The sequence below is a fragment of the Xanthomonas sp. WHRI 10204 genome, from assembly GCF_040202875.1.
Lineage (GTDB): Bacteria > Pseudomonadota > Gammaproteobacteria > Xanthomonadales > Xanthomonadaceae > Xanthomonas.
In genome coordinates this window covers 1-115,343 of the sequence record NZ_JBEGDW010000003.1, presented here as the reverse complement: position 1 = coordinate 115,343, position 115,343 = coordinate 1, and the positions used below count along the sequence as shown (strand labels likewise).

The following is a 115,343-nucleotide window of genomic DNA, read 5'->3' as shown; positions in this document are numbered from 1 at the left end:
AATTATGTAAGCGAAGTTCTATCTCGCTTAGATATCCTTTACGAGCAGCAAGTAGATATTTCGACTCCAGATTTGTTAATAGCATCTATGGAGAAAGAGTGGAGGCAGACGAAGTCAGTTTTGAATCGCAATCTAGTCACTCATCATCTTACTTTGCTTATCGAAAATACGCGCACATCTACAAGTTCTATGATTCGAAAGAATTTCTCGATCTTGAGCAGAAGTATAGATTTATGCTCCGTATTGATATTTCTAAATGCTTCTCTTCTATCTACACGCATTCAATATCTTGGGCGGTAAGAGGTAAATTTTTCGGCAAGAAGATGAAGTCTAAGAAAAGTGTTCGCTATTTTGAAGATGAATTCGACAAGTTGATGAGAGAATTGAACTGGGGGGAAACCAACGGGTTGCTTGTGGGGCCAGAGGTTAGTCGTATATTCTGTGAGATAATACTTCAAGGTGTCGATGTAGAAATTCAATCAAAGATTGGCCAGAATGTTTGTGTGCGCAGATATATGGACGATTATTTTATTTTTAGCGGAGATAGCAGCTCTTGCGATAGCGTGGAGAAGTTAATTTCCAAAGAGTTGGCAAATTTCAATTTATTTTTGAATGAAAATAAGCGTCAGCAGTCAGAAAGTCCATTAGTTACCTCGCTAAGTATAGCTAGGCAAAAAGTGAATGATTACTGCGCCGATCTAATGGATAGGTTCGACGCCAGGCTGCGCCAAGCCCTAACCAAGGAGGGTGAGGGCTTAGCATCCTCAAGTGCTAATGAATCAGTAGGTGCCGAGTTTAGTATTCCAACTTTGCCTCTCGAGTCGGCAGAGGCCGCAGTCAAGGAAATTCGTGCAATATCGCGCCAATACTCGATTGAATACTCTGGACTTGCGGCTCCAGCTCTCGCTGTTATTGGTCATAAGCTAAACAAAATTTGCTCTTCATTAGATGCAGGGAAGGAATCGATGAAGCCAAAATACATCTATCAAACTCAGAGTGATTTGGCTTCACTACTTAGAATATGTGAGTTCCTTTATGTGTCTGACGTAAGATCTTCCACGTCGAACAAAGTAGCTAGAATATTTTTAGAGATTTCTGAAACGTGCCGACGGCTTGCAATAGGTAGCTCTTTTGTGGAGCTACAGATGCTGGATGCGGTTAGGAAAGCACTTTCAGTCTGGCGGGACGCTTCCCTTCTCGATGTAATAAATTCAGTCATTGCCGTGCAAGTCATTACAACAGGAAACAGAAGCTTAACGCATGAAGACATTGAAAACGTGCTTGGAAGAAGTGCTGATAGAAGCGTTTATGAAGTCTCTTACTTGAGCACGATCGCTGGTCTTTTCTTATGCTCAAATCGACCTAAGCTTCAGCGTCTAAGGGATCGTATCATTCGCGAGACTGAAGCAATTCTCTGTAATGTGAGTACCAAGGTTTTGGCCGACACAGCTTTTTCTATGCTACTGCTTGATTACCTATCCTGTCCATATATCCCCATGCAGTCCCGCGCCGCTCTATATCAAAGTGTCGCGGCCCGGTTGTTTGTGACAAAAGGTATCGATATAGGGAAGGCCAAGGGAGCTATTAAATCTATTTCTAGTGGCGTCCGCTTCACGGATTGGTCGGTGACGCAGGGATCATTTGAAGGGCTGCGTAGATTGCTGCTAAAAACGGAGTTGCGCTTAGCATATGATTAGATATAATGATGGCGCAGGCCACAGGAGCGTCCAGCGTGTTTAGCAAAGTAAAGTACTTTGCGTTGGTATAATGCAGCCATGAGCACCCTTTTCACATCAAGGTTGCCTTAGTGTGAATTGGAAAGTGGATGCGATATGGTGTCCCCCGTCCATTGGACATTGCGGTCCTACAGGGGTGGGGGGTAAGTCACTGGCAGTTTGCTTTGACAGCCACACACACAAGCTCCGCGTGGCCTGCTTTTTTCAAGATTTTAGTAAAAAATCGTTGCTTTTTGACGGATTTACTGTTCCTCATGCCGTTATGGCTTTTGCTAAGCTAAATAAAATATATGCGACAAAGCTAATTGCTAAGATGTAATGAGAAAAAATTAAGCACGTTATAGTCACCCATTTTACCCAGTGATAAATGTATCTTGCGCAAGACTTTGCATCCGTCGGGTTGGCGCTGAGCTTGGTTAGTAAGTAATCGATGGGTTTGTGGTTGGGGTACTTTGATAGTATCGAATAATACTCTTCATTTATTTTTTCATACTGATATTGGGATATATTTAATATTGAGCCGTCGAGCTTTCTTGAAAATTTCCCGAGCTCAAGACCGTTTCTTTGCATGGCTTCTGACCTTGAAATAAAATTCTCTTGGCCGAGTAATAGCGAATAAACAAGGACGAGGATTGCAAGAATAGCTTGAATGGCACTCAAATATATTACCTCAGTTCCCAGGTTGACTTTGAGCGCCTGCATTATGGGTATAAATACTAGAGCGGTAGAGATCGAAGAGACGGTCCATTGCGAGAGTTTATGGTGCCGTTCTAAACGATCGGCTGCGCCGTAACGCGCTTTAGTGGTAAGCTCAGCGCGGCGCAGCAGTTCTTTGGCTTGGTCTTGCAAATTTATCATTGTAAAAGCCCTTGGCTAATTCTGAAGATCAATGAGGGTCGCTGCAATATTGCAACGGGGGATTAATAAGCCATGAATTTCCGTTTGCTTCTTAGCCTATATCCCTTGCTGGTCCACTCAAATCTAAAAGCCATCAAGGTTAAGGGAGGACTGTGGCTGCATTTTTCCTATGGTTCAAGCCCGCGTGCTAGTTCATCACTATTCCTCAATGACAAATATTTTTTAATTTTATGCCGCTAGCCGAGTTCTGATTTGCTTAACGGCTTGGCCAATACGTTCGGTGAGTGGTGTGCTGGCATGGTGGAGCATCGTCAAAGTGCCAAGAGCGCGTGTCATTGCGACGTAGAGCAACTTGGCCTCCTGTTTCATCTCTTCTGGATCTGTGTGGATACGCTGTCCGATTCCACAGATGCCCGGAATAAATACAGACTCAAATTCAAGGCCCTTACTGGAGTGCATGGTTAAAACCTTAACTGCAGGCTCGCCATCGAATAAGTGTCGCTTGTTGCCCTCTTCAGCTAAGACCACTGGAAGTTCTGCAGCTCGGAGACGCGAAGCTATCTGGGTAGCAAGTGCTTTGTTGCGGCAAAGAACCGCAAAGTCGTTGGCGCTTACACCGTTGTTGAGTGCTTCGCGTACCTGTTGGGCGATGATGCGTGATTCTTCCCAAATGTTGGTCGCCTGTATCAGCTCGGGGACGGCGCCTCGGCGTCCTGCGCTCTCTGGCGCAATTACGGGCACGTTGTCTTCATCGGCATCTTCCCCGGTCAAGAGCTCCTGGGCGAAGGCCTTTGCAGTGGAAAGGATCTCCAAGGTGTTGCGGTAGTTCAAACGCAAGATGGTGGTGCGGCCCTTGGCCTGGATGCCAACGCTCGCGAAGCTGAACTTTCGACGTCCGCCTGTGCTGTAGATGGTTTGCGCGTCGTCATAGAGCAGCAACAGCGAATTGGTTTCCGGGTCGACCATCTGCGTGACGATTTGCAGCCACTCGGGTGCAAAGTCATGGCCCTCATCGATCATCACTGCCGCGTACTGTGCGCGCGGAATCTGCTGCGACTCCACTGCTGCAATGACTTTGCTGACCAATGCGTCCAGATACTGTTGGGCGTTTGGCTGTGCGGGCGGAGGCTTGATGCCGTAGGACTTCAGCTGCTCACCACACCATCCGTGGAAGTGACGCACACTCACGCGGTCCTGCACACCATGCGCGTGAATGATGTGTTCCAGGCGGCCGGCAAGCGTTTTGTTGTAGCAGAGCACCAGCACGGGCTTGCCTTGACGCTTTGCAATCTCAACGCATCGATAGCCCAGGATCATTGTCTTGCCAGAGCCTGCCACGCCATGGATCACGCGGTGGCCATCCCCCATCGAGCGAGCAAGCAGCTCTTGCTGCACATCCATCACCTTGATCAAATCTGGGATGGCAATAGGTTTGTCAGGTTGGCTTGAAGCGAACAACTGCACCTGCTCAGGAGGAACGATACGTAGCTGCGGAAACAGATGCCAACGTATGCGCTCGATCTGCGGCAAGCTGAGCTGGCATGAGAACGTGGTAGGGAACATGTCCCAGAGCCGTTCCTGGAACGCCTCGGTGTCCACCGACTCGGTCATCTCGTCCCGGCAGATCACGCTACCTGCCGCAATCACATTGCCTAATTCGGCCTCGTCAAACTGGGCGCGGCTGATGTTGCTAAACACCACGCCAAAACCCCAAGGCATGATGAGCTTGCCCTGGTATTTGCTTCCTTCCGGAAGGCGCAGAGCTGCATCCTTGAGCATCAACTTGCCGACCTCGATACAAATGTCGCGAGCTTGGCGCAATGGATTGGACGTTACCTCACGGCCGCGCTCGGTATGGAGTACAGTGCTGTCGCGGTCAATTTCAGCGATTGTTTCCAGCTTCCAATCTTTGACCTCAAGCACCAGGATCCCGCGATAGGGATGCAGCACAATGAAGTCTGGATGCCGATGACTGGGGCCGATCGGCACGTCGTACCAGCAGATGTACTCATCGTCGAGCTTATCTTCCAGGCGCTGCGAAAAGCGCCGCTCGCCAGATGTCATCCGGCCAGCACTACTCGATCGACTGGGAATCAGCGTTGCCATTAAAGCTCCCCTCCTTGGTATGGCCCTAGCGTAGCACTCGCGCAGTGTGGGCAATGCAATCATGCGCAAGAGATGTGCGAGAACCTACTTGCGAAGAAGGGGTTATGAAAGTTAGAACTCATCGGGCCTGCTATTTGAGACCACAAATTCTGGGTTCTCCGCAGTGCTAATGAGGGCGCGCTCACGCTTTTGAATATGAGACCTCAAGGTCAGGAGTCCTGTGCCGCTATCCCGCCCCGGCAACCAATCGCAAATCTGGTAAATAGTGCTTCTCCGTAAGAAGGGAGAAGCATGGCAAGATTGGACCCTTAGCTGAGGTCAAGCATCGACGTGGGAGCAGGTATGGACACCAATCGAAAAATTCCGTTTTTCGGAGTAAGGCGTTTCACACGCCAGGTACTAGATGAGCTTGCTACTGTATCGAAGGACAGGGACGAGATTTACGCGACACTCTCACGCGTTGGAGGTGTTAGCCAGCTGGAGCGTGAGCGAGAGCTGGAACTACTGAATGCTGAGCTGGCGTCTGCATCGCTAGCATGGAAAGATCAGCTTACGGCACTGAAGGCAAGTCGCGATGAGCTATTGCTGCAGGTCGCAGAGCTACGCAAGGAAGTTGTCGAAACCCGTGAACGCGCCCTGCTGCAAGAATCCGGTGTTTACGACTATGCGCATCCGTTGCAAGACGCGGTGGCATACAAGGATCGCCTTGATCATATTCGCGGACTTATCAAAGAGCTGAATAAGGCAGATGGCCGCGCTGTTGTCGCTGCAATTGGCTGGACCGTTAACGGCTCAGAAGCGCAGGGCAAGACCATGCTTCGGGACTACAGCAAATTGATGCTGCGGGCATTCAATGCAGAAGCGGATGTTCTGGTGCGTGGCTTGAAGCCATACGCACTTGCTGCGGCCATCGATCGGATTGAAAAAGTAGCCAAGACGATCCAGCGCCTGGGCAAAACCATGAGCATCCGTATCACGCATGAGTACCTGCAGCTTCGTATTACAGAATTGCAGCTCACTGCGGATTTCGTGCAGAAGAAAGCCGAAGAGAAGGAACTGGAACGGCAAGAGCGCGAGCGGCTGCGGGAAGAGCGCAAAACCCAGCAGGAGATGGAGCGCGAGCGTTTGAAGCTGGAGAAGGAGCGCCAACATTACCTCAACGCGCTACAGGCGCTATTGGCCAAGGGTGATTCAGAGGCTGTAGAGCGGATGCGCGCCCAGGTGTCAGAGGTTGAGCGTGCAATTGCGGAAGTTGACTATCGCGTAGCCAACATCAGGGCGGGCTACGTTTACGTTATCTCCAACATTGGATCTTTTGGTGAATCGCTGATCAAGGTCGGTATGACGCGTCGTCTGGATCCGATGGACCGTATCCGCGAACTCAGTGATGCATCAGTGCCCTTCAACTTCGATGTGCATGCGCTATTTTTCTCAACGGACGCTGTTGGAATCGAAGGTGAAATGCACGCACGGCTGGCTGAGAGCCGGGCAAACCTTGTAAACCATCGTCGCGAATTCTTCCGTGCAACGCCGACAGATGCGAAGAATTTGCTCGCAGAGCTTGCTGGAGATCTACTTACATTTCACGACATCCCTGATGCGCTTGAATTCAGGCAGAGTCAGAAGATGATGGGCGTAGGCAACTCGTAGCTGCGTCCATCTCCGTCGAAGCGATGGGTTCTTGTGGAGCCGATCACCAGCAACCTCGCTTGCCCCCTCCCAAATTGTTGCCTTCTCCTGCTGATCCATGACTTTCCCCCAATATCCTGCGGAGCTCGATTCACTACCAGCTTGCTCAAATAGGCTCCGTCAGCAGAATAAAAGCCGACCATCCAGGTAACTGGTACAACTGGCGCTGCCGCCGGTGGTTGCGCCTCTTTCACGCGGACTAGTAGCACCTATGGAGACGGTCGATTGCTTGCAGGGCAGTACTTTTCAATCCAACTCTGCGCCAGCTGGCTGGCCGTGACTCGCTTGGTGTAGTAAGTGATGGGTAAGCCGATCCTGCCAGCCACACACTTCTCCACATAGTCATCCAGTGCGGCCACCAACGCATTGATATCGACGATTTTTTCCTCCCCATCATCACTCTCCTTTAGATCCGAGAGCATGCTCTCCATCTGGTCTGACTTCGTCGCAACAAAGCTCTGGCCCGAATGTTCAGTAGGTTGTGCAAGTGCGATTGGGTCCTGGAGATTTTGTTGCACTCCCTGAACTTGTGGCGAGGCCTTCATCGATTCCGATGCATCGTAACCCGATAGCTCCAGGGCGCCGATGTTGAACTGGTTCAGTGTGGCGGACGAGCTCGAACCGATGGTGGTCAGCGTGCACTGCGACACGATGTTCTGTGAGGACAGTAATAACTTGGCATCATCGCCGAACGAATTGCCCATGCCAGAAACGCCATTGACGCTTCCAAACCAGTTTCCGATCGTGAACTGGGTTTGCAGTGATGAAGCGACGCCTTCCATAGCTGTATTGATCTGCGTAGTGCTGCTGATGTGGGCCATCCCGATGAAGCAAGAACCCAAAGTGGCTCCGGAGATGACAGTCAGCGCCTTGTCCCCCGTTGTATCTGGCCTGGCTGCGATGTCCTGCATGGCAGAGAGTGAACCAGTCTTGATCGTCTCGTCAGGGAAGCACGCATTGAACGCCTGGATTCCCTTGTCTGCATCGAGGATCAATGGAGCGAGAAACACAGCATCTTTGTGAACGCAAGTGACGGCGATAACGAGTGTTCCAGCGATGCTATGGTCCCTGATCTGGCTATGGACCTGGCTTGCCGAAGAGCGCAAAGCTTGGACAGCAAGCGCGCTACCCAGATGACTGACATGCTTGCTGATGAACTTCGCTACGTTGGAAGCGTGAGTTCCGGCGTCCAGGTTGCTAGAGTCAAAGCTGAAGTATTGAGCATGCATTCTCAGGCCATCCGCAGAAAGCGGCTCCTGTTTGATATGGCTTCGGTTATGGTCGATGGGAGACTCTGTCGAATCGCTGATGCTCGGCACCGTGGCGTGCAACGACTGCGTATCCTTGACTGCTTTGATCTTGGCTTTGGCATAGGACTCAGCGGCTTCGGAAATCGACCTGTCAAGCTGCGCCCGCTCCGCGTCCAGTTCCGTCGTGTCGATACCCATCATGGCGAGCTCCTGGGACGTCATGTCCAGTGCGTGCTTGACTGCGATCAAAGAATTTAGCGTGTTTTCAGCGGCATCTGCAGGTGCCTGGGTGGAGGCGATCTGCTCGAGCATGTCGAGCCGCTCTTTACTAACTAGGTTGCCGAGCGCTAAAGCGGGGTCATAGGGGATATTGGATGGCATGTAGAAACTCCCATGAAGCGAAGGTCATCGACTAGCAGGATATCAGTACGCTTGCAGCTGCATCTAGGCGGCATTGCGCGAAGTTATTCCATCACTTTCAAACCTCGATTTTGATGCAGGATCATTGATTCGTTTGATCCAAATCTCGCCGGCATCGGTCGCCTTTTTCTCTACGTCGCAGCGCCACAAGCTAATGAACGCACCAATCCCACACAGTGCTGCAGCAGTTGCGTAGATCCATTGCGAGAGTCCGCTAACGAGGGTCGCGAAATAGGTCGCCACCATTGCCAGGCAGGCAAGCAAGAAATAGCGCGCCAAGGACCAGCGGTGGTTCAACCATCTGCGATATGCGTGCTTGTGCCGCGTGTGGGCCCAGCTAACCGTTTGGGTGTCTGAGTCGTAATGGTAGAACTCCCAGATCTCAGAAAGGTCCATCAATGCTTGGCTGCAGTGTGGGTGATTCAGGGCGGTGCGAATGACATGAGCAGGTAACAGTTGCCCATAGAGATGGCGAACGGTGACCTCAAGCCATAGATCGTCATCTGCGCGCTTGGGGTCCCAGTGCTCCAGGAATTCTCGTCGATTTTGGCTTCGCCTGCCATGAAGATCGAAGAAGCCGCGCGTTGTATAAATGATGAGCGCAAACAACACGATTGGGATGAGTAGGCCAGGGCCACCGGCAGCGATCATATCCTTGAACATTCACCCCTCCTCAATGAGCGTGAAGACCACGATGGTCGGCGGAAGTTCGGACGCAAGATCGGAATCTGACTTCACGTCTGCAGATGCCGATTCGCGTTCAGTTCGTGACCGGAAGGGCAGCGATCCTGGAAACACCGGGCAGCCGCTGTGTATAGAGCTTGGCCATGTCATCGGGGTTGACCACATGTGCAAAGTGCTCGAGGCCGATGGTCAGGAAATCACCATGGCGGCCATCGCGCTTGATTCCCACTTCAACGGCCTTGAGCGCGCTGATCCAATACCAGGAGACGTTGTCATTGTCCTCGCCTCTGTAGGCGTACCAGAGCGGGATACGGAACATGCGCTCGAACGCGACCGCTTTCAGCAGCTCTTTCTGCAGGCTTAGTGTGAAGCAGGGCGAGCCGTCCCACTCCTTCAAGTCAAAGTTTTTGGCGTCAACTGCAATCAGTCCGATGGAGTCGAGCAGGACCATGAAATCCGGTCGCTTGATCTCGCCTGTGAAGAGTGGGGCGAAGCTTTCCCTTGCCTGGCAGACCGCAACGTAGGACAGGCCAGAGTCGCCGAGCCACTTGCAAAGATCCGTTTCCCCGATATCGCCTTTCTCCTTGATTGCCTCCTTGGTACCTACAATTGACTCCGAAATTCTTCGCAAGATTGACATGTCGTTCCTTCAAGTGGCGCGGAGCGCGGTATACCGAAAACAGCAAACCATTGCATCGGTCGCAGTGCACAACTCCTTGAGAACGGATCTTCGGTTTTGCGATACGAGTCACTGGCTGAGCGATCGATGCCAAGCATTCGAGGCGTGCTTGCCCTGCGGGCACGGAGCCAGGCAAAGGTCTTATGTGGCTATTCACACGCCATACCTTGCCCTAGCAATCTAATCCCAAGGAGCGTCGAAACTCCTCTAAGAGCGGTACCCACCTCCGTCAAACCGGTGGGTTTTTTGTGCCTGCATCCTGCAGGTACAAGCCGATGCGATGCCTGCGTCGGGAGGGCGGCTAATACAACACCCGCAAGGGAAATACGCCCGCCGGCTCTTAGCGGTTTCGAACCTCCCGACATCCCGTCGCCGTTGGCGGCGGTTCTTGGGTTGTTCCAGGAGGGCGTTGCCATGTCTACCGCATCATCCATGCAGGTATCTGCCCCGGTTGATCTATTGCCAGCCTCCGCTCACCCCCTGCGGTGGGATGTGGCCCCAGTGCTGCGCCGGCTCGCCGCACGCGCTGCTGTTGAACAGGTGAGCGACGCTCCCGTGCGACCGCTGAGTCGCCAGCTCGGTACGTTGCCGCAAACCTCGTGCCGCCGGTTCGCACGCAGTACAGTAGCAGTGCAGCAGTGCGTGGCTGTAACCGTCACGCGGCACCCCCTGGATGCGCCATGACACGCCGCCGCACACCCACGGCATCCGCCAACGCACGGCCCACCCGCACGCGTACACGCGCAGCGCCGCCCAAACGAGTGCAGTGGGTCGTTGTGGAACCCGACCGCACCAAGCTGCCACCGATGCTGCTGCCCGATTCGGATGCCTTCCCGCAAGGCCCCGGCACGCTACGCGCACCCCGCCGCGCCCGCCGCCCGCGCCAATACACCCATTACCCCGGCGCCCACGACCACGCCGGCGACCAGCACGTGCCTCACGTCCGCCTCAGCGGCCTATGGCTGGAGCAACTGGGCTTTGCTATCGGCACCAAGCTCCGCATCACTGCGAGCGACGGGCAGTTGTTGATGGAGGTGTTGCCGCCGGTGGAGCTGCCGGCCGCATCCCGCAGAGCGCGACGGTAGCTGGAACGAAGTCGCAGTGGCGGTATCGTGGTTCAAAAGGCCAACCGTCCCGACCAAGGATGCTCCATGATGGACGACGCGAAGGAAAACGAAGTCTAGGACCTTACATAACCAGCGGGGCTGGGCCAGGTATGCGCATATCGATTGCTTTACTTTCAGTAGCACTTCTTGTTCTTGGCTGTAGCGCTGTGTCCGCTGCGAAGACGCGTCAGCATGTTGCATATCCCATAGAACTCTATGGGGTATGGGACTTGGGCCCACAATCCTGCGAGCTGCCTGTGAATCCTGATTCGGATTCGCCCATACACATCGAGAAAGCCCGGTTGCGTGGGTACGAGCATCAGGAGACGCCGGTCTCAGTCAGGCTTGTCTCTACTAATCCGCACGCTTGGGCTATCTCCGCAATCGCGGATTTCGCACCAGGGACAAGAACTGATAATTTGTACGTCCTGAAGGGCGAACACCTTGTCATTTCTGACGGCGAGTCAGTCAGGCAATATCGTAGGTGTAAGTGATCGAGCTAGGTTGGTGTGATCCAGGAGAACCATCATGTCGGATGAGGATGAAAGCGCAGATTTTCAAACGCCCTGCTCGCTCCAAGGCCTTACGCGGCTGCCTGTGCCAACGGTCGATTTCTGTACGATTTTATTCGCACGCAAGGAATTTTCATGAAAATAAAGTCTGTTGGCTGCGTGGCGCTTGCGCTCTTCTTCATCACAGGATGTACGGTGGTATCCGCGGGCGCGGACATGAGTGCTCCATCCGGCGACTCGCTTTGTGAGCAATCCCGTGGTTGGGGGGGCGCAGGTTCGACGCAAGCCCTACAAGTAAATCCACAGGTCTCCGAAGATGATAGCGGGCGTTCTTATCGCTTTGATCTTGGCGGTCGAGGCGGGTTGAAGCGCTTGGACGCTAGTTGTGGGTGGGGCTCATATGCGGAATGTAGCTTTGAGGCAGTCCGGTCCGATGGAGCAAGTTATCGCTTCTCAGAGATGTCCACGTTTGGCCTCTGGGAGACGCAACAAGGGTTGTATCTTGTTTACCGTATCGTCGCGCCGAAGGAAAAGGCCGCAGAAGGAAAGCGGAGAGTCGTGAGGGTGGGTAATCCGCCTGCAGAGATCTGCAATCAGATCGGGGACTACTCTAATTTAATGTAGTTTTAGATAAGGAGATCAGTGATGCCTATCAACTATCGCGAGCTTACCCAAGAGCAGTACAACGCGCTCACCGGTGATCTGGTCAAGCTCACTGAAAGCTTGCACGCGCGCTCCCAGGATGTCGGCGATGGTCGGGCCAAAATCGGCTATGGCTATACATTTAATCGCTCAAACAATGCTGCGATCTGGGGTGAGTCCGGCATCGATCTCTCGGATGCGCAGCGCAGACAATTGGCAGCGATCGATGCTGCAGCGCCTGGAGATCGCACAAGGCTTGGTCTGCAATTTGATCGTACGCTCAATGCTGCAGAAGGGGACCGGCTGCTAGCCGCGTCCATGCCTGAGTACGATCGGCCAATCAATGCGTTGAACATGCCAATGTCACAAGAGCGTGCGGCGCTTGTGTCGCTCGTCTACAACCGTGGCGCGGGTTCGTATAACACCAACATGCAACCATTTCGGGATGTTGTATTGGCCGGAGATCGCTCCGAGGCCTGGTTCGAGATGCGCTACAACGCCTGGGGAAGCAATGCTGCTGCGGAAGCGGGCCTTCGCAAGCGTCGTGTACTGGAGTCCGAACTCTTTGGCCTTTACAGCGATCCAAATAACGTCACAAGCGACGAGGCGCTGTCTACTTACCAGATGTATCAGCAACATCGCGAGCGCATCAACCGTGACGAAGCTCGCTGGGGTGTGGGTATCGATGGAAATCCCGGCCAGCGTAACTTGATTGCAGAAGCTAATCGGGATTATGCAACCTTGTTGGAAGGGCGAGGCAATGTACAAACCCTTGCGGAGTCGTTGAATCCAGCGCGCTTGTGCCTGCTTTCTGACCTGCGTGAGCAACATCCTGAAATTGCAGATCGATTGAATAATGATACATTCAACGCAAGCTCGATCCATGTAGATGCGGGTCGGGACTCTGCGCGGGTTGTCGTGGATGCCGATCACGCCGCGACAATCGATGCCACCCGCCGGAGGAACGGCGCAGAGGTCAGCAATAACGATCTGCTGTTAGGAGGCGGAGGTAATGACATCCTGATTGGCGGACAGGGCAACGACGTCCTGATAGGTGGGCCGGGCCATGACGTACTGCGTGGTGGGGCTGGTCATGACACCTACATCGTTAACGATGGTGATGTAGTGCAGGATGCCGACCGAAATGGTCAGCTATTTTGGAATGGCCGGCAACTGACCGGAGGCACCCGGCAAGCGGATGATCCAGAAGGTGTCTTTCGTAGTGCAGATGGTCAAACTACTTACCGTATCCAAGGTGCTGATCTGTTGATTGGCAACGAGCGGGGACAGTCGGTAACAGTGCAGGATTTCCAGTCAGGAAGCCTAGGTATCGAGCTCGGCCAAGCGCGTGTTCAGCGTGAGGGTGGTGCATCACGGACTGAACCAGGTGCGGTCAACATCCCGGAAAGCGGGACATACCAGCTGGCATCGCTATCCCAAGACCCGTTGCATCGCCAAGCCGAAGATGCGGTTCGTCGCCTTGAGCAGGGTCTTGGCAGAGAGTACGACGACAACAGCGCCCGGCTGGCAGCAAGCAGCGCACATCTGGCCAAAGAGCACGGGCTGTCGCGGATCGATCATGTCGTGCTGAGCGAGAACACCAAGTCCGTGCAGCAGGGCGAGAATGTCTTCGTTGTCGAAGGCGGGTTGAACGATCCCGCTCATAAGATGGCGCATATGAAGACCAGCGAGGCGATAGCGCAGCCCGTCGAGCAATCCTTGGCGCAATTGCAGGCCTTGGGCGAAACGCAGCGCCAACAGCAATCCCAGCAGCAGGAGCAACAGCGAGAGCAGTCGATTGCGCCTCAACACCGGATGGTGTGATGCCTAGTGCAATTTGTCTGGGGCTCTTACACGCTCCGTCAACCGCACGCTGTAGGGAGGTAGGCGAGGTGCTGTGCCGGCTGTCCGCTTCTGGTAAAACATCGCTCTACCGCAGGAAGGAGCCGCGCCGTATGCCATTCGCTATCTTCCGTTCTTACGTTTCGGCATCGGCCGCAGTGGTCGTTGCCACTTTTGCAGGATGCGCCATGACCGAGCCGCCGATCTCAAAAAAACAGTTCTCCGAGCATGTTGTGACGCTGCTGGCCGGCAAGGATTCGGCTGTGGTCGAAGCCGGCAAATTGACCGATTTTCCTTGGAAGACGCTGTGCTTCGAACGCGATGACAGCCTGTTGCTGAAGTTCGATCGCGACGGAGAGACATCCGTGCTGCCGTTGCCTTATGAAGATTTCTTCGTGGACGAGGCCCATGTGGCCAATTCCCTGGAAGATAGCTGTGTCACGCCATCCGATCGCATCCTGATCAAGAAGAAGTATCCGGGCTATCAAGCACCTATCGAGTTTCAGAACGCAGCGCAGGGAGGATAAACTGTGGTCGAATTTGCGGATCTGCGGACGCCAGACGTGAGGTTGCGCCATGGGCATCTTGGTACTGCGAAGCGTTGAGCCGCGCTCGGAGTAATGCCGGTTGAATTTAATGCTTTAGTTCTTTTGCCTGGCTAGCCCTTTCCTGCATAGCGAAAGATTGGTTCGCGCTGCGCGCACGATTGCCAGATAGCGGTCCGCAAGGATCGGTGGCCAGTTCTCCATCACCGCTTCGTCTTCTGTCGCTGCGTCTTCCGCGTAGGCATTCAAGGTCTCCAGACACTGCGCATAGAGCGCGTTCTTGTACTGGGTGATTGCCAGATCATTGCGGATATCTCCCTCTTCTTCCCAGTCCAGTGTCGGCGCACATTGCGCCAGTACCGGGGACAAGGTGGCCAATGCCGTCTTGTAGTCCTTGCGGTCGTAATGCTGCTGAAACGCCGTGCGCGTGCGCACTAGGGAGTTACCGCTGCAGCCGGCTATGGCCCGCAGGTAGGGGGCTTCGAAACCGCCGTTATAGCCGCACAAAGACTTGCATTCGACCGGCGTGGTGGTGGTCACGTCGATACCTTCGGCGTTGCCCGCAAACTGCACTTTGCAATCTGTGGGACCCATCTCGCTTGTGGCGATGCCTTGGTTTCCATCGATCACGCCTTCTAGAAAGCACATGGCTTGGCCGTTAGTGCTTTCCAAAGAAAACCGTAGCGATTGCTTGTGCCTGGTCAGTCGCAGATGCCCCCATCCCTTTTCGGTGATGTATTCGCCGGGCACAAGAGCGACGCTTGCTGCAGGGTGGTCCAAGATCGCTGCGGGTTCGGGCGCGCCGTCAGGCGGCTGCGCGAGGCAGATGGCGGTGGAAAATACCGTAGATGCAAGGCATGTCATTGTCACAAGGGAGATCTTGTTTTTCCTGTCCATGCGTCTGCTTTGGCGTCCTGGAGGTTATGGAGCGATGTACATTGCCATCACCCTTGATGCACATCACCGCAATGCCGCCCGCACCGTCTGCAACGAGGCGGCAAACAGATCGACGGCGCGCTTGCCATCGTTGTCTTTGATGGTCTTGTCGGCACCCCTGGCGACCACGAGCGCGTAATTGGGCGCGCTCTCGTCATTGCTTTCCTGTTCGGCGGCGTAGTGCAGCAGGGTGCGGCCCCGGGTGTCGCGGGCGTTGATGTCGATGCCCAGGCTCAGTAGAAAATCGAGAAAGGCCACTTCCTTTGGAAACGTGTGGCGCGGTAACCAATGATGGCAGGTGAGGTTATGCAAAAGGGTTTGCTGGCCCGGTTGCAGGGCGAGCGGGTCCAGACCCTTGGCCATGATCAGGCGGACCAAGTCTGGCTGGAAACAATAGGCCAGCGACGAACGTCCATCGGCTGCGGTGCGAGTAGCGTCCGCACCCAGTTCCAGCAGCGCGGTGATGGGGCTATCGGCGTCGAGCGTGTGGGACAGCAGGGCCGATTGCAGCGGAGTGTAGTGCAGCGAGTCGTCGGGCTTCTGTGCGATGGCCTGCGCGTTGATGTCGGCGCCGCCGGCAACCAGCACACGCACTTTCTCGCCGGTGCTGGCGGTGTGCAGCGGAGTGGTGCCGTGGATGTCGCGCGCGTTGGGATCGGCGCCGTGCGCCAGCAGCACGCGTGCGGTGGCGACGCCGCCCCAGTCGAGCATGGTGGTGCCGTTGTCCCAGCGTGCGTCGGGGTCGGCGCCGGCATCCAGCAGTGCTTCCAGCATGTCCAGATAGTCCTGCAGGCTGAGGTGGTTGCGCAGCTTGCTGTCGACGTCTTTCACCGCCTCCTCGCTGGCTTGCTGCAGGGCATGCTTGGCGGCGCGATAGCGCTCGCGGGTCTGTGCATCCTTGGCGTGGGCGATCATGGCATCCAGCGAGTCGAGGCTGCCGATGCTGATGCTGTCGATCAGGTGCTGACGGTATTGGGCGCGGGTCATTGCGGCGATGGGCCCGCGGGTGACCACCAGATCGTGCAGCGGCCAATAGCGCTGATTGGCCCAGCCGTTGACGCGTGCGCCGTGGGCGATGAGCCAGCGTACGGTGGCCAGCGTGCTGTGTTTGACCGCCGTATTGAGAGGTAGCAACCGTGTGTTGAGCGTTGCGCCGGCCGTGAGTAGGCGCGCGATCACGGCCGTATTGTCATGCCGGGTGGCGTAGTTGATGGCGGTGGAAAATTCCTGATCGGACGCGATGTGCTCGCTCAGCCAGTCGCTGTCCGGCGTGCAATCGGGCACGGCGCCTGCCAGCAATGCCGCCTCGACACCGACGAGCGAATTGGCGCGTGCTGCGTCCAGCAATGCGCGATCGGCCGCACTGCGCTCCACTATCGGCACTGGCGGTGTGTCGTTGTCGGGCTGTGCGGGGTCGCGCTCCAGCCAGGCAAGCCAGGCCTTGGCGCCCTCGCTGCCGGCATCCAAGTAGAAGGTGTCGTTTTTCTGGCCATTGCCGAAGCGCATCCACGAGGCCCATTCGGTGCCGGCCATGCCCAACGCCGACATCTGGGTGATGAAGCTGAAGAAATCCGTGGCCAGCGCCAGGCCGTGCAGCATTTCCAGCTCGTGCGAAAAATAGTGCACCGGTTGCCTGGTGGGATCCGGGTGCGTGGTGTCGATGGTCAGCCAGTCGCCGTTGATGAGGGTGTAGAAGGCAAACTGGTGTTCCCAAAGTGCAGGGCTGTTGGGTGCTTCGGACAGGTCGCGATTGGCCAGCTCCTGCTTCCAGTCCAGAAACACGGGCAGTGCCATCGTGTCGATGTGGGTCAGGCTCCACACCGCGTCGCGGTTGCAGCTCATGGACGGCAGGTCTTGCTGCTCCATCGCGCGCAGGTGCGAGGGTACGTACCAGCCGAAGATCACCTCTGCCGACAGCTCGCGCAGCACGCGACGCAGCTGTGTCGGGATCGGCATGTGGTGACCGCGTTCGAGCGACAGCAGCTGACGTTCGGTCGCAGGCGGGGCGATCAGCAGCGGCGTCACCTGCCAGTCGCGCTTGCGGGCGATGGCTTCCATCCAGCGCCATTTCGCCTGCCACTGGGTCCAGCGTGTCTGCAGGGCGGTGTCCTGTGGTGTGCAGGCACCGAGCAATGTGGAGGTGGCCAGGGCCATGAGGCCGGCCTCGAGAAGCTTGCGGCGTGAGAGCGTGATCAGAAGCGGTTCCTTGCGTCTGGCGACGGGGCGAGGCGTCTGCGAGCAAGGATGCACGCAGCAATGCTAAACGGGCGACAAGGCTTTGCCGCATCAGCTTCGGGCGCGGGTGGGGATGTCGGCCAGACGGCCGCTGCAGGTGCTGCGTTGCGCTGGAACCCTGGGCGATCCCTGGCCGCGGGTGGGGCAGGGGCGGCGCAGGTGTCGCACGGTTGCGTAGGATAGGCAGCACGGAGGCACCAGCATGGACCCGACATCCCACCACCAGGATCGCCTGGCTTCGCGCACACGGCTCTACGCGCTGTTGGCGCGAGAGGCGCGCACCGGCGTGATCTTTCGGCGTGGGCCCAGCAAGCAGGTGCAGCTCATCCGCTGGGATCGCGCCACCGACACCTTCGGGCACGGGCAATGGTTCAAGGGCCGCATCTACGAGCGGCGTTGCGATTTGTCGCCGTCGGGGCGGTTGCTGGTGTATTTCGCGGCCAAGCACAAAGGCTATTTCGGCACCTGGACGGCATTGTCGCGCCCGCCGTTTCTGACGGCGTTGGCGCTTTGGCCCAAGGGCGATTCCTGGGGCGGCGGCGGTGCGTTCGAAGATGAGCAGACGTTGCTGCTGAATCATCGCCCGCAGGAAGGTCGCGAGCCGTTGCCGCTACCGACAGGCTTTCAGCTGAAGCACACGATGGCGGTACGGCCATTCGGGCAATGGTCTGGCGGTGGCGAAGACGAGCCGATCGACAGCGTGCTGCCGCAGCGCGATGGTTGGCGTGTGATCGACGTCGGTGAGGGGGAGCGGGGCGGCCTGCGGAGCAGGGTGCTTTACCGCTTCACGCGCCCGCGCGTGTGGGAGAAGGACGGCGGTGGCGGGCGTCGGCTGCAATCGCTGCTGCATGCCGTGGGGCGTCAGAACGATGCGTGGTGTGCGCTGGATCACCGTGTGCTGGATCGCGATGGTGACGTGCTGGCGGACTTGCCCGGCACCGACTGGGCCGATTGGGACGGTGGCGACCTGGTGTTCGCGCGTGGCGGCTGCCTGTATCGGCTGCGCAAGAGCGATATCCGGCGCTATCCCGAGGAGGGCGAGCAGGTGGTTCGGCTGCTGCATGACTTCAGCAATGCGCGGTTTGCGCCGGTTGCACCCACGGCGGAGGCGCTGCGCTATTGATCCGCTGTGCATGAAAATGGCCATGTAGCCCGCGCTCTGGCGCGAGTGACGCTGTCGTGAAGTGCCTGCGATCACCTGGGCTTGCACTCTGCGCGGTTCTGCGGATCACGGTACTGCGACAGGTCGAGCCTGATCATGCGGCATGAATAGTGGGAACCAGATCACGGCGCGAGCCGTCTCCGTCGCGCCTGGCAGTACAGGGCGCTCCAGTAGCAAGCTGATGGTCGAGTTGTCGAGCAATCCCGATCCACGGTGGTTGGCGTGCTTCAACTTCGTCGTTCAAGGACGGGACGGGTTTTTCATGCAAGCCAGGCCAGTCTTCGACCGAGGCAGCTTTGAAGGCGAGGTGCCTGCCGAGCAGGTTGATGCGTTCCGGCAGCAGCTGCATGAGGTCATCTCCGCCGCCAATGTGCTTGCGAGCGCACAGGCCAATAAGGATGCGTTGCGGCTGCGACGCTGAGCATCGCCGGCACGATGCAAGCGATGCGGTTCGATTCTGTGCGGCAGCGCGATGGCGACGCCTGCACCGGCGCTGCACACAGCCGATTGCGGCGTTGGTTTGGGACATCGCGCCCGTCTGGATACCGGCACCATCTGTGCGCGATGGACACGCGACGTTGCCGATGCGACGCAGGCGCAAAGGCTGGGCGCAGTCACGGCGGCAGTGCTCTCCGCCCTACTACGGTGGATGCGCAATAGCAGAAACCGCAAGCGCGCTCGCTTCCAAACGATGTTGGCGAACATGACTCGCCGGCACGCATCGCATCACTGCGACGCGTGCCTGTATTGCCACCACTCACCAATCCGTCGGCGCGTAATCCTTCAAAAACTGCCCCCACACATGCTCGCCGGTGTTGGCGCCGTGGATGATCGGGTCGACGATACGGGCGGCGCCGTCGACGATGTCCAGCGGCGGGTGGAAGCGTTCCTGCTGCACCTTGAGCGCAGCGATGTCGGCCGGATCTTCGTCGGTGACCCACCCAGTGTCCACGCTGTTCATGTGGATGCCGTCGCTTTGATAATCGGCGGCCGAGGTGCGCGTCATCATGTTCAACGCGGCTTTGGCCATGTTGGTATGCGGGTGGCGGGTGGTCTTGAAGTTGCGGTAGAACTGCCCTTCCATCGCCGAGACATTGACGATGTGTTTGTCGCGCTCGGGCGTGCGCAGCATCAGCGGCTTGAGCCGCGCGTTGATGATGAAGGGCGCGATGGCGTTGACCAGTTGCGTTTCCAGCAGCTCGACCGACGGCACTTCGGCCATCAGCAAGCGCCAGGAGTTGCGTCCGCGTAGATCGACCTGCTGCAGATCCTGATCGAGACGGCCTTCCGGGAACAGGTGCTCCTGCCCGACCAGCTCGTCGTCCAGCAGTGCCACCTGCGACAGCTCGGCGGCGCGGGTGAGGCCATCGGCATCGGCCAGGCCGCGTCCGTGCACGGCCGGCAGCGCGGTAGCCGAGGCTTCACGCAATAACTCGGGCGTGCGCAGGCCTTCGTAATGGCCAACGAGCTTTTGGACGGTGTCCGGCAGTGCATCCAGTGCGGCGGTTTCGTTGGCCATCATGTGCGCGTAGAACTGCGGCGGGCGGCGCACGGTCTGGCAGGCATTGTTGATGATGAAATCCAGCCGCTCGCGTGTGGCCAGCAACTGGCTGCAGAACGCCTCGACGCTGGGCGTGTGGCGCAGATCCAGGCCGAACACCTGCAGGCGATGACCCCACTGCGCAAAATCCGGTTCTTCCGCGTAGCGCGCGGCCGAATCGCGTGGGAAGCGCGTGGTGACGATGAGCTCGGCACCGGCACGCAACAGCTTCAAGCCAGCCTGATATCCGATCTTGACCCGTCCGCCGGTGAGCAACGCCACGCGGCCGCGCAGATCGGCGGTTTCGGTGCGCTTGAAGAAATTGAGCTCGGCACAGGCCGGGCACATCTGATCGTAGAAGTGATGCAGCTGGGTGAACTTCTGCTTGCACACATAGCAGTGACGCAGCTCGGGCGAATGCATCGGCTCCGGCGTCTCGGATGCGTTCTCGCCGTTGTGGGCGTCGTGCAGTCCGGCGGCGTGCGGCGGGAAGACGTTCGGTGTACTGAACACCGGCTTGCGCCGCAACGCACGGATACCACGTTGTTCGAGCAGCGCCTCTGCCTTACGCACCTTCTCCTGATGCCGCTCGCGCTCGCGCTGCTTGAGCAGCTGCCGGCGCGCCTTCGGCTCGGGGTGATAAACCTTGGCCACCACCTGGTGCAGGCGCACGCGGTCGGCCTCGGGCAACGCGTCGAGCACGCTGCGGTCGGCCTCGATCGCCTCCAGCAGATCCAGCGCGGCGCGCAGGCGGTCGGTCAGGGGCAGGTCGTCGGTGGGCGGGGGTGCGGGGGGCGTGGTGTTCAAGGTAGATCCGAAAGAAGCGGCACAGGCCGTGGCAAGGACGGCGGGCAGCCGGGAATGCACAAAGGGACGCAGGTGAGGACGACAGCGGGCTGCCGGCTGGCGACCAGCCTGGGGCAGCCGCTTGGGCATTTTCGCCGATTGTGGGGCCGTGGCGCCAATCGACGGGTTGGAGGGGGGGCGATCCCTCTGCCGCGACGGATGAGGGGCTGCAGGCTGCGACAGCCCCAGACGTGCACGGAGTCGTGATTGGGGCTAGCCGAGCGGGTGTGCTGCCGCCGCATGCGGTTGCCAGTTCTCTCATCGACGCTGACAGCGCTTAGAATCGGGTCGCACGCAGGGCCGGCAACGCGGCTTTGTGGGATGCCCACACCACGTCCAGTCAGGAAGGACCTGCCATGCCAGCATTTGCGGTTCCATACTTTTGCCGGTTCACTCTTGCACTGGCGATGGCAGGTTTGACCGCGTGCGGCGCTGCTCCAGAGCAGTCGAAACCGGCGCCCCCGATCAGCCGCGAGGTGGCCGCGAAGCGAACTGTGGTCCCACTAACGCGCCCCGTCGCCCTGGACAAGGCCGGCATGATTGCGGATCTGGAGTTCGATCTTCCCCCGCCTCGACCTGGGGCATCTGCCGATCTGATGCTGGGCCTGCGTGTGTGGGCTGCGGATGCGACATCCATGTACGAGGCCAAGGATCTGATTAATGGTGGAGAGTTCCCGGCGAGATTGCATCTGACGCGCGTGGATGGTGCAGCCCCAGTGCAGATTGCGCTGACGAGTATCAGCAAAGACTTGAGTCGTCGACTTCCTGTTGCCGAAAGTGGTGAGGTGTCTGGTACCACATCGACCAGCGTAGACAGTGCAATGCTCAAGGATGCCGGACTTCTCGACCAGAGCTCGGTGTATGGCGTGTTGAGTCTGGCCCAGGTGGAAAGAACTGTGCCCGGAAGATATCGCCTTGTTGTTGAACTCAAGGATGATCGGCCGGATTTGAATGTAAAGAATGTTGAGTTGATTGTTGCTTATTTCAATAAAGGGAAATAGTTCATGGCCAAGGAAGATCCTTACCTTCTCACAATTTATCTTGCATCCCCCGGTACGCCGCTAAAGGAAGGGGGAACATCCTTCACCGGGCATATGTATCTGGAAACTTCCCACGCTGATATCCATGAAAGCTTCGGCTTTGCACCAAGCGGAAGATCAAGAGTCCAGGGGCGCGATTCGGACGAAGTCCCTGGTGAGGTGTCCGGAAAAGATGTAGAAAATTACAGGGACCCTGAGTACGCCAGGACGATGGAGATCACCAGGGAGCAATACGAGAAAATCCGCGAATTTTCCGCCGACCCTGCGAAACATGGCTTCGACATGAAATACGATTCATTCTCCAATTCATGCGTCGATTTCAGCTGGGCGGCACTGAATCATGCCGGTCTTTATCGCCAGACCGTCCTCGGAGGCATAAAGGGCTATGAAGGCGAGCCGAAGGTGCTGCATAACGAGCCTGAAATTCAGAAGCTCAGGGCACCGTTTCCGGAGAGTGAGTTCAACAGGGAAGTGCGCAACCCGAAGCCCGAGCGAGACCTGTGGCAACTCATCTTGTCCGATAACCAAACACAGACCGATACCGGCCGCTTGGTTGCTGATGGCACGCCGACAGACCCGCTCCATCGCCAGGCCGAGGAGGCCGTAAGCCGCCTTGAGCAAGGGCTTGGCAGGGAGTACGACGAAAACAGCGCGCGCCTGGCGGCAAGTTCTGCGTCCCTGGCCAAGGAGCACGGTCTGTCGCGGATCGATCATGTTGTATTGAGCGAACACACGCCCTCCGCGCGGCAGGGTGAGAACGTGTTTGTTGTCGAGGGAGCTCTGAACGACCCAGCGCACAAGATGGCACATATGAAAACGGGCGATGCGATCGCGCAGCCCGTCGCGCAATCCCTGGCACAGCTGCAGTCCTTGGGCGAGACGCAGCAGCAGTCACAGCAGCAGGAGCAGCAGCAGCGAGAGCAATCGATCACGCCGCAGCACAGGATGACGTGAGGTCTGCTCCATCTGGAAAGAGGTTGCGCTGCGATTGACGGAGCGGAGCGATGGTGGAGCGTTTCAGGGGGCTGATCATTGACCAGGTTCCAGGCCGCGAGCGGGGATGCGATCGCCTGAATGATTCGGTAGTCTTTCACGCAACCAGGCGGATAGGCGCCCGGGCATTCAGGGGGCATCGATGAAAAATTCCACTCTGGCCATTGTATTGGCCGGCTTGCTCTGTGCGTGTACGGTGGTTTCGCCGGATCCAGGCCAGCAGGCGGTCCTTGTGGACAAGCCGCTGTTGTTTGGAAAAGGGGAATCCGCCTGGACGATGTGCGTGATCCTGGTCGTACGTATGCGTGGTTGACCACGTCCGCTACCTATGTGGATGTGACGCCGCAGACCGTGCAGGTGGCCTTTGATGACTTTTCGTCCAGTGACAATATCCTGCTGGATTTCTCCACCCAGATTCAGTATCGGATCAGCGCACCGGCATCGTTGTTGTCCGGCTTCGGGCAGGATTGGTTCAAGAACAACGTCGCCAGCCAATATGCGTCCATTGTGCGCGACCAAGTCAAACGCTACGACATGACCAAGATGATGAGCGATCCCGACACCGCCAAAAAAATCGACGACTCAGTCACGCAGAACGTCCGTGCGTTGGTCAAGGAGCAGCGGCTGCCGATCGAGATTCAGAACATCACGTTGGGCCGTGCACGTCCCAATCCGGATGTTTTACAGCAGATGAACCTGACCGCTGCACAGCAGCAGCGGGTCAAGACGCTTGTCGAGGCCACCACGGCCGAGCGGCAGCGTGAACAGGAGCAGGTCGCCAAGGCTGATGCCGATAATGCCTATCGCAATCGCATGGGGCTGACCCCGGAGCAGTATCTCGCCAGCCAGATCGCCGAACTCAATGCAGATGCGTGCAAGAAAGCGCAGGCGTGCTACATGGTGCCGTCCGGCACATCCGTGATCGCGCGCTAGCAGGCAGCCCATCAGGCCGCGCGCTGCGACCTGCTGAAGCGACTTGCGCGGTAAGCACACGCGCTGTAATCGCAGGCCCGCTCACGTGTTTTCCAACATGGCTGGGCTACGGTGCTTGCCTGTTCTGCAGTGCAAGGAAACACCATGGGCCTGCTGGTCGATGGCAAGTGGCTAGACCGTTGGTATGACACCGATAAGAGCGATGGGCGCTTTGAGCGTTCGCAATCGCAATTTCGCAACTGGGTGACGTGCGACGGCGCAGCGGGGCCGCATGGGGGCGGCGGATTTCAGGCGGCAGCGGGGCGTTATCACCTGTATGTGTCGCTGGCGTGCCCGTGGGCGCATCGCGCCTTGATCTTTCGCCGCCTCAAGGGGTTGGAGCCGCTGATCGATGTGTCGGTGGTGAATTGGTTGATGCGCGACCAGGGCTGGACGTTCGATCCCGGCCCGGGTGTGGTGGCCGATCCGATTCACCACGCCACGCGCCTGTACGAGGTGTATCTCAAGGCCGACCCGCATTACTCCGGGCGCGTGACCGTGCCGGTGTTGTGGGATCGCGAGCGCAACACGGTGGTGAGTAACGAGTCGGCCGATATCATCCGCATGTTCAATAGCGCCTTCGATGAAGTTGGTGCGGCCGAAGGCGATTTCTATCCGGCCCGGTTGCGCGAGCAGATCGATGCGCTCAACGCGCGCATCTACGACACCATCAATAACGGCGTGTACAAGGCGGGCTTTGCCACCACGCAGGCTGCCTACGAAGAAGCGGTGGTGCCGCTGTTCGAGACGCTGGATTGGCTGGAGGCGCGCCTGGGTGAGCAACGCTATCTCTGCGGTGCCACGCTCACCGAGGCAGATTGGCGGCTGTTCACGACACTGATCCGGTTCGATGCGGTGTATGTCGGTCACTTCAAATGCAATCTGCGACGGATTGCCGACTATCCGCAGTTGTCCGGATTTCTGCGCGAGCTCTATCAGATGCCCGGTATTGCAGACACGGTGAATTTTCAGCACATCAAGGGGCATTACTACCAAAGTCACGACAGCATCAACCCGGCCGCTATCGTGCCGATGGGGCCGGTGCTGGATCTGCAAGCAGCGCATGGGCGCGGTGGTTGAGACGCAGCTTCCCTGTTTGGACTAACGCCTGGCCGCATCCCGAATGATCAACGTCGCCGCACCCACCGCGATGGCGTCTTCGACAACACCGGTACTGGTCTGGCCGTAGCGTTCGATCGCACGCATGCGCGCATTGAAGGTGAGATAGGCCGCGGCAACCGCTGTTGTGGCGCCGAGCAATGCTGCGATGCCACGTTGTTCGCGCGGTGCCAATGCGGTGCCGACGATGACACCTGTGGCGATGCGGGCAATCATGCCGGGCAGCACGATGCGGTCCGGAGCGGTTTTCATTTTGTCGCCGGCCAGCTCGCCGCCGGCCAGTGCCAGCATGCCAGCCGATGCCAGGGGATTGGCAAGCAACGCCGGCGCGCCGTTGTCGGCAGGAAGCTTGCCGGTGCGTGCAGCGTTGGCCACTGCAGCCAGCGGGGTCATCGAGCGCATGCCGGCGACGGCGCTCATCAAAATGGAGTGGATCAACGCCATGTGCACCTCTGCAAGGGCGTACCGACGGACTCCAACGTAGAGCCAGCAGGCGCGCATCAGGTTGTTGGTGCTCAGAGCCTAGGAGGCCGGATGTCTGCGCGATGACAAGGCGGTGCCATGACGATGTGTGCTGGCGTCCAGGCGTGACGATCTTGCCCGACGCGTGGCATCACGCGGTGCGCGATGCATGCCCGGGTGGTCGTGCCGCCATGAAACGGCGATGCGGTGGGTGCGCCATGGCGCTGCCCGACCATGCAGACGCGGCAGCGTATTGCCATCGCCAAGACGGGTCAGGGTTGCTTTGCAAAGCTGCCCGCGCGCCACGCCATCCACAACACCGCCAGACCCACCGCCAGGCAGATCAGTACGCCGGGTAGCGAGGCTTCCGGGCCGAAGGCGCCGCCGGTGAGCCATTCGGGAAATCCGGGACGGGCCGTGCTGCGGGCGATGGCCGGGCCCATGTCGGTTCCGGAAACCGCTGCACCAAACAGATAGCCCTGGGTGAAGTTCCAGGCGATATGCACGCCGATCGACATCCAGATGCGGCCGGTCAAGGCGTAGAACGCGCCAAGCAGGATGCCGGCTTCCAGTGCGATGCAAATCGCCGCAAACGCCGTTGCATGCGGGTTGGCGATATGGCCGAAGCCGAACAGTGCAGCAGAGGCGGCGAACGCCACCCACGGGCCGAACGCGCGCCATACCAGGCGCAGAAAGATGGCGCGGAACAACAGCTCTTCGATCACCCCGGCCTGCAAGGCCTTGCGCACCGCCGTCCAGGCTGGCGCCGGGCCCAGCGCTTGTATGTCGTACAGCCCGAACAGCGCCATGATGCCCATGACCGCGGCGAACATGGCCGCGCCGATCACCAAGCCGATGGTCAGCTGCGGCAGCATCGGGCGCAGCGCAAGCTCGCTGGCGGTGCGCCCTTCGGCCAGGCGCACCGCCAACACGTAGACCGCCAATCCAACTGCGATGCCGATCAGGCTGGCGACCAGCTGCAGGGGGCCGGAGTCCTTGGGTAGCAGGCTGCCGATGCCTCTGCCAGCCATGGGCGCCAGCGTGGCGACCACCACCAGCAGCAGGACCGCCCAGGCAATCGCTCGCAGCCAGCGTAGGCGGCCGGGATGCAGGAATTTGCGCTCGCCCAGCGCGATCCGGTGGGGCGTTTGGCTGTGCGTGGCCAGTGCGCTATTGGCAACCGATGGCGTGGGTGCTTGCATTGGGGACGTCCTGTGGGGTGGTTGCTAGCGGGTGGTTGAACGGAATGACGCGTCTGAGGCGGCTGCGATACGAGTCGCGAATGAGCGGTGCTGCAAGGCGGCAATGGCTTCAGCAAGGACAGCGGAGAGCGCAACGGACAGCTCCTGATCGAGCTGTGCGGCGGCTGCGTTGGTCGCGGCCCATTGTTGTTGCAACGCAGGCACCATCTTTTTTGCCTTCGGCGTCAGTGCCACGATGCGTTCGCGCGCGTCGGCACCTGGCTTCAACACGGTGAGCCGTTGCCTGGTCATCTGCGCCACGGTCTGGCTGGCAGCGGAGTGGGTGATGCCGATCTCCTGCGCTAGAGCCTTGATAGGCAGCAGCCCTGATCGCAGCAGGACGCGCAGGACGGGTGTGTAGCGCGGCCGCCAGTCCAGCCCTGCAGCGGCATAGACCGCTTCCAGATCGCCATCAAGCAGCTCGATCAGGTGACGGACCAGGGTGCCTAGGGTCGGAGATGGTGCGCTCATAAATCAAATGTATAAGCGCTGTTACATTTGTGCCATGTGCCGGAAGTGGGGGGGCATCAACGTCAGCTGGGTGAGGTGGTCGGAGGTGCTGCGTAGGCTGATGCGCTGTGTTCCGGAGAGTGCGGTGGTGGAGAGATCCGGGCGGAGTTGCACGTGATAGCGCTCGACCTCGAACCCTGCGCCCGGCAGTGTCGGCGCTGCGGCCATCAGCGAACACGGTGCGACTGCCAGCAGCGCAATTGCCCGTAGCGACATCGGGACCTTGCATCCAGCCAGCACCCGATGTTTCACCGCTCGCTCCGATCAGAAGTCTTTATCCCGAGCAAGGCCTTCAAGCCGTGGGTGGCGCCGCGTGGCCCGATGGTCAGGTGGTCCTCGTCATTGAGAACGTCCAGCTCGACCTGCAACGACGGATAGTGTCGCGCGCGCAGTGCCTGTGCCATGTGCTGTGCGTCGATGACCATGTCGTAATTCTGGTGATAGCGCACCTGCTCGTACTCGCCGACGTACATGTACACCTGTGCTGGCAGGTCGGTATGCGAGGCGGCAAAGCTTTTTTCCTGCGCCACCATCGCGTGCTCGCCGTACCAGTACGATGGGCTGCCCAGGATGTAGCCGGCAAACATGTCCGGTGTGCTCAACAGGATCTGCGTGCCCAGCAGGCCGCCGTACGAATGCCCCAGATACAGGCGGCGCTGTTCGTCGGTTCGGTAGCGGTTGGCAACGAACGGCAGCACGCGATCGCGCAGGTAGCGGATGTAGTCGGCGCTCTTGCCGTGGGTGGCAACGGGCGCTGCGGTTGGGCCATCTTCCGGTGTGGGCGTGTAATCGCGTCTGCGGCTCGGCATGGGCTCGTCGCCGACTGCGTAGGACAGCCCAACCAGAATGAAATCCTCGATGGCTGGCCCTTCGCCGTTCAAGCGACGCGCGATCTGCTTGACCAGTGGAAACGCATAGTCGCCATCGGTGGCATACAGCACCGGGTAGCGGCGCTGTGGATTGTCCGCATAGCCACGTGGCAGGGCGACGAAGACCTGGTAGGTGCGACCTGTCGCCGGATCGGGCACGTCCCAGACCTGCGTATCGGCCAGTTCATACGGTTGGCCCTCGCCACGCTGGCTACCGGGTGCGTGAGCGGGCGTACGCGCTGACACCGTTGGCTGTGGCGTCGCTGCAGGAGCCGGTGTTGGCGGTGGTGCTGGTGCTGGTGCCTTGCCGCAGCCAGCCAGAAGCAATATTCCCAATCCTGCTGATAACAGCTTATTCAAGACAGCCTCCTGTGTGGCGCTAGAGCGCAATGTTGTTGCAGTAGTGCAGATGACATCTAGACGAGGAGACGCGGCGAACCGCGCGTACCTGCTCTGTGGCGTTGGACGCGTGTAGACATCGATGATGTCAGTCGACCTGAAAGAAGCGTTAGGCACCTGGCACCGTACAACACGCCTGGGTCCAAAGTCTTCGATGATCGAACGGCGCAGCGCTCCCAACCAGCTAAAACCGCGGAAAAACACGCCTTCAGTTCAACGGACCAACCACGCGCAACACCGCTGCCTTGGCCATATCGTTCGGATTGGTGCCGGGCAGGCCCTGCGGCACGTCCATGCCCTTGCTGCGATAGAAGTCGGTCCAGTACAGCGACACGTTGCCGGTCTGCAGGTTTTTGAAGTTCATCGGTTGCAGCGCAAACACCTGATGTGCGCGGAAGGCGCGCTCGATGAAGTCCGAGCAGTAGTAACTGTTGTCGTCCTGCACGTAGGTCTGGTTGTACGGTTTGCCGAGCATGCGCCGCGCCTGCGCGATGGCGTCGGCAATGGCGGGGCGATGCGCGGGGGTGAGCCGGTACACGACGATCTGCCGCTGCTTGGCGGTGGCCTCATCGATGAATGCCTGCAGCGATTGCTCGCGCGAGCCTTGTTCGTCGGCATGCAGTACCACCTCGGTATCGCCGGCATGTGCCACCAGCGCGACATGGTCGAAGCTGCGTTCGCCCTGTGTGGCGGTGGCGTCGTCGATGGCGCCGCTCAGGCCGCTGCGCGCTGCGGTGACGAATAGCAGGTCGCCATCGTGCATTTTTAGTGCCATTGCGGTGGCGGGTAGTAAGGCAGTGAGTAGTAAAAGCAGCAGAGCGATGCGCATGGTGTGGGGCGTCAGGACAACAGTGCCGGCATTATCGCCGGGATGCGCGTGGATGCGCCGAGCCGTAGGACGCTGCGTGCGTGCTGCAACCATCAGCAAGCGCGGGACGTGTACTGGCAGCGCCACGTGCCGGTTCACTTGGTCTTGCCTGTAAACTGGCGCTGCCAGCGGGCGTCGCCGCCGCCATCGCGTCGCGGCAATCCTTGAGTAGCCACTGGAGTGTTGCATGCGTTCTGCTGCTGCGTTGTCGCCGATGGGTCGGCTGTTTGCGGTTGCCGCCTTGATCGAAGGCGTTACCTGGGCCGGGCTGTTGCTCGGCATGGTGCTCAAGTACGGCACACAAACCACCGAGGTGGTGGTGTGGCTGTTCGGTCGCCTGCACGGCGCCGCCTTTCTCTTCTACGTGGTGGTGAGCGTGCTTGCCGCACTGCGGCTGCGTTGGCCGTGGTGGGCCTGGGTGCTGAGCCTGCTGGCCGCGCTGCCGCCGTTGGTGACGGTGCCGTTGGAAATGTGGTTCCGGCGCATCGGCTTGCTCGGCCAGCGGCCGCCGTCTGTCGGTTGATGCGGAGCATGCGTTTAGGCCGCTTGCGGCATCGACCGCAGTAGGTTTGAGCGCATCAGGCCAGCCAGTCGCAGGTTTGCAGCATCACCGATTGCGCTGATGGGGGCATGGACGCGGCGGCAGTCGTTTGCCACCATGCACCTCTCAAGGACAGGTCGCGGGGGCGATATGCGTGGTTGGACGATAGGCGTGCTGAGTGTGCTGGCATGGGGAGTGGCAAGCCCGGGAGTCGCGCAGAGCGCGTCGGAAACCGTGGATCTGGCGCCTTATCTCAAGAGCGACCAGTTCGAGCGGATCAAGATCTCGCCGTCCGGTGCCTATCTCGCACTGACCATGCCGCTGGAAGACCGCACCGTGCTGGGCATCGTGCGGCGGCAGGATAAGGTGGCCACGGCCAAGGTCACCGGCGGCGTCAACAGCGTGGTGGACGATTTCTGGTGGGCCAGCGATGAGCGCATCGTGGTGTCGATGGCGCAGCGGCTTGGCTCGCGCGACGAGCCGGTGGCCATCGGCCAGCTGCATGCCATCGATGCCGACGGCAAGAACGGTCGCCTGTTGGCCAGCCCGTACGGCACCAATCCGGATATCAACGGCGCGCAGTTGAAGATGGACCTGGACCCGGCCACCTACATGCTGGACACCTTGCCGGGCGACGCGCGCAACATCCTGGTGTCGGCGGTTCCGTTCGTGGGCGATCCCAACGTCCGCATCGACAAGCTGGATATCCAGACCGGTCGGCGCACGACCGTGGCCACCTCGCCGGTCCGTCGGGCAGGGTTTGTGACCGACCAGCAAGGGCGGATCCGCTTTGCCAACGGCCTGGACATCAGCAACATCAGCAAGCTGTATTACCGCGACAACGACGACGCACCGTGGCGGCTGATCAACGATGCGGCCACCAGCAAGCATCGCGAATTCCCGCTGGGTTTTTCCGCCGATGGCAGTCGCGCTTATCTGCAGGTGGAGCAGGCCACCGGCACCGATGTGCTGGTGGCGTGGGACCCGGCAACCAGCAAGGCAACCCCGCTCTTGCACGACGATACCGTGGACCCGTACCACATCCTGCGCGATCTGGACGGCACCACGCCGATCGGCGCGTCGTATATGAGCGATCGCGTGCGCAATCGTTTCTTCGACGAAACAGCGCCCACCGCCAAGTTGTATCGCAGCCTGGAAAAAGCCTTCGATGGCAACGCGGTCTACATCACCTCAGCCACCAGCGATCGCCGCGTGGTACTGGCGTATGTGTGGAGCGATCGCAACAACGGCGATTACTATCTGTTCGACACGGTCAGCAAGAAGGCCGACCGTGTGTTCAGCCGTCGTGAGTGGTTTCCGCCCGATGGAGTGCCGGCGACCAGGCAGGTGAGCTTCAAGGCGCGCGATGGCTTGGTGCTGCATGGCTACCTGACCCAGCCCTTGCATGCGCAAGCCGGCAAGCCGCTGCCGTTGATCGTGATGCCGCATGGCGGCCCGTTCGGGATCTTCGACAAGTGGGAGTTCGATGACGACACCCAGTTGCTGGCGGCAGCCGGTTACGCGGTGCTGCGTGTCAACTACCGCGGCTCGGCCAATTATGGCTACGCGTTTACCCAGGCCGGTGCCAGGGAGTGGGGCGGACGCATGCAGGACGATGTCACCGATGCCACCCGCTGGGCCATCGGCGAAGGCATTGCCGACGCATCGCGCATCTGCATCTATGGCGCAAGCTACGGCGGCTATGCAGCGCTGATGGGCGTGGCCAAGGAGCCGGCGCTGTATCGCTGCGCGGCCGGTTATGTGGGTGTCTACGATCTGGACATGATGGCGCGCGATACCGGGCGCTCCGCGCGTTGGGCAAAGAACTGGACGGTCGATTGGCTGGGCGCACGCGACACCTTGGCTGCGCGTTCGCCGGTGACCCTGGCACGGCAGATCAAGGTGCCGGTGTTTCTGGCGGCCGGCGGCAAGGACGAGCGCGCGCCGATCGAACATACCAAGGCCATGGAGCGCGCGTTGAAAGGCGCCGGCGTGCCGGTGGAGTCGCTGTACTTCCCCAACGAGGGCCACGGCTTCTACACCGAAGCGCATCGACGCGAGTACTACACGCGCTTGCTGGCGTTCTTGAGCAAGCAGCTGGGTGGCAGCACGGCCAAGTGAGCCGTGCGTGTCGCTTGCAGGCAAGGCGACCGGCGCCAGCCAGGCCTGACGCCTTGTCTTACAGGATGTTCTTCGCTCTCGCTGCGGTGAGCCACATGGGAAACTCTTCCATCAGCAGGTCGTAAAGTTTTTCTTCGGGAATCTGATCCAGCCGATCAAGTGCGAAGAAATTGCAGTTGTCCACGACACGGCCACGCATGTCATCGAGCTTCTCGAGGATGCCGTAGCCACGGCCACCCAGGCCGACAAACTGCCAGAAGATCGGCAGTGCAGCGGCTTCCTTCATCAGCTGGGTGATTTCGCGATCCTGATGCACGCCGCCGTCACTGATAAACAGGATGTAGACCGGGGTACGGTCCTTGGATTGCTTGTAGTAGTCGATCACCATGCGCATGGCCTTGGGCTCATCGTTGATGCGCGGGCCGAGTGACCATTTCTTCCAGCCACCCGAATCGCGCTCGATATAGCCCGAAAAGTTATGAAGTGTCACAGGTGACAGCTGGCATGGAGTTGCACCGAATGCCCAGCAATCCAGTGCGCCGTCGTCATCGAAATGGACCGCCATCGGGATGAGGCGATCGACCACCTGTTGAACATGACCTCGGCTGTATTGAGCGCTCATCGAGCCGGAGGCATCCAGGACCAACCCGATCCGTGCCTTGACGTCGGTGAGCCGGGCTTTTTCGAGGCTGACCTGTGCCTTTTTCGCCAGGCTGACCAATTGCGGTGCCACATCGCCCACCCGCTTTTCCAGCGAGACTTTCGCTGCAGACGCGAGCGTACCTGCCGCTGCGGGCACTGCCGGCGGCTCGGAGACTTCACCGCCAAAGTGGGCCACCAATGCATCCAGCCCGGCATTGAAACCCTGCAGGTTGGCGACGATGCGCCACTGATCCTTGCTGCGGTAGATATCGGCGACCATGATCGCTTTTTCGTCGGCAAAGCTTGTGCCGGAGAAACTGCAGCGTGCAGTCTCCTGGCCACTGGCCTGGAGCCTGAAATGGCTGGCGTCGATGTCGTGCATGACGCCCTGGCCGTCGATGGAGGCAGTGAAGACCAGGCGATCGATCGTCGTCGGCAGGCTTGCCAAGGACAGCTCGAAGCGCCCGTCCGCATGCTGTCGGACACTGCCGCATGGGCTACTGGGTTGATTGAAAAACACCATGTAACTGTCGTCGGACAGCTTGCCGGCTGCGTCGAGACCAAAGCACACGTAATCGATAGTGCGGTTTGAGGCGATCTGGGTGACGAAGTCGAACCTGGGCTGCTGGATCAGCGTAGACAGCGGGACGCGTTGACCTTGTGACAACTGCATTTCAGTTCCTTTGAAGATCGTTGGCCGAGTAGATTACAAGCTAAGCCTGCACCGAAACATCGGCATACCAGCGGATGTATGCGCTCAGCATGGCGGGGCCTCGCACCTCCGGGTGGTGTTTGAGAAAGTGACGCGCGGTCGACAGACAGGGTGGACGAAATGGAAAGAAACCTGTAGCCGTCTGTCCGCCACGCCTTGAGATGGAATGCGCTCTGTCGGCTGTTTGTGACAGAGCGCCTGTGTGCTAAGCGCACTTCGTAGTTTCGCTTCCATCACTTCTACGGCATCGGCTTCATCTGGTACTGCGCTGGCGGCGTGGCACCGAGCAGGTATTGCACGAAATAATCCCAGCGGCGGCGGGTGACATATGGGGTCATCTCGCCGTAGCCGTGTTTGGCGTTGGGCAGCATCAGCATGTCGAAGTTCTTGTTGGCCTTGATCAGCGCATCGGCCACCAGCAGGGTGAGATACGGCGGCACGTTGTCGTCCAGGGTGCCGTGCACCAGCATCAGCCTGCCTTTGAGCTTGCTGGCATGCGTGGCATTGGCCTGGTCGTCGTAGTTGGAGGTGCCGTCTTTATTGACGATGTGCTCGCCGTGATACTTCTCCGCCCAGTCGTCTTCGTAGCCGCGGTTGTCGTGGTTGCCGCTTTCCGACCACGCCACCTTGAAGAAGTCGGGGTAGCGCAGCATCGCGCCGGTGGAGGCGTTGCCGCCGCCGGAGTGCCCCCAGATGCCGACACGGTTGAGATCCATCCACGGATAGCGCTGCCCCAGTTCCTTCAGTCCGGCGACCTGGTCGGGCAAGGTGTTGTCGCCCATGTCGCCGTACCAGGTGTCGTGGAAGGCCTTGGAGCGCCACGGCGTGCCCATGCCGTCGATGGCGATGACGATGAAACCGAGTTCGGCCAGCGATTGATTGTCGCCATGGCCGGCGTAGAACCGGCGACCGCGGACCGAGCCGGTCTGCGGGCCGGGGTAGATGTAATCGATGACCGGATACGTGCGGCTGGCGTCGAAGTTGCTGGGCTTGAACATCAACCCGTACAGCGTGGTCTTGCCATCGCGCGCCTTGACCGTGATCGGCTCCGGTGGCACCCAGCCGGCGGCCTTGAGGCGGGTGATGTCGGCAGTGGCTATCGTGCTGATGCTGCGGCCGTCGGCGGCGTCGCGCAGCAGCGTGACCGGTGGCGTCAGCGAGGTGGAATAGGTATCGACAAAGCGCGCGCCGTCGGGCGATAGCACGACGCTGTGGTCGGCCACTTCCGGCGTGAGCAATACCGGCGCGCCGCCATCCAGGCTCACCTTCCACAGCTGCTGGTAATACGGGTCCACGCCCGGCGAGCGGCCGACTGCCATGAACCAGGCGGTGCGTGTCGCCGGGTCTACGCGCAACAGCTCGGTGACGTTGCCTTCGCCAGTGGTGATGGCGTGCTTGGGCTTGCCGGTGCGCAGGTCGTAGAGAAACAGCTGACCCCAATCGCTGCGTTCGGAAAACCACACCGCTTCATCGCTGCCCGGCAGATACGCCCAATTGGCGGCCACCTGCCCACTTTCGTAATAGGTCTTGGCGATTTCGTCGAACGCGGTGCGGACCTCGCCGGTGGCGGCATCGGCGATACGGAACCAGGTCTGCTTGTGGAAACGCGAAGTGGAGGCGAATGCCAGCGTCTTGCCGTCGGGTGCCCATTTCGCATCGTCCCAGGCACCGTCGCAGCTGACGTCATCGCACAAGGTGGAGCGGTGTTGGTCCGGCGGCATCTTCAAACGCACCACGCTGCGCGATGGCACATCGATGATGACGCGCTCGATCATGGTCACGTCCTTGTCGCCGGCCAGCGGGTATTTCCACGCCTGCAGCTCGGGATGACCGAGCTTGGTGCTGACCAGGTACATGTCGCCGGTCTTGCGCTGATCCTGCTGGAATGTCGCTATCTTGCGCGAGTCCGGCGACCACGCCACGATGGCGCGATCGCTGTGCTGCCAGCCGGCGTTGTCGGTGGCATAGCCGAAATTTTCCACGCCATCGCGGGTGAGTTGGGTTTCCTGGCCGCTGGCCAGATCGCGTACCCACAGGTTCCAGTCGCGAATGAAGGCTTCACTGCGCTTGTCCGGCGACAAGACGCCAGGTTCCGGTTTGTCCTTGGCGTACAGCTTGCTGCAACGCGCACGCGCATCGCAGATCACGGCGGTATCGCGCACATTGAGGCGGTAACGACCATCGGCTGTGACCTTGACCACCGGCGCGAAGGTGTCGGCCTTGAGCGGTTTGTTGCCGGTCTTCAATAGCGTGTTAAGCGAAGCGACCAGCGCGGACTGTTTGAAGATCGGTGCGGTCTTGCCGGTGGCGGTATCCAGCTGCAGCAGCCGGTCGCCCTTGGCATCGTGGTCGACATAGACCAGGTGGGTGGCGTCCAGCCAGTCGATGCGTGAGGCCGTGTGATCCACCAATGGCTGAGTGAGGTAGCCGATCAGACGTTCGGCGCGCGCATAGTCGGCTTCGGTGACGCTGGGTGCCTGCGCACTGGCGATGACCGGCAGGACGGCCAGGGCGAGGGCGGCGAACAGCTGCCGCATCGGCAACGGGGTGGGCATGTAGGACTCTCCGGGACGAAAGGAGCGCGCAATGCGGTCGGCGCGACCGTCCGATGCTACCCGCCACGCGGGCCGGGTGCCTCTGCCAGAAGTCGTGTCTGCGCCGTTGTCGACGGTGGCAGGCCGCGCGCATTTGGGCGACCGAGTGGGCGTGGCCGACGCGGGGCGAACCTGTGATCGGGCGGTTGCCGAGCGGATTGCCCGGCCCGGCACCGGCACAGCGTGACCGATGAGGTTCGTCGAGCTCGATGCCATCGAGGCAGATCACACCCGTGGACCGCACGCGCGCCGCGTGATCGGCCAGCCACTGATGACGGGAATGTCACGCTATGCACTACGCTTCTCGTCGTCCACACAGGATCATGCGGCACGATCTGGGTTTAGAGCGGCTAACAAAACGTAGCGAGCAGTCGTCAGGTGGGTGCGGATGGCGCGGAGGAACCGGAGTGTACGAGTGGACCATGCCGCACCGAGCACCGAGCACCGAGCACCGGCCGCGCCCATCTGGCGGTGAGCACAGTCGTTTTGTTCGCTGCTCTTACTGACCGCATGCAACGTTGACTGGAGGCCGTCTGATGTCATGGTTCCGCCGCTTGGCACTGTCCCGCTTTATCAAGGCGCACCCGCCGCGCAAGACGCAGCCTGCCCCCGCGGATCTGATTGCCGCCTATGCGCCGGTGCTGCCTGCCAGCCTGCTTGAGCTATGGCGTCAAGAAGGGCTGGGGCACTACGGGAACATGCAGTTCGCGCTGATCAACCCCCGGCAATGGCAGCCGGTGCTGGATCGCTGGATCGTCTCGCCACCCGATGCGGTGCGGCGTATTCCGATCGCGCTCACCCCCTTCGGCGCGCTACTGTACTACCGCAAGCTGACCGCCACCGACGAAGACGTGGTCTACCTGGACCCGGTCTCCAAATCCGCCGCTGACCTGAGCTGGAGCCTGGACGACTTCTTCAACCAGTCCCTGTGCGAGGCGGAATTCTGCGACTCCCTGATCCCATCGGCCCTGCTCGCCGCCGCGCGCAAAGAGTGCGGCGCACTGGCTGCGGGCGAGGTCTACGAGATCGATCAGATGCTGTTTTCGATGCAGATGCTGCGGGTCGACAAGGTCGATGCGTTGGCGCTGCACGCCCGGCTTCGCGATGCTGTCGACGGGACCGCAGCCGTCGCCGATGCACCTACGACCAATGGTGACGCATTGCCTACAGCGCAGCGCTCAATGTTCGAGGACATCGTCAACGGGTCACAGTCCAGCAACGCGCTGCACGGCCTGTACTTGTCGTCGTACATCGATTGGCATCGCATGCTGGCGCTCGAGCCCAACGGCCAGTATCGCCTGCTGTTCTGGAAAATCGATCATCGCAGTCTTGCACGCACCGATGTGCGTGCGTATGCGGGCCGCTATGCGGTGACGCATACCGAGATGGGCGACGAACACGTGACGCTGGACATCCGGTTGCGGCCCGACTCGAGCGGTAGCGATGCCAACGATGCGCAGCTGGTGGTCATGCGCTCGGGTACCGACATGTTTCTGTTGCGTAGCGACGAACTGGCAGACATGGCAACGGCCATGGATGGCTCGAAGACGCTGGGCCGCAGCGAGTACTACTTTCGCAAGGTGAGGTTGAGCGATGCATTTGTCGAGGAGCCATCCGATGGACGCACTGCGCCTCCGCTTGCCGATCTTCCACGCGCGTTACAGCAACGGGTGAATGCCGAAGCGATCATCGCCACGATCACCCATGTGGACGACGTCGATCCCGACGCTGAAGACGACGGCGCCGGCACCGTCATGTGCACACTGGACCGAGGCCAAGACGATGGGCTGCGCATGAACATGCCGCTGCGCTCGCCGCCAGACACGGGGCGCGCCCTGTATGGCTGGGTCTGGGAGATGCACCCTGCAGCCTGTCGGGTCGGCATCAACTATCAACGCGGTAGCGATGGCAAGGTGGAACGGGGTCCTGTTGTCGGCGATGTGTTGACCAGTCGCCTAAGAGCGGCTAACAAAACGTAGCGAGCAGTCGTCAGGTGGGTGTGGACGGCGCGGAGGAACCGGAGTGTACGGCTGGTACATGCCGATTCCGAGCACCGGCCGCACCCGCCTGGCGGCTGCACAGTAGTTTTGTTAGCTGCTCTAAGTGGGTAATGAGATGCCGGTGCGCAGCGCAGGCACTGCGCGCAGCGCTGCAAATCAGTCGCTTACTTGCTCATGCAGCGCGTCCAGCGCTCGTTGACCCGCTGCGCAAACCAGGCGGTGGTGAGCGTGCGGGTGATCTTGGGGCTGTCCAGGGTGATGCCCGGCAGCACCGCGCGTGGCAAGGCCTTGCCGGCGCTGCGGTCGGCCAGCGCGAACACCTGGCGATACAGAGCGCTTTGTTCGAACTCCAGCGTGTTGCCGGCTTCCAGCGCACTGCGGATCTGGCGGTCGCTCAGCGCCAGCTGGCTGCCCAGCGAGCGCACCGCGCGCTCGGTGCCACCGGGTGACTCCAGGCTGGCGCCGGGCGTGAGCAGGTCGCCGTCCAGTGCGAGCGCAATGCCGCTGGCCTTGCTCAGTGCGGCCTGAAACGCGGCATTGCGGCTGGCATACCAACCGGCGTTGAAGTCGGCAAAGCGATACAGCAGCGCATCGTAGCTAACGGGGTAGCCCAGCAGATGGGTGGTGCCGAACCACAGCCCGCCACGGCGGCTGAACACCTCGTGGCGGACCGAGCTGTCGGGCGGATACGGGTAGCGCGCGGCATGTTGTTCTGCAAAGACGATGCTCACCTGCATCGGCCCGGCGGTATGCACCGGGTTGAGCCCGTCGAACAGGCGCGCGCCCAGCGGCACGCTGCCGGTGAAGTCTTCGAAGATGCGGCTCAGTTCCTGCTCGGTACGCGCCGCAGCGATACGGGTGGCGTAACTGCGGCCATCCGGCGATGTGATGCGTAGGGCGGCATCGACCATGAAAGCCGGGATGTGGTGTGCGCTGGCGCGGCGGTCGATTTCTGCGCGCGAGATCTTGCCCAGGTTGGGCACCGCGGGGTTTGCCTGGTAAGTCGATTCCTGCTCGGTCACTGCCAGCACGGCGCAGATGTGCTCGGCGCTGGTGTCCAGTGCCTGCGACGATAGCGCGACATACACATCGTTGGCCCAGCCGTTGCGATCGGGCAGGTTGGCTGGCAGGCGCCGTGCGATATCGGCCTTGACCGCCTCCGGCGAGCGCTGCGGCGCACGCGGTGCCTGGGTGGCGCAGGCCGACAGCAGCGCGATGGCGATCAGGGTGAGCAGGCGGGGCAGGGGCAAGGTCACGGCGTCTCCAGACGATCAGGGGCGGCAGCTGCCGTGCCGGAGTTTACGTGGCCGCGCCGTGGCGTCCGTCATGTGGCTGCCAAGCGGCGGAAGGCCGCGTGCTGTGGCGTGGCCATCGTCGCCAGACCGTGGCCACCTGATCGTGGCGCCGGGTATGGCATCGGCATCGCGTGCGGCAGCAAGCCCGCATCGATCACAAGCGCTCGTCCCGCATCCACTGCGGCCCACGCAGCGCTTGCAGGCAGGCAGGACGGCCACTTGGGAGTGCGCGTCGCAAACCAACAGCGCGCCCACTCGCAACGCCGTTGCATCCCGGGCGCCGAACGCCTGCTCGCTCGGCCTGCCACCCCGCGCGCCCAACTGCGTCATCCAGCGGATTCAAGACTTGCGCATCCCGGCCGATAACGGGCTCGACCATTAAAAGCAATCACGGCGTTTGTCATGTCCGCCGGTCACCCTTGCAGCCGTACGACATCGAGCGCGCGCATTGCCGCGCAGCTCACGCGATTCCACCGCTGTCCGACCACGGGAGTGCCTTCAGATGCCGCAGCAAACAGCTAGCCCCGGCCAGGTCAGGTGCAGTGCCGTGGAGAGCGTGCGCATGCAGTGTGGTCCACCCTCCCCGTGATACGCCAATGAGCATGCCTGCGATGGTCTGGCGCCGCCTGCTCGCTGCGTGCTTGTTGCTATCGTTCGGCGTTGTGGCCTGGGCACAGCCGCAACCCTGGAAAACCATCGAATTGGCCACGATCGACGACCCGATGCGGGCGTTGCAGATGTCCCAGCGTGCGCTGCAACAGGCCCGCGTCGATGGCGACCGCGATGCGCAGTTCTGGGCGCTGTTGGCGCAGTCGCGCGTGTTGATCTCGCTGGAAGACAGCGAGGCGCGCCTGGCCGCGCTCACCGAGGCCCACGGACTGCTGGACCAATTGCATGGCAATGTGGCGCAGGCGCAGTTGTGGCTGGACATCGTGCAGGCGCTCAGCGACGTGCGCGAAAACCCCAATCGCAGCATGGTGGCGCGGCTGAATGGCTTACGTCAGCAGGCGCGCGCATTACGGCGCAGCGATCTGTTGTGCGAAATAGAAGCGGTCGACATGTGGAGCATGCTGGCCTCCGGCAGCAGCGACGAGGCCTGGAGCGCCGCGCAGACCAGCTACCAATGCGCCGTGCGCGAACACCTGCTCAGCGTTGAGCTGGATGGCCTGACCCAGCTGGGGTCGCTGGCCAGCCGCGTCGCAGGCCGCGTGGCCGACGGCAACGATGCGCAGGATTACCTGCAGCGCGCCCTGGCGCGCCTGCACGACCAGCCGGCGCGCTTTCAGCGCAGCCTGATCGAATACGAATACGGTGCCACGCTGGCAGTGCAGCAACCCGCCGCCGCATTGCTGCACTTCCGGCGCGCGCTGGCGCTCAGCCGCGAGCTGAACGATCAGGCCGGCGTGGCGGCAGCGTTGACCAGCGCCAGCGAAGCCTTGATCAAGACCGGCGATGCCGCAGCGGCGCTGGCGATGGCGCGCGAGGCGCTGCCGTTGATGCAGGCGCAGGGCAATATCGGCCGGGTGGCCGCCTGCCACGCCATTCTGTTGCAGGCCCTGACCGCGCTGCAGTCGTCCAGCCTGGGCAGCGCGATCGTCGCGGCCAAAGCGGCCGACGACCCGAACCTGACCTTGAGCGGGCGTGCGGAGCTGGTCGATGCCATCGCTCAGGCGCTGGCGGTGGAAGGGCGTTATGCCGAGGCCTACCAGGAGCTGCAGCGCGCCAACGCGCTGCGCGCGCAGAACCTTGACCGCCAGCGCGACACGGTGATGCTGCGGCTGCAGGCCCGTTATGAAGACGCGCGGCGCGAGGCGGAAAATGCCGAGCTGCGCCGACGCAGCGAAACCGCGCAGCTGGCATTGCAGGCGCGCGAAGCCGGACAGCGCGCCTTGTGGATCGCGCTATGCGCTGCGTGCCTGCTGCTGGTGGGTGCGTTGATCGTGCTGGCGTTTGTCGCACGCCATCGCCGACAACTCTCGCGGCTGGCCATGCGCGATGAGCTCACCGGCCTGCCGAACCGACGCGCCATCCGCGCCGAGGCGCAGCAACAGATCGACCATGCCCTGCGCACCCACACACCCTGCATGCTGGCGTTGATCGACCTGGATCACTTCAAGCTGATCAACGATGTGCACGGCCATGCCAGCGGCGATGCGGTGCTCACCGCGCTGGCCAGTGCCTCGCTGCTGGCGTTGCGCGCCCAGGATCGCCTGGGCCGGCTGGGCGGCGAAGAATTCCTGCTGGTGCTGCCGGGCTGCGGGGCGGACGAAATCCCGGCGGTGTTCGCGCGCTTGCGCACTGCGGTGGCGGCGATCCAGATCCCTGGCTTGCCCGCAGAACAGCCGGTGCGGTTCTGCATGGGCGCGGTGAGCGTGACCCCGGCGGCAGGACTGGACGTGCTGTTGAGCCAGGCCGATCTGGCGCTGTATGCCGCCAAGACCGCCGGGCGCGATCAATGGGCGGTGTGCTGAGCCTGCGGCGCACCGTTTGAATCTGCGCTGCGACAATTGCGTAACGCTACGGCACAATCCAGGCGTGACGACGGCATGCCGTCCCTCTGACCCGATCGAGCGAAGCCGAAGACCGCGTGCGAACCGATAGCCGCCTTTCCCGCATGTTGCATGTGCTGTTGCACATGGCCAGAAGCGCGCAACCGATGACCTCCGAGCAGATCGCCAGCATGCTGTCGACCAATGCGGTAGTGGTGCGCCGGACCATGGCCGGGTTGCGCAGCGCCGGTTACGTGCAATCGAGCAAGGGACACAACGGGGGGTGGCAGATCGCCTGCGATCTGGCCCAGGTGACGCTGCTGGATGTGCATCGCGCAGTCGGCGGCCCGCATCTGTTCGCGATCGGCGCCGATCATCCCAACCCGCAGTGCGGGGTGGAGCGCGTGGTCAACGCGGCCATTGCCGATGCATTGGCCGAAGCCGAGGCATTGCTGCTGCAGCGCCTGGGCAGCGTGACCCTGGCCGCACTGGCCAGCGAGTTCGACAGCCTGTGCAACGCTGGCGCGCCACCTGCCGGCAAGGCCACCGGCAAGCGCAAGCGCAAGCAGTAGCGCTGAACCACGTCAGCAGTGTGTCGCGCATCGGTGGGTGCGGTAGTGAGTCGCTTGTCTTTTCATGTAACATCTAAAAGTACATAAAGAGATGCAGCGGAGATACGCTATGCAGCATGAGGTCATCATCATTGGAGGTAGTTACGCGGGGCTGTCGGCCGCACTGCAATTGGCGCGCGCGCGGCGCACCGTCCTGCTGGTGGACAGTGGCCAGCGACGCAACCGGTTTGCCGCCACCTCGCACGGCTTTCTGGGCCGCGATGGGGCATCGCCTGCGCAGATCGCCGATGAGGCGCGAATCCAGGTGCTTGCCTATCCCAGCGTGCGATGGGCCGATGGAACGGTGGCGCAGCTACGCGGCCAGGCGGATGCATTCGAAGTCACGCTTGCCGACGGCAGCGTCCACAGCGGGCGGCGGCTGATTCTGGCGATGGGCATGGTCGACCGGTTGCCTGCGCTTGCAGGCCTGGCAGAACGGTGGGGCCGGCAGGCGTTCGTGTGCCCGTACTGTCATGGCTACGAGCTGCAGCAGGGACGCATCGGCGTCGTGGCGACAACGGCGTTTGCCGCGCACCAGGCCAGCATGTTGCCGGATTGGGGCGCAACCCAGTTGTTCTTGAACGACACGCTGGTGCTGGATCAGGCCCAACACGCGCAACTTCAGGCGCGCGGCGTGCAGCTGGTGAACGGCGTGGTGACGGCGCTGCAAGGCGAGGGCAACACGCTTGAATTGGTACTGCGAGACGGACAGGCCTTTGCGCTGGACGGGGTGTTCATCACCCCGCAGACCGAGATCAGTCCCTTGGTGGCACAGCTCGGATGCGGTACCAGCGACGGGCCATTGGGCAGCCATCTTGCCGTGGACGCGATGCAAGCCACCACCGTGCCGGGAGTGTTTGGCTGCGGCGACATCGCCAGCCCGGCGGCATCGGTGGCATTTGCTGTTGCCAGCGGCGCCATGGCCGGTGGCGCGACCCATCGCACGCTGATGTTCGGTTTGCACCACTGATCGCTGACGCGGCCATCGGTCACCTGCGCAGGCCATGCTGACCTGCGCAGGTGACCGATGGCCGCAGGTGTTCTTGGAGCAGCTAAAAAAAGACTGTGCAGCCGCCAGGCGGGTGCGGCCGGTGCTCGGTGCGGCATGTACCACGCGTACACTCCGGTTCCTCCGCGCCGTCCACCCCCACCTGACGATTGCTCGCTAGATTTTGTCAGCCACTCTTAGCGGGATTCGCGCAGCGGAATCTTGTGCTCGGTGGAATACGCGCGCTGTGCGGTATTCAAGGCTTCCATATCGGTGTTGAGCTGAGTGGAGACCGCTTCCAGATCTTTAGCCAACGGCTCCAGTTCGGCGTTGGTATAGCCATTGGGCAACGCGGCGACGCGCTCCAGCGCGGCCATCATCGCGTCGGCGCTCTTGAGATACGCCGACAGTTTGGTGTCCAGGTCCTTGGCGTTGTCCGGCACGCCCGAGGCCATGGCGGTATTGGCCTGCGCATTGGCAGCCAATGCCTTGCGCTGGCTGCCCAGTGCGGTCTTGTAGCTGTCCAGCGGCTTGTGCGCGACGGCATCGGTGATCAGGCTCTGCCCGCGATCGCCCGACACCCACGGGTCGATGATGGTCACGGCGCCGTTCCAGACCGACACGTTGTGCAGTAGGTAATCGCTGGAAGAGAGCTTGGATGCGCCGGACGTGACGCCGCCGCCGCACGCCGAAAGCAGCAGGCCGAGGGAGACAAGCAAAAGGGTGGTGAACGTCTTCAAAGGGAGATCCTTGATACAACGCGGTTGCCATGCAGTGGCAAATCCGCAGTAACTCAAGGAAGCGTCCGGACATCGGCATCGCGGTGTTGCAGGCCATCTTCCTTGAGACGAATGCAGCGTGGTGCGTTCCATGCACGCGGTCGCGTGCGCTGCGCCATCAGTATAGCGGCACACCTTGTGCAAGCACGTTGTAACGACAGGTCAGTGGCGGCGCGTATCGCTGCCAACACGCACAGACAACCGTCAACGGACGCGTGGCCTGCGCTGCCCCACGTACACTGCGCGCCCCGCAACGGTCTGGAATCAGGGTGAAAAAGCGTCGCACTGTCTCGCCACCGGCGCCCACGCGTGCGGAATCGACCATCCAGATATGGCTGGTGCGCGCAGTGGTGCTTGCGGTGGCGATCGCTTGTGTTGGACGGCTCTGGCTGCTGCTGGATGCGGTCTTCAAGCAGCGCTATGTCAGCGTCATCCGTGGTCGCCCGACCAGGATCTTTTATGCCGACAGCGACCCGCAGCGGTTCTGGATATCCATCGGCTGGGATGCCGCGCTGACCGGCACGCTGTTGGCACTCATCGTCTGGTTCGCTTATGCGGGCTGGACGTCGCATCGCCGTCAACGCCGTCAACGCCGGCGAGCGCGGTGATCGTCCCGCCAGCACGCGCCTGCGCGTGACGTGTCGGTTGCAGTGATGCGTTGCAGGGATGCATGCATCTGTTGGCGGTGGCAACCAACGCGGCATGCGAACGCGGCAGGTGCGTTGCCGCAGCGCACACGTGCATGTCGCCGCCCTTAGGGCGTGCGTTGCCTGCGCGCAGGTGGTTGCGCGTCGCGTTTGGGCCAGATGTCGTAGCTGTAGACAAATTGCTTCTGGTCGGCGCCAGCGGTGGGATCGCAATGCCACGAGTTGGCAACGATGCCCGGCTCCAGCACCCCATCGACCTCGCGCACCGCTTGCGACTCGAATGCGCAGATGGGCCCATCGCGTGCGACGTCCCAATCTGCGCGCGCGGTCGGGCGTGCATGCTGCACCAGCACGATGTCGCTGCCATTGAAGTGGTGGACCTGCGCGCCGTGCTCGCGGTTGATGCTGAAGTAGCACGGGGCGTGCACACCCAGTGGCAGCACCGCGTCGTCGCGCAACACGGCGCATTTGCCATCGCGCTCGCCCAGCCGGATCAGTCGCCCCGCCAACGTTGCAGTGGTCACCGGATACCGCGTGGTGACGTCCGACATGGGCTGTGCCGGCGCAGTCTGCGCACAGGCCGGCGCGCATAGCGCCATCAACAACGCGGCCAAAGAGAAAGTGCCGAGGTGAGTACGCATGCAACGTCCGTGTTGAGGGCGGTGCAGTATCGCAGATCCGCCCGGCGGCATTGCCGGGCGAGGAGACTAGCGCCGCACAGGCAGGGTGGCGAGCACGCCATCCAGCGCGAGTTGGGCGGCGAAGCCGGCCTTGGTCAGGCGCTTGGCCACTTCATTGGGCACATCGCGCCCGCTGGTGAGTTTGTTGGGTGCACCGGTGTAATGAAACAGCCGCCCGCCACGGCGCAGCACGCGCGCCAGGTGATCGTAAAACACCTGCGAATACAGCTCGCCGGCAATACCGAAACGCGGCGGGTCGTGCAGGATGGCGTCGACCGAATCGTCTGCCAGCATGGCGATCTGCTGCGACACGTCGGCATGCGTGAGGTGCAGACGCCCGCCGGCATCGGCCGCCTCCGGATTCGGCGACCAGGGGTTGAGCGTGCGTAACCACAGCACATCGGCGTTCTTTTCGAAGGAAAGCAACTGCGCCACGCCGTCTTCCAGCGCGCAGGCCGCGAAGTATCCAAGGCCGCCGCAGGTGTCCAGCACGATCTTGCCGCGCGGGTTCACCAGCGCCACCTTGCGGCGCGCATCCTCGAACGGCGAGATCTGCGCAGACGGCAGCATCTTGATGCCATCGATCTCGAAGGTGGGCGCCCCCCATTCGGTGGGCACCAGTTTGATCAGCGCACTGCCAAAGCGCGAGATCGGCGCGAAATCATCGCCTCCCCAGAAATACACCGTGCGGTCCTTGAGCTTGCCCGGATAGGGGAAGCCCATGCCGCGCCACTGCCAGGTCTGTGCATCGAGCTGCACGCTATCGCTGCTGCGGCCCAGATCCAGCGACCCGGTCCACGTGGCGAGACCGGCGCTGCGTGCTGCCAGCAGCGCCTGGGCATCGGGAAGGGTGAGCAACGGTCCGGAATAGTGGGTCACGTGGTCGCTATGTTGTCGCTTGCCGCCGATGGCGACGTGTCGAATGAAGAGAGGATAGGCGCAGGGCATCGTAACCGACGGCGCCACGAGTTAAAAACGCGATCAAGCATGCGCGATGCAGCCCCACGGTTGCCGGCGCTGACCGGGGAGCGGGCGACACATGCGCCCGGCTTGGCCCAGCGATGACGGCTCCGGCTTGTGATGACGGCCGTCGCGCGCAAGGACCTCGCGTCTGCGCAGCCCTGGCGCGAATTCCGCCCAGGATCTGTGGAACGTGGTCTTGCCAGCAGACCACTGTCTGCCTGGCCGCGGGGTGCGGCGCGGCGCGTGTGGCAGGGGTGTTGGCAGGATCGAGCTTGGAGGCGTTGTGAGCCGGTCGCGGGATCCTTCGGCCAGCAGGCTGCAGGCGCACTGCATAATGCGTCCGTTCCCCGCGCTCCTTCCGCGAGGGGTGTCATCGAATTCAAGAGGCGCGTGATGCTCAAAGGTGTGCTGCTCGGTTTTGCGTGTTATGCGGCTTATTCGATCAGCGATGCCTTCGTAAAACTGCTCGAAGGGACGCTGCCGGTCTACGAGGTGCTGTTCCTCGGCGCCTTGCTGATGCTGTTGGCGGTGCCCTTCCTGAAGAAGCCCGACGACCAGCTGCGCGAACTGGTCATGGCCAAGCAGCCGGCATTGTGGCTGCTGCGTGCGCTCACTGGCGCCATCGGCAATCTCACCTCGGTGATCGCCTTCACCACCTTGCCGATGGCCGAGGCATTCGCGCTGATCTTCCTGATGCCGATCTTCGTCACCGTGCTGTCGGTGGTGTTTCTCAAGGAAGAAGTGCGCTGGCGGCGTTGGACGGCGGTGATCATCGGCTTCATCGGCGTGCTGATCGTGCTGCGTCCCGGCTTTCGGCACCTCACCCACGGACACGTCGCGGCCATCGTGTGCGGCCTGGTCGGTGCGATCTCGGTGATCACCCTGCGCATGGCCGGGCATAGCGAAAAACGCTTGACGCTGTACGGGGCCGGCGTGATCGGCCCGCTGGTGATGGGCGGCATCTTGATGCTGCCGAGCTTCGTATGGCCGTCGCTGTATCAATGGAGCCTGCTGGCCGGCTACGGCCTGCTCGCGGGGCTGGCTGCCATCTGCATGATGTACGCCACGCGCCTGGCACCGGTCAGCGTGGTGGCGCCCACGCAATACAGCCAGATGTTGTGGGCGATTGCATTCGGCTACTTTCTATTCCACGACCATCTGGACTGGCCGATGGGCGTGGGCATCGCGCTGATTCTAGGGGCGGGCCTGTTTACCTTGATCCGCGAAGAACAGGTATCGCGCTGGTGGCGGCGCACCAAGATTGTTTGAGGGCGGCGCGGTGCGCCGCGGGAATCGGGAATGGGGAATGGGGAATGGGGAATCGTAACGGCGTTGCTGCGCAAATTCTGGTGAGCTGAAGCTTGCTCTTGCGATTCCCGATTCCCGATTCCCGATTCAAGGCCTCCGCCAGGGCTCAACAAGACGAACATACTCGCCGCTGGCCTTGCTCAGATGCAGCCACTGGTCGACGTAGGCTTTCCATGCCGTGTCGTCGCGCGGAAGCAGGAAGGCTTTTTCGCTGTATTGCAGCGGTTGCGCGGGAGCGATGGCGCATAGGCCGGGCAGCCGGGCTTGCTGGTACAGCGCTTCGGACGCGTCGGTGATCATGACGTCGGCGCGCTGGTCCAGCAGCTCCTGGAAGATGGTGGTGTTGTCGGCAAACAGGCGCAGCTGCGCGCGCGGCAATTCGCGCCTTGCAAAGGCTTCGTTGGTACCGCCCGGCGGTTCGATCACGCGCACCTCCGGGCGATTGAGTTGCGCAACGCTGCGATAGCGCGCCTGGTCGGTGCAGCGCACCAGCGGGATCTTGCCGTCCACATCCAGCACCGCGCTGAAGCTGGCTTGGCGCTGCCGTTGCAAAGTCACCGAAATGCCGCCAACCGCAATGTCGCATCGGTCGGCCAGCAGGTCCGGTAGCAGTTGTGGCCAGCTGGTACGCACAAACCTGGTCTGTACGCCCAGGCTATCGGCCAGTGAGTGCGCCAGCGCGATATCGCTGCCTTCGAAGCTGCCGTCGTCGCGCAACAAGGTGTAGGGGCGATAGTCGCCGGTGGTGCACACCCGCACTACGCCGGCGTGCAGCACTGCGTCCAGGCGCGACACCGGCGTGGCGGCATGCGCGATGCCACAGGTCAGCAGGAATGCGAGCAAGATGCGACAGCGCATGGCATGGCCTCGAAGATGAGCACGCATGATAGCGATGGTCGTCAGGGCAGGGCGCTGGATCGTTTTGACGCAGTCGATGGGATGTGGTGCATCTGTGCCTGAGCGCTGCTTGCTGTCGGTTACTGCAGTATCCACAGAGACGAGAGGCGAATGCCTTGCTCTATGCGCTATGCGTGGCCGCCGCGCCTCGTTGCTGAGCGACGTCAACACGGCGTTACGGCCACCGCTCTCTGGATCACAACTTGGTAGCGCCGCGCGGCCTAGCGTCGATGCATCACTCGAACGCACGGAGCCACCCATGCACCTCACTCCACGCACTGTATGTCCGATGAGCGTTTTTACGGCAGGCATGTCGGCCCATGGCACCCCCGATCCGGATACGAACGGGGACGAGATCCCGGTCGAGGAGCAGCCGCCGCAACAAGGCGGCTTGCGCGAGGAGGTGGGCAATCTCGAAGAGGATGACAACAACGCGCTGCCCGGCCGTGTTGGCGGTGGCCTTGCTGGTGGGTGAGGGCGTGATGGCAAGCTGCGTAGCCATGCTGATGGCAGGTTGAAGCGGGTCAGTTGTGCTCTGCCGGGCTAGTCGTGCTCTTGATGCAGCGCTTGCTGTGATGTCGCCAAATCAAAAGGTTTTGCGTGGAAGGCGCCTTTGCAAAGTGAGCGGGGACGACTTCGCCAACGACGAAAGTACAGATGCTTCGTCCTGCCTCTTTACTGTACTCCCGCATGGATCCCCGGCCCGAGTTTGGCGCGGGCGCTCCAACGTTTGCGAGCCAGCGGCGCAAGCAGTGCCCTTCGCCTCGGCTGGAGAGGGGCTTCGATCGCTTCGCCGCATGTAGGTTGTGGTGCGGAGCTATGGTGAGTCACGCATCTGCACGCGACCATTAAGCGCGCAACACGTCAGCCACCCATTACGTCACTACATGTCCCAACTCCGGACTCCCCAATCACGGAAACTGCACACTGCCAGGCTTGAAATACGCCGGGTGGCTGCCGTCTTCGTAGAGCGCGGGAATCGTGTCGAGGATCGCCTTGCCGCGGATATCGGTAATGCGGATGGACAGCGGCTGATTACCCAGTTGTTCGCCGAGGAAATGGTTGTAATCCATCTTCTGCAGGCTCTTCCAGGTGCTGCCCTGTTTCACTTCGAACTTGACCACCGGGTAGGCGTGGTTGCGTACCTGGATTGCCGCCCACCAGCGTGAGCTGCCTTCCTTGATGCGGTACTGCACATTGCCGGTGACCGGGGCGCGCACCATCTTCCAGCTGATCGGAATGCGCCCGTCCACCATGTTGCCGATCGCCGCAAAGGCGTTGTGCGACAGGTCCAGACCACCGGAAGCGCCTTCCGGATACAGGTCGGTGACATATACGGTGGTCTTGCCCTTGGGGCCGGTCACTTCCAGATAGGCGCCGGCCATCGCGGCTTTGACACCGCCGAAGTTCAGCTGCGTCGGGTTGAGTGCGGTGATGAACGCGGTGCTCGGGATCGGATCCAGCAGCAGCGCACCGCCGGAGTAGCCGGAGCCGGTATACGTCGCGGTGCCGGTGAAGGTGCTGTCCCACGTCGTGGCCTTGCTGACATTCTTTGCGTCAGCACGCGGTGCCGATGCAGTTACCGACGCTGCAGGTGCGATGCCCCAGGCCTGCTGCAGCACCTGCAGCTTGTCTGCACGCGGACTGCCATCTTGCGCCAGCAGGCCGCCATTGTTGGCATTTCCCACCTCCCAGCTGCCGAGAAACGCACTGCGCAATCCGCTGTTGGCAAGATAGCCGCTGAGCGCGGTTTGCCATGCCGGGTCGCGCGGATCGCCATCGCCCAGACCACCGCCGATGCTGACCGGAACCACGGCGTGGTTGCGCGCAAATTGCCCGAAGTCGCGCTGCCACGTGGCAGGCAACGCCTGTGCAAAATCCGGCGCGGCAAACGCGTCAGCTGCATCGCGATCCGGGCCGGCCAGCTTGGGCATCAACACCAGGTGTTGCGATGCGATGCGCAGCGGCGCACAGGCCAGCGGCTGCAGATTGCTGCCAGCGGCCTTGCGTGCGGAGTCGCTGCACAGCGCATTGCTGCCGACACCTTCCACGCCCACCACCCAGCGCGGCGCCTGCGCCAGCACGGCGGTGGCTGCGCGCGCTGCAACGCGATTCCAGTCCGCCTCTGCGGCGTTTCCTGCCCAGTTGGCATTGCGATACCCGCTACTGCCAAGATCGATGCCGATGACACCCGCGGTGTCGCGGTAGTCACGTGCCAGTCTGGTCAGGCCGCGCATCCATGCCTGCTGCTGCGTGCCCAGCTGCGGTGCACTGTCATCGCAGCGGCCATCGGCAAACGCAAACATCACCTGCATGCCGCGCTGGGATGCGGCGCGCACCACCGCATCGAGCAGCTGCGATGCAGTCAAACCGCGCAATGCCGGGTCGCCGGCAACGTCTGCAGCCGCCACTGGCGTGGGCTGTAGCGCCGCCGCGCAGATTGGCAGGCGCACGGCGTTGATGTCGGCGGCCTGCATCTGATCCAGTACCTGGGCCAGTGTGCTGTCGCGTAAACCGGCGGCTGCCAGCGCAGCGCGGTCAAAACCGGGCCAGGTCACCCCGCGAATCTGCAGCGACTGGCCTTGCCCATCGACAAGTCGGCCCTGCGGATCGACCTGCACGGCCAGCGCGGTCACGGGAGCCAGCAATGCGAGTGCGAGCAATAGATGGGTGCGAGTTTGCATGAAAGTCTCCTGGGTGGCGGCTGCGCAGGAAAGCAGCAATTGCCACGCCCGGTCCGTGCGCGCAGTCAAGGAAGCGGACGGGAGTATGTATGCCACCGTGAGCAGACGGTCGCACTGGAATGGGGATCGCTGTTTGTGCGAGATGCCGCACCAATGTGATCTGGCTCGGCATAGTCGTACCAGATGGCCGGCGTATGACCGGCTGCTGGTGATTGCATGACAACCACACGCTGTAATGCTTGGATGACAGTCGGTGAACATGTGGGCCGGCAGCGGAGTGCAGCGGCGGCGCATGGCAATGCCACTGACGCCGAAGGGTTCGGCGCTCGCATCGAAGCACGCCTATGGCACATGCAACAGGCCGCGCACCGCGCGCAGGCAGCGAATCTGGTTGGCTCGCTCGATCTGTGCCGCAAAGCAAAGCAGGCTTCGCAATGCGATTCCATTGTTTGAGTGGCTGCACGTCGCCGCGATGAAGGCCACTGTCAGCTGAGCGTGCCGGTGCGTTGGCGTTGACGCCGATGAGGCGGAGCCGGATGCTCGCGGCCATCCACTGTCACGGCCTGCCGCATGATCACGACCCACCCGATTGCCGGAACCCACCACGCACAAGGTTACTGGGTCGACCTGTGCCAGCCGAGTCCGCAAGAGTTGGCCGACGCCGCCAAGCAGGTAGGGTTTGCGCTGCCCGACCGTGCAGCCATCGGCGAGATCGAATTCAGCAGCCGGGTACGCCGCCAGGGCGATGTGCTGTTTCTCAATGTGCCGCGATTTCAGGACGACGATGGCCCGACCGCGCCGCTAGGGTTTGCGCTGTCGCCGAGCATGCTGGTGACCCAGCGCGAGCAGCGCATCGGCTCGCTGGACGCGTTGGTCGCGCGGTTGGAGCACGAGCCCTGCCACAGTTCCGACGACTTGCTGCTGCGCATGTTCGATCAATTGGTCGGGCGCCTGGCAGACCGCCTGGAAGCGCTCGAAGCCCAGGTCACCGAGACCACGCGGCAGGTGTTCGACAACCCGCACACCACCAAGGATCTGGAGCGCATGCTGCACCAGGTGGGCGGCATGGGCCGCCAGCTGGGCGGGCTGCACAACGCCGGGCAGGGCATGCTGCGCTTGATCACCTATCTGGATGGCGCCGCACCGGACTGGTTCGCCGCCGATGCGGCCAAGCGCATCGGAATGCTGCACAAGGACCTGACCACCTTGAGCGAATTCCAGCAGCACATGGACGACCGCATCGAATTCCTGCTCGACAGCGTGCTGGGCATGATCAACATGGACCAGAACAACGTGATGAAGGTGATGGCGGTGGCATCGGTGGTCGGCATTCCGCCCACCGTGCTGGTCGGCATCTGGGGTATGAACTTCGCCTACATGCCCGAGCTCAAGGGCCACGATGCATATTTCTGGGCGCTGGGCGTCATCGCACTGAGCGTGGTGATTCCGCTGGCATGGTTCCGCAAGCGCGGCTGGGTGTGATGCACGCCACTACCTCGTAGGAGCGCACCCGGGCGCGAGGGCAGTGGCGATAGACCCACGTCACGTCCGAGTGCGCTTCCACACGATATGCGCCAATAACGCACTGCGTATGCAGATGAAGTGCCCAGCCACGCATCACGCGGCTGGGCACTCCAACATCAGCTTTTAGAGTGGCTAGCAAAACGTAGCGAGCAGTCGTCAGGTGGGTGTGGACGGCGCGCAGGAACCGGAGTGTACGAGTGGTACATGAGGATTCCGAGCACCGGCCGCGCCCGCCTGGCGGCTGCACAGTAGTTTTGTTAGCTGCTCTTCGCCTGAAAACTTGCTTCTTCGTACGGCTGCACCACCACCCAGCCTTCGCCGGCGAAGCGCATCTGCAGGCTTTCGCCCGAGCCGCGGCCGAACAGCGTGCCGATCGACACATCGGTCACCAGCTCCGGGGTCAATGTGCCCGACCACGCCACCGTGGCGTTGGGGTCGGTAAACACCGGGCCGCTGGCGGCAGTCACCGGCAGCGTCAGCGGCTCGTAGTGCGAGGTGATCGCCACGATGCCGTGGCCGCTCAGGCGCACGTTGAACAGGCCGCCGGAGAGCATACCTGCCACTTTGCGCATCATCGTGATCTTGTGCTCGACGCCGGATTCGAATGCCAGCACATCATTGCCGTTGACGAAGATCGCCTCGCCATTCAAGCGCAGCAGCGTGACCAGCTTGCCGAGGTCGGCCAGATACACGCGGCCCTGGCCTTCGGCCTTCATCAGCTGCATGCCTTCGCCGCTGACGGCTTTTTTCAGCAGGTTGCCCAGCCCCTGTTCCAGCAAACCCTCGCGGGTGAACTTGACGTTGCCAGTGCGCGCAACCATGGCGCCTGCCTTGGACCACACCATGCCATCCAGGCGCACTTCCAGCAGATGCGGGTTTTCCAGCTCGAACGGATCAGGGCTGACGTCCTTTTCCTTGGAGTGGGCGAGAAATTCGTTGAGCGTGCGTACGGCCATGGGTCCATCCCTAGTACGTGAAAGAGTGCGCATGATACGCGGCCTGCGTGTCGGCAGTTCCTGCGCACGCACGCCTGCTGCCTGCAGTTGCCGCAGGTCGACGCCGCGTTGAGTGCGCTGCCTCGGCGCACGCGTGGCGCTGCACTCAACGCTCCAGGTTGCCGAACGCGTTTAAAGTGCGGTTCCTCTCATACACGCGACTGGCATGGCAACACGACGCAAGCTGTGGATCTGTGCAGTGCTGGTAGCAACCACGACCGCAGTGCTGGCGAGCTGGTGGTGGATGCCGGCGCCAACGGCAGTGCCGCAAGTACAGGGTCCGGCAGCGACGCCGTTGGGTTGGTCGGCGCAGCTGCAGTGGGTGGCCGGCAACGGAGTGCGTGGCGCGCAGGATGGCCGCGCGGCCGACGCGCAGTTTGCCGACCCCTATGGTCTTGCGATCGATGCGCACGGCACGCTGTACGTCGCCGATGGTGGCGATAACAACCGTCTCCGCACCGTGCTCGCCAACGGCAGCGTGCAGACTCTTGCTGGCGGGCGGGAAGGTTTTGCCGATGGCATCGGCGCGGTCGCAGCGTTCAATACGCCCTCGGGGATCGCCTTCGACACGGCCGGCAATCTGTATATCGCCGACACCGGCAATCACGCGATCCGCAAGCGCACGCCGCAAGGCGTGGTGACCACCCTCGCTGGCGACGGCAGTGCAGGATTTCGCGATGGTGCGGCGGCGCAGGCGCGCTTCAATGGGCCGATCGGCGTGGCGGTGGATGCGCAGGGGCGCGTGTATGTCGCCGATACCTACAACGACCGCATTCGCATCATCGAGCCTGGCGGTCAGGTGCGCACGCTAGCCGGTGGCGCCTTGCCCGGCATGGCCGATGGCGTCGGCGACCAAGCGCGCTTCGATACCCCGACCGATCTCAAGGTGGATGCCCACGGTGTGGTGTGGGTGGCGGACATGCGCAACGATGCGATTCGCCGTATCGCTCCCGATGGCAGCGTCACTACCTTGGTCGGCGGCGATCCTGCCGACCTCAGCCCGCTGTTGTATCGACCGATGACACTCGCCATCACCCACGACGGCGTGCTGTACGTGGGCGATGCAAGCGGTCGCGTGTTGCAGGTGACGCGCGCCGGGCATGTGGTGACGATGAGCGGCGAGAATGTGTTGCAACGCCTGTCGCGCCCGGCGGGGATTGCGGTGGATGCGCAGGGCGCGGTGTATGTCAGCGATGCGGGAAGCGCACGCGTGCATCGGCTGGTGCCGGCAACGGCGACGAACGTTGACGACACGCCCGTGGTCGGGCCGGCCGACGCGCAGCCCTTGCCCGTCACCCAAGGCCGCTGGCCGTTGCAACCGCAGACCGGCTGGCACGAGGTGGTCGGCACGCTCGGCGAAGTGCGCGGCAACTACCAGGGGCTCAGCCGCGATCATCTGCATGCGGGCCTGGATATCCGCGGCGATGTCGGTCAGACGGTCTTCGCGATTGCCGATGCCAAGGTGTCCAGCCCCAATGCCAGTTGGGGGCTTGGGCAACTGGGCGAAGGCATGGCGCTGGACACAATCGGCTACATCCATCTGCGCGTGGGCCGCACCGCGCAAGGCAAGCCGCTGGACCCGCAACGTCTCCAGTTGGTGAGCGATGTGGACGGCAAGCCCGAACGCATGCGCGTAGTGCGCGGCACGCGGTTTCGCGCCGGCGATGCGCTTGGTACGCTCAATGGCATGGCGCATGTGCATCTGACCGTGGGCGCCCACGGCTTCGAGCGCAATGCGGTGCAGCTGGGGTTTGTGGGCTACGCAGATCATGTGGCGCCGCGCATCGACAAGGTGAGCCTGCTCGATGCTGCGGGTCAGCCATTACCGGTGACCAACGGCGCGGTGCAGGTACCGCGCGCGGCGGTGGTGCAGATCGTGGTGGAGGCCTGGGATCAGGTGGATCGCAATCTGCCGCGGCGCCGGCTGGGGCTGTACGCACTGGGCTATCAAGTGCTGGATGCGCAGGGCGTGGCACTGCCGGGCGAGGCCGCGCCGCGCATGACGATCGTGTTCGACCGCATGCCCGCCGATCCGGCTGCGGTACTCACCGCTTATGCGCCCGACAGCGGCATCACCGTGCATGGCAGCGCGGTGACGCGGTTCCGCTATCTGGTCAGCAACACGGTGCGCGATGGCCGTCTCGGCAGTGGGCAGTGGCAGGCCGGTGCGTTGGGGCCGGGCGACTACACGCTGCGCGTTACCGCACGCGATTACAGCGGCAACACAGCGATGACCAATCGGGATCTGCGCGTGCGGGTGGAATGATGCATACAGCGTCGCGTCGGTGACCCCGCAGTGCATCGGCGACGCATGCGCGCGCAGGCGCCTGCGCACGACGGCGCTGCTATCGCGATCGGATCCACATAACTTACGCCCGGCACTCAGCTGCGTCGCACGCCTCGTCGCAAAACACGGTACCAAGCTGCCGGCGCCGTGCTTCTGAGATCGGCGTCGGATTCGTGGCATTGCCGCCGGGCTAGATTGCTCCTGCAGAAAACGTCTTTACGTTGTTCAAGGAGTGCGGCGATGCGCGTGGTTGCTGGCAGTCGAGTGGATGGGGGCTGGTCTGGAATGTCGCTGCGTGGCGGCGCAACCGCGTCACTGTTGGTCCTGGCCGCTGCTGCCACTGGCTTGCACAGCGCACCCGTGCAGGCGGCAGTGGGGCCGGGTGTGGTGAGCGGCGACACCATCGTGCACGACCCGTCGATGCTCAAGTTGGGCGATGGGCGTTACTACATCTATGCCACCACCGGTGTGGTCACCAGTACCGACCGCACCAAATTCAGCAATGCGGGCGCGATCTTCAGCAGCATGCCGAGCTGGGTGCGCAGCTACAACCCGGACAACCAGCTGTGGGCGCCGGATGTGTCCTTCCACGGCGGCAAGTACCTGATGTATTACACCGCCTCCAAGTTCGCCACCAATACCTCGGCGATTGCGCTTGCCAGCAGCAGCACCGGCAAGCCTGGCTCGTGGAAGGATCAAGGCATCTTCTACACCTCCAAAGGCAGCGACGACTACAACGCCATCGACGGCAATCTGGTGGTGGACGGTAACGGCAAGTGGTGGCTGGCGTTCGGCTCGTTCTGGTCGGGGATCAAGCTGATCTAGCTCGATCCGGGCACCGGCAAGCAGCTGTCCGGCAACACGGCGCGCTACAGCCTGGCGAGCCGGCCGTACCCGGGCGCGGTGGAAGCACCGTTCATCCAGCAGGCCAATGGCTGATACTACTTGTTCGTGTCGTTCGATGCGTGCTGCAAAGGCGCCAGCAGCACCTACAAGATCGCGGTGGGGCGTGCGCGCTCGGTGACCGGGCCGTATCTGGATCGCGCCGGTGTGGACATGCGCCGCAAACCTTAGGGTCAGGTTCACTTATCAATCGACGGCGCTTGGCTTGCGTAGCCGATGAGCGTGCCTGGTTCCGGCAAAGGGTCGGCTTTGGGCTTCGACCATCGCGCGGAAGGCAGGGTTGCCCAGGGCTAGCTACGCTGCAAACCTATTCTGAGAAGTTGATCAGACACTCATGCGCAGCGATTGCTGCCCATCTTGCTGTTGGCTGCGTGCCAATTCCTGCTGTCGTGTTTGCGTCTGCTCCTGGGCGATGGCTTGGTTGGCCGCTTGTAGCTTTGCATCCGACTGCTCCAAAGGGATATGAATTGCCTGGTCTATAGAAACGACGACGCGCTTGTGCGTCGGGTCGTCGAGGCGTCCCTCAACCGCGAAGAGGTTGCCGTTCTTGCCCATCAGCACATGGTCTACGCGCTGCAGTGCGTTGGCGGCGAGCGAGGTGTTGCCGGCGTCTGGATAGCGCTCGCGATTGTCCTTGCATGCCGCCAGCAGGCAGCGACTGACGCGTTCGCTCATTTCGTCATAAGGCTTGCCCACGCTCTGATCGATCTTGGCCACGCCTTCGCGGATCTGCTTCAACATGGCGTGATCGGGATGATCCGGATCTTGCGGGCCTGACGCTTGCGGTCGTGCGAGTGTGCTATGGCCGCGTACATCTTTGTCTTCCTGAGTTTTCTTCGAAGAGGTGTCCGCGTTGTCGTGGCTTTGCATCTGCGGGGCAGTGACATGGACCGTCGCTAGCGTTTTGATAGGTTCGGCAGCAGCCTGGGCTGCCGGCTGTGCAGCCGTACGCTGTGCGCCTACGGTCTGAGCTGCGTAGGTTCCATCAAGCTCTTGCTTCAAGTTTCCCTTGGCCTGGCTGTCCCAGAGCATACCGTCATGGGCCCATTGACCATCTTTGCCACGTTCGTAGAGGTCGCCGTCTGAGCCGACGATCCGGCCGGGATGTTTTAGCGCGTCATGCACTGCGGCGGGCATGTAAGCGTGACGCTCCCAGCCATTTTGCTCGTAGGTCTCTTTGTAGTGCGCGGCCATCGCTGCTGGCGTGTGCATCGCGTTCTGCCTGATGATTTGCTGCGAAGCGGCATCAAGTTGCGACGCACGTTGAGGGCTCGCCGTTTCGGTGTGCGTGCTCATCGTGCGATCGATCAGGCCATCAGCTATCTGGCGCGTCCACTGCTGCGTATTCGCGTTGTGCACCCACGGGGATTCGCGCAGGCTGCGCGTGTCGTGCTCGTTGGCCGGTTGGGTGTAGGGATCTTTATTCTGCGGCGGCGAACCGAGTGCCAGCTCGATAGACGTACGAGATGCTTTGAAGGTCAGCAAGTCCGCGACTTCCGGCGTGGCAACTTCGGTCCGCGTCTTGAAGAGCGGCACGCCGGCTTCGCCAAAGGCGACAGCTGCTGGATCGACTTCGCCAGTGCTGACGTCACGCGCCCACCGTTCTCCGGCTTGGTGATTCTCAAGGCGCCACGTATTGCCTTGCGCATCTTGTTGATGGGAAATGCGATGATCATTGATCACATCGGCCAGCTTGTCGCCGCCCACCGCGCCAACGATGCCGCCAACCGCACCTGTGACTAGTAAGCCCGGGCCAGACTCCACACCTAGCGCTGCGCCTACGCTACTGCCAAGCACTGCCCCGCCGAAGGTGCCCAGATTTCGTGTGGCGTAGCGGGTGACCTCTGCATCGGCCGCAGTGCTGTTGCCCTGCGCGTCCAGCCGCTCGGTGTTTCTTGCCGTACCGCCCAGGTCGTACACGGCCGCCGCCGCGCCCACAATGCCCAGCCCACGGACGGTGCCGGAGGAGAGCCTGCGCGATGCCGCCACCTCTGCGCTGAGCGCGGTCTCTGCGATGCCTACGGCTGGCGCATCCAGCCCGGTCGGTGCGCGGATCATGCCGGAGGCGCTGAGTTCTGCTGATGGCTTGAAGTGTGTTTGCTGCAGTTCTAAGCTTCCAGCGAACTCACGCGAAAATGTAACCTTTTCAATCTTTGAGCCGATGCTCTCTGGCGCTACAAAGATACCCTTGGGTGCCGCCTGGATAAAGTGTGTTTGCACCTCCGGCAGTACAGCGCCTGCGCCACCTTGTGCGTACAGTGCCTGCAACTTGGGAATCGGTTGACCGCCCAGCGAATTGACATTTGGGTTGTTCAGCACAGCAGGCACTTCAACCTGACCGAAGACACGTTCCAGGTTGGCAGCAGAAGCCACTACTTTGATGTCGCCACGCAGCGAGCTTGCGAATTCGTGCGAGGCCTCTCCCCAGAGGCATTTCGACAAGGACGTGGGGCTCTGTGAGGGAACCGCCGGGTCGCCGAACAAGAACGACGCAGCAGACTCCTTGGCCATCTTCGGAGGCAATCCCTGAGATCTGAAAATCTCGGAAGCCTTCTCCTCGATGGCAGTCCTGGCTTCCATGAGGAACTTGGCGCGCGGCGTATCGTTGATGATGGGAAGTCCAGTCTTTTCAGAAAGTTCAACCGCCATGACCTCGGATGAGACATCCCCGGCCCAACTACTGTAAAGAATTCCGCCCTGATCAACCGATTTTGCCGGATACGACCTTGCAATTTCAGATATTTCATCTAGAGATTCTGCTTTCTCTATCAGAGAGATCGAGGCGGCGTGGTCGCTCATATCTGAACTCCGGGCTGATCATTGGGCTTGATCAATGCCCAGTTCTCATTAAAGATTACCTTCCCCGTGAATATCGCCCCTCCGCTTTCACTGATGATCAGCGGCTTTTTCGTAAAGGAAGTGCCAGCCTGGATTAACTGGATGATGATAGTCTTTATAGGCTCAAGCTCTTCATCGGTGAAGGGGCGAACTGACCAGGCGGTAATTGGCATCCCAACCTGAAGCTCTACCGAAAATCCAAAAGAAACAACTGCTACGTCATAATGGGTTTGGTCTGGAAGCCAATCATTCTTTAGCTCTCCAAAATACTCCGTGCCATCAATTTCAATGGCGAAGGTTTCGTGACCAAGCTCGTCAGCACCCCGGATGCCACCTGAAAAACGGGCCCGACCTGCTGGCAAATCTATCCATTCAAATGTCGATGACATCTCAATTCCTTTGTTGCTGGATCCAAATGGTGTGGCTTATCGAATAGGACGATAGGCAATGGTAGTTATGATACATCCGTGCCAATGGCAGCCAGCAAGGGTGCGGCATCGGCAAGAGTGGCTACTCATTATTGCACCACAAGTGGCATGTAGTTCTTGGTGGCCGCTTACTTGCTGGAAGCGCTATCTTGCCGGTTTGCCTCTGCCAATAATTGCTCATACGACTGTACGCGTATACGTAGGCGAATGAGATGCCAGGACATCGCAAAAGCAAACAAGAGCGTAAAGGCCAGCACGCCCTGCATCAGGGTGATCTTGCTCAACACCGTCCAGTCACCCATACGCCAGTCTTTCAGCTGCAGATAGAGGGCGAGCAGGACGGGCATAAAGCCCAGCTTCTCCATGCCGCCAGTGAACAGCCCCAGGCGGTCGTGCATGTTGGTACGACGGTCGCGCATGAACGCCTCGCGTCGGCGTCGCTGCTCCAATGGAAACCATCGGAGTGCCGCGAGGATGGATTGGTAGTGGTAAAACTCCCGCTCCATCTGCTCTGCATGATCCGCATAGGGGCGGCGGAATCCAGGCCACTCACGCTTAAATGAGAGTGCGCCGTAGACCAGAAAGCCAGTCAACTCGACCGCAAGACCTATGGCTGCGAGATAGAGGCCAGTCTTGCCGCTCAACAGGGTGCCAGACAAGATACCCACGCCCGCACCGATCAATCCAATCGCCAAGCTCCAGCGCTCTACCGGACCGGCGCGGCTCTGCTCGGTTACGTGTGTGTAGTGCGCCATTGCAGCGGAAAGCGAGGGAAAGCTCAGGTCTACCAGTCCGATGGTTTCCCGATTGGTACTTGCTCCGCGTTCCGCCGCTACGTCATCTGGTGAACCCATCCAGCCTCCCTTGGCGATTGAGCGTCCAATCCATCTCTGTGATCCACAGTATTCCTTAGCTGCTCAATGCGCGCCAGCACGCTACGCAGAAGTATCAAGTGTCTCGCTATGCTGCTGTTGACAAGCGACGCCGGGCGCCAGCAATTTAAGCCCAAGGAGCGTCGAAACTCTTCACGTAGCGGTGCCCACCTCCGTCAAACCGGTGGGTTTTTTATGCCTGCATCTGTGCAGGTGCAACCGACGCGATGCCTGCGTCGGGAAGGCGGTTAATACAACACCGGCGAGGGGAATACGCCCGCCGGCTACTGGCTGTTCGAACCTCGCGATATCCCGGCCTACCGACTACCAGAAACGCTATGCCGTCAGCGACGCCGAGCAGCGCCCGGCATATCGCTGGCGCACACTCAGCGTGTCGCCGCTTCCGGCTTGCGTACGCGCTTTGCAGGCGCGGTCTTGCTGTCGGTACCCGGATACAGATTCAGCAGCATCAAGGTGACGCCATTGGTCCAGCCGAAGCCGTCCTGCAGTGCGTATTCGCCGCCGCCGCCGCCAGCCGCAGCGGCGTCCAGGCCGTATTTTTCGACCAGCTTGTGCTCGCGTGCGAACAGCGCCTGCACCTGGGTGAGGAAACGTTCGCCGATGGTGCGCGCCAGCGCGTCTTCGCCGTAGCGACGCAGGCCGTCCACTGCCACCCATTGCAGCGGCGCCCAGCCATTGGGCTCATCCCATTGCTGCCCGGTCTTCACCGCGGTGGTGGCCAGGCCGCCGGGGCGCAGCAGACGCGCGCGCACCACGGTGGCGGTGCGCTTGGCATGCGCGTCCGACGCCAGGCCGGCAAACAGCGGGTACAGCGCGGCGGCAGTGACCTGGTCGCTCAGCGCGCGGGTCTGCCAGTCGTAGTCGGCGTAGTAGCCGGCCGCATTCCACAGATGCGCGTCGATGGCCTGCTTGCGCTGCTGCGCCAATGCGGCGTAATCCAGCGTGCACTCGGCGCCCGGCTGCGCGCATGCCTGGGCCAGGGTGCGCTCCAGGTGATACAGCAGGCTGTTGAGATCGATCGGAATGATGGCGGTGGTGCGGATGGTGCGCAGGTTCTGTCCATCGGCCAGCCAGCGGCTGGTGTAATCCCAGCCACTTTCGGCGCCGGCACGCAGGTCGCGGTAGACCTCGGCGGCCGGGCGGTCTTTCACTTCGGCCGCGGTGCGAGTGTCGTGCAGCCAGGCTTCCGGGCGCGGCGTGTCGCGCTCGTCCCAATAGCGGTTGAGCACGCTGCCGTCGGCCAGGCGCACCGCATGACGGGCGGCTTCGCCGGGCTTGAGCCCGTCGCTGCCCTGCATCCAGTACGCGTATTCCTTTTGCAGCTGCGGCAGATACCGCTGATAGACAGCCTCGCCTTCCACGCCGGCCTGCAGCTCCACCATGTAAGAGAAAAACGGCGGCTGCGAGCGGCTGAGGTAATAGGTGCGGTTACCGTTGGGAATATGCCCGTAGGTGTCGATCAGGTAGGCGAAGTTGTCCAGCATCTGGCGGCTGAGCGTGGTCTCGCCGCTCTTCACCAGGCCCAGCATGGTGAAGTAGGAATCCCAGTAGTACACCTCGCGGAAGCGGCCGCCCGGCACCACGTACGGGTGCGGCAGCGCCAGCAGGCTGCTGTGCGGCGGCACGTGGTTCTGGCTGCGCACCAGCTTCGGCCACAGCAGATCGATGTGCTCGCGCAGCGCGGTGTCCTGGCGGATGGCGTCGGTCTGCACCGGCGGCGACTCTTCGAAATTGGCGTCCACGAACTTGCGCAGATCAAAGCCCGGGTGATCGTGCTGCGCCAGATAGTCGGCGTTGATCAGGGCCGGGTCGCGCAGCGGCAAAAAGTCGACGAAATGTTTCTGGTCGTCGAACAGCTCGCCGCTCTGCACCGCCTGGAATAGTTCCGGGTAGGCCACATCGGGCGTCGGCGGCGTGGACGCAGGCGCGTTGACGACCGGAGTATCCAGCGGCGCGGCAGTCAGCGTGCACGGCGCAACAAACATGCTCAGCGACAGGCCAAGCAGCGACGTGCAACACGGGGGCGCGGCAGAACTCATGGCATCTCCAGAACGGGCAGTGGCGTAGGGCATGGTAAACGACCAAAGTGGCGGGCGGGACTGCGTGAGATGCCGGAACGCCGACAGACTTCGCGCGGTGACAACGGGATTCAGCAAGGTGATCCGGCGCACCGCCGCAACGAGCGCCAATCCAGGCGTATCGGCGCGGATCCAGGCAGCTTGAGTGCAGCGACGGCGTGCTGAGTTAGATGCCATCGCTGCAAGAAGCGCGCCAGGGCATGGCAGCGGCCAGCGTTACTGCGCCGACACCGGGGGCGCCGTCAATGGAGACACTGGGGCATCCGCCGCACCCATGGTCTGCGTGGTAGTGACCGGGCGCATGTAGGGCCTGGGCGGTGGTCACCCTGACGCGCTGGTCTGTAAGGCTGGGTCCGACGTGCCGACATGCAACAAGCATCGGCCGGCGACGACGCCGAAGCGTCGCGGCGGGTGACGCCCGGCATGCAGCGGGCACTGCCTCAGACCCACACCCCCTGTTCTATCCACAACAGCGCCTGCAGCCTGCGCGCGTTGGGCACGACCAGGCCGGCGGCGGTGTTGTCGAAGATCACCCAGCATTTGGCTGGCGGCTGGCGGCTGCCGCGCAACGTGCGGCGCAGCGCACACCGCATCGTCCAGCGCCTGCAGCGCGCGCTCGTCGTAGCTGCTGCAGTAGACGCGCGGGCTGCCATGCCAGCGCCATTAAGACGGGCCGACGCTCGTGTCCGGTACTGCTGCCTGGGGTACTTGCGCAGGGTCGGTGGCGCAGCGCGCGATGCGGTGGCGCGTCAGCAGCTCCACCGCGGGTGGCAGGACCAATCTGGCGTGGCGCGGCTTGCAGACCACAGCGCTCTGGCAGCGCCGCCACCCGTGCATCGAAGGTGGCGCTGGGCGGCAATCGCGCACGCCAGCCGGTGAGGCGTTACGTTCAGCCCAGGCATGCGCTCAATGTGAATGGCGGCTGGTCCCTATTGAGCAGACAACGAATTTCAAACGCGCGTAAACGCCGCGCCGGCTAGATTTGCGCGCTCCGGACCGGGGTTGGTGGTGCGGTGCCCGTCTCTTCTCTTATCGGTCTCCCGCATTGTGATTACCCGCAGGAAGGAAGCGCTTGTCCCGCATGTTGCTGCAGCCGCATGCACGGGCGCCATCCTGTTTTTTCTTGCGTGTCTGTTGCTGTACATGCCGGCTCCGCGTCTGACCGTGCAGCAGGATGAAAGCCTGCAGGTGTATTTCCTGCCGCGTCCGCAGGTGACGCCGCCGGCGCCGGTCGAGCCGCCGCCGCAGGAGCAGCCCAAGCGGCAACAACGCGCCACCGCCGCTTCCGCATCGGCTGCCCGTCGTGCGCCACCGCCCACGCGCACTCCGCCGCCGCAACGCCAGGTCGCTGCCGCCAATGCGCCGGCCGATGCATCGATGGCAGCGCAGCTGTATACCCGCGAAGGCCGTCTGCGCATGCCGCTCGACACCAAGGTGGACCCGATGGCGCAAGGCGACGCAGTGCCGCCGGGCATGACCGATGCGCGGGCGCAGGCCAAGGCGCGCAACGTGATGGAGCGGGTCAACCCGGTGCAGTACCAGGACACGCGCTTTGCCAAGGATTGGAAGAGCGACGGCACGCTGGGCGATGTGGCGATGCAGGAAATGAATCGCGGCATGAAGAAGTTCAACGACATGCTCAACGGGCCGCAAACGCAGGTGGCCAAGGCACGGCCGCCGCCGGATGTACGCTTCAATCCTGCGCTGGCCGGAAATCAGGCCGAAATGGGCAGCGAAGCCACTGGCGATGCGTACAAGGCCGCGCCGATCGCGCACGAAACCTTGCCCGACCTCAAGGGCGAAGCCAGCCGCCGCATCCGCGAGGCATTGGCAACGTTGGAACAGCGCAGTGCACGCTGCGACGCGTCCAAGCGCAAATCGTTGCTGTCGCCGGTCCGCACGCATCTGTCTGACCTGGAGCGTGCCGAACACGCGCTCAACAATGGTGCCGATCCGGTATTGGCTGCGCAACTGTTGCCACGCCAGGCCGACAGCGCCTACGACCTGGCACGCCGCGCGCTGTGGTATGCCGACCGGCAATTGAAGCAGTGCGCGGTGGGGTAGGTGGGGTGTTTGCAGTGCCCCATTCCGCGTTAGAGACCGTCATGCGCTTCAAGCCTCTTTCCCGCCTGCGGGAGAGCTCTAAGGCGTCGGGGTAAGGGCACGGTGACAGACCGCCATCTGAGCACAGCGTAGGCATGCGCTGGAAACGCGCCAGGACGCCCCTCACCGCTCAAGCCGCACACCCAACACTGAGTTTTACTTTGCAAAGGCGTTGTGCCCATCAGGGTGAGAACAGTTGGCTGGATCGGCCAACGGCTGGCCCCCATCCGCCCTTCGGGCACCTTCCCCCGCAGGCGGGGGAAGGCAGTCCGCCGATCGCTGCCGTGAACCCCCTCTCCCGGCGGGAGAGGGGTGAGGGTACGGCTACTGCAGCGAAGCAGCGGCCTAGGCCAGACTCTGCCGGTAGCGATCCTTCTCTGCACTCAGCGCAATTTCCGCGCGTAAAAAGACCTGGCCGATCGGTTCGTCGGCGCGGGTGGCTTGCGCTTCGCCGAGTAACACCGTCAGGCCCAGCGCATGTTGCAACTGCGCGACGTCGCGCAGGTGTTGCAGCGTGCGTTCGGCATCCGGGTCGCGCAGAACGGCGATGAATTCCGCGCTGTCGGTGACCCGGTCGATGCTGTTGCCCGGCCCCTGCACCAGTGCGGCAAACGCCTGGTCGAGCTGTTGCAAGGTACGGCCGAGCAGCCGCTCGCTCTGGCGTTCTGCCAAGGCAGCCAGTTCCTGCACTTCCAGGATCACCAGCCGGTACGGAGTCTGGGTATCCGCGGCAGCGGCCGGCTGCAGGATTGCGGTGCGTTCTTGTTGCAGTGCTTCCTGACGCCCATCCAGCAGGTTCATGGTGACGCGCGCCAGCGCCTGCAATCCGGTGCGCTGGAGTTCGTTGAGCGAGCGCGGTTCTGTATCGAGCACGCACACAGTGCCTAGCGCCACGCCTTCGGTCGTCACCAACGGCATGCCTGCGTAGAAGCGTGCGCCGGTGTCGCCAGTGACCACGGAAATATCGCGGAAACGTGGGTCCTGGGTCAGGTCCGGCACTTCCATCAGGTGGCCGGGGTCGCGGATGGCGTGGTCGCAAACGGCCTGGCTGCGGTCGGTCTGTTGCAACCCCAGGCCAAGTTGCGCCTTGAACCATTGGCGGTCGCGGTCTACCAACGACATCAGCGCGATAGGCGTATCGCAGAGCGATGCGGCCACCTGCACGATGTCCTGATATGTATCTTCGGGCAGGCTGTCGACGATGCGGTAACCATCGAGGACCTGCTGGCGGGAGGCTTCATCTGCCGTCGGCATCTCTTTCATCGGATCAGCCAAACACCTGTCGAGGAGAGGGTCCAACCTTACCGGAATGGCCGATAACATGGCGTCGATATGAGAGTTGCCGCCGCCGGAAATTGACGTGCTGACGTGACGCGCGGGTTGCGGGCTGTTGATCAGGCCTAGCGGGCTGTGTTGCCACCTGCCGATGGTTCAGTTGTTGCTGCGGTCAACCGTCAATCAACGATCAATTGACCAATCAAACAACCGACCAGCGTGACGCGCGGAGTGCGGAGTGCCGATCGGTGCGAGCGGCCTGTAGTGCCACCTGCCGATGGTTCAGTTGTTGCTGCGGCCAACGGTCAATCAACGAATCAATAGACCAATCAAACAGCCGACCGACCAGCGTGACGCGCGGGCTGCGGAGTGCGGATCGGTGCGAGCGGCCTGTAGTGCCACCTGCCGATGGTTCAGTTGTTGCTGCGGCCAACCGTCAATCAATGAATTAATAGACCAATCAAACAGCCGACCAGCCGTTGCGGTTTAGCGCGAACAAAGTACCGAGCCGACTGCAAACCGTGGGCCGACCAATCAATCGGCCATTCGAACAGCCGGGCAATCGAATAACCGGATAACCAACATTCGATCTTCGGCTGTCGGCCAATCGGCGAGTTCACAGCCGGTCAACCAAACGCTCGACCACTCGAGCCGGCCGTCAGTCCGCAACGTGCATTCGGTCAACCAAGCGGTCAACTTGCCGACCGACCGACCGACCGACCGACCGACCGACCGATCAATCAATCAATCAATCGACCGGCGTACCGACCAAGCAAACGAACAAATGAGCAACCGAATAACCGACCAATCGACCAATCGACCAATCGATCGGCGCATCACCCAAACCACCGCAGACCCAGCAACTCGCGGCTGCCCTGCACCCACCTGCCTGCGCATCGCAAGCGGGTGGGTGCAGGGCAGCCGCAAAAACTAAGCACTTGACCGGCTTGCCGTCGGTATCGAGCACCTGCACCTCGCCCAGCTTGCCTGCACCCACCTGCCTACGCATCGCAAGCGGGTGGGTGCAGGGCAGCCACGAAAACTCAGCACTTGACTGGCTTGCTGTCGGTATCGAGCACGTGCACCTCGCCCAGCTTGCCCTGCACTCACCTGCCTACGCATCGCAAGCAGGTGCGTGCAGGGCATTAGCGAAACCTGAGCACTTAACCGGCTTGTCGTCGGCATCGAGCACGTGCACCTCGCCCAGCTTGCCTGCACCCACCCGCCTGCGCATCGCAAGCGGGTGGGTGCAGGGCATTAGCGAAACCTCAGCGCTTGACCGGCTTGCCGTCGGCGTCCAGCACCTGCACTTCGCCGAGCTTGAGCGCGCGCACCGGGGCTTCGATCTTCTTCAGGTCGCCCACGATCACCCAGGTCATCGCGTCGGGCTTGATGATCTGCGCGATAGCCTTCTGCGCGGCCGGCTGGTCGATCGCTTCAAGGCGCGGCTTGAGCGTCTGCACGTAGTCGTCGGGGCGGTCGAACTGCACGATGCCTTCGATCGCGCTCAGCACGGCGGTGGTGGTTTCGTAGCTGCCGGGCAGGGCGCGGATGCTCTGGTTCTTGATCTTTTCGATCTCCTCGCCGGTCAGCGGCTTGTCGCCGACGATGGCCCGGGCTTCCTTGAGGATTTCGTTGGCCGACTCGGCGGTCTTGTCGGTCTGCACCGGTGCGGAGAACAGATACGGCCGCTGGCCCTGCGCATCCATCAGACGAGTGCCGGCACCGTAGGCCCAGCGCTTGTTCTCGCGCAGGTTCATGTTCAACCGCGAGGTGAAGGTGCCGCCGAATGCATCGTCGGCCACGCCGATGGCCAGGTTGTCCTGGGTCTTGGTCGACGGTGCCAGCAGGCCGGCCAGGATCACCGACTGCGGGGCATCCGGCCGGTTGATCAGGTACACACGCGGCTTGGGCTGCACGGCCACGTCGACCAGGTTCTTCTTCGGTAGCGGGCTGGCCGGGGCCTTCCAATCGCCAAATGCGGCATCCAGCTGCGGGATGATCTGCGCCAGCGTAGTGTCGCCGGCGACCAGGATGCGCAGGTTGTCCGGGCGCAGCCACTGGCCGTGGAAGGCCTGCAGGTCCTTGGCATTGAGGCTCTTGATCGCCGCTTCGGTGCCGCTGCCGGTGAGCGGAATGCCGTACGGATGCTTGTCGCCGTACAGCAGCGGCGGCAGCGCACGCAGGCCCAGGCTGGTGGGCTTGGTCTTTTCCTGCGCGATGCCGGCCAGCCACTGGCCACGGATGCGTTCGATGTCCGACGGTTTGAATGCCGGGTTGCGCACGATGTCGGAGAACAATTGCAGCGACGGCTGCAGCTGGTCGTTGAGCGCATTGAGCGAGGCGCTGCAGCTATCCAGATCGCAGCCGACGCCGGTGATCGCGCCCAGGCGCTGCTTGCGCTGCGCCACTTCCACCGAATCCAGCGACGCGGTGCTCTCGTTCATCAGGGCGGCGCTGAAGCTGGCGGTGCCGAGCTTCTTGCCCTGGTCGGCGGCGTAACCGGCGTCGAACAGCAACTCGACCTGGGTGACCGGGATGGTGTGGCGCTCGGCCAGTACCACTTCGATGCCGTTCTTCAACTTGCCGCGCTGCAGTTTGGGGAAGCTCAGGTCAGGGAACTGAGTGGTCTTGGGCACGCCGGTGCTGCGGTCCACGGTGGAAGCGGTGACCTTGTACTTGCCGGCGGCGGGCAGCTTGGGCGCCGGCTTGCCCGGTTCGGCGGCGCGCGCGACCACCGCCTTGTCTTCGGCAGCCGGGTCGAAGTCCTTGCTCGCCGGCAACACGGTGAGCAGATAGTCGCCCTTGCCGAACCAGGTAGCGGAGGCCTGCTTGACGCTGTCCACGGTGGCGGCCTGGCCGCGCTGCAGATCTTTTTTGTAGGCACCCGGGTCGCCGCGATAGACCTGGCCCTCGGCCAGGAGCACGGCCTTGCCGGTGAAGCCACCGACCTTTTCCAGCCCGCGCACGAAGCCGGCACGGTAGGCCACCTGCGCGCGCTGCAATTCGTCGGCAGTCGGGCCTTGTGCGATGAATTTCTTGAGTTCTTCGTCGATCACCGCCTCGACCTTGGCCGGGTCCACGCCGTCTTTGACGTCGGCCTGGATCTGCATCTGGCTGGACAGCGCAAACGGCTGCACCGAGGCGGACACGTCATCGACCAACTTGTCCTGATAGACCAGGCGTTGATACAGCCGCGAGGTCTTGCCGCCACCCAGCACGGTGGTGGCCAGATCCAGCTGGATCATGTCGTCGGTGCCCAGCTGCGGCGCGGCCCAGGTGCGGTAGATGCGCGGCTGCGAGACATGGTCGTGCTGCACGCCGCGCTTCTGTGCGGCCAGCGGGGTCACCCACGGCTGCTGCCGCGCCACCGGCTTGCCAGACGGGATATCGCCGAAGTACTGCAGTGCCTTGGCGCGCGCCTGCGCCACGGTGATGTCGCCGGCCAGCACCAGGGTGGTGTTGGCGGCGCCGTAGTTGTCGTTGAACCACTGTTTGACGTCGCCCAGCGAGGCCGCGTCCAGATCTTCCATCGAGCCGATGGTGTCGTGCTGGTAAGGGTGGTTGGCCGGGAACAGGTTGGACAGGATGTTCTGGTCCACGCGGCCATAGGGGCGGTTTTCGCCCTGTCGCTTTTCGTTCTGCACCACGCCGCGCTGGGTGTCGAGTTCTTGCTGGCCGATGGCGCCGAGCAGGTGGCCCATGCGGTCCGATTCCAGCCACAGCGCGGTATCCAGCGCGGTGGTCGGCACGGTTTCGAAGTAGTTGGTGCGGTCGAACCAGGTGGTGCCGTTCATGTCGGTGGTGCCGACCTGTTCCAGCGGCGCAAAGAAGCTGCCCTTGTTGTTTTCCGAGCCGGAGAACATCAGATGCTCGAACAGATGCGCAAAGCCGGTCTTGCCGGCCGGCTCGTCGCCGGAACCGATGTGGTACCAGATGCTCACCGCCACCACCGGCGCCTTGTGGTCTTCATGCACCACCACGGTCAGGCCGTTGGGCAGGGTGAAGCGGGTATAGGCGATGTCCGGAATGGCGCTGCTGTCCGCGGTCTTGGACAGGCTGGCCGGGGCGGCGGCGACAGCGGGGGCAACGGTACCGGCGGCGACGCCGAGCACACCGGCGATCAACAGGGACAGCGGACGCAGCATGTGACACTCCAGAGCAGGGTAAGCGGCCGAGGGTAGTGGCTGCTTGGCGAGGCCGCAAATGCTGTTCGGCATGGGGGTGGCGGGCAGCGGTAGCGAGCTGTCGGAACGGCGGGCATGGCGACGGCAGGCCGTGTTGAGTTGAATGGGTGGCGTGAGATCGGGCGCGTGCAGGCCGCAGCGGGCAGCCGTCTGGTTCGGGGGCGGGCAACGCTGGCATCGCAGGTGCTACGGACAGCAAGGCCGCACGGTGAGTGGCTCGCCTGCGCCGTGTTGGCTTAGCGCTACCGGCACGCGGAAACCACGGGATCCGGCGTGGACGCCACGACGGCTGGCGACCGATCCCCGCCATGCGTCCGTACGGACGTAAACCCACGACGCACAGCTGCAGCGGCCAGGTGCACACGCCAGCTTGATCGTTTCGCCACTGCGTCCCTCTCCCACAGGCCGCCAAGGGTTTGGAGCAGCTAAAAGGCGATTGTGCAGCCGCCAGGGGCGCGCGGCCGGTGCGCGGTGCGGCATGTACCACGCGTACACGCCGGTTCTGAGCGCCACCTCCACACCCTGACGACTGCTCGTTACGTTTTGTTAGCCACTCTTAATCGGCCGCAAGCGGGCCCGGCTGCGTGCACTCAAGTTGATCCTCGCCTCGCCGTTACCTGGTGCGACCTACCTTGCCCAAACGCCGCCCGCCCATCACGCCATGACCGTCCTGTTGCCGCCCGTGCCGATTCCCGCCAACGACGCCTTGCGCGTGGACGCGGTCCGCCGGCTGGGGGTGCTGGACACCGAGGCCGAAGCCGAGTTCGACGATATCGCCTGGCTGGCGGCGCATGTCAGCGGCGCCCCGATGGCACTGGTGTCGCTGCTGGATGCCGACCGGCAATGGTTCAAGGCGCGCTGCGGCACCGACCTGGAGGGCACGCCGCGTAGCGTGTCGTTCTGCTCCTACGCGGTGATGGGCACCGAGTTGATGGAGGTCCCCGACGCCGAGGCCGACCCACGCTTCGTCAACAACCCGTTGGTGACTGCTGCACCCGGTGTGCGCTCCTACGTCGGGGTGCCACTGATCGGCCGCGAAGGCTATGCCTACGGCACCCTGTGCACGCTCAGCACCAGATCGCGCGTGCTCGACGAACATCAGAAACAGGCGCTGATCCGCCTCGCGCGGCAGGCGGTCAGCCAGCTGGAAGCGCGCCGCGATCGGCGCGATGCGCAGGCGCAGCGGCAGACGTTGAGCATGTTGCTGGAAGCCATGCCCGACGGCGTGGTGGCCTGCGGCACCGACGGCCTGCTGCGCGAGTTCAACAACGCCGCTAGGCAATGGCATGGCACCGACCTCCGCGTGCTGCCACCGGCGCAATGGGCGCAGCATTTCGATCTGTACAGCGCAGACGGCAACGCTCTGCTGCCCACCGAGGCCATCCCGCTGCTGCGTGCCTGGCGCGGCGAGCACGTGCGCAATGCCGAACTGGTGATCCGTGCCAACGGTCAGCCTCCGCGCAGCGTGCTATGCAATGCAGACCCGGTGGTCGGCGATAAGGGCACTGCGTTGGGCGCGGTTTGCGTGATGCACGACATCACCCAGCTCCGGGGTGCGTCGGCGGCCTTGTCTGCCGAGCGCGCGCGGCTGCAGGCGCTGGTGGATGCCTCGCAGGACGTGGCGATCATCGCCTTCGACCCGCAGGGACGCATCGAGCTGTTCAATCCCGGTGCCGAACAACTGCTGGGCTACGCGGCCGACGAAGTGCTGGGCAGCTGCCCGTCGCGGTTCCATCTGCAGGCCGAGCTGGAGCGCCACATGGCCACGTTGGCGTTGTCGCCGCCGGCATATGTGGAACTGGCTGCGGCCGCTGCCGGCAATGTGCTGGCCGAAGAACTGTGGACGCTGGTGCGCAAGGACGGCGAGCTGCGCCGAGTGCGGCTGTGCTTCAACGTCATCCACGATGCGCAGCAAGGCCTGGCCGGGTATCTGGCCATGGCCATTGACGTCACCGCGGAGCTGCAGGCGCAGGCCGCCGCGCAGCTGGCCGCCGAACGCTTCACCGGCGCCTTCGAAACCGCGCCGCAGGGCATGGCCATCGTCTCGCTGGAAGGCGCCTGGCGCGACGTCAATCCGTCCTTGTGCGGCATCCTTGGTTACCCGCGCGAGCAATTGCTGCGTACGACCTTCCAGCAGATCACCCACCCGGACGATCTGGAAATGGACCTGCAACTTGTGCAGGAACTCATCGCCGGCAAGCGAGATAGCTACAGCCTGGCCAAGCGTTACATCAGCCAGCAAGGCGCGGTGATCTGGGCACAGTTGTCGGTGTCGCTGGTGCGCGACGGCAGCGGTGCGCCGGTGCATTTTGTCTCGCAGATCCAGGACGTCACCGAGCGTCATGTCGCCGCCGAACGTCTGGCAGAAAGCGAAGCGCGACTACGCGCGATCAGCGATGCCACCCCGGCGCTGGTCAGCCAGTTCGATGCCAGCCAACGCTGCCTGTTCGCCAACGAAGCGCACCGCGATTGGCTGGGCGTGGAGCCGGCCAGCCTGGTCGGCTCGCCGATCACGCATCTGCTCGGCGCGTCGCTCAGCGCGACCGCACGCACCGCATTGGCGCAGGTGGCCGACGGGCAACGCGCCAGTTTCGAGCATGTGTTGCATGTGGGTGGCAGCGCACGCGATGTGGAGATCACCCTGGTACCGGAAACTCGACGCCTGCTGGACGGTGCGCAAGGGTTCTTCCTGATGGCGCAGGACGTCACCGCGCACAAGACATTGCACCGCCTGATGCACGAGCGTGCCACCCGCGATGCGTTGACTGGCCTGCCCAACCGCCATGCCTGGACCGAGGCATTGCAGACCGCCGTGCTGCAGGCGCATCGGTTGCAGCGCGCGGTGGCGGTGATGTTTCTGGATCTGGATGGCTTCAAACGCATCAACGACACCTATGGCCACCGCGCCGGCGACGCGGTGCTGGTGGAGTTTGGCCACTGCCTGCAGCGCGCGGTGGAAGGCCGTTACCTGGTGGCGCGTCTGGCCGGCGACGAATTCGTGGTGTTGCTGGACAATCTGCAGACGCCCGACGCCGACTGCGCCCGGGTTGCCGAGCGCATCCGCCACGCAGCGTCCGCTGGTGCCTTGTTTGGCGAGCAGCGGCTACCGATCCAACCCAGCATCGGCATCGCCTGGCAGCACGGCGACCAGGTCGAGGCGGCGAGCCTGATGCATGCCGCAGACAAAGCGATGTATGCCGCAAAGAATGCGCGCTGCAGCAAGGACGCAGCACTGAACGGCCGCGAGGCTGCGCGTTGAGGTAAACGGCAACCGCGGTTCCTTTATCGGCCGATGGGGCACCCTCACCCCAACCCCTCTCCCGGTGGGAGAGGGGCTTGAACAGCGAAGCTGTGTTGCGCTGTTCCTTCGCCCCTCGAGAGAAGGTGCCCGAAGGGCGGATGAGGGTGCGTTAGCGCGAAGCATGCCCGCAAGCCATCCCGCTTACTACGCGGCTTGCTTGACGTGATGGCATTGCATCACCACGCGGCCTACTCCAGGCGGTGGTGTCGCATCATTATTCGGCTAATCGAAGTGGTAGTGCTGCATCGCTAAGCAGCCTGTTCGACGCGGTAGCGCTGCGTTCACGCAGACTGCGCCGGAGCTGATCAGTTGAGTGCCGATGCCCATCTGATCATGTGACATGTATCGACCTCTGGGTTGATGATGCACGTGTGCTGATTGGCAATGCGCATTTTTGTTTGTCGACGTATATCGGCCGATGGGGCACCCTCACCCCAACCCCTCTCCCGGTGGGAGAGGGGCTTGAACAGCGAAGCGTGTTGCGCTGTTCCTTCGCCCCTCGAGAGAAGGTGCCCGAAGGGCGGATGAGGGCGCGTTGCGCGAAGCGCACCCGCACACGCTATTCCGCTTGCTACGCCGCTTGCCCGACGCCATGGCGCTGCATCGACGCAGGCTGCGCCGGTGCCAGTTGGAACACGGCCACTGCGCGCGTCAGATCCGCTGCCTGATCTTCCAGGCTGCGCGCCGCCGCAGTGGCTTCTTCCACCAGCGCCGCGTTCTGCTGGGTCATCTCATCCAGCTGCATCACCGTGGTGCTGACCTGTTCGATCCCGGCGCTCTGCTCGGTGCTGGCGGCGGTGATCTCGGCCATGATCTCGGTCACGCGCTTCACCGAACTGACCACCTCGGTCATGGTGCTGCCGGCTTGCTGCACCAGCTCCGAGCCTTGCTCCACCTTTTCCACCGAGTCGGAAATCAGCTGTTTGATTTCCTTGGCCGCACCGGCCGAGCGCTGTGCCAATGCACGGACCTCGGTTGCGACCACTGCAAAGCCGCGGCCTTGTTCGCCGGCGCGCGCCGCTTCCACCGCAGCATTCAAGGCCAGGATATTGGTCTGGAAGGCGATGCCATCGATGACGCCGATGATGTCGGAAATGCGTGCCGACGATTGCGTGATCGCCTGCATGGTGGTGACCACTTGCTGCACCACGCGGCCGCCGCTTTCGGCGACATCGCCGGTGCCCTTGACCAGTTGATTGGCCTGGCGCGCGTTGTCTGCATTCTGGCGCACGGTGGAGGTCAGTTCTTCCATCGATGCTGCGGTTTCTTCCAGGTTTGCGGCCTGATGTTCGGTGCGCGTGGACAGGTCGGCGTTGCCGCTGGCGATTTCGCCGGCCGCGGTATTGATCATCTCGGCCGAATGCTGGATGCCCTGCACGATGCTGGTGAGCTGGATTGCGGTGCGGTTGGCGGCATTTGCCAAACGGCCGAAGGCACCTTCGTAATGCGATTCCACCCGCTGCGACAGATCGCCGTCGGCAATGGCGGCCATGATGCGGCCCACATCGTCCAGACCGGCATCGGCCTGCTGCATCAGACGGTTCAAGGCCTGCACCATTTCCGCAAACGCAAACTGATAGCGCGACTGCTCGCCGCGTGCGGAGAAATCGCCACGCGCGGCGGCATCGGCCAGACGCGCGATGTCGCTGTTGATCGCCGACAGGTTGCTTTTCACCGTATCCAGCGCCTCATGCAATGCCGCGCGCTGGCCGGGCAGGCGGCGCATGTCGCGGCGCAGATCGCCGCGGCCGTATTCGCTCATGACATCCATCGCCTCGTTGATGGCGTCCAGATGTTCGAACACCACCGTGTTCACGCCATGCGCTAGGCTGCCGTAATCGCCGGGGAAATCCTCCGGGATGCGGTGCGCGATGTTCTCGCCCTGCTGCAGGCGGATCATGGTCTGCATCTCGCCGTTGAAGCGCTGCAGCTGGTTCTGCATCTGCTGCATGCTGTGCATCAACTGCCCGGTTTCATCGCGCGATTCCACCCGGATGTCGTTGTCGAAGCGGCCGGAAGCAATCGCCTCGGCGGTACGTGAGGCGGCGCGTAACGGTGCGGCCATCGCCGAGGCGATCAACCAGCACAGGCCGATCACCATCGCCACCAGAGCGCCGCCGATCAAGGTCAGCGTTCGCGTAAAGCCCCACGCCTGCACCTGGATGTCTTCGGCGTACACGCCCATCACCAGCACCCAGTTCCACGCCGGAAACGTCTTGGCATAGCTGATCTTGGGCAGCTGCTCTTTCTTGCCCGGCTTGGGCGCGTCGTAATAGCTGAAGCCATCGCCGCTGTCGATGGCGGTCTTGATGTCGCGATACACGTACTGCCCGGCATCGCTCTTGTAATCGGACATGTCGGTGCCGACCGGGCGCTTGGGATGCATCAGAATGCGCATCTGCGGGTCGACGATAAAAAAGTAATCCACGCCATCGTTGGTGCGCATGTCGGCCAGCGTCGTGCGTGCCGCTTCTTTTGCCTGATCGACGTTGAGCTCGCCGGCTTTGACCTTGTCGGCGTAATGCTGCATCACCGTGAGGCCCATCTCGACCTCGGTCCTGACGCTGAGTTTGCGCGCCTCGACCAGATCCAGATATTGCAGACGCGCCGCGGCAACGGCCAGCAGGATCACGCCAACCGTCAACAGTGTGCACAACAGGACGAACTTGCGGGTCAGCGGGAGATTGGCAACATGGCGACGCAACAGGGAGACAACGGGCATGGCAACAGCATCCAGAACGCGCCGCGCAGGGCGCTATCTCATGGATAACGGCTGATTCACATGCGGGTTGAATACTGATTGCGGCAGCGTCTGCTTATAAAAACAGCAGCGCCCATGCAACGTAGGAGCGCACCCGGGCGCGATGCGGCGTTACCGATGAGGCCTCATCGCGCCCAGGTGCGTTCCTACCAACGGCCTGCTGTCTTTAGACAGATCGCAGGCACAACACATCGATCAACTTGCTTGGTCGATCAATCGCGGCGTATCGCCATCTCCTGAACATCCAGGCGGACGGTCGCGCGATACGACGGCGGCCACGCAATGCGCGGCCGCCTTTCACATCAGCTTGCTGCGCAGAAGCCGAACTCGGCCGTTGCACCGGCGGCCAGCGTGCGGTTGAAATCCACACCGCTTGCGCGCAGGGTGCTGCCGCTCTGCGACCACACCACATTCCAGGCGTTGTTGACCGTGCCGGTCACCGGCACCGTCACCGACCAGGTACCGCTGGCGGTACCGGTGTTGGTGACCTGCACGCGGTTGCACGCGCCGCCGCTCCAGCTGCTGTCCACGATGACCTTGGTGCTGAAGGTGCCGGTGCCCGGGGTTGGCGTGGGTGTCGGAGTAGGCGTTGGGGTTGGTGTGGGCGTCGGCGTCGGCGTCGGGGTAGGCGTCGGGGTAGGCGTGGTGCTGCCCACGGTGCCCCACAAGGTGCGCAGCAGCGTCATCTTGTCCTGGCGCACCGTGGTCCAGTCGTCGCGCAGGATGCCGCCGGTATCGCCGCTGTTGGGGTTCCACGACCAGTAGAAGCCTTCGTTGATGCCCTTGCTGCGCAGGTACTTCACCAGCGCGTCCTGCCACACCTTGTCGCGCGCATCGCCTTCGCCGTACTTGCCGCCGAACTCGCCCAGCAGCAGCGCGTACTTGCCGGCAAACTGGCCGAAATGACGGTCCCAGATAGCCGGCATGTTGTTGGGGAAGTTGCTGTCGTTGAAGTACGACTGCACGTAGACGTCCGGGCCGTACACATGCGGCGCCAGCAGCAGACGGTTGGCCGGAATGTTCAACGGGGTGCAGGCCAGCGGCTGCAGGTTGCCGCCCCAGTAGATGCCGCCGTTGGTCGAGCACACCGGGTTATCGGTGATGCCTTCCACCGCGATGATCCACTTCGGCGCCACTGCCAGCACGGCGGCCGAACCGCGTTCGGCGGCCTTGTTCCAGTCGGTAGCGGCGTTGCCGGTGCCCCAGGTGGCGGCGCCATGCGGCTCGTTCTTCAGATCCAGGCCGAGCACGTACGGCACGTTCTTGTAGCGGTTGGCCACAAAGCGCAGATCGGCCAGCCACTGTGCTTCGGTGTAGGAGCCGGTGTACCAAAGCTCGGAAATGCCGGCGCAATCGGGGGTGTGGTGATCCAGCAGCACGTACATGCCGCGCGCGTTGAATTCGTTGATCACCTTGTCGAGGATCTGCAGCGAGGTCAGGCCCTGCAGGTCGGCGTTGCGGCTGTAATCGATGCTGCTCGGCATGGTGTCGCTGCGCAGCGTGGCCGGGCAGAACGGCAGGCGCACGGCATTGAAGCCCAGGCCCTGCATCTGGTTGATCATCTCTTTCCAGTTGCGCGCCCACAGGCCATGCATGACATGGTTGCCGGTTTCGAAGCCAAACACGTTGACGCCCTTGAGCTGCACCACCTTGCCGCTGTCGTCGACAACCCGGTTGTTGCTGATGGAATAGCTGAACGCCGGGGCGGCGGCCAAGGCCAGCGCGGTGGCCAGTGCGAGCGTACTTGCGGTCCTGAAAATGGACATGGTGATCTCCCTAGATAACCGAACTCGACACCCGAGCGCGGTGAGGGGGGCATCTTGGTCTGCGTCCGCGTCGCGCGGCGTGATCGCAGCCACAGAAAAGCGCATTGGCGCACAGATCACAGGTGGGCTGCGGGCGCGGTCGCTTTCCCGCACACTATCGTCGCTGCGCACTGTCCGCAGGCTGTCCTTTTTGTCCCCGGAGTGTCCCCCAATGTCTTTCCTGCGTGCCGAACTGGCGCAATGGCGCGCTTCACCTGCGCGCGAACTGATGGCAGGTGCGGTCGCAACATTTGCCCTGATTCCCGAAGTGATTGCGTTCGCCTTCGTGGCGGGCGTCGACCCGCAAGTCGGCCTGTTCGCGTCCTTCGTTATCGGCATCGTGATTGCATTTTGCGGTGGCCGCCCGGCGATGATTTCTGCCGCGGCCGGATCGGTGGCGCTGGTGGCCGCACCGCTGGTGGCGGCACACGGGCTGCCATATCTGTTGGCGGCCGGGCTGCTGGCCGGCGCGGTGCAGATCCTGTTCGGGCTGCTGCGCTTGGGCGTGCTGATGCGTTTTGTCAGCAGCTCGGTGCGCACCGGGTTTGTCAATGCGCTGGCGGTGCTGATCTTCGCCGCACAGCTGCCGCATCTGCTGGGCGCCAACCTCACCAGCTGGGCGATGCTCGGTGTGGGCCTGGCGATCATCTACGGGCTGCCGCGCTTGCGCGTGCCCGGCCTGTCGGCGATTCCCTCGCCGCTGTTGTGCATCCTGCTGCTGACCATCGCCGGCAGCGCCCTGCACCTGCCGCTGAAGACCGTGGCCGATCTGGGCAAGCTGCCCAATGCGCTGCCGTTCCTGCAATGGCCGGCCGTGCCGATGACGCTGGAGACGCTGCGCATCATCGCGTTGCCAGCGTTGGCCATCGCCATGGTGGGTCTGCTCGAATCGATGATGACCGCGCGGGTGGTCGACGAACTCACCGATACCCCCAGCAACAAGAACCGCGAGTGCACCGGGCTGGGCATCGCCAACACCGCCGCTAGCCTGTTCGGCGGCATTGCCGGCTGCGGCATGATCGGCCAGACCGTTGGCAACGTGAAGTACGGTGGTCGTGGCCGGCTGTCGACGTTGTTCGCCGGCGTGTTTCTGCTGATCCTGATGGTGTTGCTCAAGCCGTGGGTATCGCAGGTGCCGGTGGTGGCATTGGTGGCGATCATGGTGATGGTGTCGGCCGAGACCTTCGACTGGCGTTCGCTGCGCACCGTGGTCACCCATCCACGCACCTCCAGCGTGGTGATGTTGGCCACCGTGGCGGTGACTCTGGCCACCCACAATCTGGCTGCCGGCGTGGCAGTGGGGGTGGTGCTGAGCGGGGTGTTCTTTACCTTCAAGGTGGCCGGGCTGCTGCAGATCGCGCATAGCGATGGCGCAGATGGCGTGCGCACCTACAACGTGCGCGGGCAAGTGTTCTTCGCCTCGGCCGATGTGTTCATCGACGCCTTCGACGCGCGCGAGGTGCCTGGCCGCGGCGTGGTGATCGACGTGAGTCGCGCGCATTTCTGGGACATCACCGCCGTGGCGGCGTTGGACAAGGTGGTGCAGCGGCTGCGGCATCACGACCTGGACGTGCAGGTCAAGGGCCTGAATGCCGGCAGCCGCCGGCTGATGCAACGGCATGCGCTGGGCGAAGACGCGCTGGAATCCGCGCTGCCCTGAGCATTCCAGGGCAGCCGTCCCCAGCGGTGTCGCGGGCGGGCGTGTCCGCTGCCCAGCGGCGGCTGGCCGCGCGCTGAGCCTTGGCGGCCGCCGACCTCAAGTTTGCGGCTGGGGCGCCGATGAACCGGCATCCTGATTGCCGGTCGTTGTCGTGAAGCCTGCGCATTGCCACTCCAGTTGTCCGCCAGCCCGCCGTGTCCGGCAAGGCGGGCCTGCGTCTGCATCTGCGGACCGGCCGAGCCGCCAATGAGCGCCACGCCGTTGCTGGAACGGATGGTGGACATGACCGCCATCCGCGATGCCGATCTGCTCGATCTGAGCCTGTTGCGCACCATGCGCGAGCTCTGCACCGCCGAAGAGCTGTCGCTGCTGCGCATCGCCCCGGATGGCCGCACCATGGCCGAAACCCGCCTGCACGACGACGGCCGCTTGTCGCTGACGGTGGCCGAGCTCAAGGATGCGCAGATGCGCGCCCAGCTGGTCGACGTGCATGGCCCCGGCGATGTGGTGCACCTGCACCAGGATGGCCAGGCGCTATTGGTCTATCCGATGATGGAAGCGCGCGGTATCCGCACCTGCCTGCGGGTGGGCGGTGCACGCGCGCCCGGTGCCGCCGAACAGGCGATGCTGCAGGGCTTTGCACGCTTCTTCCAGAATTACCGCAGCCTGCTCGACGATGCGCAGCGCGACGCGTTGACCGGCCTGCGCAATCGCAAGACCTTCGACGATGTGATCCTGCGGCTGTTCGCAGGCGGGGCAGAGACGCCGGCAAACGAAAGCGTCTGGCTGGGCATCGTGGATATCGATCATTTCAAGCGTGTCAACGACACGTTCGGTCATCTGTATGGCGACGAAGTGCTGTTGCTGGTCGCGCAATTGATGCAGCGCGCGTTCCGTCAGGACGATCTGCTGTTCCGCTTCGGCGGCGAAGAATTCGTGATCGTGCTGCGTGGCGTGGAGCGCGATGTTGCGATCAGCCTCTTCGAGCGGTTTCGGCTTGCCGTTGCCGAGCATGTGTTCCCGCAGGTCGGGCAGGTCACGCTCAGCACCGGCATCGTGGAGCTGACGCATGGGCGCCTGATCAGCCAGCAGCTGGACGAAGCGGACAAGGCGCTGTACTGGGCCAAGCAGCACGGCCGCAATCGCGCCGTGGTGTACGCCGAGCTGATCGCCAGCGGGCAATTGCTGCAGACCATGCAACAGACCGGCAGCGTGGATCTGTTTTAGGCGCGTGCATCGCCCTCGCCTTACCGCGTGTAGACGTGCCGACAGCCGGTCCGGCGCAGCGCGGCCATCGCAGGCGGCAATCCCGCGACATGCCGCCGCTTGCACGCGCGGGTGGCTACACTCCAGGGCTGTCTGATATCTGGGGGTATGCAATGAAGCGACTTGCCGTGGGACTTTTGGCAATGGCGGTCTCGACCGCAGTGATGGCGCAGGCGCCGACGTTCGATGGCGCGCGCATCTCGCGCGACGTCAAGGAGCTGGCCTCCGATGCCTACGAAGGCCGCGGCCCGGCCACTGCCGGCGAAGAAAAAACCATTGCGTACCTGAGCAAGCAATTTGCCGACGCGGGCCTGCAGCCTGGCGGCGATCTCAAGGATGGCAAGCGCCTGTGGACCCAGGCGGTGCCGTTGCGCCGCGCCGATATCGTCGGTGCACCGACGCTTGCGCTGGCCACTGCCGGCAAGCCGCAGGCGCTGACGCAAGGCAAGGAGGTCGCTATCCGTGCCGCGCTGGATGGTTCGTCCAAGGTCGACATCGCCAACGCACCGCTGGTGTTCGTCGGCTATGGCGTCAAGGCGCCGGAGCGCGATTGGGACGACTTCAAGGGCGTGGATCTGAAGGGCAAGATCGCGGTGGTACTGATCAACGACCCCGACTTCGAAACCGGCAAGGGCGCCTTCGACGGCGCCGGCATGACCTATTACGGCCGCTGGACCTACAAGTACGAAGAGGGCGCACGGCAGGGCGCGCTCGGTGTGCTGGTGGTGCACGAAACCGCGCCGGCCTCCTATGGCTGGGACACTGTGGCCAGCTCCAACACCAACACCATGTTCGATGTGGTGCGCGACAACCCGCGCGCCGCGCATCCCACCGTGGAAGGCTGGATCCAGCGCGATCTGGCCACCGCGATGTTCAAGCGCGCCGGGCTGGATTTCGATGCGTTGAAGAAGCAGGCGCAGACCCGCGGCTTCAAGCCGGTCGAGCTCAAGGGCCAGGGCCTGAGCGCCAGCTACCAGGTCAAGTCCGACGTGATCACCTCGCACAACGTGGTCGCGCGCCTGGAAGGCAGCAAACGCCCCGACGAGACGCTGATCTACAGCGCGCATTGGGACCATATCGGCGTGGGCAAGCCGGACGCGCGTGGCGACACCATCTTCAACGGCGCGCTGGATAACGCCAGCGGCACCGCGGCGTTGCTGGAACTGGCGCGCGGGTTTGCCAGCGGCCCCAAGCCGGAGCGCTCGGTGGTGTTTCTGGCCGTCACTGCCGAAGAAAAGGGCTTGCTGGGCTCGGAGTTCTACGCCTCCAAACCGCTGTATCCGCTGGACACCACGGTGGCGGTGATCAACATGGACGGCATGAGCCCGTTCGTCCCCTCACGCGATTTCGGCATCTACGGCACCGCCAAGCTTGAGTTGCTCGATCAGCTCAAGACCGTGGCGGCGCAATCCAAGCTGCGCTACACGCCCGACCCCAAGCCGCAGGCCGGGTATTTCTTCCGCTCCGATCATTTCTCCTTCGCCAAGCGTGGTGTGCCAGCGCTGTCGTATGCGGCCGGGCAGGATTGGGAAGTGGGCGGCATTGCCGCAGGCAAGGCGGCATCGGACGATTACACCGCCAAGCGCTATCACCAGCAAGGCGATGAGTGGAAGCCGGATTGGACCTTCGCCGGTGCCGCGCGCGATCTGGGCGTGCTGTACACGCTGGGCCAGCAGTTGGCCGATTCGCGCCAGTGGCCGAACTGGAGCAGCGACTCGGAATTCCGCGCCACCCGCGATGCCAGCGAGGCCGCGCGCAAGTAAGCCATGTTGACGCGGCAGGGCAGGAGCGCGCGACCAAGCATCGCCGCTCCCATCCTTGCCGCAGTCGTCTTTCACGCGGCACGCAGAAGGCCGCGCTGCGGTGAGTTTGTCGCACGCGATACCTGGCGTGGGGCAGGCAGCAGCGCAGCGCGAGATTGGATGCGCAGCATCGTCGCAGCGCACTGCGCGCCATTGCTCCAGCGCAAGCCGTAAGAGCGGCCGAACAACCGTCGCGCCGATGCCCTGCAGCTCAACGCGAGATCGCGCCACGCGGCATGATCTGCGCAGCACGTCGCGTCGATAGTCCGCGTCATCGCGTTTCCGGCACGCCCGACATCCTGCAACCGGTTGCACTGCTGTGTGCCACGGATGGCACAACGCTTGCATCGATAGCGGTCATTGCGTGATTTGCAGGCCGTGACAGCACGCGCCCCAGACTGCAATCTGTTGGGGTTGCGTTCGGTCGTTACCGCGTAGTCTGCCGCGCGGTCTTCGTCGGGAGGGGCGAAGATTGCACGATGGCCTTCGTTTCCTTTAACGGTCGATTCTTTAGGATGAGCCGCGACGTTGCGTCGCCGCCAGGAGAGTTTGTGCATCGGAGTGGTTTCATAGCTGCCAATACCGCGACCTGGTCGCACGCCGCCGGGCACCTTGCCCGTGCGACGCGCTTTGTACGCTCGCTACGCGTGGCGGGGATGGATCTCCCGCTGCAGACCGCACTGTCGCGTTCGTGCGACGGGCAGCCTTGATGGACGGCACCGTGACCCTTCCCCCCGCACCAACTGCAATCCCCCCCCTATCCGCCCTCGACGCCGGCCAGCCCACGCTGCCACCGGAAGCGCCGTTGGCGATGCCCGAACAGAGCCTGCGCGAAGGCAGCCTGCAGGTGCGCCATCAGCGCACCTCGCCGGTCGGCATCGGCGTGCGCCGTTTCTATTTGATCGGCGGCACCTTCGTCACCACCTCCATCGCGGTGTGGGTGATGCTCAGCGTGCTGTGGCCCGACGGCGTCAGCGTGCTGGAAGGCTGCCTGCTTGGCCTGTTCGTGCTGCTGTTCGCGTGGATCGCGATGTCCTTCGCCAGCGCCGTGGCCGGTTTCATCACCGTGGTGGCGCGCGCCGGGCGCAAGCTCGGCATCGACCCCGAGCAACCGCTGCCCACGCTGCGCTCGCGTACCGCGTTGTTGATGCCAACGTACAACGAAGACCCGCGCCGCCTGCTGGCCGGCCTGCAGGCCATCTACGAATCGGTGGCCGAAACCGGCCAGCTGGAGCACTTCGACTTCTTCGTGCTCAGCGACACCACCCGCGATCACATCGGGCGTGCCGAAGAACTGGTCTACAACGAGCTGTGCGACCGCGTCGACGGGCATGGCCGCATCTTCTACCGCCGCCGCGCCGACAATGCCGCGCGCAAGGCCGGCAATGTGGCCGACTGGGTGCGCCGCTTCGGCGGCAGCTACCCGCAGATGCTGATCCTGGACGCCGACAGCGTGATGACCGGCGACACCATCGTGCGGCTGGTCGCCGGCATGGAAAACAATCCGGACGTGGGCCTGATCCAGACCCTGCCCGCCGTGGTCAACGGGCAGACGCTGTTTGCGCGCATGCAGCAGTTCGGCGGCCGCGTGTATGGGCCGATCATCGCCTTCGGCGTGGCCTGGTGGCATGGCGCCGAAAGCAATTACTGGGGCCATAACGCCATCATCCGCACCCAGGCGTTCGCCGATCACGCCGGCCTGCCGTCGTTGCGCGGGCGTAAGCCGTTCGGCGGGCACGTGCTCAGCCACGACTTTGTGGAAGCGGCGCTGATGCGCCGCGGCGGCTGGGCCATGCACATGGTGCCGTACCTGCAGGGCAGCTACGAAGAAGGCCCGCCCACGCTCACCGACCTGTTGATCCGCGACCGCCGCTGGTGCCAGGGCAACCTGCAGCACGCCAAGGTGGTGAGCGCCAAGGGCCTGCACTGGATCAGCCGCATGCACATGCTGATCGGCATCGGCCATTACTTCACCGCGCCGATGTGGGGCCTGCTGATGCTGATCGGCATCGGCATTCCGCTGGCCGGCGGCGGCATCGACCTGGCCGGCGACCTGCCGTTCTCGCCTGCGCGCTACTGGCACGGCAGCAGCCAGGGCAATGCGATCTGGATCTTCATTTGCACCATGTTCGTGCTGCTGGCGCCCAAGCTGCTCGGCTACATCGCACTGCTGCTCAACCCGCGCGAGATGAAGGCCTGCGGCGGCGCCATTCGCGCGCTGCTGAGCATCCTGCTGGAAACCGTGCTGGCCGCGCTGATGGCGCCAGTGGTGATGTACCTGCAGTCGCGCGGCGTGTTCGAAGTGCTGGCCGGCAAGGATTCCGGTTGGGATGCGCAGGTGCGCGACGACGGCAAGCTGTCGTGGCCGGCGCTGTTGCGCAGCTACGGCGGGCTGACCGTGTTCGGCCTGTTCATGGGCGCGGTGGCGTACACCGTCTCGCCGTCGCTGGCCGCCTGGATGGGGCCGGTGATCGTGGGCATGGCGGTGTCGATCCCGGTGGTGGCGCTGACCTCGCTGCGTCGCAGCGGTCTGGCGCTGCGACGTGCCGGCATCTTCTGCATCCCCGAAGAGCTCGACCCGCCCAAGGTGCTGGTGCGTGCGTCCGAACTGCGCCGCGCCGCCGCGCTGGAACCCTCGCTGATCTGAGCGGCTGGGCCTGCTGGCCTGATTGGACCCAGCGTGCTGCGCCGATGCTCGCCGGCCACGCTGTGTCGCCGTTACCGGTGCTACGCCGGCAGCGTCTGCATTGACGAAGGGTGCGACCCGCGCGCAGCACATGGCCACTGCGCGACGGTAATTCGCCGCACGCGATCCGGTGACCGGCGCGTTCGAGCCCACGTGATCGGGGCAGGGCCGGTGCGCAAGGCATAATGCCCGGCCCCCAAGCGGAGCTGGATGATGCTGGAAGTGATCGAACGCGAGACCGGACCCAACCCGCAGTGGACCGTGCTGTGGTTGCACGGCCTGGGCGCCGATGGCAGCGACTTCGCGCCGATGGTTCCGGAATTGGTGCGCCCGCAGTGGCCGGCGCTGCGCTTTGTGTTCCCGCATGCGCCGATCCGCCCGATCACCATCAACAACGGCGTGCGCATGCGCGGCTGGTACGACATCGTCGGCATGGATTTCGCCAGCCGTGCCGACAAGGTCGGCATCGCCGAATCGGTCGCCCAGGTCGAAGCCTTGATCGCCCATGAGCAGGCGCGTGGCACGCCGCCCGAGCGCATCCTGCTGGCCGGCTTCTCGCAAGGCGGCGCGGTGACATTGGCCGTGGGCCTGCAGCGCAGCGTGCCGCTGGCCGGGTTGATCGCGCTGTCGACCTACCTGCCGGACCCGGCAGCGGCCGCCAGCCAGTTGCAGCCGGCTGCCATCCACCAACCGGTGTTCATGGCGCATGGCAGCGCCGACCCGGTGGTGCCGTTCGCTGCCGGCCAGGCCAGCATGCAGGCCCTGCGCACGCTCGGCTTCGCCCTGGAATGGCAGACCTACCCGATGGGCCATCAGGTCTGTCTGGAAGAAATCGAAGCGCTGCGCAACTGGATGCAGGCGCGCTTCACCGCCGCCTGAGCCCATGGCCACCGGCGCCCCGCAGATCACCTGGATGCCGGACCTGTGCCGGCTACCGCGATTGGGCGCGATGCTGGGCTTGGCCGAGCTGGTGGTGCTGGTGGTGACCCTGGTGCCCGACGCCGGCGCCGCGCGCAGCCTTACCTTGTCGCGCTTCGTCTCGGCCAGCGGCCTGGCGTTATGGCTGGCGCTGGCGGTCACCGTGTTGCTGTGCGTGCTGCGGCCGGGGCTGTCGCGATTGCCGCCCAAGCTGGGTGGGCTGGCCGCGCTGCTGATCGCCGCGCTGGTGGCGATGCTGGGCGCCGGCATCGTGCACGCGCTGTATGCCGTACTGGAGCAGGCGCCGCTTGGCCCATTGGTCGGCTTCTGGCGCTTCACCCTGGGCAGTGCGGCTACGGTGGTGCTGATCACCGCGCTGGCGCTGCGCTATTTCTACGTCAGCGACCGCTGGGAAGCGCAGGTGCAGGCCAACGCGCGTGCCGAGGCCGATGCCTTGCAGGCACGCATCCGCCCGCACTTTCTGTTCAACAGCATGAATCTGATTGCCAGCCTGCTGCGGCGCGACCCGGTGGTGGCCGAGCAGGCGGTGCTGGATCTGTCGGATCTGTTTCGCGCCGCGCTCGGCGCCGGCGAAGGCCTGTCCACCTTGCGCGCCGAATGCGAACTGGCCGAGCGCTATCTGGCCATCGAGTCCTTGCGCCTGGGCGAGCGCCTGCAGGTGCGCTGGCACCGCCAGGAGCCATTACCGTGGGAGCTGCCGATGCCACGCCTGGTGCTGCAGCCGCTGGTCGAAAACGCGGTGCTGCACGGGGTCTCGCGGATGCCCGAGGGCGGTACGCTGTATCTGTCGCTGCGTCAGCGCGGCAGCCAGTTGCAGATCCGCATCGTCAACCCGGCCCCGCAACCGGGAACCCAGTTGCCGCTGCTTGCCGGCGCCGGGCATGCGCAAGCCAGCATCTCGCACCGGCTGGCGTTTCAGTTCGGTGCCGGAGCACGGATGGCGGCCAGCTGGGCTGAAGGCTACTATGCCTGCGAGATCACATTGCCGCTGCCGTGACGGGGAGTTACTGCAGCGAGGGGGATGTCCATGACGGCCACGCAAGTGCGGGTGCTGATCGCTGATGACGAGCCACTGGCGCGCGAGCGCCTGCGCATGCTGCTGGGCGAGCATCCGCAGGTCGAGGTGATCGGCGAGGCCGAAAACGGCCAGCAGGTGCTGCAGCAGTGCGAACACCTGCACCCGGATCTGGTGTTGCTGGACATCGCCATGCCCGGCGTCGACGGCCTGGAAACCGCGCGGCTGCTACGCCAGAGCCAGCCGCCACCGGCGGTGGTGTTCTGCACCGCCTACGACCAGCATGCCTTGTCCGCCTTCGACGCCGCCGCGCTGGATTACCTGATGAAACCGGTGCGCCCGGAACGCCTGGCGGCCGCCTTGGAAAAAGTGGCCACGTTCCTGGCCGGGCGCGCACCCGGCGCCGCACCGCGGCCATTGCGCACCCATCTGTGCGCGCGCCTGCGTGGCAGTTTGCGGCTGATCGCCATCGGCGATATCCGCTACCTGCAGGCCGAAGAGAAGTACGTCATCGTCCACCACACCCGTGGCGAGGACTTGATCGAAGAGTCGCTGAAATCGCTGGAAGACGAATTCGCCGACCGTCTGGTGCGCATCCATCGCAATTGCCTGGTCGCCCGCGACGAGCTGGTGGAGCTGCGCCGCAGCGGCGATGGCCAGGTGCACGCCGTGCTGCGCAACGTGCCGCAGACCCTGGAAGTGAGCCGGCGTTGCGTGGCCAGCCTGCGCGATCAACTGCGTCATGTATGAGTTACCGGTCCGGTCCGCGATAATGGCCGGATGACCACGCTCCGCATCGCTACCCGTAAGAGCCCGCTCGCCCTTTGGCAGAGCGAACACGTCGCCGCCGCGCTGCGCCAGCACCATCCCGAACTAGAGGTCGTGCTGGTGCCGATGAGCACCCGCGGCGACGAGGTGCTGGACCGCTCGCTGGCGGCAATCGGCGGCAAAGGCCTGTTTCTGAAGGAACTGGAGCTGGCCATGCTGCGCGGCGAGGCCGATTGCGCGGTGCATTCGCTCAAGGACGTGCCGATGGAACTGGACGATCCGTTCGTGCTGCCGGCGATCCTGGGCCGCGGCGACCCGGCCGATGCGCTGGTGTCCAATCTCTACGCCAGCCTGCAGGCGTTGCCGCTGGGCGCGCGGGTGGGCACTTCGTCGTTGCGGCGTCAGGCGCAGTTGCGTGCCGCACGCCCGGATCTGGAGCTGATCGACCTGCGCGGCAACGTCAACACGCGTCTGGCCAAACTCGACAACGGCGGCTACGACGCCATCGTGCTGGCCTGCGCCGGCCTGCAGCGGCTGGGTTTTGACGCGCGCATCAGTGCGCGGCTGGACGCGCCGGAGTGGTTGCCGGCACCGGCACAGGGCGCGGTAGCAGTGGAATGCCGTGGCGACGATGCGCGCATCCACGCGCTGCTGGCCGTGCTGGATGCGCCCGCCACCCGCGTCTGCGTGGAAGCCGAGCGGGCGATGAATCGCGCGCTGCACGGCAGCTGCCACGTACCGGTGGCCGCGTTCGCCACCTGGGAAGGCGAGAGCCTGTACCTGCAGGGCATGGTCGGCAGCGCCAGCGATGGCCGCCTGATCCATGCCGATGCGCACGGCAGCCCCGACGACACCGAAGAATTAGGTCGCCGCGTCGCACAAGGGTTGTTCGACAAGGGCGCCGCACAGCTATTGGCCGAGCTGTAACGCCGACCCGCCGCCGCATCGTAGCCGCCGCACCGTAGGAGCGGCCCAGGCCGCGAGGGCGTTACCGAGGAAGCCCCGTCGCGGCCAGGTCCGCTCCTACGAGAGTGCAGTTGCGTAATCGCCGGCAGCCGTCCCTCACTGTAGGAGCGGCCCAGGCCGCGAGGGCGTTACCGGGAAATCCCCGTCGCGGCCAGGTCCGCTCCTACGAGCGCGCAATTGCGTAGTTGCCGCCAGCCGCCGCCTCACTGTAGGAGCGGCCCCGGCCGCGAGGGCGTTACCGATGACCCGCCCCCGCTACCAAACCCGCCCCACAACCGCCCAATCGCTTACTTGAACGTGTAAACCAGGTTCACCGTGGTCAGCGTGTCGGTCTTCTTGTCGCCGTCGCTGACATCGCTGTTGTGACGCATCTGCCAGGCGGCCTTCAGCGCGAAATGCGAGTTCATGCTCACCTGCACGCCGAAATCGTTCTGCGCGTAGGTGTTGTACTCGCCCGATTCCACCAGCAGCGTGTTGATCAGATCGGTGTTGTCGGTGACGGTGTACTTGAGGTCGAACAGGCCGCGCCCGATCAAGCCAGTCTCGTTGCGGTCTTCGTCGCTGTTGTGCGCGCGGCGGATACCCGGGCCGACCTGCGCGTCCAGATAGAACCGGTCGGCGTTGATCAGGCGCGTGCCGTAACCGATACCGAAGGTGGCCAGCCGATCGTAGGTGGCGAAGTCGTCGTGCTCGTAGCGGCCGGTGGCGGTGAGCTGGCGGTGCTCGCCCAACTGTAGCGCGCTGCCGGCGCTGCCGGTGTAACGCTCGGCGGTGGTCTGGCGCTCGCGTTCGGTACTGCCGTCGTCGTTGGTATTGGTGTACTCCGAGCTCGAACGCAGCGCGGTGGCATCCAGGCTGTGGATCCAGTCGCCGTCGGTGTAGCGCAGGCGCACGCGGCCGTTGAGGCTATCGGTAGTGCTGTTGCCGTGGGCAGCAGCGTAGCCAAGCTCGCCGCTACTGCCGCCCCAAGGGGAGGGCATCAGCGCAGCTGCAGGGTCCACTGGCGTCGGTGCAACTGCCTGGGCCCAGACGGCAGGCGTGATCAATAACAACGGCAGCAGGGCAGACAACGGGGCACGGCGGGACATGGGCAGCTCGCTTGAGGGCAGGGCGGGAGGGTGAAAGCGATTTCATGATAACGGACTGTGCGGCACGTCATAACCAAGTGAATGCCGCGCTTCATTGGCGGTTCCGGCGCTGGCCCCGGAGGGTGTGCTGTCGCGTCCGGTCGCGGGCACCGCGCAGGCCTCGCGCGCGGCGTCTTCGTAACCGGCGCAACCCGACCAACGTGGAAGGGACTTGTTCTGCACGGGAGTGCATAGCGACGCTCACCCCGCGGCGCGAAGAACCGGACATAATCGGGGCATGGACCGCTATGAACGTATCAACTCACTGCATCGCCTGCTCAAGTCGGCGCGCTACCCGGTCACGGTGGCGCGGCTGCAGGATGAGCTGAGCTGCTCCCGCGCCACCGTGTATCGCGACCTGGCGTTTCTGCGCGACGCGCTGATGGCACCGGTGGAAGGCGATGGCGAATCGGGCTTTCGCTATCTGTCCGGCGAAAGCGATCGCTTCGAGCTGCCCGGCCTGTGGCTGAGCTCGGAAGAACTGCATGCCCTGCTGGCGTCCCAGCAATTGCTCGCGCGTACCGGCGGCGGGGTGTTGTCCTCGATGCTGGCGCCATTGCAGCAGCGCATCGAAGGGCTGCTGGCGGCGCAGGCCGGCGTCTCGCAATGGCCGGTGGACCGGGTGCGGGTGATCCCGCATCGCGGCCGCAAGCTGGACGAAGCCAGCTTCCGCACCGTGGCCTCCGGTGTGCTGGAGCGCAAGCAACTGAGCTTCGATTACCGCGCGCGTTCTACCGACGAATCGACCAAGCGCACTGTGTCCCCGCAGCGCATCACCCACTACCGCGACAACTGGTACCTGGATGCCTGGGACCATGGCCGCGATGGCGTGCGCAGCTTTGCGGTGGACCGCATCAACCATGCGCGCCTGCTCGATACCGCCCCGCGCGATGTGCCCGACAGCGAGCTGGATGAGCAGCTGGCCGCCAGCTACGGCATTTTTTCGGGCGCACCCAAGGGCTGGGCGACCATCGTGTTCAGCGCCAAGGCCGCGCGCTGGGTGGCCGACGAACACTGGCATTCCAAGCAGCAGGGGCGCTTTCTGCCCGACGGCCGCTATGAACTCAAATTGCCGTACAGCAACTCGCGCGAGCTACTGATGGACGTGCTGCATTACGGCTCGGATGCGGAAATCGTCGAACCCGTCTCGCTGCGCGAGCAGACCAAGGCACTGCTGTCGCTGGCGCTGAGCAATTACGACTGAGCTTGTCCGACCGTTGGGGTGCTTGGCGAGGGTCCGGTTGCGGTAGGGGCGTGCGAGCATCTGCAAGACGCATCCCAGCCTCATGCGTTGGGATGTAGCTAATGACGCTCAACGCCTGAATTGAGCCGACTGGCGAAGCCAGTTCGGCTTGATTGAATTGTTAGGCCTCACTCTATGACATTGAGTAGTCGATCTAGCTCTGGGCCAATCACCTTCATGAGCCCAGAAATCATCCGTTGGACATGCAGCAACTCGTCATGCGTCAGCCTGAGAGGTGGCGACCTTACGATTGCCGAAGGATATCCGCTAATGCGGTATGGCTTGACGGTATGGCTTGCGCTGTCTGAGTGAGCGTAAACAGTGTTTCTTAGGTTGATGATCTTCTTGTGCAGCAATTCGTCGGCGGCATTGAACCGGACGATCTCCATTGGAAATTGTGGCCAGCCATGTGACTTTGTGAAAGGGCGCGCATATGCAGTTATGAAAGCAGAAGTGAACGCTGCTTGCTTCATGTAGGTGGACCAGCGGCGGCGAGTCTCCCATAGCACGAAGTGCCAGCCATTCTTTACTAGCTGGCTGGCGAATGTGTCGGCCATAGCTAGATCGCTGAGCGAGATATACAGCTTTTGATAGAGAAGTGACTCAGCTGAGATCTTGCCCATGAGGCCTAACGCTTGAGTTAAGGGGCCGCGGAGCCGTCCGCATTGGAAGAGTGGTTATGCGGCTGACCACAGCTCTGGCCTAGGCTTTGAGAATTTCTTTTGCCTGGTTAATGAAGTAAGCGCGCAATTTGTGGTCTTGGATGAATTGCGTTGCGCTTTGCTCGACTTCGCGCATGGAGCGAAATTCCTCTTTCGCCAGTAGGTCGCGCAAATATGCATCTGCCTCGGACTCGCTTTCAATTTTATATGGTTCGATCATTTTTAACTCCTGGAATAAGAGTCTGATTCATCGGTTGCTCGTTTGAACTAGCTACAGACGGATTCATCTGAGTGATCTAACGCTTATTCGGTACCTCAAACCCAAGGCGGTCCACCTGCTCGCGCAGCTGCGGCACGCGCTTGATTTTGTCGGTGTAGATGGAGTAATCGTCGCGCATCTTATTGACCAGCGTGCGGTACTGCTCGCGGCTCATGTCCGGCTTGCGCGAGAAGATCCAGGCCAGGTCGCGGCCAGGGTAGGAAATCAGCATCCACGAGCCATCCGGTGCGATTTCCAGGATGCGCTGCTTGGCCGGGATCACCTTGTAGAACCACACTCGCCAGTCGCGGTTGCCGCTTTCCGCATCCACCGACGCGCGCGCGCTCACTTCCTTTTCCGGCTCGCCGAAACCATCGCGATACAGATAGCGCACCGTCACCTTGCCGTCTTCGTCCAGGGTGTACTCGTCGCGGCTGGTGACGTGCCCGCGCTCGACCGGATTGGGCATGCGCGCAATCACGTACCAGGTGCCCATGATCTTTGACAGATCGATCGCCGGCTCGGCGGTGGATGTGTCCTTGGCGTGTGCCACAGGCAGGCCAAGGACGAGCAGAAAAGCGAGGGCGATCGTAACGGTCAGGCGCATCGCAACATCACAAAGGGGCAGTAGGAGCAGCACACTACCGCATGCAGGGGGCAAGTTCGCGTCAACGGCCCGGTCTGGCGTCGGCGACAGCGTCATCGGCAGGAGATCGTTGCTGGCCGGAGCGCGACGGACGTTGGTCTGGCGCGGCCGGTGCGGCGCAAGGCGGTATTGCAGAGGGTTGAAAGCCGGCGCGGCTAACTCTCAGCCCTCGCTCCCCAATCCCCAATCTCAAAGCACATCCCGCAGCGCCGGACCCCGCACGGCTCAACCTTTCGCCTGCCAGGTCGCAATCGGTGAGATGGACACAGGCAATTCTGCCGGCCTGTCCTGATTCCTTCTGCCACGGAGTGCCGCCATGTCGCATCGTCCTTCCTCTCGTTCCGAACGTCCCGATCCGCGGGTGCTGCGCCCGGTGCGGCAGATCGCCCTGGCTGGCCTTGCCCTGGTGCTGGTGTGGCCGGCGGCGCGTGGGCACAGCGAGTGGATCGGCTGGCTGCCGCTGTGGCTGGTGGGCATGCCGATGCTGGCCTGGTGGAGCTTGCACCGCTTCGCGCTGCCCACGCTGACCCGGCCGGGCGCGCGGCCTGCCTTGCCGCGTCGGCGTGGTCCGCAGGCGCAGCGTCGGCGTGTCGCTTCGCGGACAGCGACACCGGCACGGGCGGCCTGACCTTCGGCAGGGGAGGCCGGGCAAAGGGCTGTGGTAGGTTTTCCGGCATTGGTTTTTCCGGAAAAATACATGCCCAAGTTCGCCTCGATCTGCCTGGTTGCCGGCCTGATCACCGCTGGCGCCGTCTCTGCAGAGGAAACCGCCGTGTCCAACGACCCCCACGCCTGGCTGGAAGATGTCACCGGCGCCAAGCCGCTGGACTGGGTCAAGGCCCAGAACGCCAAGACCGAAGCCCGCCTGGCCACCACGCCGGCCTTCAAGCAGATGGAAACCAGCATCCGCGAGGTGCTGGACTCGGACGCCAAGATTCCCGGCGTGCAGAAGATCGGCGAGTTCTATTACAACTTCTGGAAGGACAAGCAGCACGAGCGCGGCCTGTGGCGGCGCACCACGCTGGACGAATACCGCAAGGCCTCGCCCAAGTGGGAGACGGTGCTGGACCTGGATGCGCTTAACAAGGCCGAGGGCGAGAACTGGGTCTGGCACGGCGCCGACTGCCTGCGCCCGGACTACCAGCGCTGCCTGATCGCGCTGTCGCGCGGCGGTGCCGATGCCGACGTCACCCGCGAGTTCGATCTGGCCGGCAAGCAGTGGGTCAAGGACGGCTTCTTCCGTCCCGAATCCAAGGGCGGGCTGGGCTGGATCGACCAGGACACCGTCTACGTCTTCACCGATTTCGGTGCCGGCAGCATGACCAGCTCCGGCTACCCGCGCATTGCCAAGCAATGGAAGCGCGGCACCCCGCTCAGCGCCGCTGCGGTGGTCTACGAAGGCAAGCCGACCGATATGTATATCGCGGCCATGCACGATGACACCCCCGGGTTCGAGCGCGATTTCGTCAGCCGCACGCTGGCCTTCTACAACGACGAGCTGTATCTCAAGGGCGCCGACGGCAAGCTGGTCAAGGTGGATGTGCCCAACTCGGCCAGCAAGTCGGTCAAGCGGCAGTGGCTGACGTTGGAATTGCGCGAGCCGTGGACGGTGGGGGGCAATACCTACACGGCCGGCTCGCTGCTGGCCACGCGTTTTGACGACTTCATGGCTGGCAAGCGCAGCTTCGATGTGCTGTTCGAACCCACCGACACCACCTCGCTGGCCGGCGTGGCGTGGACCAAGTCGCACCTGGTGTTGAACGTGCTGGAAGACGTCAAGAACCGGCTCAGCGTCATCACCCCAGCGCAGGACGGTTGGAAAAAGAGTGCGTTTGTCGGTGCGCCTGCATTCGGCACGGTCGATGTCAGCGCCGTGGACAGCGACGACAGCGACGCACTGTGGCTGACCGTCACCGATTACCTGACGCCCACCACACTGGCCTGGGTCGAGGTAGGCAGCGCGCCGCAGCCGCTCAAGACCATGCCGGCGTTTTTCGATGCCGGCAAGGACAGCATCGAGCAGCACTTTGTCACCAGCAAGGACGGCACCCGCGTGCCGTATTTCCTGGTGCGCCCCAAGAACCTCAAGCTCGATGGCAGCGCGCCGACGCTGCTGTATGGCTACGGCGGGTTTGAAATCTCGATGACGCCGAACTATTCCGGCGCATTGGGCCGCGCCTGGTTGGACAAGGGCGGCGTCTACGTGGTGGCCAACATCCGCGGCGGTGGCGAGTACGGCCCGCGCTGGCACCAGGCCGCGCTCAAGCAGAACCGCCACAAGGCCTACGAAGACATGGCCGCAGTGGCCAAGGATCTGGTCGCGCGCAAGATCACCTCCACCAAGCACCTGGGTGTGCAGGGCGGCAGCAACGGCGGCCTGATGACCGGCAACATGCTCACCCAGTACCCGGAGCTGTTCGGTGCGGTGGTGGTGCAGGTGCCGCTGCTGGACATGAAGCGCTATAGCCATCTGTTGGCGGGGGCCTCGTGGATGGCCGAATACGGCAACCCGGATACCGACGATTGGAAATTCATCCAGACCTTCTCGCCGTATCACTTGTTCGACCCGAAGAAGACCTACCCGCCGGTGATCTTCCTGACCTCCACGCGCGACGACCGCGTGCACCCGGGCCACGCACGCAAGATGGCAGCCAAGATGATCGAGGCCGGCAAGGACGTCACCTACTACGAGAACATCGAAGGCGGCCACGGCGGCGCGGCCAATAACGCGCAGGCAGCGCATATGTCGGCACTGGCGTATAGCTTCCTGTGGGAGCGGTTGGCCGATTGACGCAGCGTCACGGTTGGTAGTGCGCGCTTTGGATACAAGCTCTTCTCCCCTCGGGAGAAGGTGCCCGAAGGGCGGATGAGGGTACGCTTGCGCGCTGAGCCGACGCTTGTTCGATGAGCGATGGCGTATGCCAAAGAATCAAGCAAGTGCAAGGCTTCCGCACCTTGCAGCGCGGGTTACTTTTGTTTCGGCGAAAGTAACCGAAACCATGTCGCCTGACGCAGTCCGGTGCGATACCTGTGCTCGGCTCGCTTTAAGGCGAGGAAAGTCACAAGCAATAGCAAGTGCAACAACCGCAAGTGCACAGCAGAAATGCATGAGCACAGCTACAACAGCGCTAGCTTTAGCCTAAACAGCAGCTGCAACAATTGCAGCAACCGCAACAGACGTCGTGCTTGGAAAGGCTTTTTACGTTGTGTCTATTGCATGCGTTGCGTCGCAGGGTTCGCTTCAAGTGCGAGCACCGCACGTGCTCGATCTGCGGTCACAAGCGTTGTAGCCCACGCGCAATACGCTCCACCGCCTGTTCCAGTCGCGGCAGGCTTTGGGTGTAGGCGATGCGCACGTGTTGATTGGCACGGTGGAAGCCGAAATCGATGCCGGGGGTAAAGGCGACGTGCTCGGTTTCCAGGAAATGCGCGCAGAACGCTTGGGCGTTATCCGAAAACGCGCTGATGTCGGCGTAAAGATAGAACGCGCCTTGCGGTTCGACGGCGATGTCGAAGCCAAGCTGGCGTAGCGCGGGCAGCAGATAGTCGCGGCGTTGCTGGAACTCGACGCGACGCGCTTCGAAGATGGCGATGCTCTCTGGCGTGAAACACGCAAGCGCCGCGTGCTGCGCGATGGTCGAGGCGCTGATGTAGAGATTTTGCGCGAGTTTTTCCAGCTCGGGCACTGCGTCGGGCGGGGCGATCAGCCAGCCCAGGCGCCAGCCGGTCATGCCGAAGTACTTGGAAAAACTGTTCAAGACGAACGCGCCGTCGTCGACTTCCAGCACGCTATGCGCGTCCAGGCCATAGGTCAGGCCGTGGTAGATCTCGTCCACCACCAGATGCCCGCCGCGCACACGCAGGGTCTGCGATAACGCAGCCAGTTGCGCGCGCGACAGTACGCTGCCGGTGGGGTTGGCCGGCGACGCCACCAAGGCGCCAACGCTATCGGCGTTCCAGCACGCGTCCACCAGTGCCGGGGTCAGTTGATAGTCGGTGTCCGGCCCGACCGGCACCAGCTGTGCGGCACCTTCGACCAGGCGCAGGAAGTGCCGGTTGCATGGATACCCCGGGTCGGCGAGCAGCCAATGTTTGCCCGGGTCCACCAGCAGGCTGCTGGCCAACAGCAGCGCACCCGAGCCGCCTGGGGTGACCAGGATCCGCTCCGGGTCGACGCTGCGGCCATAGCGTTGCGCGTAAAACCCGGCAATCGCCTGGCGCAGTGCGGGCAGCCCGCGTGCGGCGGTGTAGCGGGTATGCCCGGCGGCCAATGCGGCCTGCCCGGCGGCCACGATCGGCGCGGCAGTGGTGAAATCCGGCTCGCCGATTTCCAGGTGGATCACATCGTGACCGGCCTGTTCGAGCGCATTGGCGCGGGCCAGCAGCGACATCACATGGAACGGCGCGATGTCCTGGCTGCGGCGGCTGTAGCCCGACGCGGGCGAAAGCAAGGAGTCCATTACGAAGATGATAGACCAGCATGACCTAGGACACATGACGCCTGGCGGCGGGCTCTTCCACACTCGGTGGCTGGGATGGCATTGCGTTCATCCAACGGACCCCAATCTGATGAAGCCTGTCCTGACCTTGTTGATCGCCAGCCTGATGACCACATCCGCACCTTCTTTTGCCGCTCCCCCGTCGCCGCCAGACGTCGCCAAGCACCCGCATGTGGTCAAGACGCCGTTTGGCGCCACCCGCAACGACGACTACTACTGGTTGCGCGACGACAAGCGCGAAGACAAGGCGATGCTGGCCTATCTCAACGCCGAGAACGCCTACACCGACCAGGTGATGGCGCCGCTCAAGCCGTTGGAAGACACGCTTTACAACGAGATCGTCGGGCGCATCAAGCAGGACGATGCCAGCGTGCCGTATCGCAAACGCGGCTATTGGTATTACACCCGCTTCGAAGCCGGCAAGGATTACCCGATCCAGGCGCGTCGCAAGGGCAGCATGGAGGCGCCGGAAGAAATCCTGCTGGACGTCAACCAGATGGCGCAGGACAAGGGCTATTTCAACGTGGGCGAGGCGGAGGTCAGTCAGGACAACCGCATTCTTGCCTGGGCCGACGATGCCATCGGCCGCCGTCAATACACGATCCGCTTCAAGAACCTGGACACTGGCGAGATCTATCCGGACACCGTGGAGGGCGTCTCCCCGAGCGTGGTCTGGGCCGACGACAACAAAACGGTGTTCTACATCGAAAACGACCCGGAAACGCTGCTCACCGTGCGCGTCAAAAAGCACGTCCTGGGTACTGCGTCCAAGGACGACGTACTGGTCTACGAAGAGAAGGACGACAGCTTCTACATGGGCATGGGGCGTACCCGCGATGACAAGTACATCGTCATCGGCGTGGAAAGCACGGTGTCGTCGGAGACGCGGTATGCGCTGGCCGCCAAGCCGGATAGCTTCAAGCTGCTGGCCAAGCGCGAGCGCGACGTGGAATACAGCGTGGAACATTTCGATGGGCGTTGGGTGATCCGCACCAATGCCGATGGCGCCGAGAACTTCAAGCTGGTGACTGCGCCCACCGATGCCACCACGCGCAAGCAGTGGACCGACTGGGTGGCGCACGACGACAACGTCTACATCGAAAACTTCGAGATGTTCGATGGATTCACTGCCATCGAAGAGCGCTCCGGTGGGCTGGAGCGCGTGCGCCTGCTCAAGCGCGATGGCAGCCACGAGTACGTCAAGGTGGACGAGCCGGCGTATTCGATGGGCTTGTCGACCAACCCCGAACCGGATACCGCGTGGTTACGCTATAGCTACACCTCGTTGACCACTCCGGCCACCACCTACGAACTCAACACCCAGACCGGCGAGCGCAAGTTGCTCAAGCAGCAGCCGGTGATCGGTTACGAGGCGAGCAAGTATGTGACCGAACGTGTCTGGGTCACGGCCCGCGACGGCGTCAAGGTGCCGGTGTCGTTGGTCTACAAGAAAGGCTTCAAGAAAGACGGCACTGCCGCGTTGTTCCAGTACGCGTACGGCAGCTACGGCATGTCGATGGACCCGGCCTTCAATCTGTCGGCGATCAGCCTGATGGACCGTGGCGTGGTGTACGCCATCGCACACATCCGCGGCGGCCAGGAACTGGGCCGCAAGTGGTACGACGACGGCAAGCTGCTGCACAAGAAGAATACCTTCAACGATTTCGTCGACGTCACCCGTGGGCTGGTCGCGCAGGGCTACGCCGCGAAAGACCGTGTGGCGGCGTCCGGCGGCAGCGCAGGTGGCTTGTTGATGGGTGCGGTGGCCAATATGGCGCCGCAGGACTATCGCGTGCTGGTGGCGCAGGTGCCATTCGTCGATGTGGTCACCACCATGCTGGACGCCAGCATTCCGTTGACCACCAACGAATACGACGAGTGGGGCAACCCGGAAACCAAGGATTACTACGACTACATGCTGTCGTATTCGCCGTACGACAACGTGCGCAAGCAGGCCTACCCGGCGATGTTCGTCGGCACCGGTCTGTGGGATTCGCAGGTGCAGTATTGGGAGCCGGCCAAGTGGGTGGCCAAGCTGCGCGATGACAACACCGGCAAGGCCCCGATCGTGTTCCGTACCAACATGGAAGCCGGGCATGGCGGCAAGTCCGGCCGTTTCCGCCGTTACCGCGAGTTGGCGGAGTCGTACGCGTTTGTGCTGGATCAGCTGGGTGTGAAGTAGCTGAGGGGCGGGGATTGGGGAGTCGGGAGTTGGGATTCGTCAAAGCGGATGACTGAGGGTTTGGTGGTTAGTGCAGTGCGTTGGGGTGGGGCGGTTGGTTTCCATTCTCCGTGCTTTCCTTCTGCCTTCTGACCTTTTGTCTTCGCTTTCCGTCTTCCTCCGTTGCTTCCGCTTGGGTTCGTTGCTGTTGCTCTTGCTCCCCGGTCGTTTGAAAGCACGCTGAGCACCGCAGGCACGCTTGGCCGAACAGGATGCCTTTTCTGGGTGCAGCGAGTTTGGCGTCGTGCCTTGCCTGGCGCGGCTCCCGGGGAACGGTGCAGCTGTGTCACCGACGCCTCTGACGCACCCGCAGTGCTGCACTAGCAACGCGCAGTCCAGACCACCTCACCCCGCTCTGGTCGTATCATTTGCGCATGACGCGACCGAACCGATTTCGCTGGGCCTGGTGGTTGCTGGCGTATGCCAGCCTGGCGACCGGCATTGTCGGGATCTTTGTGCCGGGGTTGCCGACCACCGTGTTCATCCTGATCTCGGCCTGGGCGGCGTCGCGAGGCTCCGAGCGCTTACATGGGTGGCTGCTGTCGCATCCGCGCTTCGGGCCGGCGATCGTGGAGTGGCAGACCTATCGGGCGGTGAGTCGCAAGGCCAAGTGGATGGCAACGCTGACGATGACCGTCTGCGCCGGCATCATGCTGTGGTGTGTGCCGGTGTTCTGGGTGAAATGCCTGTCGATCGGCAGCATGGCGGTGGTGGCGATCTGGTTGTGGCTGCGTCCGGAGCCGCCGCCGCGCGCGCTGCAAGCGCCGCACTGAGCGCACGGCAGTCAGGGTGTTCTGGCTATACTTCGTTCCATGAGCATCATGTCCCGACCTTCCGTTCGTCTCGCACTGGTTGGTGCGACCTTTGTCCTGCTTGCCGCCTGCGGCAACAAGGGCCCGCTGGTGATGCCGCAGAAGCCGGTGCCGGTGGAAGCCCAGCCCGTGCCGCCGGATGCGCCGCAACCGTTGGATGAGTCCACGCCTGCGCCTGCGCCGGTGGAGACCGACACCAAGCCCGCATCCACTACCGACCAGCCCGCTAGCAGCGGCAATGAGCGCTGACGGTCGCAGCGAGCGCCTGCGTTTCACCAAAATGCATGGCGCCGGCAACGATTTCGTAGTGCTGGACCTGCGTAACGGCATGCCCCCACCGGACGCGGCGCTGGCAGCACGCCTGGCCGACCGCCACTTCGGGGTCGGCTGCGATCAGATCCTGACCATCGAGCCCCCGCGCAGCGAAGGCGCCGTGGCCGCCTATGGCATCTGGAATTCCGATGGCTCGGCCGCGCGTCAATGCGGCAACGGCGCACGCTGCGTCGCCGCCTGGCTGGTGCGCGATGGAACCGCGCAGGGCGAGCGCTTCATCATCGACAGCCCGGTCACCGCACATGCGGTGGAACACGTGGATGCAGGAACCTATTCGGTGGCCATGGGCGTGCCGCAATTTGAGCCCACGCAGATTCCGCTGGCCGGGTTTGCGCATGCGCGCGACGAATACGCACTTCCCGTGCATGGCGAGACGGTGCGCTTTGGCGCAGTGTCGATGGGTAACCCGCATGCCGTGCTGGAGGTGGCCCGTGTCGATGCCGCCCCGGTGGAGCGTGTGGGTACCTTGCTGCAACAAAATGCGGCGTTCCCCAATTCGGTCAATGTGGGGTTTGCGCAGGTGGTGGACCCCACGCATGTGCGTTTGCGCGTGTTCGAGCGCGGTGTCGGCGAAACGCTGGCCTGCGGCAGCGGTGCGTGCGCGGCTGCGGTAGTGCTGATGCAGCGCGGCCGTGTCGATCGCGACGTACGCGTGTCGTTGCCCGGCGGCGAGTTGCGGATCCGCTGGCCCGCCGATGCACAGGACGTGGTGATGTCTGGTCCTGCGGTGTTCGTCTTCGATGGAGAGTGGAACTGATGAGCGACAACACGGACAAGTTCGGTGCCCACGAGGTCGCAACGTGGTTGCGTCGCCATCCCACCTTTCTCAAGCAATTCCCCGATCTGGCGGTGAGCCTGTTGGTGCCGCGCGACGACGGCCCCACGGCGTCGCTGGCGACCTATCAGCTGGAAGTGTTGCGCGACAAGAACCGCGAGTTGTCGCGGCGCCTGCACGAGCTGGGCAGCAATGCCCAGGTCAATGAACGGCTGGCGGTGCGCACCCATCAACTCACGCTGGCATTGATGCGCCAGACCACCGTTGCCGACACGCTCAAGGCAATGGCCGCCTCGTTGGCGGAAGATTTCAATGGCGAGCTGGTACGGCTGGTATTGCTAGCACCCGTCGCCGGGCTGGAAGCCGACTGGCTGCAGGTGATCGCCGCCGACGATGCGCGCCTTGCACCGTTTCGCGATTGTTTGAGCGATGGCGAGCCGATCTGCGGCCGGCTGCAGGCTGAAAAACATGCACTGCTGTATGCTGACCAGGCCGACGTTGTGCAGTCGACGGCGTTGCTGCCGTTGCCGGGGATTGGCTTGATTGCGGTCGGCAGCAGCGATGCCAACCGGTTTTATCCGGGCATGGGCACCTTGTTCCTGCGCATGATGGGCGAGTCGCTCGGCGTGGCGCTGCAGCGTTTCTCAGCGTGATGATGGCGGCAGGCCATGCAGTGCGCGGTCTGTTGTGCACCGCAGTGTGGATGCCGCCGCAGCAGGACAGCTGAGATGTCCTCGGTCGAAGGCTTTCTAGCGTATCTGCAGGTCGAACGTCAGGTGTCGGCGCACACGCTGGATGCGTATCGACGCGATCTTGCCGCGCTGCTGAGCTGGGCGGCCGAGCAGCAGGATGCTTCAGGTGCTGCGTTGGATGTCGCCCAACTGGATAGCGCGCAGCTGCGCCAGTTCGTCGCGTCGGAACACCGGCGCGGGCTGTCGGCTAAGAGCCTGCAGCGGCGCTTGTCTGCATGCCGCAGCTATTACGCCTGGTTGCTCAAGCACGGCCGTATCGCGGCCAGCCCCGCGGCGGCTTTGCGTGCGCCCAAGGCGCCGCGCAAGCTGCCGCAGGTGCTAGACGCCGATGAGGCCGTGCGCCTGGTCGAGGTGCCGACCGATGCGCCGCTGGGCTTGCGCGACCGCGCATTGCTGGAGTTGTTCTATTCGTCGGGGCTGCGCTTGAGCGAGCTCTGCGCACTGCGCTGGCGCGATCTGGATCTGGCCAGCGGCTTGGTGATGGTGCTGGGCAAGGGCGGCAAACAGCGTCTGGTGCCGGTGGGCTCGCATGCGATTGCAGCCTTGCGCGAATGGCAGCGCGACAGTGGCGGGCGTGCGGAAACGCATGTCTTCCCCGGGCGTGCCGGCGGTGCGATTTCGCAGCGTGCGGTGCAGATCCGTATCAAGCAATTGGCGGTGCGCCAAGGCATGTTCAAGGACGTGCACCCGCACATGCTGCGGCACAGTTTTGCCAGCCATATCCTGGAATCGTCCGGCGACCTGCGTGGCGTGCAGGAGTTGCTTGGTCACTCGGACATCGCTACCACGCAAATCTACACGCACCTGGATTTCCAGCATCTGGCCAAGGTCTACGACGCCGCGCATCCGCGTGCCAAGCGCAAGAAGGTTGCCGAGTGAGCGTGTGCGTGAGCGATGTAATCAGCGCGACTGCATGATTTTCTGGCTGATGTAATCGAGGTAGTGATGCTGCTGGCCCAGCCATTGCAGCTGATGAAGCGAGTGCAGTGGAGCCATTGCAGCTGGTAAAGCCATTGCAGCTGATAAGGTCATTGCCGCTGATAAGGCAATTACAGCTGCAATGGTCATTGCAGTTGATAAAGCCACTACAGTCGATAAAGCCAGTCCAGCGCTAAGGCGCGGGTTGCCTAGATGGCAAATAACTCGTGGAAATGCTGCTCTAGCCCCTCTCCCCTCGGGAGAGGGGTTGGGGTGAGGGTTCCTGTGCAGATGCTGCTGGGCGTCTTGGGAAGGGTATTGGAGAGCGTCAGAGCTCGCGGGCGCCCCAGTAAGCTTTTAAAAGCGGCGTGTGAAGTAACCGCGGTTAAACACGGCGACGTTTAAAAGGTGGCTAGAAACGCAGGTGCTCCGAGACATTCCTGCATGTAGAGCGTGTTGACGCTGCGGCGTGCAATCGACAGCGGCAGCCGTACCCTCACCCCAACCCCTCTCCCAACGGGAGAGGGGCTAAGGCGGGTGGTGTCCGATCACCAGGTTGTGCGGTGATCGGTGTATCCCGCTCGTATCGTGTGCGCAGTGCGCAGTGCGCAGTGCGCACTTCGTGCTTCGTGCTTCGTGTCTTGCACCTTGCACTACGCTCCTTGCTCCTTGCTCCTCGCCCGTTTGCCCGTTTGCCCGTTTGCCCGTTTGCCCAACGGCCCGATGACCAACTCCTCTCTGCACCACTCTCATCGCTGCGTCCCATCGTCGCAGCGCGCTTGAACCCGGCAGGGGCGCCCCCACCTCTTTGGAAACCCTCGGAGGACCCATGGACCCCAGCCAGAATCCCAACATCGTTCACGCCACCACCATCATTTCGGTTCGACGTGGTGGGCATGTCGCCGTCGCGGGCGATGGCCAGGTCACGCTCGGCCACACCGTCATGAAGGGCAACGCGCGCAAGGTACGCCGGCTCGGTCGCGAGGGTCAGGTGCTGGCCGGGTTTGCCGGTGCAGCGGCCGATGCGTTTACGCTGTTCGAATTGTTCGAAGCCAAGCTCGACAAGCATGGGCAGTTGACCCGCGCCGCGGTGGAACTGGCCAAGGATTGGCGCACCGAGCGCCGCCTGGGCAAGCTCGAAGCATTGCTGGCGGTGGCCGATAAAGAGACCTCGCTGATCATCAGCGGCACCGGCGATGTGATCGAGCCGGAAGACGGCATCATCGCGATCGGTTCCGGCGGCTCCTACGCCTTGTCGGCCGCGCGCGCGCTGCTGGCGCACACCGAACTGGATGCCAAGACCATCGCCACCGAGGCGATCAATATCGCTGGCGATATCTGCATCTATACCAATCGCAACGTGGTGGTCGAAGAGCTGTGAATCGGGAGTGGGGAATCGGGAATCGCAACAGCGGTTTCGTCTCCACTCCAACGACATAGGCTGCTGATTTTTTCTCCCACGAGTCCCCATTCCCAATTCTCGATTCCCCAATGCCAAATCCCGATAGCTCAACCATGACTCCGCGCGAAATCGTGCAGGAGCTCGACCGTCATATCGTTGGCCAGCACGACGCCAAGCGCGCGGTCGCCATTGCGCTGCGCAACCGCTGGCGCCGCATGCAGTTGCCCGAAGAACTGCGCAACGAAGTGATGCCCAAGAACATCCTGATGATCGGCCCCACCGGCGTCGGCAAGACCGAGATCGCGCGACGTCTGGCAACCCTGGCCAATGCGCCGTTCGTCAAGGTGGAAGCCACGCGCTTTACCGAAGTGGGCTACGTCGGCAAGGATGTGGAGCAGATCATTCGCGATCTGGCCGACACTTCGGTCAAGTTGTATCGCGAGCAGGCCAAGGTGCGCGTGCGCAACCAGGCCGAAGAGCGTGCCGAAGATCGCATCCTGGATGCGCTGCTGCCGCGCCGCGCAGCCGGCATCGGATTCGATCCGGAAGCCGCACGCAACGAGCCATCGTCGCAAGATAACGAAACCCGCATCAAGTTCCGCCGCATGCTGCGCAATGGCGAGTTGGACGAGCGCGAAATTGAACTGGATGTCGCGATCAACGCCAGCATGGACATCATGACCCCGCCGGGCATGGAAGAAATGGGCCAGCAGCTGCGCCAGATGTTTTCCAATCTGGGCAGCGGCAAGTCGCAAAAGCGCAAGCTCACCATCAAGGCCGCGCGCCCGCTGTTGATCGAAGAAGAAGCCGGCAAGCTGGTCAACGAAGACGACGTGCGTGCAGCGGCGATCGAAGCCTGCGAGCAGCACGGTATCGTGTTCATCGATGAGATCGACAAGGTCGCCAAGCGTGGCGAAGCCGGCTCCAATGGCGGCGATGTGAGTCGCGAAGGCGTGCAGCGCGATCTGCTGCCGTTGGTGGAAGGTTCAAACGTGTCGACCAAGTACGGCACGGTCAAGACCGACCATATCCTGTTCATCGCTTCCGGCGCGTTTCATCTGGCAAAGCCCAGCGATCTGATTCCGGAGTTGCAGGGGCGCTTCCCGATCCGGGTGGAATTGACCGCGCTGACCAAGGCCGATTTCGTGCGCATTCTCACCGAGCCCAAGGCCGCGCTGATCAAGCAGTACGAAGCCTTGTTGCAGACCGAAGGCGTCACGCTGACCTTCGGTGCGGACGCGGTTGACCGCCTGGCCGAGATTGCGGCGCAGGTCAACGAGCGCCAGGAAAACATCGGCGCGCGCCGTCTGCACACCGTGCTTGAGCGGCTGCTCGATGTGCTGAGTTACGAAGCGCCGGACCGCGACGGGCAGAGCGTGACTGTCGATGCGGCGTATGTCGATGCACAGCTCGGCGAGCTGGTGCAGGATCCGGATCTGAGTCGCTACATCCTCTGATCGCAGCGCACGGCAACCTGCGCGCTGGATGGAACGTACCAAATGGAAAAGACCCGCCAGTTGGCGGGTCTTTTGTTTCTGGCAGTGCACCGAGATCAACGTACGCCTTGGCGCCGGTTGGCGCGATAACGACGGATCAACGCAGCGCCCAGGTGCGCTTCGGCATGACAGCTGGATTGCCCACTGCCTGTCACCGCGTGCTGCCGCGCAGTCGATTGACCGGTGCGCTCAGTCCTCGCCGATGTCCTCGTTCCACACATCCGGGTTGGCGGAAATATAGCCGCCCAGCAGGTCGATGCATTCCTGGCTTTGCAGGTCGATGACGTTGACGCCGTGCTCGCGCAGCCAGGCGATGCCACCCTGGAAGGTGACCGATTCGCCCACCACCACGGTGCCGATATTGAACTGGCGTACCAGCCCGCTGCAGTACCAGCATGGCGCCAGCGTGGTGACCATGATGGTGTCTTTGTAGCGGCGCTGACGGCCGGCCTTGCGAAAGGCATCGGTTTCGCCATGCACCGACGGGTCGTTTTCCTGCACGCGACGATTGTGGCCGCAGCCGAGCAGGCGCCCGTCGTTGTGATACAGCGCCGCACCAATCGGGATGCCGCCTTCGGCCAGGCCCTGGCGGGCTTCGTTGATGGCGGTGTCGAGCAATGCGCGGTAGTCGGGGGTGGTGATCATGCGGACTCCAAAGTGGCCGCGCCGGCAGGGCGCAGCATGTCGAGATGCGGGATGCCGTCTTCCAGATACGGCGCGGACGATGGCGCGAAGCCATGCGCAGCGTAGAACGGTTGCAGGTGCGCCTGCGCACCGAGCTGGATCGCGCTGCCCGGCCAGTGCGTGTGCACCAAGCGGATGCCTTCGCGCAGCAGCGCATGGGCCAGCCCGGTGCCGCGATACGCGGCGGCGATGACCACGCGGCCGATGCTGGGTTCGGCGTAACGCAGGCCTGGCGGTAGCACGCGTAGGTAGGCCGCCAACGCAGTGGTGTGGGTGGTGCCCAGCACATGCAGTACGCCGGGATCGGTGTCCTTGCCATCCAGTTCCGGGTAGGCGCACTGCTGCTCCACCACAAACACATCCGTGCGCAGCTGCAGCAGCGCATACAACTGCATCGTGCTCAGCTGCGTAAAGCGCAGTTGCTGCCAGTGCAAGGGATGCGTTGGTGTGGAGGGCATCGACGCATAATAACGGCATCGCCTGCTCGCGGCAGGCAGAGAAGCGCTAGGCGTACGAGAAGCACACCTGACGAATTGGGGCATCAGCGCTGGGGCACAAAAGGACCGTCCTCGATGTTGTCCGCGTCTGCCGCCCAGGTCGCGTGGAGCGCCTAAAAACGTAGCGTGCAGTCGTCAGCTAGGGGTGGACGACGCACTCGGAACCGCAATGTACGAGCAGTCCCTGCCGCACCGAGTACGTGCCGCGCCCGCTGGCAGGTTGCGCAGACACTCTGCTGGCCGCTCTTGGCGCGTGGCGTCTGCAGCGCTCAATCGGCCGCGCTGTCGGTATCGACCGCCACCACAACCGACATGCCCGGGCGCAGGCGTGGCGCCAGCGATTGGCCGGGATCGACGCTGATGCGTAGCGGAATGCGCTGTGCGATCTTGACGAAATTACCGGTGGCGTTGTCGGCCGGCAGTACGCTGAATTCCGAGCCGGCGGCTGGAGAGATTTCCTGCACGCGGCCATGCAGGCGCGCGTTATCCAGCGCATCCACGGTAAAGCTGGCGCGCTGCCCGATGCGGATCTTCGCCATCTGGGTTTCCTTGAAATTGGCCACGATCCACAGCGTGTCCGGCACCAGCGACATCAACTGCGTGCCGTTGGTGACATAGGCGCCCTGACGCACGCCGAGCTGGCCGAGCTGACCATCGCGCGGGGCGACAATGCGCGTGTTGTCCAGATTGATCTGCGCCAGTTGCACCGCCGCCTGCGCATTGGCAACGGCCGCTTCCAGCGCGGCGCGATTGACGGTGACGCTGCGCGCATTCTCTTCGGCGGCCTGCTCCGCCGCACGTGCCTGCGCCACGCCAGCCTCGGCTTGCGCGCGCGCGGCAAAGGCGGTGTCGCGGTCCTGTTCGGATACCAGTTTCTGGTTGGCCAGCTGTTGCGTACGCGCATATGCCGAGCGGGTGCGATCGCGCAGCGCCTGGTTGCTGCTCAGCGCTGCGCGTTGTTCGGCAATGCTCGCGTCCGCGCCATGGCGTTGCTGCTCCCAGTTGGCGAGATTGGCCTGCGCGGTCTGCACTTGCGCCTTGGCCTGTTCGAGCTGCTGGGCGTAGATGCGATTGTCGATGGTGGCCAGCAGCTGGCCGCGTGTGACATGCGCAAAGTCCTGCACCGTGACGTCGGTGACATAACCGCTGACCTGCGGGGCGATCACGGTGATCTGTCCGTGCACCATGGCGTTTTCGGTGCGCTCGGTCGCGCTGACGAACGGTGGCAGACGCCATGCGTACAGCACCAGCGCCACGCCGATCAGGGCGAGCCCGCCAAAGCCAATCGCGCCGGTGATGCGACGGCGGCGACGACGGGCGCGCTCGGAGGCGGCAGTGGGATCGGTAGATGTGTTCATGGGCGCGCAGTGGAAGCAGGAGGAGAGGGTGACACGGGAGGACGCAGATAGCGTCGCCACACCAGCACAGACAGGATCCACACCCCGGTGGCGATGGCGATACAGCCGATCAGCAGAAACACATCGTTATAGGCCAGCACATTGGCTTCGCGCGTGGCCACGCTGCCGAGTGCACGCACGCCCTGCGCCTGGCGCAGCGTGGGGTCGCCGATGCTGCGGCCATACAGGCTGGCATACGCCTGCACGCGCGCGGCCACTTGCGGGTCGGTCAAGACCAGATGCTCGACCAACTGACTGGAATGGTATTTCTCGCGCAGGATCTGCACGCTGCCGAGCAGGGCGCTGCCGAGCAGCCCGCCCATGTTCTGCGCCATGCCGAACAGAACGATGAAGCTGATCAGATTGCCGGGCTGCGCAATTACCCGGCCAAGCCCGGCCACCATCGCCGGACCGATAAAGAACGTGCTGCCGAAGGCAAGCAGGAACTGGCTGACGTACATCTGCTCCGGGCGAGTGAGGCTGGTGGCATCGGCATCCATGAAGCAGCCGATACAGATTGCCGCCACGGCGATGATCAGATGCTCGGCGATGCGCGCCGGATTGATCAGCCATGCGCTTGCGGCCACTCCAGCGACCGCGCCCAGCAGCATCAGTGCGTACAACGTCTGCAACTGATCGTTGGCCAGGCCCAGGGTCTGGAAGAAGCCGATCGCGCCGGTGCTTTGTTCCGACAGCACCAGCCGAATCAGCAGAATCGCCAACCCCAACCGCAGCATGTCCGCGCTGGCCAGCCACCGCGTGTTGATCATCGGGTTGCGGCGGTTGTGTTCGATCCAGGCCGCCATGCACAGCAGCACGATGGAGAGCGCCAGCACCACGCCCAGCCAGGGCGTGCTGGTCCACCACAGCAGCCGGCCCAGCGACAGCACCGCAGCCAGCCCGGCCGCGCCGGCCGCAAACAGGGGGAAAGTGACGAAATCCAGCGGTTCGAACACACGGTAGCGGTCGCTTGGCGGCAACTTGAGCGCCAGCACGCAGGCCAGCGCGAAGATCGCCAGCCCGAATTCGAACAGGTACAAGCCCTGCCACTGCCCGAATTCCAGCAGGTCGGTGGAGAACACCCGCGCCAGCGGCAACGCCAACTGGGTCACACCCAGGCCCAGCACCACTGCCTTGAGTCGGTACTTGCTAGGAAATGCCTGGATCACGTAATACAGGCCCAGCGAGCTGAGTGCCGCGCCAACCAACCCATGCGCCGCGCGCACGGTGATCGCCGAACTCAGGCTGTGCACGAACAAGTGCGCCAGCGCGATGGCCGCATACAGCGCCAGAAAAATCTCGGTGAAGCGGCGCAGCCCGTACTGCTGGCGAAACTTCACCAGCAACAGATTGGCCGACATGTTGGTCATCACGTAGGCGGCCGGCAGCCAGGCCATTTCGGTGGCGTAGGCGCCCAGGGTGCCCTGCAGATAAGGCAGGTTGGCGGTGACCAGCGCATTGCTTAGCCCGCCGGTCAGCGCCACCACCACGCCGACCAGGCCGTACTGGATGCGGCGCCGGGTCGGGTGCAGCGGCGTGGACGCCGACCCCGGCAGGGTGGGCTTTTCGTGGGGCTGCCAGTCGCGTGGGGCGTACTTGTCGGGCACGCAATGCTCGCAGGGCCGGTTGCGGAAGAGTTCGCGATTGTGGTCCCGTTGCGGTCATGGCGGCGTCAGCAGTGCGATAATCCAGACATGAGCGAATCTCCCTATACCTCCGGCACCACCCATTTCGGCTTTCGCGATGTCGCTGCCAAGGACAAGCAGAAGCTGGTCGGCGAGGTCTTCACCTCGGTCGCGCGCAATTACGACCTGATGAACGATCTGATGAGCCTGGGCGTCCACCGCGCATGGAAACGCTACTTCGTGGCGACCGCGCAGGTGAAGCCGGGCGACCGTGTGCTGGATCTGGCCGGCGGCACCGGCGACATCGCCGTGCTGCTCAAGGAGCGCGTGGGCGATGAAGGCGCCGTGGTACTGGGCGACATCAATGCCGGTATGTTGTCGGTGGGCCGCGACCGCCTGACCAATCGCGGCCTGGTGGCGGGCTTCGACTACGTGCAATGCAACGCCGAAGCGCTGCCGTTCCCGGATCAGAGCTTCGATCTGGTGACCATCTCCTTTGGCCTGCGCAATGTCACCGATAAGGACGCCGCACTGCGCGAGATGTATCGCGTGTTGAAGGTGGGCGGCCAGGCGCGCGTGCTGGAATTTTCCGAAGTCACTGCCGAGTGGTTCAAGCCGATCTACGACTTCCACTCGTTCAAGATTCTGCCCAAGCTGGGCCAGTTGTTCGCACGCGATGCCGACAGCTACCAGTATCTGGCCGAAAGCATCCGCAAGCACCCGCCGCAGGATTCGCTCAAGGGCATGATGGGCGAGGCCGGATTTGCGCGCTGCCACTACAAGAATCTGACCGGCGGCATCGTGGCGATTCATTCCGGTTACAAGATCTGAATCCCGCCCGCGGCTGATGGCCGACGTGGCGCGTGCATCGCGCGCCACGTCGTGTAGTTCAGAGGCGCCGCTTGTGTTCGCTTGATACGGCCTCGCTACCCGCAGGCACGTGCGCACCAACGAATTTCTGAGACTTTCGTCGCGTTGGCTCCACCATCTGTCGGCGACACTAGGCGCTCTTTTGTCGGAGAGTTGGATGCGCTTATACGCCGGGCTCTCGCGTGTGTTTCCCCGTTCCTTCAGCGCCAAGTTGCTGGCGGTGACCTTTGTCGGGATTCACCTGCCGCTGCTGTTGTTGATCGCGTGGCTGGCATCGCAAAGCGAGCTGGAAGGGCAGCTGTTGTGGTCGGTGATCATCGTCGCCCTGCTGGCCACCCTGGCGGGCACCGCCTTGACGCTGTCTGCCTTGTATCGCCTGCTGGCGCCGTTGCGCATCGCTGCCGATGCGCTGGATACCTACTACGCCGATCAACGTCTGCCCAGCTTGCCGGAGCATGGCGACGATGAGCTGGGGCGCCTGCTGCGCGGGATCAATCGCAGCCTGCGCGGGATCGACGCCGGCATGCGCGATCTCAAGAAGCATGCCCTGTTCGACCCACTCACCGAGGCGCTGAACCGGCGCGGCTGCGAACAGGCAATGCGCGATTCGGTCACCGCCTCCCAACGCGAAGGTTGGCCGTTCGTGTTGTTCGTGCTGGACATGGACAACCTCAAGCAGATCAACGACCGCTTCGGGCATCTGGCCGGCGACCGCGTGCTGGTGCGTTTGGTGGAGTCGGCCTACGGCTGGTTGGGCGCGCAGGACTGGATCGGACGCTGGGGCGGCGATGAATTCCTGATCGGCGTGCACGCCAGCGAAGACGAGGCCACGCTCAAGCTCAATCAGTGGCTGTCGATGCTCGAACGCGAAGACGGCGAAGAAGCGCCGTTGCATCTGAGCGCCGGCAGCGCGGTCTGCGAGCAAGGCGTGGATGCCACCGAGCTGTATCGGCGCGCGGATGCGGCGATGTACCGCGCCAAGTTTTCCGGCGGCCGGCGTCTGGTGCGCGACGGCCACGACACCTCGCGCATTCATCCGGTGACATAAGCGCCGACGAGGCGGTACAGCGGCAATCTGCAGACGGTTGTTGCCGACTGCACGGGCAGGCATCGGTGCGGAGCGCTAAAATGTCCGATTCCCTTGCTGCGGTGCCGTCGATGCGCTTCCCGTACCTGTCGCTGTCCCTGGCCGTCTCCATTGCGCTGGCCGGCTGTTCCAACGAATCCACATCGCCGGCTGCCACCACCGCTGCGCCGGCCGCCACCGCCAAGGCCCCCGTGAAAGCAGACGCCCGCAACCACGACGAAAGCTCCTACGCCCAGCCCGACCAGGTGGTCATCAAGGACCTGGTGCTGGACCTGAAGCTGGATTTCGACAGCAAGCAGATCGGCGGCACCGCGACCTACACGCTGGCGTGGAAGAACAAGGCCGCCAAACAGCTGGTGCTGGATACGCGCGAGCTGAGCATCGCGCAGGTGCAGGCCGACGACGGCAAGGGCGGCCTGTCGCCATTGCAATTTGCGCTGGCGCCGGTCGACAAGACCTTCGGCAGCAAGCTCACCATCGAAACCCCGAACCAGCCAGGCAAGGTTGTGATTACCTATCACACTGCACCGACCGCGTCGGGCCTGCAGTGGCTGGAGCCGTCGATGACCGAAGGCAAGCAGCTGCCTTTCATGTTCAGCCAATCGCAGGCGATCCACGCGCGCAGCTGGGTGCCGCTGCAGGACACCCCGAGCGTGCGCTTCACCTATAGCGCGCACGTGACCTCGCGCCCGGACGTGATGGTGCTGATGAGCGCCGACAACGACCCCAAGGCCGCGCGCGATGGCGATTACAGCTTCAAGATGCCCGAGCCGATTCCGTCCTATCTGCTGGCCATTGCCGCCGGCGATGTGGTGTTCAAGCCGATTTCCGCGCGCTCGGGCGTGTGGGCCGAGCCGTCGATGGCCGACAAGGCCGCCAAGGAATTCGAAGACACCGAAAAGATGATCGGTGCCGCCGAAAAACTCTATGGCCCGTATCGCTGGGGCCGTTACGACATGCTGGTGCTGCCGCCGTCGTTCCCGTTCGGTGGCATGGAAAATCCGCGCCTGACCTTCGCCACGCCCACCGTGATCGTCGGCGACAAGTCGCTGGTGTCGCTGGTCGCGCACGAGTTGGCGCATAGCTGGTCCGGCAATTTGGTGACCAACGCCAGCTGGAAGGACATCTGGCTCAACGAAGGCTTTACCACTTACGTGCAGGGCCGCATCACCGAAGCGTTGTACGGCGCGGAAATGGCCGAGATGGAGCGCGAGATCGACCAAGGCGATCTGCTGGCCGAGGTGAAAGACATGCCGCCAGCCGACCAGACTCTGGCCCTGCCGCCACTGGCGCAGCGCGACCCCGACGAAGCCTTGAGCCAGGTCGCTTACGTCAAGGGTGCGTGGTTCCTGCAGTTCCTGGAGCAGCGTTTTGGCCGCGAGGTGTTCGACCCGTTCCTGCGTGGCTGGTTCGACGATCACGCGTTCCAGAGCGCGACCACCGACCAGTTCGTCGCTTATCTGCAGAAGAACCTGCTCGCCAAGCATCCCAACACGGTCAGCGCCGCTGAGGTGGATGCCTGGTTGAAGCAGCCGGGCATCCCGGCGTTTGCGGCCAAGGCACGCTCGCGCAGCTTCTCGATTGTGGACACCGCGCGTATCGCCTGGAGTGGTAGCGCCACGCTGCCCAACAAGCAGGTCACCAGCGAATGGGGCACGCAGGAATGGGTGCATTTCCTCAGCGGCATGGGCGCCACCTTGAAGCCCGAACAGCTCAAGCAGCTGGACGATGCCTATCACTTCACCGGCACGCTGAACGGCGAGATCGCGATGCGCTGGTATCCGCTGGCGATCCGCAGCGGTTACACCGACGCACGTCCTGCCGCCGGTGAGTTCATCGAGCGGGTGGGCCGCCGCAAGCTGGTGTTGCCGATCTACGCAGAACTGTTGAAGACCCCGGATGGCATCGCGTTTGCCGAACAGGCCTTCGAAAAAGCCAAGCCCAGCTATCACCCGATCACCACCGCCTCGGTGGTCGAGATGATTGCCAAGGCCAAGGCAGCGCCGCCCGCGCAGCCGTGATGGCAGGGGAGGGCGTTGCGGACGCCCTCCGGTCGCGGCGCAAACCCCGCCGCGTAGGAGCGCACCCGGGCGCGATGAGGCATTTACCGGTAAAGCCCCATCGCGCCCAGGTGCGCTCCTACGTGTGCCGATCGATGCCGAAGTGCTGAAAACCCCGGACGGCAGTGCATTCGCCGGACAGGCCTTCGAAAAAGCCAAGCCAGCTGTGCCAGCGCAGCCGTGATGGCAAGGGAGGACGTTGCGGACGCCCTCCCGTCGCGGCGCAACCCCCGCCGTAGGAGCGCACCCGGGCGCGATGAGGCTTTACCAGTAAAGCCTCATCGCG

At 62.9% G+C, this 115,343-nt stretch carries 91 protein-coding genes, 6 other RNA genes and 2 pseudogenes (1 of these 99 running past the window's edge); 51 read left to right on the top strand and 48 right to left on the bottom strand.

The genetic code is table 11. The features are described 5' to 3' along the window. Positions 1–1,697 carry the 3' portion of an antiviral reverse transcriptase Drt3b gene (drt3b, locus tag ABQZ00_RS17575; RefSeq protein ID WP_323538601.1) on the top strand. The gene continues 298 nt to the left of window position 1, outside the view, so 1,697 of the gene's 1,995 nt are visible here — the last part of the coding sequence; its start codon lies beyond the left edge, outside the window; its stop codon occupies positions 1,695–1,697. 291 nt (positions 1,698–1,988) lie between these two features. Here the strand turns inward: drt3b and ABQZ00_RS17570 are convergent, their stop codons facing one another. Continuing rightward, a complete protein-coding gene (locus ABQZ00_RS17570; RefSeq protein WP_323538602.1) occupies positions 1,989–2,594 on the bottom strand; it encodes an SLATT domain-containing protein in 606 nt (201 codons plus the stop codon). Positions 2,595–2,822: 228 nt separating this feature from the next. Then, positions 2,823–4,658, bottom strand: a complete 1,836-nt coding sequence (locus tag ABQZ00_RS17565; RefSeq protein WP_323538672.1) for a 3'-5' exonuclease — start codon at positions 4,656–4,658, stop codon at positions 2,823–2,825. A 384-nt stretch (positions 4,659–5,042) separates the two neighbouring features. Here ABQZ00_RS17565 and ABQZ00_RS17560 point away from each other — a divergent pair, with 384 nt between their 5' ends. Then, positions 5,043–6,350: an SNIPE associated domain-containing protein gene (locus ABQZ00_RS17560; RefSeq protein WP_323538603.1), complete on the top strand. Its 1,308-nt coding sequence runs from the start codon at positions 5,043–5,045 to the stop codon at positions 6,348–6,350. A gap of 248 nt (positions 6,351–6,598) precedes the next feature. Here the strand turns inward: ABQZ00_RS17560 and ABQZ00_RS17555 are convergent, their stop codons facing one another. The 3 genes from ABQZ00_RS17555 to ABQZ00_RS17545 form a co-directional block, all read right to left on the bottom strand. Next, on the bottom strand, positions 6,599–8,020 hold the full coding sequence (locus ABQZ00_RS17555; protein WP_323538604.1) for a hypothetical protein: 1,422 nt from the start codon (positions 8,018–8,020) through the stop codon (positions 6,599–6,601). A gap of 63 nt (positions 8,021–8,083) precedes the next feature. Continuing rightward, entirely contained in the window at positions 8,084–8,722 is a 639-nt protein-coding gene (locus tag ABQZ00_RS17550; protein WP_323538605.1) for a hypothetical protein, read from the bottom strand. A gap of 97 nt (positions 8,723–8,819) precedes the next feature. Continuing rightward, entirely contained in the window at positions 8,820–9,383 is a 564-nt protein-coding gene (locus ABQZ00_RS17545; protein ID WP_047128025.1) for a hypothetical protein, read from the bottom strand. Between the two features lie 719 nt (positions 9,384–10,102). On the opposite strand from ABQZ00_RS17545, the gene ABQZ00_RS17540 reads away from it, so the two are divergent. From ABQZ00_RS17540 to ABQZ00_RS17530, 3 genes are all read left to right on the top strand, one after another. Then, complete coding sequence (locus tag ABQZ00_RS17540) at positions 10,103–10,507, top strand: SymE family type I addiction module toxin (protein WP_323538606.1); 405 nt, start codon at positions 10,103–10,105, stop codon at positions 10,505–10,507. Between the two features lie 1,178 nt (positions 10,508–11,685). Next, complete coding sequence (locus ABQZ00_RS17535; protein ID WP_323538607.1) at positions 11,686–13,506, top strand: XVIPCD domain-containing protein; 1,821 nt, start codon at positions 11,686–11,688, stop codon at positions 13,504–13,506. 206 nt (positions 13,507–13,712) lie between these two features. After that, on the top strand, positions 13,713–14,051 hold the full coding sequence (locus tag ABQZ00_RS17530; protein ID WP_082473530.1) for a hypothetical protein: 339 nt from the start codon (positions 13,713–13,715) through the stop codon (positions 14,049–14,051). Between the two features lie 114 nt (positions 14,052–14,165). Here ABQZ00_RS17530 and ABQZ00_RS17525 read toward each other — a convergent pair whose 3' ends face one another. After that, the gene (locus ABQZ00_RS17525) at positions 14,166–14,966 is read right to left on the bottom strand and encodes a hypothetical protein (RefSeq protein ID WP_323538608.1); all 801 of its coding nucleotides are present in this window, start codon (positions 14,964–14,966) and stop codon (positions 14,166–14,168) included. 63 nt (positions 14,967–15,029) lie between these two features. Beyond that, entirely contained in the window at positions 15,030–17,159 is a 2,130-nt protein-coding gene (locus ABQZ00_RS17520; protein ID WP_323538609.1) for an ankyrin repeat domain-containing protein, read from the bottom strand. Positions 17,160–17,442: 283 nt separating this feature from the next. On the opposite strand from ABQZ00_RS17520, the gene ABQZ00_RS17515 reads away from it, so the two are divergent. Together ABQZ00_RS17515 and ABQZ00_RS17510 are read left to right on the top strand one after the other, a co-directional pair. After that, positions 17,443–18,363, top strand: a complete 921-nt coding sequence (locus ABQZ00_RS17515; RefSeq protein ID WP_323538610.1) for a hypothetical protein — start codon at positions 17,443–17,445, stop codon at positions 18,361–18,363. A 142-nt stretch (positions 18,364–18,505) separates the two neighbouring features. Next, positions 18,506–18,823 (top strand): hypothetical protein, encoded by a 318-nt coding sequence (locus tag ABQZ00_RS17510; protein WP_115552843.1) that lies wholly within the window; start codon positions 18,506–18,508, stop codon positions 18,821–18,823. A 336-nt stretch (positions 18,824–19,159) separates the two neighbouring features. Here ABQZ00_RS17510 and ABQZ00_RS17505 read toward each other — a convergent pair whose 3' ends face one another. Further along, positions 19,160–20,749 carry an SDR family NAD(P)-dependent oxidoreductase gene (locus ABQZ00_RS17505; protein WP_323538611.1) on the bottom strand — a complete coding sequence of 530 codons (1,590 nt, stop codon included), beginning with the start codon at positions 20,747–20,749 and terminating at the stop codon, positions 19,160–19,162. A 395-nt stretch (positions 20,750–21,144) separates the two neighbouring features. On the opposite strand from ABQZ00_RS17505, the gene ABQZ00_RS17500 reads away from it, so the two are divergent. From ABQZ00_RS17500 to ABQZ00_RS17485, 4 genes and pseudogenes are all read left to right on the top strand, one after another. Beyond that, on the top strand, positions 21,145–21,789 hold the full coding sequence (locus ABQZ00_RS17500; RefSeq protein WP_323514397.1) for a hypothetical protein: 645 nt from the start codon (positions 21,145–21,147) through the stop codon (positions 21,787–21,789). Between the two features lie 3 nt (positions 21,790–21,792). Continuing rightward, complete coding sequence (locus tag ABQZ00_RS17495; protein ID WP_323538612.1) at positions 21,793–22,782, top strand: XVIPCD domain-containing protein; 990 nt, start codon at positions 21,793–21,795, stop codon at positions 22,780–22,782. A gap of 181 nt (positions 22,783–22,963) precedes the next feature. Continuing rightward, a pseudogene (locus ABQZ00_RS17490) lies at positions 22,964–23,754 on the top strand (SPFH domain-containing protein). 144 nt (positions 23,755–23,898) lie between these two features. Further along, the gene (locus ABQZ00_RS17485) at positions 23,899–24,873 is read left to right on the top strand and encodes a glutathione S-transferase family protein (protein ID WP_323538613.1); all 975 of its coding nucleotides are present in this window, start codon (positions 23,899–23,901) and stop codon (positions 24,871–24,873) included. Positions 24,874–24,894: 21 nt separating this feature from the next. Here the strand turns inward: ABQZ00_RS17485 and ABQZ00_RS17480 are convergent, their stop codons facing one another. The 6 genes from ABQZ00_RS17480 to ABQZ00_RS17455 form a co-directional block, all read right to left on the bottom strand. Further along, positions 24,895–25,356, bottom strand: coding sequence for a DUF4126 family protein (locus tag ABQZ00_RS17480; RefSeq protein WP_323538614.1), 462 nt, complete (start codon positions 25,354–25,356; stop codon positions 24,895–24,897). Positions 25,357–25,646: 290 nt separating this feature from the next. Then, positions 25,647–26,576, bottom strand: coding sequence for a CPBP family intramembrane glutamic endopeptidase (locus ABQZ00_RS17475; protein ID WP_323538615.1), 930 nt, complete (start codon positions 26,574–26,576; stop codon positions 25,647–25,649). A gap of 24 nt (positions 26,577–26,600) precedes the next feature. Then, complete coding sequence (locus tag ABQZ00_RS17470) at positions 26,601–27,086, bottom strand: winged helix DNA-binding protein (protein WP_323538616.1); 486 nt, start codon at positions 27,084–27,086, stop codon at positions 26,601–26,603. 21 nt (positions 27,087–27,107) lie between these two features. Next, a complete protein-coding gene (locus ABQZ00_RS17465) occupies positions 27,108–27,341 on the bottom strand; it encodes a hypothetical protein (protein ID WP_323538617.1) in 234 nt (77 codons plus the stop codon). A gap of 32 nt (positions 27,342–27,373) precedes the next feature. After that, positions 27,374–28,324, bottom strand: a complete 951-nt coding sequence (locus ABQZ00_RS17460) for an alpha/beta hydrolase (protein ID WP_323538673.1) — start codon at positions 28,322–28,324, stop codon at positions 27,374–27,376. A gap of 277 nt (positions 28,325–28,601) precedes the next feature. Then, on the bottom strand, positions 28,602–29,237 hold the full coding sequence (locus ABQZ00_RS17455) for a YiiX/YebB-like N1pC/P60 family cysteine hydrolase (RefSeq protein ID WP_323538674.1): 636 nt from the start codon (positions 29,235–29,237) through the stop codon (positions 28,602–28,604). A 211-nt stretch (positions 29,238–29,448) separates the two neighbouring features. Between ABQZ00_RS17455 and ABQZ00_RS17450 the strand changes: the two genes are divergently transcribed. Further along, the gene (locus tag ABQZ00_RS17450; RefSeq protein ID WP_323538618.1) at positions 29,449–29,784 is read left to right on the top strand and encodes a DUF3817 domain-containing protein; all 336 of its coding nucleotides are present in this window, start codon (positions 29,449–29,451) and stop codon (positions 29,782–29,784) included. 168 nt (positions 29,785–29,952) lie between these two features. Next, complete coding sequence (locus ABQZ00_RS17445) at positions 29,953–31,923, top strand: alpha/beta hydrolase family protein (RefSeq protein WP_323538619.1); 1,971 nt, start codon at positions 29,953–29,955, stop codon at positions 31,921–31,923. 58 nt (positions 31,924–31,981) lie between these two features. Here the strand turns inward: ABQZ00_RS17445 and ABQZ00_RS17440 are convergent, their stop codons facing one another. The 3 genes from ABQZ00_RS17440 to ABQZ00_RS17430 form a co-directional block, all read right to left on the bottom strand. Continuing rightward, a complete protein-coding gene (locus tag ABQZ00_RS17440) occupies positions 31,982–33,238 on the bottom strand; it encodes a VWA domain-containing protein (RefSeq protein ID WP_323538620.1) in 1,257 nt (418 codons plus the stop codon). A 278-nt stretch (positions 33,239–33,516) separates the two neighbouring features. Continuing rightward, positions 33,517–35,832 (bottom strand): S9 family peptidase, encoded by a 2,316-nt coding sequence (locus ABQZ00_RS17435; protein WP_323538621.1) that lies wholly within the window; start codon positions 35,830–35,832, stop codon positions 33,517–33,519. A 387-nt stretch (positions 35,833–36,219) separates the two neighbouring features. Further along, positions 36,220–36,295, bottom strand: a non-coding RNA gene (locus ABQZ00_RS17430) — sX9 sRNA. Positions 36,296–36,407: 112 nt separating this feature from the next. Here ABQZ00_RS17430 and ABQZ00_RS17425 point away from each other — a divergent pair. Next, positions 36,408–37,829: pseudogene (locus ABQZ00_RS17425) on the top strand (GAD-like domain-containing protein); the annotation flags it as partial. A gap of 5 nt (positions 37,830–37,834) precedes the next feature. Here ABQZ00_RS17425 and ABQZ00_RS17420 read toward each other — a convergent pair. After that, positions 37,835–37,910, bottom strand: a non-coding RNA gene (locus ABQZ00_RS17420) — sX9 sRNA. 125 nt (positions 37,911–38,035) lie between these two features. Continuing rightward, positions 38,036–39,127 (bottom strand): DUF1615 domain-containing protein, encoded by a 1,092-nt coding sequence (locus ABQZ00_RS17415; RefSeq protein WP_323538622.1) that lies wholly within the window; start codon positions 39,125–39,127, stop codon positions 38,036–38,038. A gap of 641 nt (positions 39,128–39,768) precedes the next feature. Here ABQZ00_RS17415 and ABQZ00_RS17410 point away from each other — a divergent pair. The 4 genes from ABQZ00_RS17410 to ABQZ00_RS17395 all read left to right on the top strand — a co-directional run bounded on the left by ABQZ00_RS17410 (position 39,769) and on the right by ABQZ00_RS17395 (position 43,447). Then, a complete protein-coding gene (locus tag ABQZ00_RS17410) occupies positions 39,769–41,637 on the top strand; it encodes a diguanylate cyclase domain-containing protein (RefSeq protein ID WP_503064303.1) in 1,869 nt (622 codons plus the stop codon). Between the two features lie 143 nt (positions 41,638–41,780). Further along, positions 41,781–42,227 (top strand): Rrf2 family transcriptional regulator, encoded by a 447-nt coding sequence (locus tag ABQZ00_RS17405; protein ID WP_323538624.1) that lies wholly within the window; start codon positions 41,781–41,783, stop codon positions 42,225–42,227. A 109-nt stretch (positions 42,228–42,336) separates the two neighbouring features. Next, positions 42,337–43,236 carry an NAD(P)/FAD-dependent oxidoreductase gene (locus ABQZ00_RS17400; RefSeq protein WP_323538625.1) on the top strand — a complete coding sequence of 300 codons (900 nt, stop codon included), beginning with the start codon at positions 42,337–42,339 and terminating at the stop codon, positions 43,234–43,236. 135 nt (positions 43,237–43,371) lie between these two features. Further along, positions 43,372–43,447: non-coding RNA, sX9 sRNA (locus ABQZ00_RS17395), on the top strand. Between the two features lie 4 nt (positions 43,448–43,451). On the opposite strand, the gene ABQZ00_RS17390 is transcribed toward ABQZ00_RS17395, so the two are convergent. Next, positions 43,452–43,994, bottom strand: coding sequence for a hypothetical protein (locus tag ABQZ00_RS17390; protein WP_115512659.1), 543 nt, complete (start codon positions 43,992–43,994; stop codon positions 43,452–43,454). A 308-nt stretch (positions 43,995–44,302) separates the two neighbouring features. Between ABQZ00_RS17390 and ABQZ00_RS17385 the strand changes: the two genes are divergently transcribed. After that, positions 44,303–44,641 (top strand): hypothetical protein, encoded by a 339-nt coding sequence (locus tag ABQZ00_RS17385; RefSeq protein WP_323538626.1) that lies wholly within the window; start codon positions 44,303–44,305, stop codon positions 44,639–44,641. Positions 44,642–44,787: 146 nt separating this feature from the next. On the opposite strand, the gene ABQZ00_RS17380 is transcribed toward ABQZ00_RS17385, so the two are convergent. Then, the gene (locus tag ABQZ00_RS17380; protein ID WP_323538627.1) at positions 44,788–45,321 is read right to left on the bottom strand and encodes a hypothetical protein; all 534 of its coding nucleotides are present in this window, start codon (positions 45,319–45,321) and stop codon (positions 44,788–44,790) included. Between the two features lie 66 nt (positions 45,322–45,387). After that, entirely contained in the window at positions 45,388–46,239 is an 852-nt protein-coding gene (locus ABQZ00_RS17375) for a class I SAM-dependent methyltransferase (RefSeq protein WP_115512657.1), read from the bottom strand. Between the two features lie 477 nt (positions 46,240–46,716). Here ABQZ00_RS17375 and ABQZ00_RS17370 point away from each other — a divergent pair, with 477 nt between their 5' ends. Further along, on the top strand, positions 46,717–47,592 hold the full coding sequence (locus tag ABQZ00_RS17370) for a DMT family transporter (protein WP_323538628.1): 876 nt from the start codon (positions 46,717–46,719) through the stop codon (positions 47,590–47,592). Between the two features lie 126 nt (positions 47,593–47,718). Here ABQZ00_RS17370 and ABQZ00_RS17365 read toward each other — a convergent pair whose 3' ends face one another. Continuing rightward, positions 47,719–48,489: a transporter substrate-binding domain-containing protein gene (locus ABQZ00_RS17365; RefSeq protein WP_323538629.1), complete on the bottom strand. Its 771-nt coding sequence runs from the start codon at positions 48,487–48,489 to the stop codon at positions 47,719–47,721. Positions 48,490–48,787: 298 nt separating this feature from the next. Between ABQZ00_RS17365 and ABQZ00_RS17360 the strand changes: the two genes are divergently transcribed. After that, a complete protein-coding gene (locus ABQZ00_RS17360; protein ID WP_323538630.1) occupies positions 48,788–49,003 on the top strand; it encodes a hypothetical protein in 216 nt (71 codons plus the stop codon). Between the two features lie 436 nt (positions 49,004–49,439). On the opposite strand, the gene ABQZ00_RS17355 is transcribed toward ABQZ00_RS17360, so the two are convergent. After that, positions 49,440–51,212 carry an expansin EXLX1 family cellulose-binding protein gene (locus ABQZ00_RS17355; RefSeq protein ID WP_323538631.1) on the bottom strand — a complete coding sequence of 591 codons (1,773 nt, stop codon included), beginning with the start codon at positions 51,210–51,212 and terminating at the stop codon, positions 49,440–49,442. Positions 51,213–51,428: 216 nt separating this feature from the next. On the opposite strand from ABQZ00_RS17355, the gene ABQZ00_RS17350 reads away from it, so the two are divergent. Together ABQZ00_RS17350 and ABQZ00_RS17345 are read left to right on the top strand one after the other, a co-directional pair. Continuing rightward, the gene (locus ABQZ00_RS17350; RefSeq protein ID WP_323538632.1) at positions 51,429–51,665 is read left to right on the top strand and encodes a hypothetical protein; all 237 of its coding nucleotides are present in this window, start codon (positions 51,429–51,431) and stop codon (positions 51,663–51,665) included. A 117-nt stretch (positions 51,666–51,782) separates the two neighbouring features. Next, positions 51,783–52,694 (top strand): CorA family divalent cation transporter, encoded by a 912-nt coding sequence (locus ABQZ00_RS17345; protein ID WP_055850483.1) that lies wholly within the window; start codon positions 51,783–51,785, stop codon positions 52,692–52,694. 172 nt (positions 52,695–52,866) lie between these two features. Here ABQZ00_RS17345 and ABQZ00_RS17340 read toward each other — a convergent pair. Then, a non-coding RNA gene (locus tag ABQZ00_RS17340) (sX9 sRNA) lies at positions 52,867–52,942 on the bottom strand. Between the two features lie 51 nt (positions 52,943–52,993). Continuing rightward, positions 52,994–53,692 carry an AIM24 family protein gene (locus ABQZ00_RS17335; RefSeq protein WP_115552864.1) on the bottom strand — a complete coding sequence of 233 codons (699 nt, stop codon included), beginning with the start codon at positions 53,690–53,692 and terminating at the stop codon, positions 52,994–52,996. A gap of 205 nt (positions 53,693–53,897) precedes the next feature. Here ABQZ00_RS17335 and ABQZ00_RS17330 point away from each other — a divergent pair, with 205 nt between their 5' ends. From ABQZ00_RS17330 to ABQZ00_RS17320, 3 genes are all read left to right on the top strand, one after another. Continuing rightward, on the top strand, positions 53,898–55,997 hold the full coding sequence (locus ABQZ00_RS17330) for an NHL repeat-containing protein (RefSeq protein ID WP_323538633.1): 2,100 nt from the start codon (positions 53,898–53,900) through the stop codon (positions 55,995–55,997). A 261-nt stretch (positions 55,998–56,258) separates the two neighbouring features. Continuing rightward, positions 56,259–56,843 (top strand): family 43 glycosylhydrolase, encoded by a 585-nt coding sequence (locus ABQZ00_RS17325; RefSeq protein ID WP_323538634.1) that lies wholly within the window; start codon positions 56,259–56,261, stop codon positions 56,841–56,843. 120 nt (positions 56,844–56,963) lie between these two features. Then, positions 56,964–57,092 carry a hypothetical protein gene (locus ABQZ00_RS17320; RefSeq protein WP_323538635.1) on the top strand — a complete coding sequence of 43 codons (129 nt, stop codon included), beginning with the start codon at positions 56,964–56,966 and terminating at the stop codon, positions 57,090–57,092. A gap of 153 nt (positions 57,093–57,245) precedes the next feature. On the opposite strand, the gene ABQZ00_RS17315 is transcribed toward ABQZ00_RS17320, so the two are convergent. From ABQZ00_RS17315 to ABQZ00_RS23870, 5 genes are all read right to left on the bottom strand, one after another. Further along, entirely contained in the window at positions 57,246–59,720 is a 2,475-nt protein-coding gene (locus tag ABQZ00_RS17315; protein ID WP_323538636.1) for an XVIPCD domain-containing protein, read from the bottom strand. Continuing rightward, positions 59,717–60,148 carry a hypothetical protein gene (locus ABQZ00_RS17310; protein ID WP_323538637.1) on the bottom strand — a complete coding sequence of 144 codons (432 nt, stop codon included), beginning with the start codon at positions 60,146–60,148 and terminating at the stop codon, positions 59,717–59,719. Before ABQZ00_RS17310 ends, ABQZ00_RS17315 begins: the two co-directional genes overlap by 4 nt. A 167-nt stretch (positions 60,149–60,315) precedes the next feature. Continuing rightward, on the bottom strand, positions 60,316–61,041 hold the full coding sequence (locus tag ABQZ00_RS17305) for a hypothetical protein (protein ID WP_323538638.1): 726 nt from the start codon (positions 61,039–61,041) through the stop codon (positions 60,316–60,318). A 404-nt stretch (positions 61,042–61,445) separates the two neighbouring features. After that, on the bottom strand, positions 61,446–63,119 hold the full coding sequence (gene treA / locus ABQZ00_RS17300) for an alpha,alpha-trehalase TreA (RefSeq protein ID WP_323538639.1): 1,674 nt from the start codon (positions 63,117–63,119) through the stop codon (positions 61,446–61,448). 479 nt (positions 63,120–63,598) lie between these two features. After that, positions 63,599–63,751, bottom strand: a complete 153-nt coding sequence (locus ABQZ00_RS23870) for a hypothetical protein (RefSeq protein ID WP_503064292.1) — start codon at positions 63,749–63,751, stop codon at positions 63,599–63,601. Between the two features lie 454 nt (positions 63,752–64,205). Here ABQZ00_RS23870 and ABQZ00_RS17290 point away from each other — a divergent pair, with 454 nt between their 5' ends. Beyond that, positions 64,206–65,222, top strand: a complete 1,017-nt coding sequence (locus tag ABQZ00_RS17290; RefSeq protein ID WP_311239672.1) for a hypothetical protein — start codon at positions 64,206–64,208, stop codon at positions 65,220–65,222. Between the two features lie 384 nt (positions 65,223–65,606). Here the strand turns inward: ABQZ00_RS17290 and ABQZ00_RS17285 are convergent, their stop codons facing one another. Both ABQZ00_RS17285 and ABQZ00_RS17280 read right to left on the bottom strand, forming a co-directional pair. Beyond that, positions 65,607–66,524, bottom strand: coding sequence for a GAF domain-containing protein (locus ABQZ00_RS17285; RefSeq protein ID WP_055850497.1), 918 nt, complete (start codon positions 66,522–66,524; stop codon positions 65,607–65,609). A gap of 1,280 nt (positions 66,525–67,804) precedes the next feature. Continuing rightward, positions 67,805–70,684 carry a M16 family metallopeptidase gene (locus tag ABQZ00_RS17280; RefSeq protein ID WP_323538640.1) on the bottom strand — a complete coding sequence of 960 codons (2,880 nt, stop codon included), beginning with the start codon at positions 70,682–70,684 and terminating at the stop codon, positions 67,805–67,807. Positions 70,685–71,201: 517 nt separating this feature from the next. Between ABQZ00_RS17280 and ABQZ00_RS17275 the strand changes: the two genes are divergently transcribed. Together ABQZ00_RS17275 and ABQZ00_RS17270 are read left to right on the top strand one after the other, a co-directional pair. Then, positions 71,202–71,275, top strand: a non-coding RNA gene (locus ABQZ00_RS17275) — sX9 sRNA. A gap of 7 nt (positions 71,276–71,282) precedes the next feature. Continuing rightward, complete coding sequence (locus ABQZ00_RS17270; protein WP_323538675.1) at positions 71,283–73,982, top strand: PAS domain S-box protein; 2,700 nt, start codon at positions 71,283–71,285, stop codon at positions 73,980–73,982. 613 nt (positions 73,983–74,595) lie between these two features. On the opposite strand, the gene ABQZ00_RS17265 is transcribed toward ABQZ00_RS17270, so the two are convergent. Together ABQZ00_RS17265 and ABQZ00_RS17260 are read right to left on the bottom strand one after the other, a co-directional pair. Further along, the gene (locus ABQZ00_RS17265; RefSeq protein WP_323538676.1) at positions 74,596–76,728 is read right to left on the bottom strand and encodes a methyl-accepting chemotaxis protein; all 2,133 of its coding nucleotides are present in this window, start codon (positions 76,726–76,728) and stop codon (positions 74,596–74,598) included. Positions 76,729–77,087: 359 nt separating this feature from the next. Then, the gene (locus ABQZ00_RS17260) at positions 77,088–78,551 is read right to left on the bottom strand and encodes a cellulase family glycosylhydrolase (protein ID WP_323538641.1); all 1,464 of its coding nucleotides are present in this window, start codon (positions 78,549–78,551) and stop codon (positions 77,088–77,090) included. A 211-nt stretch (positions 78,552–78,762) separates the two neighbouring features. Between ABQZ00_RS17260 and ABQZ00_RS17255 the strand changes: the two genes are divergently transcribed. The 3 genes from ABQZ00_RS17255 (at position 78,763) to ABQZ00_RS17245 (ending at position 83,279) form a co-directional block, all read left to right on the top strand. Next, positions 78,763–80,250: a SulP family inorganic anion transporter gene (locus ABQZ00_RS17255; protein WP_323538642.1), complete on the top strand. Its 1,488-nt coding sequence runs from the start codon at positions 78,763–78,765 to the stop codon at positions 80,248–80,250. Between the two features lie 246 nt (positions 80,251–80,496). Then, positions 80,497–81,477, top strand: a complete 981-nt coding sequence (locus ABQZ00_RS17250; protein ID WP_323514366.1) for a GGDEF domain-containing protein — start codon at positions 80,497–80,499, stop codon at positions 81,475–81,477. Between the two features lie 152 nt (positions 81,478–81,629). Then, positions 81,630–83,279, top strand: coding sequence for a M28 family metallopeptidase (locus tag ABQZ00_RS17245; protein WP_323538643.1), 1,650 nt, complete (start codon positions 81,630–81,632; stop codon positions 83,277–83,279). A 71-nt stretch (positions 83,280–83,350) separates the two neighbouring features. Here the strand turns inward: ABQZ00_RS17245 and ABQZ00_RS17240 are convergent, their stop codons facing one another. Then, on the bottom strand, positions 83,351–83,875 hold the full coding sequence (locus tag ABQZ00_RS17240) for a hypothetical protein (protein ID WP_323538644.1): 525 nt from the start codon (positions 83,873–83,875) through the stop codon (positions 83,351–83,353). A 152-nt stretch (positions 83,876–84,027) separates the two neighbouring features. Between ABQZ00_RS17240 and mdoH the strand changes: the two genes are divergently transcribed. From mdoH to hemC, 5 genes are all read left to right on the top strand, one after another. Beyond that, positions 84,028–85,965 (top strand): glucans biosynthesis glucosyltransferase MdoH, encoded by a 1,938-nt coding sequence (mdoH, locus tag ABQZ00_RS17235; protein WP_055850522.1) that lies wholly within the window; start codon positions 84,028–84,030, stop codon positions 85,963–85,965. 249 nt (positions 85,966–86,214) lie between these two features. Further along, positions 86,215–86,883: an alpha/beta hydrolase gene (locus ABQZ00_RS17230; protein WP_323538645.1), complete on the top strand. Its 669-nt coding sequence runs from the start codon at positions 86,215–86,217 to the stop codon at positions 86,881–86,883. Between the two features lie 4 nt (positions 86,884–86,887). Then, entirely contained in the window at positions 86,888–87,940 is a 1,053-nt protein-coding gene (locus ABQZ00_RS17225) for a sensor histidine kinase (protein WP_055850527.1), read from the top strand. 30 nt (positions 87,941–87,970) lie between these two features. Beyond that, a complete protein-coding gene (locus tag ABQZ00_RS17220; RefSeq protein ID WP_055851383.1) occupies positions 87,971–88,708 on the top strand; it encodes a LytR/AlgR family response regulator transcription factor in 738 nt (245 codons plus the stop codon). Positions 88,709–88,738: 30 nt separating this feature from the next. Continuing rightward, positions 88,739–89,653 carry a hydroxymethylbilane synthase gene (gene hemC / locus ABQZ00_RS17215; RefSeq protein ID WP_323538646.1) on the top strand — a complete coding sequence of 305 codons (915 nt, stop codon included), beginning with the start codon at positions 88,739–88,741 and terminating at the stop codon, positions 89,651–89,653. A gap of 326 nt (positions 89,654–89,979) precedes the next feature. Here hemC and ABQZ00_RS17210 read toward each other — a convergent pair whose 3' ends face one another. Further along, a complete protein-coding gene (locus tag ABQZ00_RS17210; RefSeq protein WP_055850532.1) occupies positions 89,980–90,780 on the bottom strand; it encodes a DUF481 domain-containing protein in 801 nt (266 codons plus the stop codon). A gap of 277 nt (positions 90,781–91,057) precedes the next feature. Between ABQZ00_RS17210 and ABQZ00_RS17205 the strand changes: the two genes are divergently transcribed. Beyond that, entirely contained in the window at positions 91,058–92,023 is a 966-nt protein-coding gene (locus ABQZ00_RS17205) for a helix-turn-helix transcriptional regulator (RefSeq protein ID WP_104617524.1), read from the top strand. A 167-nt stretch (positions 92,024–92,190) separates the two neighbouring features. Here the strand turns inward: ABQZ00_RS17205 and ABQZ00_RS17200 are convergent, their stop codons facing one another. From ABQZ00_RS17200 to ABQZ00_RS17190, 3 genes are all read right to left on the bottom strand, one after another. Next, positions 92,191–92,685: a hypothetical protein gene (locus ABQZ00_RS17200; protein WP_323538647.1), complete on the bottom strand. Its 495-nt coding sequence runs from the start codon at positions 92,683–92,685 to the stop codon at positions 92,191–92,193. A 79-nt stretch (positions 92,686–92,764) separates the two neighbouring features. Next, positions 92,765–92,944: a hypothetical protein gene (locus tag ABQZ00_RS17195; protein ID WP_323538648.1), complete on the bottom strand. Its 180-nt coding sequence runs from the start codon at positions 92,942–92,944 to the stop codon at positions 92,765–92,767. A 76-nt stretch (positions 92,945–93,020) separates the two neighbouring features. Beyond that, a complete protein-coding gene (locus ABQZ00_RS17190) occupies positions 93,021–93,590 on the bottom strand; it encodes a lipocalin family protein (RefSeq protein WP_104617564.1) in 570 nt (189 codons plus the stop codon). 355 nt (positions 93,591–93,945) lie between these two features. Here ABQZ00_RS17190 and ABQZ00_RS17185 point away from each other — a divergent pair, with 355 nt between their 5' ends. Both ABQZ00_RS17185 and ABQZ00_RS17180 read left to right on the top strand, forming a co-directional pair. Further along, positions 93,946–94,257 (top strand): hypothetical protein, encoded by a 312-nt coding sequence (locus ABQZ00_RS17185; protein ID WP_055850542.1) that lies wholly within the window; start codon positions 93,946–93,948, stop codon positions 94,255–94,257. A gap of 69 nt (positions 94,258–94,326) precedes the next feature. Continuing rightward, on the top strand, positions 94,327–96,420 hold the full coding sequence (locus ABQZ00_RS17180) for a prolyl oligopeptidase family serine peptidase (protein WP_323538649.1): 2,094 nt from the start codon (positions 94,327–94,329) through the stop codon (positions 96,418–96,420). A 484-nt stretch (positions 96,421–96,904) separates the two neighbouring features. On the opposite strand, the gene ABQZ00_RS17175 is transcribed toward ABQZ00_RS17180, so the two are convergent. Continuing rightward, positions 96,905–98,089 (bottom strand): pyridoxal phosphate-dependent aminotransferase, encoded by a 1,185-nt coding sequence (locus ABQZ00_RS17175; protein ID WP_323538650.1) that lies wholly within the window; start codon positions 98,087–98,089, stop codon positions 96,905–96,907. A 109-nt stretch (positions 98,090–98,198) separates the two neighbouring features. On the opposite strand from ABQZ00_RS17175, the gene ABQZ00_RS17170 reads away from it, so the two are divergent. The 6 genes from ABQZ00_RS17170 (at position 98,199) to xerC (ending at position 103,900) form a co-directional block, all read left to right on the top strand. Beyond that, positions 98,199–100,310, top strand: a complete 2,112-nt coding sequence (locus tag ABQZ00_RS17170; RefSeq protein ID WP_323538651.1) for a S9 family peptidase — start codon at positions 98,199–98,201, stop codon at positions 100,308–100,310. A 413-nt stretch (positions 100,311–100,723) separates the two neighbouring features. After that, positions 100,724–101,122 carry a YbaN family protein gene (locus ABQZ00_RS17165; RefSeq protein ID WP_039421007.1) on the top strand — a complete coding sequence of 133 codons (399 nt, stop codon included), beginning with the start codon at positions 100,724–100,726 and terminating at the stop codon, positions 101,120–101,122. Positions 101,123–101,161: 39 nt separating this feature from the next. Further along, positions 101,162–101,410 carry an LPS translocon maturation chaperone LptM gene (lptM, locus tag ABQZ00_RS17160; protein ID WP_323538652.1) on the top strand — a complete coding sequence of 83 codons (249 nt, stop codon included), beginning with the start codon at positions 101,162–101,164 and terminating at the stop codon, positions 101,408–101,410. Next, a complete protein-coding gene (gene dapF / locus ABQZ00_RS17155; RefSeq protein WP_323538653.1) occupies positions 101,400–102,251 on the top strand; it encodes a diaminopimelate epimerase in 852 nt (283 codons plus the stop codon). The genes lptM and dapF overlap by 11 nt, the downstream gene beginning before the upstream one ends. Further along, positions 102,251–102,922 (top strand): DUF484 family protein, encoded by a 672-nt coding sequence (locus ABQZ00_RS17150; protein WP_323521531.1) that lies wholly within the window; start codon positions 102,251–102,253, stop codon positions 102,920–102,922. Before dapF ends, ABQZ00_RS17150 begins: the two co-directional genes overlap by 1 nt. Positions 102,923–102,997: 75 nt before the next feature. Beyond that, the gene (gene xerC, locus ABQZ00_RS17145; protein ID WP_323538654.1) at positions 102,998–103,900 is read left to right on the top strand and encodes a tyrosine recombinase XerC; all 903 of its coding nucleotides are present in this window, start codon (positions 102,998–103,000) and stop codon (positions 103,898–103,900) included. 21 nt (positions 103,901–103,921) lie between these two features. Here the strand turns inward: xerC and ABQZ00_RS17140 are convergent, their stop codons facing one another. Then, complete coding sequence (locus ABQZ00_RS17140) at positions 103,922–104,089, bottom strand: hypothetical protein (protein WP_323538655.1); 168 nt, start codon at positions 104,087–104,089, stop codon at positions 103,922–103,924. Between the two features lie 679 nt (positions 104,090–104,768). Here ABQZ00_RS17140 and hslV point away from each other — a divergent pair. Together hslV and hslU are read left to right on the top strand one after the other, a co-directional pair. Next, positions 104,769–105,320 (top strand): ATP-dependent protease subunit HslV, encoded by a 552-nt coding sequence (hslV, locus tag ABQZ00_RS17135; RefSeq protein ID WP_005997221.1) that lies wholly within the window; start codon positions 104,769–104,771, stop codon positions 105,318–105,320. 110 nt (positions 105,321–105,430) lie between these two features. Further along, positions 105,431–106,798, top strand: coding sequence for an ATP-dependent protease ATPase subunit HslU (gene hslU, locus ABQZ00_RS17130; protein WP_115512627.1), 1,368 nt, complete (start codon positions 105,431–105,433; stop codon positions 106,796–106,798). Positions 106,799–107,026: 228 nt separating this feature from the next. On the opposite strand, the gene ABQZ00_RS17125 is transcribed toward hslU, so the two are convergent. The 5 genes from ABQZ00_RS17125 to ABQZ00_RS17105 all read right to left on the bottom strand — a co-directional run bounded on the left by ABQZ00_RS17125 (position 107,027) and on the right by ABQZ00_RS17105 (position 111,022). Further along, positions 107,027–107,482, bottom strand: a complete 456-nt coding sequence (locus ABQZ00_RS17125; RefSeq protein ID WP_323538656.1) for a nucleoside deaminase — start codon at positions 107,480–107,482, stop codon at positions 107,027–107,029. Next, on the bottom strand, positions 107,479–107,979 hold the full coding sequence (locus ABQZ00_RS17120; RefSeq protein ID WP_323538657.1) for a GNAT family N-acetyltransferase: 501 nt from the start codon (positions 107,977–107,979) through the stop codon (positions 107,479–107,481). The genes ABQZ00_RS17125 and ABQZ00_RS17120 overlap by 4 nt, the downstream gene beginning before the upstream one ends. Before the next feature lie 150 nt (positions 107,980–108,129). Then, positions 108,130–108,204: non-coding RNA, sX9 sRNA (locus ABQZ00_RS17115), on the bottom strand. An 83-nt stretch (positions 108,205–108,287) separates the two neighbouring features. After that, a complete protein-coding gene (locus ABQZ00_RS17110) occupies positions 108,288–109,376 on the bottom strand; it encodes an HlyD family secretion protein (RefSeq protein ID WP_323538658.1) in 1,089 nt (362 codons plus the stop codon). Further along, positions 109,373–111,022 (bottom strand): MFS transporter, encoded by a 1,650-nt coding sequence (locus ABQZ00_RS17105; protein WP_323538659.1) that lies wholly within the window; start codon positions 111,020–111,022, stop codon positions 109,373–109,375. The genes ABQZ00_RS17110 and ABQZ00_RS17105 overlap by 4 nt, the downstream gene beginning before the upstream one ends. 87 nt (positions 111,023–111,109) lie before the next feature. Here ABQZ00_RS17105 and ubiE point away from each other — a divergent pair, with 87 nt between their 5' ends. The 3 genes from ubiE (at position 111,110) to ABQZ00_RS17090 (ending at position 115,018) form a co-directional block, all read left to right on the top strand. Further along, complete coding sequence (gene ubiE / locus ABQZ00_RS17100; protein ID WP_046965330.1) at positions 111,110–111,871, top strand: bifunctional demethylmenaquinone methyltransferase/2-methoxy-6-polyprenyl-1,4-benzoquinol methylase UbiE; 762 nt, start codon at positions 111,110–111,112, stop codon at positions 111,869–111,871. 196 nt (positions 111,872–112,067) lie between these two features. Next, positions 112,068–112,958, top strand: coding sequence for a GGDEF domain-containing protein (locus ABQZ00_RS17095; protein ID WP_055850582.1), 891 nt, complete (start codon positions 112,068–112,070; stop codon positions 112,956–112,958). A 110-nt stretch (positions 112,959–113,068) separates the two neighbouring features. Then, positions 113,069–115,018: a M1 family metallopeptidase gene (locus tag ABQZ00_RS17090; protein ID WP_323538677.1), complete on the top strand. Its 1,950-nt coding sequence runs from the start codon at positions 113,069–113,071 to the stop codon at positions 115,016–115,018. 118 nt (positions 115,019–115,136) lie between these two features. Here ABQZ00_RS17090 and ABQZ00_RS17085 read toward each other — a convergent pair. Further along, a partial coding sequence (locus tag ABQZ00_RS17085) for a hypothetical protein (protein ID WP_349777723.1) occupies positions 115,137–115,343 on the bottom strand: 207 nt, incomplete at its 5' end.

Coding starts and splice junctions, on each gene's coding strand:
- ABQZ00_RS17570 (WP_323538602.1), bottom strand. CDS start 2,594: ATGATAAATTTGCAAGACCAAGCCAAAGAACTGCTGCGCCGCGCTGAG.
- ABQZ00_RS17565 (WP_323538672.1), bottom strand. CDS start 4,658: ATGACATCTGGCGAGCGGCGCTTTTCGCAGCGCCTGGAAGATAAGCTC.
- ABQZ00_RS17560 (WP_323538603.1), top strand. CDS start 5,043: ATGGACACCAATCGAAAAATTCCGTTTTTCGGAGTAAGGCGTTTCACA.
- ABQZ00_RS17555 (WP_323538604.1), bottom strand. CDS start 8,020: ATGCCATCCAATATCCCCTATGACCCCGCTTTAGCGCTCGGCAACCTA.
- ABQZ00_RS17550 (WP_323538605.1), bottom strand. CDS start 8,722: ATGTTCAAGGATATGATCGCTGCCGGTGGCCCTGGCCTACTCATCCCA.
- ABQZ00_RS17545 (WP_047128025.1), bottom strand. CDS start 9,383: ATGTCAATCTTGCGAAGAATTTCGGAGTCAATTGTAGGTACCAAGGAG.
- ABQZ00_RS17540 (WP_323538606.1), top strand. CDS start 10,103: ATGACACGCCGCCGCACACCCACGGCATCCGCCAACGCACGGCCCACC.
- ABQZ00_RS17535 (WP_323538607.1), top strand. CDS start 11,686: ATGCCTATCAACTATCGCGAGCTTACCCAAGAGCAGTACAACGCGCTC.
- ABQZ00_RS17530 (WP_082473530.1), top strand. CDS start 13,713: ATGACCGAGCCGCCGATCTCAAAAAAACAGTTCTCCGAGCATGTTGTG.
- ABQZ00_RS17525 (WP_323538608.1), bottom strand. CDS start 14,966: ATGGACAGGAAAAACAAGATCTCCCTTGTGACAATGACATGCCTTGCA.
- ABQZ00_RS17520 (WP_323538609.1), bottom strand. CDS start 17,159: ATGGCCCTGGCCACCTCCACATTGCTCGGTGCCTGCACACCACAGGAC.
- ABQZ00_RS17515 (WP_323538610.1), top strand. CDS start 17,443: ATGGACCCGACATCCCACCACCAGGATCGCCTGGCTTCGCGCACACGG.
- ABQZ00_RS17510 (WP_115552843.1), top strand. CDS start 18,506: ATGAATAGTGGGAACCAGATCACGGCGCGAGCCGTCTCCGTCGCGCCT.
- ABQZ00_RS17500 (WP_323514397.1), top strand. CDS start 21,145: ATGCCAGCATTTGCGGTTCCATACTTTTGCCGGTTCACTCTTGCACTG.
- ABQZ00_RS17495 (WP_323538612.1), top strand. CDS start 21,793: ATGGCCAAGGAAGATCCTTACCTTCTCACAATTTATCTTGCATCCCCC.
- ABQZ00_RS17485 (WP_323538613.1), top strand. CDS start 23,899: ATGGGCCTGCTGGTCGATGGCAAGTGGCTAGACCGTTGGTATGACACC.
- ABQZ00_RS17480 (WP_323538614.1), bottom strand. CDS start 25,356: ATGGCGTTGATCCACTCCATTTTGATGAGCGCCGTCGCCGGCATGCGC.
- ABQZ00_RS17475 (WP_323538615.1), bottom strand. CDS start 26,576: ATGCAAGCACCCACGCCATCGGTTGCCAATAGCGCACTGGCCACGCAC.
- ABQZ00_RS17470 (WP_323538616.1), bottom strand. CDS start 27,086: ATGAGCGCACCATCTCCGACCCTAGGCACCCTGGTCCGTCACCTGATC.
- ABQZ00_RS17465 (WP_323538617.1), bottom strand. CDS start 27,341: ATGTCGCTACGGGCAATTGCGCTGCTGGCAGTCGCACCGTGTTCGCTG.
- ABQZ00_RS17450 (WP_323538618.1), top strand. CDS start 29,449: ATGCGTTCTGCTGCTGCGTTGTCGCCGATGGGTCGGCTGTTTGCGGTT.
- ABQZ00_RS17445 (WP_323538619.1), top strand. CDS start 29,953: ATGCGTGGTTGGACGATAGGCGTGCTGAGTGTGCTGGCATGGGGAGTG.
- ABQZ00_RS17440 (WP_323538620.1), bottom strand. CDS start 33,238: ATGCAGTTGTCACAAGGTCAACGCGTCCCGCTGTCTACGCTGATCCAG.
- ABQZ00_RS17435 (WP_323538621.1), bottom strand. CDS start 35,832: ATGCCCACCCCGTTGCCGATGCGGCAGCTGTTCGCCGCCCTCGCCCTG.
- ABQZ00_RS17410 (WP_503064303.1), top strand. CDS start 39,769: ATGCCTGCGATGGTCTGGCGCCGCCTGCTCGCTGCGTGCTTGTTGCTA.
- ABQZ00_RS17405 (WP_323538624.1), top strand. CDS start 41,781: ATGTTGCATGTGCTGTTGCACATGGCCAGAAGCGCGCAACCGATGACC.
- ABQZ00_RS17400 (WP_323538625.1), top strand. CDS start 42,337: ATGCAGCATGAGGTCATCATCATTGGAGGTAGTTACGCGGGGCTGTCG.
- ABQZ00_RS17380 (WP_323538627.1), bottom strand. CDS start 45,321: ATGCGTACTCACCTCGGCACTTTCTCTTTGGCCGCGTTGTTGATGGCG.
- ABQZ00_RS17370 (WP_323538628.1), top strand. CDS start 46,717: ATGCTCAAAGGTGTGCTGCTCGGTTTTGCGTGTTATGCGGCTTATTCG.
- ABQZ00_RS17365 (WP_323538629.1), bottom strand. CDS start 48,489: ATGCGCTGTCGCATCTTGCTCGCATTCCTGCTGACCTGTGGCATCGCG.
- ABQZ00_RS17360 (WP_323538630.1), top strand. CDS start 48,788: ATGCACCTCACTCCACGCACTGTATGTCCGATGAGCGTTTTTACGGCA.
- ABQZ00_RS17355 (WP_323538631.1), bottom strand. CDS start 51,212: ATGCAAACTCGCACCCATCTATTGCTCGCACTCGCATTGCTGGCTCCC.
- ABQZ00_RS17350 (WP_323538632.1), top strand. CDS start 51,429: ATGACAACCACACGCTGTAATGCTTGGATGACAGTCGGTGAACATGTG.
- ABQZ00_RS17345 (WP_055850483.1), top strand. CDS start 51,783: ATGATCACGACCCACCCGATTGCCGGAACCCACCACGCACAAGGTTAC.
- ABQZ00_RS17335 (WP_115552864.1), bottom strand. CDS start 53,692: ATGGCCGTACGCACGCTCAACGAATTTCTCGCCCACTCCAAGGAAAAG.
- ABQZ00_RS17330 (WP_323538633.1), top strand. CDS start 53,898: ATGGCAACACGACGCAAGCTGTGGATCTGTGCAGTGCTGGTAGCAACC.
- ABQZ00_RS17325 (WP_323538634.1), top strand. CDS start 56,259: ATGCGCGTGGTTGCTGGCAGTCGAGTGGATGGGGGCTGGTCTGGAATG.
- ABQZ00_RS17315 (WP_323538636.1), bottom strand. CDS start 59,720: ATGAGCGACCACGCCGCCTCGATCTCTCTGATAGAGAAAGCAGAATCT.
- ABQZ00_RS17310 (WP_323538637.1), bottom strand. CDS start 60,148: ATGTCATCGACATTTGAATGGATAGATTTGCCAGCAGGTCGGGCCCGT.
- ABQZ00_RS17305 (WP_323538638.1), bottom strand. CDS start 61,041: ATGGGTTCACCAGATGACGTAGCGGCGGAACGCGGAGCAAGTACCAAT.
- treA (WP_323538639.1), bottom strand. CDS start 63,119: ATGAGTTCTGCCGCGCCCCCGTGTTGCACGTCGCTGCTTGGCCTGTCG.
- ABQZ00_RS23870 (WP_503064292.1), bottom strand. CDS start 63,751: ATGCGGTGTGCGCTGCGCCGCACGTTGCGCGGCAGCCGCCAGCCGCCA.
- ABQZ00_RS17285 (WP_055850497.1), bottom strand. CDS start 66,524: ATGAAAGAGATGCCGACGGCAGATGAAGCCTCCCGCCAGCAGGTCCTC.
- ABQZ00_RS17280 (WP_323538640.1), bottom strand. CDS start 70,684: ATGCTGCGTCCGCTGTCCCTGTTGATCGCCGGTGTGCTCGGCGTCGCC.
- ABQZ00_RS17260 (WP_323538641.1), bottom strand. CDS start 78,551: ATGTCCATTTTCAGGACCGCAAGTACGCTCGCACTGGCCACCGCGCTG.
- ABQZ00_RS17255 (WP_323538642.1), top strand. CDS start 78,763: ATGTCTTTCCTGCGTGCCGAACTGGCGCAATGGCGCGCTTCACCTGCG.
- ABQZ00_RS17250 (WP_323514366.1), top strand. CDS start 80,497: ATGAGCGCCACGCCGTTGCTGGAACGGATGGTGGACATGACCGCCATC.
- ABQZ00_RS17245 (WP_323538643.1), top strand. CDS start 81,630: ATGAAGCGACTTGCCGTGGGACTTTTGGCAATGGCGGTCTCGACCGCA.
- ABQZ00_RS17240 (WP_323538644.1), bottom strand. CDS start 83,875: ATGCACAAACTCTCCTGGCGGCGACGCAACGTCGCGGCTCATCCTAAA.
- mdoH (WP_055850522.1), top strand. CDS start 84,028: ATGGACGGCACCGTGACCCTTCCCCCCGCACCAACTGCAATCCCCCCC.
- ABQZ00_RS17230 (WP_323538645.1), top strand. CDS start 86,215: ATGATGCTGGAAGTGATCGAACGCGAGACCGGACCCAACCCGCAGTGG.
- ABQZ00_RS17225 (WP_055850527.1), top strand. CDS start 86,888: ATGGCCACCGGCGCCCCGCAGATCACCTGGATGCCGGACCTGTGCCGG.
- ABQZ00_RS17220 (WP_055851383.1), top strand. CDS start 87,971: ATGACGGCCACGCAAGTGCGGGTGCTGATCGCTGATGACGAGCCACTG.
- hemC (WP_323538646.1), top strand. CDS start 88,739: ATGACCACGCTCCGCATCGCTACCCGTAAGAGCCCGCTCGCCCTTTGG.
- ABQZ00_RS17210 (WP_055850532.1), bottom strand. CDS start 90,780: ATGTCCCGCCGTGCCCCGTTGTCTGCCCTGCTGCCGTTGTTATTGATC.
- ABQZ00_RS17205 (WP_104617524.1), top strand. CDS start 91,058: ATGGACCGCTATGAACGTATCAACTCACTGCATCGCCTGCTCAAGTCG.
- ABQZ00_RS17200 (WP_323538647.1), bottom strand. CDS start 92,685: ATGGGCAAGATCTCAGCTGAGTCACTTCTCTATCAAAAGCTGTATATC.
- ABQZ00_RS17195 (WP_323538648.1), bottom strand. CDS start 92,944: ATGATCGAACCATATAAAATTGAAAGCGAGTCCGAGGCAGATGCATAT.
- ABQZ00_RS17190 (WP_104617564.1), bottom strand. CDS start 93,590: ATGCGCCTGACCGTTACGATCGCCCTCGCTTTTCTGCTCGTCCTTGGC.
- ABQZ00_RS17185 (WP_055850542.1), top strand. CDS start 93,946: ATGTCGCATCGTCCTTCCTCTCGTTCCGAACGTCCCGATCCGCGGGTG.
- ABQZ00_RS17180 (WP_323538649.1), top strand. CDS start 94,327: ATGCCCAAGTTCGCCTCGATCTGCCTGGTTGCCGGCCTGATCACCGCT.
- ABQZ00_RS17175 (WP_323538650.1), bottom strand. CDS start 98,089: ATGGACTCCTTGCTTTCGCCCGCGTCGGGCTACAGCCGCCGCAGCCAG.
- ABQZ00_RS17170 (WP_323538651.1), top strand. CDS start 98,199: ATGAAGCCTGTCCTGACCTTGTTGATCGCCAGCCTGATGACCACATCC.
- ABQZ00_RS17165 (WP_039421007.1), top strand. CDS start 100,724: ATGACGCGACCGAACCGATTTCGCTGGGCCTGGTGGTTGCTGGCGTAT.
- lptM (WP_323538652.1), top strand. CDS start 101,162: ATGAGCATCATGTCCCGACCTTCCGTTCGTCTCGCACTGGTTGGTGCG.
- dapF (WP_323538653.1), top strand. CDS start 101,400: ATGAGCGCTGACGGTCGCAGCGAGCGCCTGCGTTTCACCAAAATGCAT.
- ABQZ00_RS17150 (WP_323521531.1), top strand. CDS start 102,251: ATGAGCGACAACACGGACAAGTTCGGTGCCCACGAGGTCGCAACGTGG.
- xerC (WP_323538654.1), top strand. CDS start 102,998: ATGTCCTCGGTCGAAGGCTTTCTAGCGTATCTGCAGGTCGAACGTCAG.
- ABQZ00_RS17140 (WP_323538655.1), bottom strand. CDS start 104,089: ATGACCATTGCAGCTGTAATTGCCTTATCAGCGGCAATGACCTTATCA.
- hslV (WP_005997221.1), top strand. CDS start 104,769: ATGGACCCCAGCCAGAATCCCAACATCGTTCACGCCACCACCATCATT.
- hslU (WP_115512627.1), top strand. CDS start 105,431: ATGCCAAATCCCGATAGCTCAACCATGACTCCGCGCGAAATCGTGCAG.
- ABQZ00_RS17125 (WP_323538656.1), bottom strand. CDS start 107,482: ATGATCACCACCCCCGACTACCGCGCATTGCTCGACACCGCCATCAAC.
- ABQZ00_RS17120 (WP_323538657.1), bottom strand. CDS start 107,979: ATGCCCTCCACACCAACGCATCCCTTGCACTGGCAGCAACTGCGCTTT.
- ABQZ00_RS17110 (WP_323538658.1), bottom strand. CDS start 109,376: ATGAACACATCTACCGATCCCACTGCCGCCTCCGAGCGCGCCCGTCGT.
- ubiE (WP_046965330.1), top strand. CDS start 111,110: ATGAGCGAATCTCCCTATACCTCCGGCACCACCCATTTCGGCTTTCGC.
- ABQZ00_RS17095 (WP_055850582.1), top strand. CDS start 112,068: ATGCGCTTATACGCCGGGCTCTCGCGTGTGTTTCCCCGTTCCTTCAGC.
- ABQZ00_RS17090 (WP_323538677.1), top strand. CDS start 113,069: ATGCGCTTCCCGTACCTGTCGCTGTCCCTGGCCGTCTCCATTGCGCTG.